This window comes from Candidatus Chloroploca mongolica, assembly GCF_004762035.2.
In the GTDB taxonomy this organism is placed as follows: domain Bacteria; phylum Chloroflexota; class Chloroflexia; order Chloroflexales; family Chloroflexaceae; genus Chloroploca; species Chloroploca mongolica.
The window spans coordinates 1-87,763 of sequence record NZ_SIJK02000008.1 but is presented as its reverse complement, the minus strand read 5'-3'; the positions used below and the strand labels follow the sequence as shown (position 1 = coordinate 87,763).

Here is an 87,763-nt window from a genome sequence, read left to right as displayed (position 1 = left end):
TGAGGTTTTGTTGCTTAGGAGCGCCAAATAACCGGCGGGCCAGTGATGCCGTGAGAAACCAGGGTGTTGCCCAGGCCCGCCCATGTCACCCCGAACGAACGTGAGGGGTCTTCCATGCCGATCCGTGAAGATTCCTGCCTGCGCCTGCGGCTCCGTTCGGCATGACCGTGGCGCCGTGGCGCTCCGCGCATGAGGTTTTGTTGCTTAGGAGCGCCAAATAACCGGCGGGCCAGTGATGCCGTGAGCAACCAGGGTGGTGCCCAGGCCCGCCCTTGTCACCCCGAACGAACGTGAGGGGTCTTCCATGCCGATCGGTGAAGATTCCTGCCTGCGCCTGCGGCTCCGTTCGGCATGACCGTGGAGCTGTTGCGCTCCGAGCATGAGGTTTTGTTGCTTAGACAAGGTTCGTAGGTACTTTACAGTTTGGCGTTACGCCGCCTGCGCCAGCGGCGCAGCGTGCGGCGTGACCGCCACATCGGGCAGATAGCCCAAGGCTACCAGCCAGTCCGTCGGCGCGTCGGTCATGCCACTCAGATGGAGCGGACTCAGCCCCTTGTGGATGCCACGGGTGAAGACACGATGGTTATGCCAAACCGCCAACAACGCCACCATGCGCGAGTTCAACGTGCGCCGCACCGCCAGATGCGGGCGCATGATGCTGTGCCAGCGCTCGACGGCGCTCGATACCCACACGGCATCGTCCCATGCCGCCAGCAGAATCCGGGCTGCGGCACGCCACCCCTCGGGGATGGCGGCAAGGATATCCCTCCGTTGCCACCCCAGCGTGTGGCGGCGCAACCACGCCCAGCCGACCAGCGCTTGCTGGCTCGGCGTCAGGAGCGCCTGCAGATCGTGCTGCACCTGATCCAGGTGCGGGACAAAGGTCAGCAACGCGGGCAGCCGGGCCGTCAGGTGGTTGTGCAGCCGCTGCAGGTGCGGCTGTTGCGCGGCGGGTGCCGCCTGCCCGACCTCGTCCAGCAAGCACAGGACGGTGGCGAGGTCTTCCTGCCGCTGCGCTGCGGTCAGCAACCCGTCCCGACCCTCCACCACGGGGGCCAGCAACCGCCGCAGTTCTCCGGTCAGGTAGGCCGTGTTCGCCGCCGTCTGACGCGCCAGCGCGACCTCCTGGGCATGGGCGTCCACGTCGGTCTTGGGGTTCCGCCCCCGCGGGGACTGGCCGGCGCTGATCCGTGCGGCTTGGCGGGCCACCGCCGGGGTGCGCGCCTCCAGGTGCTGCACGACGCGCTCCAGGCGCTGCTGCACCTGGGCACAGCCGTGCAGTTCGTGCCACGTATCCCCTTGCATCGGCACGGTTGGGGTGACGTCCTGACAGGCGGCCTGCAACGCAGCGCCCCCATCCATGACGACCCGATCCCACCGCAGCCCCCGCGCCTCCAGTTCCCACAAGACCAGCACCCAACTCTCGGTATCCACCGGCAGCGGTCCTTCACTGGCCCAAATCGCCCCACTCTGGACATCAACCACGTTCAGGTAGGCGCCGCAGCGGTTGTTGGCGTCGATCTCATCCAGGGCCAGGGCCCGCATGTCGGGCGGGACATGGGTGCGCATCCATGTGATGGCGCGATCGCCAGCCGCGTGCAGGACGGCGGTGATGGTCGCGAGACTGAGTCCCTGCTGAAGCAGTTCACGGGTAGCCGCTTGGATGCCGCGCGCCGAGGCGTGCTGAATCCAGAGGGTCAGGATCTGGCGTTCGGTGGTCGTGGTGGAAGCCACCGACGGTGCAGGTGGGTCAAAGGCCGCCTGCAGCGCCTGACGCGCCTGGTCGCGCCAGGCATAAAGGGTTTGTCGCGGAACCTGCGTCTCTCGGCTCAACTGCGTCACCATCCCGTACTCGCCTTGGTGTGCCAGCATTATCGCCGCCCATTGTGCCCGCTGTTCGGGCGTGCTAGGATGAGTCTGACCCATAGGGTCCTCCCTGGTGTTCTGGTTTTAGGTGGTACTTCAACCATACTACCAGGGAGTTTCCTTATGTGTGGGCCTGAAGCAACTGTCATGTTGGCCCGGCCCTTCTGAAACCTTGTCTTAGGAGCGCAAATCGTTGGCCCCTTTGCCCTGCCATACCATCGCCTGGCGTTGATCAAAATCAAGATCGTTGCCCCGTACGCGGAGGCAGTCAAGCAAGCGCAGGCCATGACCATACAGCAGGCTCGCCATCAGGTAGTGGGTTCCCGACAACGCCACTCGCTTCAGCCCACAGCGCATCATGATTGCGACGCAATGCAGCCCGCACCTGGTCGAGCCGTTTCGGGGGATGGGGTGACTCGGACAGACCCAGGAACTTGCGGTATGCAAGAAGTTGTCATGACATCGACCGTTTGAATGGCGTCCAGGATACGGCAGGGTACGCCAGCACCATCAGGGCGACGCTCACAGGCAGCGTAAGCAGAAGTAACAGAGGTGGCCGCATCGTCGCCTAGCACGTATCATCGGGGTAGAGATGGCAAAAGCGCCGTGGAGCATGAGGGCAGGGTAGGTATAGGTGGCAATATCACCGTGTAGCAAAGGTACGGGCAGGTGTGGGCGGCAAAAGCGCCGTGGAGCACAGGGATGGCGGGTGATAGATTGCATGATCGCCGCATAGCAAAGATAATAGGGGTGTAGGGGGCAAAAGCGCCGTCGACTTCATGTTGGGCGGCAACTTTCCTCACATCGCAACGTCCTCACCATCGCGAAGCAGTTTGCTACCAACGCCGACACCGGCTACAATACCGCATGGTATCAGTCTCTGGAAAGGCGGAGGAGATGAACACAACAACAGTTCAGAGTGTCGTTGCTGCCGCTCAAGCGTTGTCGCCCACAGAACAGTTTGAGGTTATTCAAGCGCTCACGCGCGTGCTTCAGCAGCGGTATCTTGGTACCGTTTCTTTTTCCGTTACCCAGACGCCGATTATTCCGCTTCCTGCAACGGTTCGTCGAACACCGCCAGTCACAAATCTTGCTGATTTTGCCGCTGACTTTTGGCCGGAGGATGAAACAGCCGATGACATTACGACCTATATCGCCCAACAACGAGCGACTGACCGAGCACGTGATTTGCCTGACCAAGAACTGCTATGAGCACAGTACTTGTTGACACCAATGTCGTGTCCTACCTGTACAAGCAGGACACACGAGGATTGTTGTATGAGCCCCATTTGATTGGACAAGAAGCCGCAATATCGCTGATGACGATGGCTGAATTGTTGCAATGGGCGGTGGTTCGCAATTGGGGTTTGCCGCGCGTGCAACAGTTAGAAGCTACTGTGACCCATACGTACACGATTGTGCCACCTGATGTCGACACCTGCCGTTGGTGGGCAAGCGTTCGCGCGCAACGTTCAGCTCGTGGCCTACCGATTTCGCCGCAAGATGCGTGGGTAGCAGCGACAGCACTTCAGTATGGTATCGCGCTGATAACACATAATCCTGACGACTTTGAGCACATACCTGATTTACGCATTATCACCGAGAAGAAGTAGCGACGCTGCGACGAACAGCAGACCGTTATCGAAGGGTTGCCGCCCAACACCGCATGCAGGCGACCGGCGGAATCGGGGCGATTTTCGGAATCAGATTCGTGCCAACCGTCGTGCCGTTCTCTCGGCGTGATGTGCCGCCGGCGCCTGATGCGGATCGTTGGGACGCTATCATCAGCGCTTCTTCGTTCGGTAAGCGTAAAATTTGTCTTTACTATAGCAGTCCTAGATCATTTGTAAACGGCCATAGCGCTGGCGGTTGGGAAAGTCAAAGATGTGGCGTTCCAAGCCCTGCTCAAAGGCGTCGATAACCTCCTGAAACTTCGTGGCGACGAGGCGAAGCTTCTGGATGGCAGCTTTGCCTTGGCGCCAAACTTCTTCGATGGGGTTCTGGGTCGGGTCATGGGGGGCAACATTGATACAGGTGATCGGCCAATCCTCGGGCGACAACGCACCGTTCACCTCGGCCAGAAAGCGCTCCATTTCCTTCCCTTTATGCCAGCGTGCATTATCCCAGCAGATCGTGAGTTTGGCGTCCGGATAGCGCAGACGCAATTCGACCAGGAAATCGGTGGTATTGTCCGTCTGGGCCACGGGATACGACATCAGGTGCATCTCGCCGGTCAGGGCGTCAAGGGCTCCATAAAAAGGTTGGCGTGCCTGCGTGTTGACGACGTCGCGCGTCGCGCGTTCGTTGCGCTTGGCCCAGCTATACCCACAGACGTCCCCCCAATGGAGGAAGCATTCGTCCACAAAGAGCAGCACTCGCTCCTTTCGTTCGATCGCGTCCTGATGCTCCGTCACATACGCGGTCAGTTCGGCATGTTTCGCAGCGACCTGGGCTTCGTTTTTTTGGGATTGCTCGCCTGCACCTTCTTCCAACTCAGGCCGGCGGCGTGGAGGAGCGCATAATAGCTTTGATCCGATTGATACACGACCCCATACTGATCCTGCAGATGCGCACGCAACCGTGCAATATCGCAGGGGGACTGCGCGGCAATCCAGGTCAGCACCTCCGTCCGTTGCGTCGCCGTCAGAAAGCTTTCCGAGCCACGGTAGCCGATGCGCAAGCCGTCGGTTCCCAACGCGTGATAGATCTTCTTCCATTTGCTAATAAATGCTTTCGAAACGGGAAGCACCTCCCGGATGGTCGCATAGGGTGTCCCCTGGAGCGCCAACTGCACCGCAATGGCGCGTCGATACTCGCGTACGTCGGTGGTCGTTTGGAGCAATGCGTGCAGGTCAGTCTCCATCGGGTATCCTCCCAGGGTAGGCACGGTACTTCCAGGAGATGATACCACAAAACTGCCGCCTGGTTTACGAACCATCTAGGACTGCTATAATTTTGCAGGTGGCGATATTCCAACATTCTCTAGCACGAGTACAAGGATGGTTTACCAAGGAAATAGCCGATTTGGCCCAGGTGTTGTGGACATGCTTCAGTTTGATATCCCAGAAGATCATCAAGTTTCAGAAATAATATCGATAACCATCCGAGATACAACGCAAACAACCATAGGCTCAGGAAGCCCAAATCTTGCTGTAATAGGCATCACAATGCGTGTTAGCAATTAGTTAAGCAGTGGCTTCCGATAGCAAACCCTAAAGATGCGCCTCATAATGTCAATCAAGCAGGCGCCCGTCGCCCATCAACCCCGGCCCAACAGTGCGCTGTAGCGCGACGCCGCTGGCGCGGCCTCAAACCTGGGCTTTGTTTTCAGCCTGGTCTTATGCCGACCGTCGTCTCGTTCTTCAAACGCGCAGCGGCGCGGCTAAGCGCCGGCGTTCGGCGGCATCTCATCCACGCGTGCCACTTGACATGCGCTCTATCTCACTGCTTGACCGTTCACCTTCCTTCCCTTCTTAGTATTACAACGAGACTTTTTTACCGCAGAGGACGCAGAGGCCAGAGAGATGGTTGCCGCACAACCTCCTCCTCTGCGTTCTCGGCGCCCTCTACGGTGCGTTCCGATGCATACGTTGTAATATTAGGCACCTCCGCTTTGGGGCCTCCGCCTCCTTGTGCGGTCGACGGAATGCTATAATGGGAGCCAACGTGATACGCTGATGCGCAAAGGAGTTGCTGATGGCACTGGTGGAAACACGGTATGAGCATATCGTCTTGGACGACGCCGGAGTCCCCCACATCGACGGCACCACCATGAAGGTGATCGAATTGGTCCTGGAGTCAACGGCCTACGGTTGGAGTCCTGAAGAACTCCATTTCCAGCATCCGTACTTGACCTTGGGACAGATCCACTCGGCCTTGGCCTACTATTGGGATCATAAGGATGCCTTGGATCAGGATATCGCTCGACGACGGGCACGGGTTGAGGAGTTGCGGCGCGTCACACCCCCTGCACCGTTCGTTGCCCGACTCAAAGCGCAAGGCTAAGCGGCATGCCGCTCAAACTGTACATGGATCATCACGTGCCGCGGGCGATTACGCTGGGGTTACGCTTACGCCATGTCGACGTCCTCACCGCGTATGAAGACCACGCCCACGACATTGCTGATAGCGATCTCCTCGACCGGGCAACGGCATTAGGCCGAGTCCTCTTTAGCCAAGATGATGATCTGCTCGCCGAGGCAACCGTGCGGCAGGCGACGGGAATCAATTTCGGCGGTGTCATCTACGCGCATCAGCAGGATGTCTCGATTGGGCGCTGTGTGCAGGATTTAGAGGTAATTGCGCTGGCGGGCACCGAAGCCGACGTGGCGAATCGGGTCATATACCTTCCGCTGTAATCTATGCATACCTCTTTGAGAAGCCATATACATCCTTCAGGTGCAAACAATACGCCGGCTGCCGCCGAACACCACGCTGTGCACCTGACGCCGCTGGTGCGGCCCTAACTTGGGCGCGACTTTGAACGGCAGTCATGTGCCGACAGCAGGCAGCGATCACCACGTCTGCCAGCGGCGCCGGTGAAGGCGGGCGTTGGGCCTAATCGGAGTGGCCTTTTTGGAGCAGATTCGTTCGATTCTTCGGAAGCGAGCGGAACCGCTATGCTACAATAGTCGGAGCACGATGCGGGATCGCGTGAACGATGCGGTGGACGGGAGGATCTTCATGGACAAAAATTGGAAGCACCTCACGGCGGTGGAGTCCCACCCAGATATTGTGAGTGGCGCGTGGGTCTTTCGCGGGACGCGCGTTCCGGTGGCCGCGTTGTTTGAAAATCTGCGTGATGGTGCGACGATTGATCAATTCTTGGAGTGGTTTCCGGGCGTCCAACGACACGATGTCGAAGCCGTGCTCAATTATGAAGTTGCGGTTTTGAGTGCACCGGCAGCCGTATGAAGATCCTTTTTGATCAAGACACCCCGGTTCCGCTCCGCCGGCATCTTCCCGATCATACGATCACGACGGCGTACGAGCAAGGATGGGCGAATCTGAAAAATGGACAACTGCTTGCAGAAGCAGAAATGGCTGGTATCGATCTCCTGATCACGACCGATCAAAACCTCCGCTATCAACAACCTGTCAATTCTCGCCTCGATCTACACACTCGCCAGCGGCGCAGCTGAGCGTGAGCGTTGGGCGGGCCATCAGCGCTGCCTCTGTTTCAAAGTTGCGCAGCCGGCGCGCCCTTGGTGCGTCCCGCGCAACAGCTTCCGGGAAGCTCTGCGCGAAGATGGTATGGCGCACCGACGTGCCTGAACCACCGATGAGCATGCTGCCACCACCGCGGAAGCTTTCGTCACAAAGGGAGGACAGTATGGATAGTGCGAAGCTCTTTCAAAATGGAAAAAGCCAAGCCGTCAGACTTCCCAAAGAGTATCGGTTTCGCGGCTCAAAAGTGTATATTAAGCGGATGGGAAATGCGATTTTGCTCATTCCTGAGCATGATTCATGGCAATCGATGATCGAAAGTTTAGCGCTCTTCTCCGATGATTTTATGGTGGAACGTGTGCAACCTCCCGTGGAAGAACGGGATACGCTGTTTGACTAGCCGTTGCACGACGAGAGAGGCGAACAGCACATGCGCTATCTGCTTGACACAAATATCTGTGTGGCCCTCATTCGGCAACGACCACTTCATCTTTCTGGAATTCGATGACAGCGCAGCACAGGCATACGGCCCGCTTCGGGTGATGTTAGAATCGCAAGGAACACCTATCGGGTCGCTCGACATGCTTCTTGCGGCACAAGCTATTGCGCACAGCTTCATTTTCGTAACAAATAACACGAAAGAGTTTTCGCGCATTCCGCAACTCACGCTTGAGGATTGGACAAAACCATAGACACCAAGACGGATGTAATCCCACACACGTAGCCTTTTTGCGCTCATACCGTAAAGCCTTTTCCACTCGTCCAACACGCGCCGTAGCCGACGCCGCTGCGCGGCCCCAAACCTGGCGTTTTCTTCAACGCCGGCGCGTGCCGACCGTCGTCGCCATCTAGCGCACCCGCAGCGGCGCGCTTGAGGCCCAGCGTTGGGCCGCCCGCAGCCCTACATGCTCTTGACCGGCAAGCACTGTGTGTCGACGGATGCGACTGACGGCAATGGTATTCCTTGTATATGCCGAACATATCTGCTATTATACAGATATACTGTAACCATAGAGGCTCATATGCAGGAGTACCGTATATGACCGCACAACCGCAACCATATATTACCGAAGAAGCATATCTTGAACAAGAACGGCGTAGTATCACGAAAAGTGAATATTATGACGGACAGATATATGCGATGACGGGGGCCAAAGAACCGCATAACCTCATTGCAAGCAATGTTCTTGCATCCTTGCATGGACAACTTCGGCGTAAGCCATGTCGCGTCTATCCAAGTGATATGCGGGTAAAAGTCCTGCGGACAGGCTTAAACACGTATCCTGATGTTGTGGTTGTGTGCGGACAGCCTGAATTCGTTGACGAAAAACGTGACACACTAATAAACCCCACGGTTATTGTCGAAGTATTGTCCCCTTCTACAGAGCGATATGATCGTGGCGTAAAGTTTCGCCACTATCGAGCGATTGAAACATTGCGAGATTATATCTTAATTGCACAGGATCGTCAGTACCTTGAACACTATACACGCCAGGAAAACGGACAGTGGCTCTTGGAAGAAGCAAGTGATATGACAGCGCATATCACCCTTGAGTCAATCGCATGTACACTTTCACTTGAAGATACTTATGAAAAAGTAGAACTTGAAGAAGATGCGAACGACCTCCCCCTTGATCCTCGTGTGGAGTAAAATCGAACCTGCCAGCGGCGCAGTTGAGGCGTGACGCTGGGCGGCACTCTGCCTTAAAGGCAATACCTTGCAAAGAAGGCGGCTATTTTGACGCAAAGGCGCAAAGGCGCAAAGGTTTTTGCGTAGGTGAGCGTAACCCTTCGCGCCTTTGCGTCAAAGTATCACCGCATGACAAGAGGCAGAAACGTCTGATACCGCACCGCATCACCCACCGTAACCACACTGGTGAAGGCCCCAGTCACGCCTTGTAGCGACGTCACTTCGAGCACATTGGTGGCCGTGCCGGTGTACGTGAGGGGCAAGGTCACCACAAGCGTCTCGGACCAGATTCCGCCGGGGGCCGTGATCGTCGTTGTCCAGGCGAGTTTGCCATCCACAATGGGGCGGGACTCGCCAGCAAGCGTATAGGTCAGCGTCGCCGAGGGCAGGATGTTGGTAATCTGAGCTTCCAGAGCAACCTGGCCGGTATTTTGCACGGTCAGCGTATAGGTCAAAGGCTGCCCTGCCTGAACTCGATCAGGTGGGGGCGTTTGATTGACCGCAACGGCCCCGATGTTGTAGAGCGTCGAGCGATAGTTGACGAGGCTGCATACCGCGCGATTCGCCTGCTCGAGCGTAAAACGCCACATACACGTATCGTCGGTATAGTTCATAAAATTGTGAATATCGTCGGGCGTGCCGCAAGTCATTGATGGCGTACAGCCATAGTGTTCTTCATTTTCGCTGGGCGTATCGGCGAGCAAATCACCCGCCTCGTAGCCGTCAAAACAGTCCCCTCCCTCGAACGTATGCAGCAAACCAAGGTAATGACCAACTTCGTGAACCATGGTGCGGCCCTGATCATACGGCGCGGCGTCGGGAAGAGCACGCCCGCCGACCACCTGATAGAGCATCACCACCCCATCATAGACCTTGGGAACCTGCTGCTGAGGGAGGTAGGAGTAGCCGAGGTAGCCGCTGGCGGTGTTGACATACACATTGAGATACCGACTCTGATCCCAACCCAAAGCCTGCTTATACGCCAATTCATCTTCATCCTGGAACCACGCATCATTCATTGTACGCGTGATGCCAGCCAGTTGAAAATGAATCCGCGTATTGGCACCCTGCGCACCTGCCGTACCAGGCAGCGCCTGATAATCTTCGTTGAGCACGCGCACCTGATCCTGAATGCGTTGATCTGAAATATTGCCGGTTCCATCACTGGCATAAATAATGTGAAAGACGGTCGGAATAACATAGACAATCTCGTTGGGCCAGTATTCTTGCTGAATGCCTGTGCGGGTAAGCGAACAATCGCTCGGATCAGCCTGAAGACTCGCGAGATCGTGAGGAATCTGTGTTCCACAGCGTTTGCCGGTCAGGCGAAAAAAAGGCGACGTGAAATAAGACGCAAAATCGGGGAAGATCTGGTGATCAACGCTTACCTCGCCATCGCTGATCAGCGCAACATAGCTATGCGAGCGAGGAGGGGGCAACGACCTCGTGGCAGAGAGGTCTGCCTGCGCATAGGAAGGAGGGGAAGCAGGGAGCGCCAGCGCAACCGTCACACCGAGCATAACGACCAGCGCGACCACAGAGGTGACGAAACGATGCGGCAGGTGGGGTTTCATAGGATTTTCCGGCCTTCTTCTCGTGCAAGAACGCGGGGGGGCATGAAGGAGACATTGTCACATAACAATGTCTACTCTTGAGTATAGAACACCAGCATAAGGGCGTATAGTGACTGTCAGTCCTATATGGGACTAGTACCAATACCTTGCAGAGAAGGCGGTTTTTTTGACGCAAAGACACCAAGTCACTAAGGGTTAGCGCACCTACGCGAAAAACTTTGCGCCTTTGCGCCTTTGCGCCTTTGCGTCAAAACATCGGCCTTCTTTGAAAAGGAAGGGCCTGGGGTGTCCGCCGCTCAACGACATACCCACAAAAGCACGACTCGCGGTACAATAGACCTATGCAAAACGAGCATGCCATTCTTGCGCGCCTGATTGCGCTCAGTGATGATGTGACGCCGACCGAACTGCTCCTTGGTGGTGATGAGCACACGATCGGGCGCTCGATGCTGTGCGATGTGGTGATCAATCGGCAGACGGTCTCGCGGTTGCACGCCCGCATTGTGCGCGAAGGGCCGCGGTATCTATTGCACGACGCGGGGAGTGCCAACGGCACCTTTGTTAATGGGCAATTAATCAACGGCCCGCATATCTTGAGCAATCACGATACGATTGCCCCTGGGCTGGGGGGCGATTTGCTCCGTTTCCTTGACCCTGATCCTACCGTAGTACCGCATACCCGTTTGCGCCTCGACGAGCGCACGCAGGCCTTTTACCTGGGCAATGCGCTGCTCGAATTGACCCCCAATCAGCAGCGACTCTTGAGCCGCCTCTATCGGAGCCAGGGTGAACTGGTGAGCCGTGAGGCGTGTGCCGAGGCTATCTGGGGGCGCGACTATGACCCCGGGCTCGATGCCGAAGCGCTCGACCGGGCGGTAAGTAACCTGCGTGCCGCCTTGCGCCGCGTCGGGCAAGCCGATGAACTATTGCAAACCCGCCGCGGGATGGGCTATATCTTGACCGTCTATTTGCCTGAGAAATCCTGACGCCTCCCTTGCAGATCTTTTACTCAGATACATTTGTCCTGCCACTCCCCGTAGGCCATCGGTTTCCGATGGCAAAGTATGCGCTCTTGCGTGAACAGGTCGTCGCGGCAGGCCTGGTTGCGCCTGAAGCGCTGAGGGTTCCCGAGGCGGCTAGTGATGCCGAACTGATGCTGGTGCATAGCCCGGCTTACCTTGGCCGCGTCATTGCAGGAACATTGAGTCACCAGGAGATTCGGCGGATTGGCTTTCCGTGGTCGCCGCAGATGGTCGAACGTTCGCGGCGCTCGGTGGGGGCCACCATTGAAGCGTGTCGCGCTGCCTTGCGTGACGGGGTGGCGGTGAATCTGGCTGGTGGTACACATCACGCCTTTGCCGACCACGGGGCCGGCTACTGCGTCTTTAACGATAGCGCTGTCGCTGCACGGGTGATGCAAGCCGAGCAGCGGGTTCAGCGGGTGGCCGTGATCGACTGCGATGTGCATCAGGGCGACGGCACAGCGGCGATTTTTGCCGACGATGCACGTGTCTTTACCTTCTCGATCCATAGCGCAACCAACTTCCCCTTTCACAAAACGACCAGCAACCTCGATATTGCCTTGCCTGACGGTACCAGCGACGATGCCTACCTCGATGCGCTTGAAGAGGGTGTGCGTCACACCCTTGCCGCAGCCCGCCCCGAGCTCGTGCTCTACCTGGCCGGGGCCGACCCCTACTTTGATGATCGTCTGGGTCGCCTCGCCCTGACGAAACATGGCCTGGCCGAACGCGACCGCATCGTCTTTCACTACTGTCACGCCGCTGGCCTCCCGGTTGCCGTCGCCATGGCCGGCGGCTATGCCCGGATGATCGGCGATACCGTCGCGATCCACTTCCAGACGATCAGCGAAGCGACCCAGTGGGCAACGAAATAGGAGTGTGTCACCTCCGCAACAATCCCGATCTATCTGGCGTCGTACAGGCAGAGAGAAACGAGAGCAACGGTAGCCGCAGGGTTGCCGGTACGTTACAGAAGGAGTGAACGCAATGGATATTCGACGCATTACGCGAAGCCGCAATGAGCGTGTGGTGGCGGGCGTTGCCGGCGGCCTGGGAGCTTTTTTCAATATCGACCCGATGTTTGTCCGGCTGGCCTTCCTTGTCCTGGCGTTTATCAATGGTATCGGTGGCGTCCTCTATCTTGTGCTCTGGCTAATTGTGCCCAACGAAGATAGCCTGACGGAAGGCCGGACGACGGTGCAAGAGGCTGCCGATGAAATGCGGATCTTTGTCGAGAACCTGGTCAACCAGATCCGCAGCGCATTTCAGCGTTAGGAATTTCATTTGACGAAAACGACCAGCGAAGCTGGTCGTTTTCGTAATGACACATGCGGATTGGATGGCGACAACCCTGAACATTTGACCAACAGCCGTGTTTCAGCTATGCTGATGGCATGATGAAGTTGCCATTTCGCGCCATACCTGCGCTCGTGATGACGCTGATCCTTGTGGTTGCCTGTGCGGCACCCCCGCCGCCTGCCGCCACCCCGGTGGTTGAGGTGCCACCCACATCTACCGTTGTGGCAACCCCAACTTCCACCAGGCCTGAGCAGTCGGTTGCGACCAGTGCGCCTGAGCCAACCGCTCTCCCTACCGCAACACCCGAACCTCGCGATCCGCTCTTTGATCCGCGGCGGCTCAGCTATGCCCACAATTTCAACGGGGCCGAGATCCAGGCTTTGCTGGAAACGTATGGCAGCCCGGTGCGCGACATGCGTTTTCAGATCGGCAATCGCTCTCACTCCTTCACTGATGTGCTCTATAGCCTCACGACGCTCTATAGCATCAATCCACAGCTGCTGCTTGCGCTAATGGATATGCAGAGCGGGTTAGTGCGCAACCCATCGGCTGGGCCTGATCAATTCGCCGCCGCAATGGGCTACCGTGGTGCAAACCAGGGGGTGTATGGGCAACTGCGCCGTGCAGCTCGCGAGGTGCGGGCCGCTGTACGCGAATATGCGCTGCGCGGCGACAATCCGCCACCTCCACTGGTCTTTGCCGATGGAAGCCGGCAGGAAGTCAGTGGCGAGATTGCATTCAATCGGTATGTGCTTGCCCGAATGCTGGCACCAACGACAACCCCAGACATGCTTAGCATTCGCATTGATCAATTCATCGCCAGCTATACGCGACTCTTTAGTGACCCGCGTGAACCACCGAGCGATTGGCCGCCCTTGGCCGAGCCCTTCCTGAATCGTCCGATGGAACGCAATTTCCGCGTAACCTCGTTTTTCGATCACGACGCTCCTTTCCTGCGTACCAATGGTTCCCTTCACACCTTCTGGGGGCGTGAAGAGACCGATCGCGCCTTTGCCTACGACGGGCATACGGGATGGGATTATGCGATGGCCCCGCCTGATCGCATCCTTGCCGCTGCGGATGGCCTGGTCACCTTTGCCGGTAACTCTGATGATGGTTGTGCAACCGCAGCCCGAGCGGTCATTCTTGACCACGGCAATGGCTATCGGACGCTCTACTGGCACCTGGACAGCCTCAACGTCACCGCGGGGCAAGTGGTCACGCAGGGCGAGGTGCTTGGGATTGCGGGCGATACCGGTTGTTCAATTGGGGCGCATCTCCACCTACAAGTGCAGTACCTCGGGCGTGACGTTGACCCCTATGGCTGGTGCGGGAGTGGTGAAAGTCCCTGGGTAACGAGTCCTGCAGGTCAGACGAGTGTCTGGCTCTGGGCCGATATGCCCTCGCCATGTGAAGCCCCGCCCCCAGGCGTTGTCATTGTCCACAATGCAAGCCCTGGCTTTGCAACCACCGCAGATTGGCAGAGCCATGAAATCGGCTATGAAGGTGGATCGTCATTCATCGCAACAAATTTCGCCGGAAGCAGTACCAGGCCCTGGCAACCGGCGAGTCTTCGCCAGGCCGAGGTGGTGATCTGGGAACCAGAACTACCTGCGGCGGGGCGATACCATGTGATGGCGTACATCCCGTATGCGCTGAATGGCCTTGATGAGACCCGTGAGGCCCGTTATTTGATCCGCCACCGTGACGGCGAGAGCGTGGCCGTCATTGATGCTGAGGTTGAACGCAACTGGTGGGCCGATCTGGGGATCTACGAATTTGACCCGGCAACAGCACTGGTGAGTTCGAGCAACCTGGCGGGCGATAGTCGCCGCGGGATGTGGGCTGATGCGGTGGCGTTTGTGCCGGTGCAACCTTAAGCAGCGCCAAAAGGCCCGGCGTCTGATTTGGTATAATGGGGAGATGCAAGCCGAATCATTCACTTCCTGGCGCACGACGGGTGTTGCGCTGTTCGTTGCCCTTGTCTTGACAACGCTCTGGTGTGGTTTGGTGTATCGCGAGCCACGTGCGCTTCATGTCCCTAGCGAGGCTTTGCCTGAGACGATGGGTCTGCATAGCGTTGAGCAGTTTACCGATCGCGAAGAACGTTTTCGCTGGACAAAGAGCACCCTAAACCTGATCCTCCCCAATCCTGGGGGGCAGGTGCATCTTCGGATGCAGCTTTCGTCTGGGTTCCCCGAGCGCTTTGTGCCCGTACAACTTGCGACGACGCCGGTTACCGCATTTACGGTTGGCCCCGCGTTGCGCACGTACCATCTCTTGCTAGGCCCCGAGCCCCGTGAACCGATCGCATTGGGGCTGAGCACACCGCCTTTTTCACCGGCTAGCGATCCGCGTGAGCTTGGCCTTGTGTTCGCGGATGTGCGTCTTGATGGGGGGACGTCGCCTGTTCTGGTGATCTGGCTAGCGGCCCTTGCGTCAACGCTGGGCCTTTTTTTCGCTGGGCGGATGTTGGTCAACTCGCTTCCTGCTGCGCTCGCGGCAACACTCGGCACATGCGCACTGCTCTTGTGGCACGCCAGTGGCGGGTGGCTGATCACGCCCCTCGCACCAGTAGCCACCGTCACCGTGATGGGTGTTGCGCTCTTGAGCCTGACTGGGCTCCTTGGGCAAATGCTGTTTGCCGACGAGCGCCTGCTGGGGCAGCGCAAGCCGCGCACGAGCACGATACGCCAGCCGGCACGCTCATGGCACGCTGGTGAGCCAGGCTACCGCTTTAGTGAGAAGGTCAAGCGACCGACGTTCAGCGGGGACGCGGCTGCACAGCGGGTCTTTCCCATCGTTGCCGGTGTACTCATCGTGCTGGTGATGCTGCCCATCGTGATCTGGACCGTCACGACTGTGAATCCAGAGTTCACGTCAGACCTGGGCATCTACCTGTCGGCAACCCGTGATGCCCTTGCGGGCGGCAATCCCTACGAACCGTTCGTTATCGGTGTCTCATATATCTATCCGCCGGCCTCGCTGCCGGTCTTTCTCCCCTTTGCGCTCTTGCCACCCCCAACCTACGATCTGCTCTGGCGAACATTGAGCCTGGTGGCAGCCCTAGCCGCGCTGCTGGCGCTCTGGCGGACCTTTGGCCAACCAGAGCGGGCGGCGTGGATCGGGGCGAGCTTTGTTGCGCTCTGGGCGGTCTCTGGTTCACTCTGGGAGACGCTGAGCGTCGGGCAGGTCAATGCGGTTGTGTTGCTTGGCATTGCGCTCTTTCTGCTTGGTTATCGCTATCCGCAGTGGGCATGGGTCGGCGACCTGGGTCTGGCACTGGCGATTGTGCTGAAGCTGTCGCCCGCGTTGCTCCTGGCGGTGCCCTTGGTACGCGGTGACGTCGGGCGTCTGGTGCGCGTTGCTGTGGGTGCCGTGGGGCTGGGCCTGCTTGCGCTCATCTGGTTTCCGGCGCACCTCTGGGTTGATTTTGCGACCATTGCGCCAATGTTGCTGGGTGGTGCCGATGCTAATCCGTACAACTATGCGCTGGGGGCCTTTGCGGATCGGGTCTTCCCCGGGGCTGGCTGGGTTGGCCGGATCGTGGCGATAGCCTTGATTGGGGCCTGGCTCGTTTTCATCGTGATGCGTCGCCGTGCTGAACCAACCTTGCTGCTTGCTCTGGGGGTACTGGTGATGACTATCGCTCCCGGGCTTGTCTGGTATCATCATCTGATTTTTCTCGCGGTGCCGACCGCGCTGGTCATCCTGAACGGCACCTCACGGGCGGGCTGGCTCGCCCTCGGTTCGGTGGGCTTGCTCCAGTTACTACGCCCACTCGACGTGCTGCTTGGCTTGCCACCATGGATTGTGCTCGTGGCCTATCTGTTGTTGCTCTGGGCTGTTGTCGAGACAATGGCAGAGCTTGCATCTTCAGATGTGGGGGCACAGTTCCATACGCATGGGAGATAGTGATTGGATCTGATCTTTTTGGCTGGTCTTTTATTGCTCCCACTGCTCTACCTGCCAGGGTGGGCGGTTAGTTTTCTTGCGGCGAGTCCGGCTGATCCGCTGAAGCGCCATTTCGAGCGTATTCTGGTTGGGGCGCTCTGGCATGGCTGGCTGGCGCTTGTGCTCGCCTCGCTTGGCATCTTTTCGCTTTGGCTGCAACTCGGGGTGAGCCTGGTCGTCGGGGTGCTTGTGGTTCTGTGGGGTGTGCGGGTGCGACGGGGCCGCGAACCCCTGCGACGGCAACGTGCGTCGCGTGACGAGCGCAGGCGGCAGTTGTACGAGGGGCTTGCCTATGGCGCGGTGTTGCTGGTGACGCTGGCAACCGTCGTACGCCCCTTCGAGACCGTGGTTGGTGTGCGCGACGCCGGGGTTTATGCGACGACAGGGCTGGCAATTGCGCGCACCGGCACGCTGGTACAGGACGATGCGGTTGTCGCCGGGTGGGGCCAGGATGCGGCCAGTCCCGACGAGACTCTGGCCGGCCCGGCGCGGCAGGCCATTACCAACTATATGATCAGTCAGCCCCGCGAACGCTTCATTGCCTCGCGCCTGCGGGCGGCTGGCTTCTTTATCTACGAAGGCGAGCTCGAAGAGGGCCGCGTGGTGCCGCAGGGATTGCACCTTTTACCTGCATGGATCGCCCTGCTCGCCAGCATCGGTGGGCCGTACCTGGGCATGTTCGCCCCAGGGTTGCTCGGTCTGCTGGCCGTCTGGAGCGTCGGCATGCTGGGGCGGCATCTAGCAGGCTTCTGGGTTGGGCTGCTGGCGATGGCGTTGCTTGCCCTGAACGGAGTACAGGTCTGGTTTGCGCGGTATTCGACCGCCGAAACAAGTGCGCAACTCTTGATCTGGGCCGGGCTCTATTTCTTTGCTGCCATGCAGACGGCTAGGGCGGTTCCCGTGGACGAGTTGCGCGCCAGGCATGAACCAACCCCGGTCTTCTACGGGTTGCTCGCCGGCCTCGCGATCGGCCAGGTTGCGTTGACCCGCATTGACTTCTTTCTGCTGGGGCCAGTTGTACTCTATCTGCTCTACTGTTGGCTGAGCCGACGCTGGACGCGGGCGCAAACGGCGCTGGCGGTTGGGCTGGGGCTGATGTTGCTGCACGCCGGATTGCATATCGGCCTGATCGCCCGGGCCTATTTCTTTGACACCGGACACGACCGATTCCAAGATTCGGCCCTGATCGCCCTGTTTAGCCTGCCCTTCCTGAGCGAACCAGTGCGCGAGACGTTTCTTACCAGCAGTGCGCTCGCCCGTCCGGGGCGCATCTGGATCGAACTCGGCCTCGCCCTGGCTGGCGCTGCACTCCTAGTTGCCTTGCGCCTCTATCCAGCGCCACTGCATCGCCTTGAGACCTGGCTGACCAGACGCCGCGAATGGCTCTTGCAAGGCGTGATGATCGGCATCTTGCTGCTGGGCGCCTATGGATACCTGATCCGCCCGCAGATCATCACCGCCGATCTGCTCTTCAACACCAATGGTGGCTGGAACGATCCACTGACCCGCGACCCCGAACTGGTTGCCGAAGATATACGCGCTGGTCGCTTGACCCATAACGAGGCGCGCACGCTGGCCGGGGTGGTGATGGAGCCGCATCCTCAGTGGTGGATTGTGACGCCGAAGCTTGACGCAACTGCGGCCACCCGCGAGCGCCTGATGGCGGAACGTGGGCCGTGGGCCGGCCCCTTTAGCAACCAGACGATCAACTGGCTCCGGCTACAGGGCTATGTTGGCGCACCGATCCGCCTGCCGGTCTCGTACTGGTACAACGAGTATGCGGAGATGAACTGGCTTGAACAGAGGCTCGTCGATCCGGCGACGCTTACCTCTGCGCCAGTGCCCCTCAAGGATAAATATACGATCCCGCTTGCCAACATGGTACGCATGGGTTGGTATCTGTCGCCGCTCGGCGTCTTGCTCGGCGTAGTCGGTTACGCGCTCTGGTGGCGACGTGACCTCAATGCCGCCTCGTGGCTCTGGCTCACCGTGGCGTTCATTGGCACCTTCTTTTTTATACGACAGACGTATGGCACATCAGATCAGCATTACATCTATATTTTGCGTCGTTTTGTGCCGATTGCCTACCCGGCCTTTAGCCTGAGCATCGCGTATGCGCTGGTGGCCCTGGCGAGTCTGGGAAGACGTACGCGAACGCGCAGGCTGACTGCCGCCTTTGCCGGAGGGTTGGCGGGTTTGCTGCTCTTCTTCTTGGCCTGGACAAATCGCCCGATCTTCGCCCATGTGGAGTATCGCGGGGCAATTGCCCAGCTCGAAGTCGCGGCCAGCCAGTTTACCCCTGGGCGCGACGTACTGCTGATGCGCGGGGGTGCCCCGATCCACGCCGAGTCACGCGATATTCCTGATATGGTCGCAACGCCATTGCGCTTTATCTACGGGATCGACGCCTTTGCCGTCAAGAGCAGTCAGCCCGGCAATTATGCGGAAGATCTCGCCGCAGCGGCGCAGCGCCTACGCGACCAGGGACGCGAGGTCTATCTGTTGCTCAGCGCCTCGGGAGGGAGCTTTGTGTTGCCGGGGTTTGCGCTCGAGCCGGCAGGCGGTTTCAGCCTCGATCTCCCCGAATTCGAGCAACTCAGTGACCAGAAACCACGCAACGTCTCGTCATTGCAACTACCCTTCAACATCTACCGGCTCGTTCCAGCCGCCCCAGGCGTGCTCGGCGTGCAACCGCCGCCCCTTGCGCCCGATGCCTTCAGTGCCCAGGTCGTCGGCTTCTACCGCCCTGAGCGTGATCGTGACGGCACCGCATTTGTCTGGACGAATGGCAAGGCCACACTGCGCATACCGTGGAGCGGTGCTGGTTCACCTGGCGCGCTTACGCTCGACCTGAGCGCCGGCTCACGCCCGGCGCACCTTGGGCCAGCCGAAGTCTGCCTGAGCGCCGTGCCCGAAGGTGCGCCGTGGCCGGTGACAACTGGCGAGCCGGTTGAGCTAGGCTGTTATACGGTGGAAGACCGCCCCGGCACCGTGACAATTCAGCTTGATCCAACGCAACTCCCGCCCGCACCAGGTGGCACCCTGCTGTTGCACCTCAATAGCCCCGGATGGGTACCTGCCGCCGAAGATCCCCGCCAGAGCGATCAGCGCACCGTGGGCGTGCGGTTCCATCGGGTCTGGATCACAGGGGCAGCGGTGCCTTGAGTCGTGTTTCGGTGGGGCCTGCAGGCCCCACCGAAACACGACTCAGGGCGCGGTCGATGCAGCGCTCGACGGTAAGCGTAGAGCGCTTATGTTATACTGAGATGGCTTTGTTGCGGATTTCACGAACACAGGAGTTTAACCGCTATGGCGAAGATGATCGCGCCTGGTCACGCTTGGCCAGATCTGATTGGTGAGCTCAGGGCTGCCGCCCCCGAAGCCTTCGGTGCCGATGGCCACGCGCTCAACCTCATCGAGGGCGACTGGGGCTACCCTGGTCACGGCAAGCACTACGCTACCCCGGTAGATGGTAACGAGCTTGGGCGCATACCGATGATCGACCTCGATCTGGCCAAGCGCGCTGTGCGCTTCGCCGCCCACGAACACGCCCGCTGGTCCCTGATCGACCTCGACGAGCGCAAGGTTCGCGTCGCCGCATGTCTCGATCAACTGCGCGCCCACCGTGAGCTGATTGCCCGGTTGCTAATGTGGGAGATCGGCAAGCCCTACGCCCTCGCCTGCGACGATATTGACCGCTGCATCTCTGGCGTCGAGTGGTACCTGGGTGCAATTGAGCCCATGCTGGCCGGACGCTCACCACTTGGCGTGATCTCCAATATTGCCTCGTGGAACTACCCCTACTCCGTGCTCATGCACTCCGTACTGGTTCAGACTCTCGCCGGCAACGCTGTGATCGCCAAGACGCCTACCGACGGCGGCATCTTCTCGCTTACGCTGGGCTTTGCCCTTGCCCGCCGCGTCGGCCTGCCCGTCTCACTGGTCAGCGGTTCTGGCGGCCTGCTCTCCGACGCCCTCGTACGCAATCCTGATGTGGCCTGCCTCGCCTTCGTCGGCGGCAAGTCGAACGGGCGCGATATCGCCGCCAGCCTCTACGACCGTGAAAAACGCTACATGCTCGAGATGGAGGGTGTCAACTGCTACGGGATCTGGGACTTCTCCGACTGGCCGACCCTGGCCGCCCAGATCAAGAAGGGCTTCGCCTACGGCAAGCAGCGCTGCACCGCCTATATCCGCTTCATCGTCCAGCGCCGCCTCTTCCCTAAGTTCCTCGACACCTATCTGCCGGCGGTCAAGGCGCTTAAGATCGGCCACCCGCTGCTGGTGGACGGCCCAGAGGACGCACTGCCCACGCTCGATTTTGGTCCGCTGATCAATAGCCGCAAAGTCGAGGAACTGCGCGTCATGTACTCCGAAGCGGTTGGCCTAGGCGCAATCAGCCTTTTCGAGGGCGAGCTCGATCCGGCGCGCTTCTTCCCCGGCCAGGATATCTCGGCCTATCTCGCGCCAATTGCGCTGCTCAATGTGCCGCGCAACGCCCGCCTGCACCACAACGAGCCCTTCGGCCCGGTAGATACGATCGTCGTCGTTGACCGCATCGAGGAACTGGTCAGCGAGATGAACATCTCTAACGGCAACCTCGTCTCCTCGATCGCCACCGATGACCCTGAGATTGCGCGCATGGTCACCGGCGAGTTGCGCTCCTTCAAGGTCGGCGTCAACCAGGTGCGCTCGCGCGGCGACCGTGAGGAGGTCTTCGGCGGTATGGGCGCCTCCTGGAAGGGCTGTTTCGTCGGCGGCACATATCTGGTTCAGTCAGTTACCCGTGGCGCGGATGGCGAGCGCTTCTTTGGCAATTTCCCCGACTATACGCTCCTGCCAGAGACGCGCTAGAACTCTATCCGAGCATGCTTGAAGAGTTGGGTCGGGTTTTCTTCGATGCCAATCTGCCCACCCAGAAAACGCACCTCCAGGCAAGGATTCCTTGCCTGGAGGTGCGTGCTTTGGCCTTACGGTCAACTTGCTACGGGCACGCTGGCTAGCGTGCCCGTACGAGAGGGAGATAGATCCTTTCTCGCTCTGGCGTCGGGCCTGGCGTCACGCTCGGGCCTGGCGTCGCGCTCGGGCCTGGCGTCACACTCGGGCCTGGGCTTGGCGTTGTAGTCGCAGTCGCGCTCGGGCCTGGCGTTGTGGTTGGCGTCGCGCTCGGCTCTGGATCAGGTGTCTCTGGCTCAATCGTCAGGGCCAGGTCCGAGGCGAGGTTTGTGATGGTCAAGGTGATTTCGCCATTGGCAGTGCTGGTGACAAGCTCGCGCCGAAGAACGGTGCCGGCGTAGGAGTCCCACCAGGCGACTTCGTAGCGCCGATTGGGTTGCAGGGTGAGGCTGAGCGTGCCTGACTGCGGCGTAATCGCAACCGCCCCTGCGCCACCCATCACGTTGCGCCAGGTGTGCAGGCGATTCTGCACCCAGAGATGGGCTTTGCCACGAGCCACATTGCGCTGCCCATAGGCCCGCAACTGGCTGTTGCTCAGACGCGCCTCGGCGTCGCCATAGCCGCCACGCTGCACATCCAGGGTCGCAACAAACGCAGCAAACGGAACAGCGTGTGCCTGTGCATCAATCACGTTGAAATGCTCGCTAAACCAGTAGCCAGGGTCAAAGACAGCCCCAGGATTGAGTTGCGCCCAGAGCAGGTTGTGGAACCAGATCCCCGGATTAGCCTGCGAAAGCATGGTAAAGACTGGCTCGCCACTCAGGCCAACCTCGCCGCGGATGATCGGGCGCCCAACCTTGTCGGCGGCATAAGCCATGCTGGTCTCGGCCTGGAACCCTGCCACATCATAGACAGCAGGCGAGCCATCAGCCAGGCGCACATCGAGCGTCGGATATTCGTGAATATCGGCATACGCTACATCAGGGAAACGCACCCGATCGCCCCAAAACGTCGGTTCCCAACAACACCAGAACGAGGTGCTTGCCATATGCGGATGGGCATCCTGCTCACGCATAAAGCGGGCAAAGTCTTGCGTCATCTGCGCGTGCGTGCCGCTCCCATCATCAGGTGGGCCTTCATTATTTAATTCCCACGAATGTACAGCGGTCGTGTAGCCCCAGCGTGCCACGAGATAACGCCACCACTGCTCGAGCAACCAGCGTGCCCGGGTGCCCTCAGGCTGATAATAGCCATCGCCAGAAGCCACAAAGATGCCATCACGCGATAGGTGGTTCTGGATCCAATCGTTTTTGTCGTGTACAACATAGCGGTAATAGATGCCATCAGCTTCGCCCCGCACCAACTGGTCGTCAAGGAACGCGGCTGGCCGTTGTTCGACGTAGGTGTGCAGATCAGCCCGCGGGTTACGGATCAACTCGGGGCCACGCGTCTCGCCAGGCAGGATCTCGCGCACCGAAAGCTCGTCAATATATGCGCGTCCAGCCGTGACATTGTCGAGATAGAGGCTGAGGTCGCCACGGGCTTGACCGGCACCTTCATCGCTCCCGGTGCGATAACGGGCCACCACGGTATGCCAGTCACGATCCACACTGATCGGCGGAATCAGCGAAGCATAGTTTCGATGCGCCTCTTCGAAGCCTGGCTCCTGAGGCCAACCATGGAATTTCAAAACGAGCCCATACGGATAGGCGGCGTTGCGTGGGCCAGCCAGTTCAACCACCTTGACCCGTAGTTTCACTTCGTAATCGGTATTTGCCTTGAAGCGCGGACAAAACGCTTCATCGCCAAAACAGCCAATCCAGAGTCGATAGCCCTCGGGATAGGTCAATTCCTGGGCGAGCTCGTGACCGGGGTAGTGCTCAAGGAACGTCAGACGCGACGAGAAGCCTTCGTTGCCAAGCGTCTCGGCGGTCGATTTCCAGCGTGCCCAGTTGGTACTGTAGATGCCCAGACCGCCGAGCCAGGGCCGTTCAAAATTGAAGCCCCGGCCTCCTTGGAGATCGACCGCCCATGCGGGGCCAAGCGGCCAGAAGAGACTGCCATCACTAAATTGAAAGTAGCGGGAGTCTGCACTGCTGACCCCGATAAACCCAGCACGCCGTGGCGTACCTGCCTCGAAGCTCCCGATATCAACCATCGTCTCACCACTGGCATCGCGAACGCGCAGGTAGACCTGGTGGCGACCGGGTTCAAGCGGGGCATACCGCAGCGCCCAGCCACTCGTTGTCCCTGGTGCATACGAGGCCGACGAACCCTGCCCCTGGCGAATGGCACTGGTAAAGAAGAATGCCGGATGCGTCACCGTCGCCCCCGATGGCGTCGTAATCACCCCTTCGACCGTCACCCCGCTCCCTGGTGTCACGCCCGGAGGCGGTTGGTCGGTATAACTGAAGAGCGGCGAGGAAGCAACGGTATCAACCTGGAATCTCACCTCATAACGCTCATAGACGGCAACCGTCGATGTTTGCACTTGCACATCATAGATGCGCGGTGCCTCAAGTTGACGCTGCACCACCAGACGCGCACTATGCGCGCGGCCACGTGAGTCAACGACGCTGACTTGCAGATCATTGCGCCCGGGGGCAAGCGCGATGGAAGGCGTCGCCCAGGTCATCGTCGCCTCGGTCGGCACCGCCAGACTCCCTGCGGCGCCGGTGCGTAGATTATCCCAGGCAAGCATCGCGAGCGTCCCCGTAGGCGTGGACGCCTGCCCTTCGAGCGCCAGACTCGCGGCACTCGTCGTCCAGATTTGCTGCGTCGTTGGTGCATTGATCGTGATCGCAGGATTGACCGCATCGGTTACGGTGATCGTCAGCGTCTGACTCTGTGCGGCCCCATCGTTATCCCAGACGGTCAGCTTCACGGGATAAGATCCGCGGGAACGAAAGATGTGGGTCGGGTCAGGGCTCCGACTCTCCGTCCCATCACCAAACTCCCAGCGATAGCTACGCACTGCGCCATCGGGATCATCAGCGCGAGCCTCAAACGCAACTGTCAGCGGGGTCGTCCCTGACAGCGTGTTCGCGACCGGATCAAGCGTCGGGGCAACATTCGCGTCTCGGGAGCGCAATTGCAGATCGTCAAAATAGAGCTCAACATCGTCCTGCGGGCCATAGAGCCCAAAGCGCACGCGAACACCGCCAGTTGGTGCGGTAAACGTAAGCGCCAGCTTATGCCAACGATCCCGCTCATAGCTCGTCTGGGGATTGATGATCGACCCAAGCTCGCGATAGGCCGTATCCTCAACCGTCAGGTGCGCATAGCCCCACTGATTGCCAGCAAACCTGGACCAGCGAAACCAGGCCGTCAAGACATACTCCTGCCCGGCCTGGACATTAATCCAGCCCTGCGACGCCTCCTGCGACGTAATTCGCACACTAGACTGCCCGGAAGCAGCATAATCCGTGGTCAATTGGGTCGAGGTAATCCCTTGCCACGGAGCCGTTGTGCCTTGCTCGAAATCACCGTTGCTCAAGAGATTAGCGGTGGTAGGTTGGGCAGCGATGGGAAAAATCAGAGGAAAAAGGAACGTGAGGAGAAGAGCAAAGACAGCGAGTAGGGCAAGAGGGCGAAGCCTCTGTGCAACCATGTCGGAGTCCTTTCACGAAGGGGTTGTTATCGATTGCCTATACTATACCATCATTGGTCTGTCAACTACATTTTCTGATACTTCGCGCTCTGGGTACGCGGGCGTGCCACAAAACTTATTGTACCGTTTAGGCTCATCGGAGTGCCGACTTCAGTCGGCTGAGCGGGAAACCGACTGAAGTTGGTACTCCGCGTCGAGGGTCAAGCGGATCTGGTCTTGCTGAAACCATGTTCTGCGAGAAAAGTGCGGTACAATAGGAAGAGACCAGGATCAAGCTAGAAAGTATATGGCATGTCCGAACTGATCCCATTGACGCCTGTGCAGACGCCGGCCTCGGCAACGCCGGTGCGCCCCCGGCGCCCCGAATGGCTCAAGGCGCGTGCGCCATCAGGCGAGAATTATAGCGATGTCCATCGCCTCATGCACGAAAAGGGCCTCAATACGGTCTGCGAAGAGGCACGCTGTCCAAATCTCGGCGAGTGCTGGAACAATCGCACGGCAACTTTTTTATTGCTCGGCGATACGTGTACCCGCGGGTGCCGCTATTGCGCGATTGGCAAGGGCAAGCCCCAGCCGATTGATGAAGCTGAGCCCGAGCGCGTCGCCGCTTCGGTGGCTCATCTGCGCCTGCGTTTCGCGGTGCTCACCTCGGTCAACCGCGACGATGCCCCTGATGGCGGGGCGCATATCTTTGCCCGTACGATTGAATTGATCCGCGAGCGTGTGCCTGAATGCAAGATCGAGGTGCTGATTCCTGATTTTGATGGCAATTGGGACGCCCTGCAACTCGTGCTTGAGGCGCGGCCCGATGTGCTCAACCATAATATCGAAACCGTGCCCCGCATCTTCCGCCGCTTCCGCCCCCGCGCAGGTTTCCAGCAGAGCCTTGAACTGCTCGGGCGAGCGCGAGCCTTCGACCCAGACCTGGTCACCAAAAGCGGGATGATGGTCGGGGCGGGCGAGACCAATGATGAAGTGCTGGAAGTGATGGATGCGTTGCGTTCGGTCGATGTGAACGTGATGACCATCGGTCAATACCTCGCTCCCGATAGCAGCTACTGGCCCATTGATCGGTATGTCATGCCCGACGAGTTTGCCACCTTCAAGGCCGAGGGGCTACGGCGCGGTTTTCGCCACGTCGAAAGCGGGCCGATGGTGCGCTCAAGCTATCATGCGCACTTGCACGTCGGTGCGCATCAGCATAGTTAAGCCTCCACCCGCCATCACATCAAAGCTCGTATTCAGCCGCAACCGTCCGCAGCGCATGCACCAGTTCGATCGAGGCTTCGATTTCGTCGTGATGGATCGAGACGCTTTCGATGTTGATGCCCAGGGCCAGGTCTTCGCGGTAGGCCTGGTCGAGAATGGTGCGTAGATTGGCACAACAGATCGCGATCGAGCGCTGGAAGGGGGCCGGATCTTCGCAGAGCATGCGCTCGGTCGCAGGTGGAATCGCGATGCCAAGCCATTTGATGAAGGTGAGCGTCTGCGGGCGACCACACGGCGAGAAGGTGAGCACCAGCCGCTGCGGGTTGGCATCGGCCCGTCTGCACGTCTCGCGATAATCGCGCAACAGACGAATTGTTGGTTCGGGATCGTAGACAACCTGCGAAATAAAGTAGCGACAGCCTCGCTCCGCCTTGGCGATGAGCCGCTGACTTTCATCAAAGTCAGGACTGTGACGCTCGGCGATCATGACGCCACCAAGCACAAAGCCTTCGCCATGCCCGGCAGTCAGTTCGAGCGCCCGGTCAACCGGCAAAGCCCTCGGGTCGGGTGTTGGCGTTGAAGCCCCGACCAGCGAGAGGTGCTCGATGCCATAGTTGGCCGCCGTCTCATCGAGCCAGGCCAGCCATGCCTCTTCGGTAAAATTGACTACGCACTTGTACGTCACCGCAGGCAAACCCGTCAATTCGCGCAGGCGCCGGGCGTGGTCACGCGGATCACGCGTCGGCAAAAACGGGAACGGCCGTGGCTCGCTCGTGCGCTCGTGTTCGTCCTGGACATCATAGACAACCAGGCCATCCAGGTCGAGCCCCGCGACGCGTCCGGCTAACTTCGCCGCCGCCGTCTCTACGCGCTCAAGCGGGCTGTCGGCACGCGGTGGCGTCGTACCATACAGGGTTACAAACTGATGCGAATGGATCAATTTGTCGTTGAAGGGTGTATGATCGTGCATCGCTTCTCTCTACTTCAGGGCTAGCGCCCTGTAACCCAACTTCTTTCGTTGGAACAACAGCGAAAAAACAATCGTGGGGGCCTTATGGCCCCCACGATTGTACCATACAGCCTCAACGTGCCGATCAGAGCATAGTGCGCAGCAGGTTTCGCCGGAGTTTGCCCGCAGCCGTACGCGGTAGTTCGTTGACCAGGGTGATCCTGCGCGGGATTTTGTAGCCCGCCAGGCTCGCTCGGCAATGCTCAAGCAGTGCGGCGACTTTGGGCGCACTGCCTTCACGCACGACGACAAACGCCACCGGTACCTCGCCCCAGGTTGCGTCAGGTGCGCCAACTACGCCCGCCTCGGCCACCGCAGGATGGGCAAGCAATGCCGCCTCGACTTCAGCAGGATAGATATTTTCGCCCCCCGAGATGATCAGGTCGCTCCGGCGGTCAACGATATAGAGATAGCCTTCTTCATCGAGATAGCCAAGATCGCCGGTATGCAGCCATCCATCGCGCAGCGCTTTGGCCGTTGCCTCGGGACGATTGTAGTAACCTGGGGTCACCATCGGCCCACGCACGCATATCTCGCCCACTTCACGCGTCGGCGCTTCGACGCGCAGTTCCATCGGCAACAATGGCTGCCCCGCCGAGCCGAGTTTGCGCAGGGCATCGGCAGGCGCCAGCGTTGCGACCTGCGACGCCGTTTCGGTCATGCCGTACGTCTGGGCCACAGGAAGATCACGTGCCGCACACGTTTCAAGCAGTGGGCGCGGCGCTGGCCCACCGCCCAGCAGGACACAGCGCAGCGAAGCAGGCAGAACTCCGGCCTGATCATGGTCAAGCAGCCGTTGCAGCATCACCGCCACCAGCGACACAAGCGTCACTCGTTCTTCCACCAGCGCCTGCAATACCGCCGTCGGCTCGAACCGCTCGTGCAATACCACCGGCATTCCGTAAATGGCACCGCGCATCAGGATCGAGAGGCCACCAACATGAAAGAGGGGCAAAACCGCAAGCCAGCGGTCAGCCTCGTTCAGGCCCAGGTTGAGCATCGAGGCCGTCGCGCTCCACCAATGATTGCCCGCCGTCAGCAAGGCCCCCTTGGGTTGCCCGGTGGTTCCCGAGGTGTAGATCAGCGTATGCGGCGCGGCAAGATCAATCTGTTGATCTGAAGAGCTTGTTGGAGAAGTAGGAGAATCAAAAGTGGGAGAGCGAGCCATGCCCAGGTTATCCAGGGCGACCGAGCGTACCGGCAGTGAGGCTGCCTGCGCGGCGTAGGCTTCATCAGCGATAAGCAGGCGAGCCTGGCAATCCTCAAGTTGCCAGGCGAGTTCCTGCATGTTCAACCGCGTATTCAAGGGCACAAGCACCATGCCACAGCGCGGGGCCGCGTGCAAGATCGCCGCATAGCCAGGACCATTTTGTGCCAGCAGCGCAACCCGATCACCGGGTTGCACGCCAAGCTCACGCAGGTGGAACGCCACCAGATCAGCGTCACGATGCAACGCCGCAAACGACCACGTCTGGTCTGCGCAGATCAACGCCGGGCGTTCGGGATGCAGCGCGGCACGGCGCGCCAGCCAATCGGGAAGATGCATATTCTTTGAGGCTACAACAATAATCCTACTGCAAGCAAAAGACCAAAAACCATATGCAAACGACCGGTACCACGCAGGGCGAGGTTCAACTCACGCCCGTGACCACGGCTCATCAGGCGCAGCATTGGCACGGCAAGCGGCAGACTCAACCAGGTGATCAGCACAAAAGGCGAGGCCCCACCAACGACCCACAACAAGGGCACCAGCAGATAGGCCCCGATCACCAGAAGCGCATACTCAATCCGCGCAAACCGCTCACCAAAGATGACCGCCAGCGTTCGTTTGCCTGCTTTGCGATCAGTTGGTGCATCGCGCAGATTATTGACCACAATGATCGCCGTCACCAGCATCGCCACGGGCAGACTCGCCAGCAAAGCCAGCGCACCCCAGGTTCCGGTATGCACATAATCGGTGCCCATTACCGCGACCAGGCCAAAGAAGACAAAGGTAAAGAGGTCACCCAGGCCATTGTAGCCAAGCGGAAACGGCCCCCCCGTATAGAGGATGCCCGAGGCAATCGAGAGCACGCCAATCAACAGGATCGGCCAACCGCCTACCAGTATCAAATAGGCCCCACAGAGCGCAGCCAACCCAAAACAGACCAGCATCGCCGTGCGCACAGTTGCCGCAGGCACCAGGCCACTCTGCGTCACCCGTGTTGGCCCGAGCCGCTCGGCGGTATCGGCCCCCTTCTTGTAATCAAAATAATCATTCGCAAGATTGGTGCCAATCTGGATCAACAACGACGCCAGCAGCGCCGCAAGAAAGACCAGCGGTTGAAAAAGACCACTCGCAAACGCGGTCGCCGAACCAACCAGCACAGGTACCACCGCCGCCGGCAGGGTCGGCACCCTGATCGCCATCAACCAGACTTTAAGCGGCCCCGGAGGAGCCGATGAGAGATCAGTCGTCATACCATCTTCTTTTATAACTCGGAAGGGTCAATGCCCAGTTCACGCAGTTTCGCCCAGGCTGCCTCTTTTGCCGCCCGTTCCGCCTCTTTCGCCGCCCGTTCCGCCTCTTTCGCCGCCCGTTCCGCCTCTTTCGCCGCCCGTTCCGCCTCTTTTGCCGCCCGTTCCGCCTCAGCCTGGGTGAGCCGCCGCATCCCGTCACGGTCATAGAAGCGCAGCCACGCCCCATCAGCGACGAGATAACTCGCTAACTCGGCACTCCAGATCCGTCCTGTCGCATCAGGCGCTAGCGGCACCGCCTTGCCATGCTCGATCCGCCACCCATACAGGCGGCCCCCCAGGCGGCGCGTATATGGCGGGTCATTCGGGTCATAGACAAAGTACTCGCGCACCCCCAGCGCCGCATACTGACGCGGTTTCTGCTGCAGATCATCGCGCCAGGTCGACTCTGAACAGAACTCAAAGACCACCTGAGGCGGTGGCCGCTCTGGGAGATAAAGCCGCCAACTTCGGAAGCGGTGCCGGTTATGCCCCTCAAGCACCACGCCCTTAAAGACCGCCACATCAGGGGCGACCGGATACTCATACCGCGAGCGGGTGCGATAAATATTCAGATCATTCACCACAAACCAGCGCTCGGCCCCATACAACCACTCGAGCACCTGCTGCACATAAGCAATCAACCACGAATGGGCCACACTCTCACCCATCAGATCCTCCCGTGTCGGGTGGTGGTCATAGTAATGCAACGACGCCTCGTCGGGATCATCGAGCGGCGCATCCGTGTAGACCACATCGGCCTTCACCTCTGCCATCGGTACCTCCTCAGCGCTCACTTTCGGTCACCTGTCACCTGGTCTGCGCCAGGGTTCTGCTGGCGAACGAGACCAACGTTGCCGCCCTCGTTCGCCAGAGCAACCTTTGCGCCTTTGCGCCTTTGCGTCAAAACAACCAGCCTCTTACGGGAAGCGCCGGAAGCGTCGGAAGTTGGGGCGGCGCTTCTCAAGATAGGCCTGCTTGCCCTCTTTCGCCTCTTCACTCAGGTAGTAGAGCAGCGTTGCATCACCGGCAAGCTGTTGCAGCCCAGCATGGCCGTCGGCGGCCGCATTGATCGCCGCCTTGAGAAAACGGAGCGCCATGGGGCTCTTTTCGAGCATCTCACGCGCCCATTGCACCGCCTCATCTTCCAGGCGCTCAAGGGGAACGACGGTGTTGACCAAGCCCATCTCGAGCGCCTGCTGCGCATTGTACTGGCGGCAGAGGTACCAGATTTCGCGGGCTTTTTTGTCGCCTACCATGCGGGCAAGCAGATTTGAGCCATAGCCACCATCAAAACTACCGACCCGCGGCCCCGTCTGCCCAAAGATGGCATTCTCGGCAGCAATCGTCAGGTCACACACAATGTGCAGCACATGTCCGCCACCAATCGCGTACCCTGCGACCATGGCGACCACGGGCTTGGGAATGATGCGGATCAGCCGTTGCAGATCGAGCACGTTGAGGCGCGGCACCGTGTCTTTGCCAACATAGCCACCATCGCCGCGCACCGCCTGATCACCGCCCGAGCAAAAGGCCATCTCGCCTGCCCCAGTAAAGAGAATGACGCCAACCCGTTCGTCATCGCGCGCCCGGCTAAAAGCGTCAAGCAACTCTTGAACCGTCTCGGGGCGAAAGGCATTGCGCTTTTCGGGACGGTTAATGGTAATCTTGGCAATGCCTTCGCCGGCGGCATCGTGCTCGTAGATAATATCGGTATACTCGGCAACCCGCACCCATTCAATGGGCATAGCTCCTCCTTATTCAACAAACTCAAGCACCTCAATGGTTCTTGTTGCGTCCTTGGTGTAAGAATCGTACCACAACTTCGCAAAAGGCTTGCGGCTGCTCAAGATGTACCGTATGACCAGCCTCAGCGATACGCACATGCTCAACATTGGGCAAGGCCTCGGCCATCTGCTCGTTGATCGCAACAAATTTCTGGTCGAGCATACCCGTGATCAGCAATGTGGGCATCGTCAGGCGGGGCAATTCTTGCCAGAGGCTGCGCTGATGCCCCGTGCCCATGCCACGCAGACTCTGGGCGTAGCCATGGGCGGTGCCGCGCAAGCGGCGCGCTCGCAACGCCGCCCTGGTGGCAGACGGCAACTGGGCCTGGCTCGCAAAGAGTTGAATGCTTGCCCAGTAATCGACAAACCAGGCCAGGCCTTGCTGCTCAATGCGATCAGCGAGCGCCTCGTCGTTGGCACGGCGGGCAGCGCGTTCCTGGGCTTCAGCGAGGCCCGGCGAGGCACTTGCAAGGATCAGTGCGGTGACACGCTCGGGGGCCGCCGCCGCCAGGTGCAACGCGACACGTCCACCCATCGAATAGCCAAGCAGCGCAACCTGCTCAAGCCGGTTGCGGTCAAGAAGCGCAAGCAGATCAGTTACGGCCTGCTCCATCCGGTATGCGTCAAGCTCAACGGGGGCTGGAGAGCGACCATGACCAAGCAGATCAACCTTGAGCAGCGTCGCGTGGGGCATCAGCAGAGGTGCCACCTCATCCCATTCGGCGGTGCTTCCCGTGAAACCGTGCAAAATCAGCAAGGGCGGGCCGTGGCCCACCTGTTCAACATAGAGCTCATGAAGATAGCGGGGGGCGGCATGTGCTTCCCCACGATTATCACCAAACGACATCACCCCACCTCCAATGCAAGCCGCCAGCCCTGCATCGCCGAGCCATTGTTGCTGCCGCGCCAGCACGTCCCACTTCCAATTCAACGTGCCGGGCCGCCATCGCTCAGCCATTGTTGCTACCGCGCCAGCACGCCTCACCTTCAAAAGGTTTCACCTTGCTTGGTCAAGGGTCTCAAAATCTACAATTCAACCCGCCGGGCTGCCATCGCCGCAAGCTCGCTGACCGACGGATGGGGACCGTAGATCGCCGCCAGATCGCGGAGTTGCATCCCGGCACGCATCGCCATCGCGACTGGCGCAAGGATTTCGGCGGCGGCAGGCGCCACCGCCAGCGCACCGGCAACATAGCCCCCATGATCCCAGGCCAGGGTCAAAAAGCCCTCGGTTGCGCCATCGGCATGGGCGGCCATGCTCTCGTTAAGCGCAATCGTCACACTCCCGTGCGCACCTTCGGTCGTGAGCCGCCCAACCTTTGCCACCTGAGGCTGATACATAAAGGTGAGCACAATGTCGCGAATATCAGCAGGCGCACTCGACCGGCGCACGGCATGCAACGCGGCAGCTCGCCCCTGCGCCATCGCAATGCTCGCCGCCTGGGGTGTCAGGATATCGCCGACCAGATAGACCCCGCGCAGCTTGGTCTGCCCATAGATATCGGTGTCAAGCAGATCGAGCGAGAGCCCAACAGCCGTTGGATCAGGCCGACGCTCGAAAGCGAGGAGGGCGATCGCGCCGCCATAGCGGGTACCATCAGCAAGGGTAGCCGTCACATCGTCGCCCTTGTGCGCAAGGCGTTGCACGGTTGTATGCGGCACCACACGCACCCCTTGCCGCTCGAGCATCCGCGTCAGATAGCCGTCAACCTCAGGTGCGACATGCGTGCGGGGCGACGCCTCGGGAATGAGCCAGGAGACCTCAGCGCCAAGCAGGCTAAAGAGGTGGCACAGTTCAAACCCGGCGCGCCCATCACCAAGCACCATCACCCGTTCAGGACACGTCTGCAACACCCCAAGATCGCCACTCGTCAACATACGCTCGCCGTCGGGCGCAACCGCTTCAGGAAAAGCAACCTGGGCCCCAGCCGCCAGAATGATCGCATCGGCATTGAGACTCTGCGTGGGGCCACCATCCAACGGCTCAACCAGCACCTCACCGGGCTTGCCGAGGCGACCACGCCCGGCGATTATCTCGACTTCAAGGGTCGCCAGTTCATCAGCGCATCGGGTCTGCCACTCGGTAGCGACTTGATTCGCACGGGCAACAATCTTCGCCACATCGCGCTCGCCAGCCGCTGCCGCCGCCAGCCAGACGCGCATCGTCATCGGGCGCCACTCGCCCACCGCCCCGGCTGTCACTACCTTCACCGTTGCATGAGGCGCAGCAGTACGCGCTGCCTCTATCCCTGCGGGGCCTCCCCCGATAATCACAAGTTGCATCATGCACGCCCTTTCCGTATCATCTTCTCGCACAATGCCCTATCGCTACTTTGTTTATAGTATTATACCTGTTTAGCATAGCGTGGCTCAGCACGAGAGCCAATGCCTTTCAATCAAGCTACGCCTCCGGTTGGGGGTTTGGGGGCCGCAGGCCCCAAGAATCTCTGCTTTGCTCGCAAAGCAACGGGTTTTAAGGATGGGCCGCAGGCCTTCAAAAAAGTATGCCAATGACAAAGCAGCGTCCACACATTTCGGCAGTAATTCCAACCTGGCAAGGTCTGCGCTATCTACCCGCGTGCCTCAGTGCCTTGCGTGCGCAGCTTGAACCCGACGACGAAATCATTCTCGTTGACAATGGTTCACGCGATCATGCGGGGGCCTGGGCAGAACGGTATGCGCCCGATGTGCGGGTGGTGCAATTGCCCACCAACCTCGGCTTTGCCGGCGGAACCAATGCCGGGCTCGCCGTGGCGCGGGGCGAACTGCTGCTCTTGATCAACGACGATGCCCTGGCCGAACCAGGCTGCATTGCGGCCTTATGGCACGCCCTCAGCGAACACCCGCACGCGGGGGCCGCCGCCGGTGTCCTCACCTTCAGCCGTCACCCCGAACGGATCGCATCAGCGGGGATCACCGTACGGCGCGACGGCGTCGCCACCGACCGCGATCTGGGCATATCCATCAACGCCCTGCCCACCAATACGCAGCCTATCTTTGGGGCCAGTGGTGGTCTCGCGCTGCTACGGCGGGCGATGCTCGACGACATCGGGCCATTCGAGGCCAGTTTCTTCAACTACCTGGAGGATGTCGATCTCGCCTGGCGGGCGCAACTACGTAACTGGACATGCGTACTCGCCCCGCACGCCCGGGCGCGCCACGTCTACTCAGCCACGTCGGGGCAAGGCAGCCCATTCAAACAACGCTTGCTCGGACGCAACCGCATCCGCGTACTAATCCGCTGCCTCCCGACAGCACTGCTCCGCGAATGTCTACCAGCGATCCTACGCTACGACCTGCTCGCAGCAGCCTACGCCCTGGCACGCCGCCAACCCGCAATTATCGCAGGCCGCGTGGAAGCCCTGCGCGAACTACCCGCGCTACGCCAGCAACGCCAGGCGATCCAGGCGCGCCGCACAGCCTCCATCAATGACCTTGCAACCTGGATTACCCCTGCCCCCTCGCCTCTCAGCGACCTGCGGATCGCCCGGCAGATCGATCGATTGATAGCAACAACGTAGGGGCACGGCGCCGCCGTGCCCGTACACCCATCCCCGCGGACACATCGGTGGGCAGGGGCCATCGGGGTGCGGGCCGCGTCACCGAGGCCGGTGGGCGCAGCGATGATTCTCAGACCGGTGGGTGCAGCAGCGATGACCGGGGCGTTCGGGCAACGGGCGGGCCATGGGCGAGGGGCACGGGCAAGCCGTGCCCCTACTTTGCGCCTTTGCGCCTTTGCGTCAATCCCCCTTCGCGTCTGTATCCTCTATGTTGCCCCGTTGCTCGAACTGCTCTTCCCAGAGGTGTGGCGCACTGTGGATTGGCGGCAACCCGTCATTTTCCGGGATACCGAACTACAGCAGCTTGACCCAGATGTTAATCGTGGCAAGCATCGCATTGACAAGCTTGTGCAGGTGAAGGCCCTCGATGGCACGCCGCGCACGATCTTCATGCACCTGGAAGTCCAGTCCCAGCGTGATCCTACCTTCGCCGAGCGGATGTTCTGTTACCACGCCCAGATCTTCGTCCGCGAACGCCACCCGGTCATTAGCCTCGCCGTCTTGAGCGATGACCAACCGGGCTGTCACCCGCGCTCCTTTGGTTACGCCGAGGCCGGGTGCGTGGTGCGGCTCGACTTCCCTACGGTCAAGCTGCTCGAGCTTGACCTAGCAATGCTCGAAGCAAGCCGCAATCCCATCGCGATGGTCATCTTGATCCACCGCGACGCGCAGGCAACCCGTGGGCAACCCGAGGAGCGGCTGCGGCGCAAATTGGCCCGCTTTCGCTCGTTCTTCCGTTACGGGTACGGGGCGGCCGATATGCGCCGACTCTATCGCATCCTCGATCAACTATTGCGCCTCGACCCCAGCATGCACGCGACAGTTCGTGCTACAATGCGCCTCATTGAACAGGAGGAGACCCAGATGGACACCTTTGTCACCAGTATCGAAGAGCTTGCGTTCGCCGAAGGGCTTGAGCAAGGCATCGAACAGGGCATCGAACAAGGGCGTCACCAGACGCTCCAAGAAGTCGTGCTGCGCCAACTGGCTCGGCGGTGTGGCTCACTATCCGAGCAGGTGCAGCATCAGCTCCTTGCCCTGAGTCCCGCACACCTCTTGGAGTTGAGCGAGACCCTGCTCGATTTCACGAGCCTGGACGATCTCCAGGCATGGTTGGTGCGTACGTGCGCGTCGGTATAAGTGGATCTGCTGCGCGAAAGGGTCATTGCTTCATAGTTAAGCCAGAAGGAAACCCCTCTCCTTCTACAGCTTGACCCCTACCCGCTGTTTGAGCACTACTTTCACCAGCGCGAGAACGCCAAATGAGATGACGAGTAGGATGACCGCGAGCGTCAGCGCCTGATTGAGATCCCGCTCGAAGCCGAGATAGATTGCCAGCGGCATGGTCTGGGTACGCCCCGGCAGATTGCCCGCAAAGATGATGGTCGCACCAAACTCACCTAGTGCCCGTGCCCATGTCATCACGACGCCGCTGAAGAGCACCGGCCATGCCAGGGGTACGGTAATCAGGGCGAACACTTGCCACCCACTCGCCCCGTCGAGGGCCGCAGCTTGCTCTAATTCGCGATCCACTCCACTCAAACCAGCCGTCGCCGCCTTGATAAAATAGGGTGCGGCTACAAAACACTGCGCCATGATGACCGCGATTTCTGTGAATGAAAGCGTAATGCCGAGCGTTGCAAGGGGCGCGCCTACCAGTCCCCGGCGCCCAAAGGTGATCAAGAGCGCTATGCCCGCCACCGCTGGCGGTAAGACGATGGGTAGGTCGATCAGCGTGTCAATTAGGGTTCGCCCTCGAAATTGGTGCCGCGCTAGCACGTAGGCGAGCGGCGTGCCCAGTAATACGGCCAGCGTTGTTGCAATCAGCGTCGTTATCATGCTGATGCGCAAGGCCTGCGTCACCCCTGGGCTGCTCACGGTTTCCCCGAGCTTCATCCAGTCGATGCGCACGATGAGTGCCCCCAGGGGCAGCAGTAGGAAGATGAGCAAGGGCGCAGCCAGGAGCCATAACAACATTACCTTCTTGCGCCGATGCAAACGAGAATGCATTTGAATTACACGTTTGTAAAGAGATGAATTCATTAAAATTAATCAATAATCTTTCAATAAAAAATTTCTGATCTTTATTTGGTACAACCATGCGTCGCACACCTGGCATCTAGATGCACTCCAAACGCTCTTTGCGCCTTTGCGTCAAATCATCGGAAAACTTCGTTGCCAAACTACTCGATCGGAAGAAAGCCGTGACCGGCGAGGATGGCTTGCCCCTCTGCCGTGCGTGCAAAGGCTACAAATGCTTCGGCCAGCGCAAGGTTTCGACTATCCGCGACAGGTGCGATGGGGTAGTTCGCAAGCACATTCAACTCGTTGGGAATGGGGAGCGCTTGAACATGCGCGGCTTCGGCAGCGGCATCGGTGGTAAACACGATGGCCGCATCACCTTCACCAAGGACAATTTTGGCGAGCACGATGCGCGCCGAGTCTTCGTAACTGACCACATTTGCGAGGACGCGCTCACGAAAATCTGCACCAAAGGCAGGCTGCGCACTCGCTTGGTCGAGAAAGTCCAGGCTGTGTTGCCCAAGAGGAGCGACAGGATCAGCCAGGATCAGGCGCAAGCCTGGTTGCGCAAGATCAGCCGGCTCCGTCACTTTCGCCGGGTTGTCATAAGGTGTGATGACCACGATGTGGTTATAGACAAGCACGCGTTGGTCGTTCTCGTTGATCCGCCCACCCTCAACCGCCACACGCATCTGGGCCGCGTTCGCCGAAGCAAATACATCGGCAGGCGCACCTTCATTGATCTGTGCCGCCAGTTGCGCAGAGTTGGCAAAATTGAAGGTAACGACCGCTTCGGGATATGTGACCATAAAGGCTGTGCCAAGCGCCTCAAAGGCGTCGGTCAGTGAAGAGGCGGCAAACACCGTGATCTGACCCCGCAGCGTTGACCCCGCAGCGCCTGTCCCTGACACGGCTGCCTCGGGTGCGCTACCACAGCCAGCAAAAACCACACAGAGCATCACCGCAGCCAGCGTGCGGATAACACGTTGCATCGAATTCCCTTTGCTAAGCATCGCCCCTGTCCGCGCTCAGCCAGTACCCCACGGCATGGGCGAGCATCAACCCAACCATGAGTGCTGCCCCTGGAAGCAAACCGCTGCCCACCGCCCCGAGGCCGAGCACGATGGTCAGGGCGCTGACGACTAGCGCCGTCTGGAGCGCCAGCGTGCGCGTCGCCAACCCGGACGCAATGGCCCCGCTCCCGCCCGAAATGCCCGTGGCGACGGCGAGTGTGTCGGTGTCAGCATCAGCATATTTATCGGCGTAGTGGGCCGCCAGGTTGGCGAGCAGTGTGAGGTTGAGCGCGAGCAATTGGCGCTCCCAGGCGATGGGCAAACCCTCGTACTTCGCAATCGCGACGCCAACTGCATAAGCCAGCCCTCCGCTGGCGAGAATGATGGGGCGACTCATCTGCCAGAGGCCGCGCCACGGAAAGGACTGATCTGGCTGCTGCGACTCAGGCTGCTTCACGGGTGCTCTCTCTCCGGTCATCTAAGCGCAATTGGCTCATACCCTGGAACGACGGCCCGCAGGCGTTCGATCATCGGTGGCAGAACCTCGAGCACATAGTCAATCTCTTCGCGCGAGTTGCTGGCCCCAAGCGAAAAACGTACCGAGCCATTTGCCTCGTCGGGACTCATCCCCAGGGCCACCAGGACGTGCGATGGCTCCAGTGAGCCCGAGGTACACGCCGAGCCGCTGCTTGCGGCGATGCCGGCCTGGTCGAGCAACAAGAGGATGCTTTCGCCCTCGACCCCGGCAAAGCCGAGGTTCGCATTATTTGGGAGGCGTTCGGTGCGGTCGCCATTGAGCCAGCTCTGCGGTACCCGGTCGAGCACCCCATCAATCAGGCGATCCCGCAGCATGCGCATCCGTGCCGCATAGGTGATGCGCCGTTCTTCGGCACGGGTGAGGGCCGCCGCCAACCCAACGATCCCTGGCACATTCTCGGTGCCGGCCCGTCGCCGCCGCTCCTGCGCTCCACCGTTGATCTGCGAGAGCAACGGTGTGCCCCGGCGTACATAGAGCAGCCCGGCCCCTTTGGGTCCATAGCATTTGTGCGCCGTCAGGCTCAGCAGATCAACCTTGAGCGCCTCAACATCGAGTGGCAATGACCCCGGTGCCTGCACCGCATCGGTATGCACAAGCACCCCACGCTCACGACAGAGCGCCCCGATGGCGGCGATGGGCTGGATGGTGCCAATCTCGTTGTTCGCATACATCACCGAGACCAGGACGGTATCGGGACGGAGCGCCTGTGCAAGCGCTTCAGGTTCAACCAGGCCGGCTGCATTGACGGGCAAGACGGTCAAGGCAAAGCCATCGTGGGTCAGATACTCGGCGGCGTGCAGCACCGCGTGATGCTCAATCGCACTGACGATCACATGTGCCCCTTTGCCATGGGCACGCTGAGCCAGGGCCGCGCCCTTGACTGCTAGATTGGCCCCCTCGCTGCCCCCGCCCGTAAAGACGATCTCGCGACGGGTACATCCAAGCACCAGCGCCACCTGCTCGCGCGCATCATCAAGCGCCTGCAGCGCCATGCGCCCGGCATGATGGATGCTTGAAGGATTGCCGGCATACTGCGTAAAATAGGGCAACATCGCCTCGAGTACCTCGGGATCAACCGGGGTCGTTGAGGCATGATCGAGATAAATCTGGCGCTCGCGCATAGCTTTTGTTGTCCCTTGCTATGGAGGGCTGATGCCCTAAAAACCCATGCTTATGCGAGGGTAAACGACCAGCAACGCTGGTCGTTTACCCTCGCATAAGCGAGATTCCTGGGGGCCTGTGGCCCCAAACCTGGCTTCGTTCGCTGGGCAAACGGCCAGCAACGCTAGCCGTTTGCCCAGCGAACGAACGACTCCTGGGGGCTTGCGAACCCATACGTATGAATGTGAGGGCTACCGCCCTCAACCCTCGTGCGCATGCTGGTGCAAAACAGCGAAGCTGTCTTTGCACCAGCATACGCGAGCTTCCTGGGGCCGCAGGCCCCCAAACACCCGCCGGAGGCCTTCCTTATTCTAGTATACCATACCAATAAATCGAACACTCGTTCGTTAAACTCTTGACAATAGAACAGATGAACGTATGGCGGTTCTCGTCTCCCCGACGAGGGTTTTATCCCACACAAATGAGGGATTCATGTGGGATAGTGTGGGATACTGTGGGTATATCTAGTTGCTACGTGTAAAACGATTGTGTGCATTGGCCAGTGCCGCTCTTGCATCATTCGTATATAATAGAGCTGCAACTTCCCTTTCTTGCGGCACGTCCTATGCGCAAGAAGTCGATTGGCTTGCTTGTGAAGGAGAACGCATATGGCTATGATACGACAATCGTCGGTTCCTGAAATGCTTACCCAGAGCACTGATCTTATGACCAATCCGAGTGTCGAGAAGTTCGAGCGCTACGAGCGCTATGGCACCCTCGGCAATGCGGCGGTCTATGTGTTAGCAGCTATTGCTATCTCGGCAGTGCTTGGGTTTGTTGGTTCGTTCTTGCCTGGTACGCCTCGTCCCAGTTTCCTGGGCGTCTTTGATACCATTCTGCGCGGCCTGGCCCAGTTCTTTATCTTCACGGGCATGGTCTACTTTATGGGCAAGAAACTCTATGCTGGTGATGGTACCTGGGACGAAGTGGCCTATACCTTCTCGCTCTTCATTGCGCCACTGATTGCCATTGGAGCCGTGATTACGTTCATTGTTACGCTCTTTGCATGGATTCCGTTCATTGGCGCCCTTGTCGGTCTGATTGGCTTGCTGGTGAGCCTGGTGTTGATGGTGGTGCAGATCTACTACGCCTATCTGGGTGTTCAGTCGAGCATGAACTTGCGCGACTCGACCCAGACGCTGATTGTGCTTGTCTTGTCGTTTCTCGCGTCGGGCCTGATCATGGGCATTATCTCCTGGTTCTTGTAGACCTATGAAATTTCTCCATCTGGCCGATCTTCATCTTGGCGTTGAAAATTACGGGCGTGTCGATCCGGCAACGGGTCTGCACACCCGTTTCCTTGATTATCTTGATCGACTTGATGATGCGCTTGCCTTTGGCCTGGCCGAGCAGGTCGATCTGGTCTTGATCTCCGGCGATATCTATAAAACACGCGCCCCCAATCCGACCCATCAGCGTGAGTTTGCCCGTCGGATCAATCGTGTCCGCTCAGCCGGGGTGCCGATCTTTATTCTGACGGGCAATCACGATATTTCGCCGGCACTCGGCAAAGCCCATTCGGTCGCGATCTTTGATGCGTTGGGGGTCGAGGGGGTCACGATTGCCGATCGCCTTGCGTTGCATGTGATCCCGACGGCCTCAGGCCCGCTGCAGATTATGGCGATCCCCTGGGTTACGCGCCACATGCTGATGACCCGCGAAGAGATGCGCAATGCGTCGTTTGTCCAGATTGATTATGAGTTGCGTCGCCGCCTCGAGCGCTTTGTGATCGAGACGGCTGCGAAACTCGATCCGGCCTTGCCTGCGATCATTGCCTTCCACGGGAGTCTCGATGGCGCTGAGGTTGGCGCCGAACGTGCGATGACCCTTGGGCAGGATCTTGTCTTGCCTCGTTCCGTGATGGCGCAGCCCGGTATTGCTTATGTTGCGCTCGGCCATATCCATAAGCATCAGGCCCTCGCGCAGGATCCGCCGATGGTCTACCCTGGTAGTCTCGAACGGGTTGACTTTGGTGAATATGCCGATCCCAAGGGCTGTGTCCTCGTGACCATCGAAGGCAATCAAGCCCGCTGGCAGTTTCATCAGTTGTCGGCCCGCCCCTTTGTCACTATTCAACACGATGTTCGTGCCAGCAGTGATCCGATGGGGTTGATCCAGACGCTGATCTCTCGCCACGATCTGCGCGAAGCAGTCGTTCGCCTCAACCTCCAGGCTACCCGTGAACAGGTGCCTCTGCTCCGCGAGGATGTGCTGCGTACGATGCTCTCCGACGCGGGTTCTTTTGTGATTGCTGCGATCACCATTGATGTTGAACGTACTGGGCGGCGCCGTATCGCTGGCCTTGAACAAGAATTAGTTGGGAGTTTGACGCCCCGGCGTGCTCTTGAACTCTACCTCAAGAGCAAGCAGCCACCCCTTGCCTCCGCACGTATCGCTGCTTTGCTGGCGGCTGCTGACGAATTGATTGCTGGTGAACAGTAGGTCGTGAGACCTCACCGGTTTTCAAGACCGGTGAGAGGCGGTCTGAAAAGTCGACGGGTTGCTCCGGAGTGTCGGCTTTAGCCGGCTAAAGCCGGCACTCCAAGGGCACGCCACGTGGTGGCGAACAGAACAATGCTGACACCCTTTTCAGACCGCCTCTGTGGTCTGACAGGCGCGCACCCTAACGGTAGCAGCCCGAGAGGAGGCCCGGTGCCATCCAAGAAAGCCTCTTTTGATCCACAACAGGCGCACCAGCTCCACGCTGATCTGGTCGACCAACTGACCCGTGATGGTCTGCTTGCTGATCCGGCGCTTGCCCGCGCCTTTCGGCTGGTGCCACGCCACCACTTTCTGCCCGACCATTCGCTTGAGCAGATCTACAGTGACCAGGCGCTTGCCGTCAAACGCAAAGCCGGTGCCTGGGTCAGTTCCTCGTCGCAGCCTGGCATGATGGCAATTATGCTGGCCCAGCTTGGCCTGCAACCGGGACACCGCGTCCTCGAAATCGGCACTGGTACGGGGTACAATGCGGCCCTGATCGCGGCCATTGTCGGCCCGAACGGGCGAGTGATCAGCCTTGATCTGGAAGCTGATCTGGTTAAATCCGCCCGCGTTCACCTCGCTCAAGCCGGGTACACCGAGGTTGACCTCCGTCACGCCGATGGAGCTTTTGGTGCGCCCGATGCCGCTCCTTTTGACCGGATCATCGTCACCGCCGGGGCCTGGGATCTCTTGCCGGCCTGGCGCACGCAGCTTGCCCCTGAGGGCCGCATTGTTGTCCCGATGACGATCTTTCCCTCTTTGATGCTCTCACTCGGCTTCGAGCAACGCGGATCAGTCTGGGAAGCGATCTCGGCCCATCCCTGCGGTTTCGTCTTGCTCCGCGGCAGCGAAGCCCATCCCGGACGCGATTGGACATCGCCGCGTCTCATTCTGCACCCGCGTGACGAACGAATCACCGTGACGCGCTCACACGCCACTATCGAAAAAGAGTGGAGTCAGATCGTCGTCGTCTGGGACGACAACGGGTGATCTGTGTGGCCCGGGAGTGCGGGCGTTCCGCCTGCGCTCCCGGGCCACGGACAGTCATTCGTCGCACGCTGGGCATCTCGATGCGCTTGAGAGACCCTTTGCGCCTTTGCGCCTTTGCGTCAAAAACATCAGCCAACATACGTCACTGACCACTCAGCACCTCTAACCCGTAGCGGGCGTGGTGATTGAGCGGATTGATCGCCAGCACGTTTTGCAGCGCCGTCCGTTGATCATCGATGTCGTCAACGGCCCCACTGAGCCAGAGCCAGCCCTCTTCGTTGGTTTCATCGGCTTCAACAACGCGCAAGAGCAATTCGAGTGCTTGTTCACGGTTGCCCTCTTGCAAGGCGACCGCCCCTTCGTAGAGCCATGTGGCAATTTGATCTTGATCCATTGGAGCATTCACCCCTTTCGTAGTAGTGACAGTACTTGGCAAAAAGGTATTGGCTTTAGCCCTTTGCGCCTTTGCGCCTTTGCGTCACAGTATCGACTTATTTCCCACACCAATAAGCTCGGCCAGAATGCTGACCGCAATCTCTTCCGGGGTCTTTGCCCCAATGGAAAGTCCGATCGGGCCTTTGATCCGGCTGAGGCTCGCTTCATCGAAGCCTTCAGCACGCAGCCGTTCGAGCCGCCGGGCATGGGTTTTGGTGCTGCCAAGCGCACCGATATAGCGTGCCGGCGATTGCAGCGCCACCCGTAGGGCCGGGTCGTCAAGTTTGGGATCGTGGGTCAAAACGGCGACATAGCTGCGCGCATCGAGGCGTCCGGTCAGGGCTTCATCCGGCCACGCGACGATCAGTTCATCAACATGGGCAAAGCGCTCGGGGCTGGCAAACGCGGCCCGTGCGTCAACGACGATGGTGCGCATTCCAATCAGGTGCGCCATCGCGGCGAGCCCCACGGCAATATGCACGCCCCCCACAAGAAAGAGCTTGGCCGGAGGATTGAAGCTTGCTACAAAGACCCGTGTTGCGCCCTGTGCTGCTTCAATGACCCGGCTTGTTCCGTGGGCAAGTAGATCAGTTGCCGCCGTGATGACCACCTGATCAAGCCTCGCCTGGCCCAGTGCGCCGTGGCTTTCCCCCCCTGCTTCTACCACCAGATGCGCCCCAACATGCTCGTTCCCCGCGATGACGGTCGCCACGGCAATGGCTTCTTCTTCCAGCAGCGCGGCACGAACCAGAGGATAGACGCTTGTGGTGTCCAGTGGCGCAACAAAGACCTCGATCGTGCCTCCACACGCCAACCCGACCTCCCAGGCTGTCTCGTCGCTGACGCCAAACGTAAGCAATCGCGCCTGACCACTGGCAAGCACGGCATGGCACTGTTCGACCACCGCCCCCTCGACGCACCCGCCGCTCACCGAGCCGGCCATGCGCCCGCTGGCTGTGACGGCCATCGTCGCGCCGACCTGGCGCGGCGATGACCCCATCGTTTGTACCACGGTCGCCAGGGCTACCTGCTCGCCGTCTGCCAGCCATTGATCAAGCGTTGGGATCAATTCACGCATAACCTGGTTGCCCTCTTGTTACCCTGTTCAGGCTGCTGTCTCGAAAACCCCTGGGAGCCGCAAATCGCCAGCATAAAACCCCTGGGGGCCGCAAATCGCCAGCAGCCTCACAGAGCGGGCGTTAGCCCGCTCTGTGAGGCTCGATCAACTCAAGCATCTTCTTCACCAGGGCTTGATCAAGCTCATCGAGCTGCCGCCCTAGCACGTTCAGGTTCCGTTCACCTTGCCAGATCTGACTCACGGCCTGGCGCAGTTGCCACCCTTTGCGTTCCAGTTCAACCAGGGCCGTCTCGATATCGCCGCGTTCGCGCTCATCGCCTGTCGCTACCGCAGCAATGCCCTGCAGCAACGGCTCAAACTGGCGTATTGCCTCAGTCACATCGTCGTCACTCCGCGCCGTACTGACCACCCCCGCCGTCATGAGTCGTTCAAGGATCAGCTCGCGTTCGGCCAGGGGCAGGGCATCCAGCGCAAATTGCAGGCCCTCGACATCACCGCGCTCGAGCGCACCGCGCACCGCCGGCGGTAGACTGGTGAGCAGTTCCTCGGTCAAACCGGTATGGGCATCTTCGGCGGCAAAACGATGGCGTTCGGCAAAATCGGTCAGGCCAAGCTGCGTAAAGAGCGAGGCCGCTTCTTCGAGATAGGGGCGCGCAAGATCGGGCCGCCCGCGACGGCGCAGGGCCCACCCATAATTGCCAATCTGAGCCGCCGCCGCATACTGTTCCCCCGCTGCCCAGTAGAGCTTGACGGCTTGATTGAGCAGATCGGTTGCCTGCGGCAGATTGCCCTGCTCAAGCAATGTATGCCCGCGCTTGACCAAGGCATCGGCTTGGGCTTTTGGATCGTTCATCTCCATAACCTACGACTCGCTATCGCTGTTCGGTGTATACTGAATACGAATAGTTGCATTATATATCAATCATGCTCGCCGCTGGGTCTGTGTGTCGTAGGCCCAGCGGCGAGCATGGCAAGTCTATGGCAGATGATGACACAACGGCTCCTTCTTTTGCTTACAACGTTCGTGGTGATCGGTATGGTTGCGTTTGCGGTCACGCGGAGCAGCTGGGCTAATCGTCCGCAGGCCTATACCCCTCAAGGGCCAGGGGACGTGTATCTGGCCCTGGGTGATTCGTTGCCTTGGGGCTTTCGGCTCGACGATCGCCAGCAGGATGGCTTTCCTGGCTTGATTGCGGCTAACCTGGGCGCTTCTGGTCTCCCCGAACTGGTAAATCTGGCGGTGCCGGGCGAGACGAGTAGCTCGTTTGTCGCCGGTCAATTGCCGCGTGCGTTGGCCTATCTCCGCGATACGCGCCAGCAGGGCCGTCGCGTGAGTCCGCTTACGCTGACCATTGGGGGCAACGACCTGATCAGAGTCGAGCGCGCTCCTGCCGCTGAGCGTGAAGCGGCAATCCAGATCTTTCAGCGCAATCTTGCCGAGGCGTTGGATGTGCTCCGTGCAGCCGCTGGTGCGCAGGCTGACATCGCGGTGATGACCTACTATAACCCGTATGGTGGCGATCCTACCATGGAGGGCAGTGATGCCTACTGGGTTGAGCGCCTCAATCAGGTGATCCGCGCAGAGGCTGGCCGACGTGGGGTGGCCGTTGCCGAGGTCTATACCGCCTTTGTCGGTGGCCGCGAGTATACCCACACCTTTGCCCTCTTTGATGATGTCCACGCCAATGCTCAGGGCCATCGCCTGATTGCCGAGACCTTCTTGCAGGCGCTCAGTTACGAAACCGCCCAGCGCTAAACCGCTCTTTTTCATCCCACGAGGGGTCAACGAGGCTGACGAAGTCAGTCTCGTTGACCCCTCGTAGCACCCTTCTGTTGCCATATGCTCAGCTACAGTTAATATTCTATTACTGCACAAAACGCTCGCTCAGCGTACAGTCAGCGTATATTGGCCCGCGAGACTTTTCGCGGGCTTCTGGTGGCTATCTTTTTCCACTGTTGCGTGTGAGTGAGGCTCTGTATGGCAAATTCCGATGCTTTTCTGGTCTATCCGCGTCAGGAGTTCCCTGCCCGTCCGGTTGCCGAGCGTCTGCAGGATTATCACGAGATCTACCAGCATGTTGAACCAGGGACGTTAATGCAGCAGGGCGAGCGTTGCCTCGACTGTGGCATTCCCTATTGTCACGTGGCCTGTCCGCTTGGTAACTATATTCCTGGCTGGAATAGTCTGGTGGCCGAGGGCGATTGGCAACGAGCGTGTGCTCAGGTGCATGCCGATAATAACTTTCCCGAGTTCACCGGTCATCTCTGCCCTGCTTTGTGTGAAGGTTCATGTACCCTCGGGCTCAACTTTGCCCCGGTCTCGATCCGTCTGCTTGAGCTTGAGGCGGTTGAGCGCGGGTTTGCCGAAGGTTGGATCAAACCGCAACCCCCTCGTTTCCTCACGGGCAAGCGTGTTGCCGTGGTTGGCTCAGGGCCTGCGGGTCTGGCGGCAGCGCAGCAATTGCGGCGGATGGGTCACGAGGTGACGGTCTTTGAGCGCGACGATCGCCTTGGTGGTCTCTTGCGCTATGGCATTCCCGATTTCAAACTCGAAAAGCAGACCCTCGAGCGCCGTCTGGCTCAGCTTGAAGCCGAGGGTGTGGTCTTTTGCACTGGGGTCAATGTTGGGGTTGATGTCGAGGGTGCGCAGTTGTGCCACGATTTTGATGCGGTCTTGCTTGCCGGCGGTGCCCAGCAGCCACGCGATCTGATGGTTGAAGGCCGCGAGCTCAAGGGTGTCCATTTTGCGATGGAGTTTTTGAGCCAGCAGAATCGGCGCTGTGCGGGCGATGAGATTGATCCTGCCCGTGAACTGACCGCCCGGGGCAAGCACGTCCTCGTGATTGGCGGCGGCGATACAGGGGCCGATTGTGTGGGCACCTCGCTGCGCCAGGGTGCGCTTTCGGTCACCTCGTTTGAACTGTTGCCCCAACCGCCAGTGCAGCGCTCGGCGAACAACCCCTGGCCCGAATGGCCGCGCGTGCAGCGATCCTCTTCTTCGCACGAAGAGGGTGGCGAACGCCGTTATTGCGTGCTGACCCAACGGCTCCTTGGCAATGCCCAGGGCCACGTCGAGGCGGTCGAGGCCGTTGAGGTATGTTGGGTGTCGGATGCTCAGGGTGGCCAGCGCATGGAAGTTGTGCCTGACTCGCAGTTTACCCTGCCCTGCGATCTTGTGCTGCTGGCGATGGGCTTTACCGGGCCTGTCCGTGGCGGCCTGCTTGAGCAGCTCGGGGTTGCCCTCAACGAGCGTGGCGCCCTTGCCACCAATGCCCAGAAGATGACGTCGCGCCCCGGTGTCTTTGCCGCTGGCGATATGAGCCGTGGTCAATCGCTCGTCGTCTGGGCGATTGCTGAAGGCCGCGCCGCCGCCGAAGGGGTCAATCAGTTTCTGGCTGGGTAGTTGACCCACTCTTCATACGTGCTTCTCTGCCAACACAGCCAGCATTGCTGGTTGTGTTGGCAGAGAAGCACTCATGCCTTCTTTTGCACACGCTGCTTCATATAGGCTCGCACTGCCAGTACCGCCAGGGTTACAGCGGTCAAGGGCAAGACAAACGCGATCATGACGCTGCTATACTCGGGCAATGCTTCGTGATGGGTTGCTGCAAGAACCAGATAGGCCGTATACGCAATGTAGTAGCCCATAAAGAGGAACCCCTCCCAGCGGGCAATCATCATGCGGGTAAAAAAGATCGGCAGACACGCGACGGCAACCGCGATCATCACCGGAATGTCAAAGACAATCGCTGATTGCGGTACCGCGATCCCGTCTGGTGTTACTAATGCTGCCACCCCCAGGATGCCCAGGATGTTGAAGATATTGCTGCCGACCACATTGCCTACCGCGAGATCGCGCTGATTGCGGATCGTCGCAATCACCGAGGTGACGACTTCGGGCAACGATGTGCCGACAGCAACAATCGTGAGTCCGATGACCACATCGCTGACCCCCAGGGCCTGCGCAAGTTCAACCGCACCATCAACCAGCCAGCCTGCGCCCAGTACCAGGACAATCAGCCCACCTAGAACCAGCCCAATGTTGGTCAGGATTTGCGCCATGCTACTTTGCGGTGCCGGTGCTTGCGCCTTCCCCAGTTTTTCAGCGGCAGCTTGATTTTGGGCCGTCTCTTGCCGACTACTAATGACAGACCACGTGACATAACTCAGAATGCCAAGGAAGAGCACCCCTCCCTCAGGTCGCGAAATGTGCCCATCCAGCGCCAGGAAGCCAAGCAAGAAGGAAACGCCGATCATAATCGGCACATCGCGGCGCACGACCTGGAGCGAGACAACCAGTGGGGCGATGAGGGCGCAGAGTCCCAGGATGAATAGGACATTGAAGATATTGCTGCCCACAACATTGCCTAGCGCAAGGTCGGCGTTGCCACTGAGACCTGCCTGAAGACTGACGGCCAATTCAGGTGAACTGGTACCAAACGAGACGACAGTTAGCCCAATCACCAGTGGCGAGATGCCTGCGACCGCAGCCAATGCCGACGCACCACGCACCAGCAATTCACCCCCGATCACTAGACAAACCAGACCGACCGCAATGAGTCCGAGCGAGATCCAATCCATAGAGATGCACAACCTTTTATTGTAGTTTGGCAGGGTTTCCAGGCTACACTATAGTACCGTTCAGGGCTATCCACTGCGTCTTGATCCGCTCGATCTGACCCCTGAACCCTTGTCTTGCCGAGATGCTTTCAGTGCATCCAGAGGATGATACCACACATTGTTGGGTGAGCTTTGCTGTGTACATGCCGAGCCGTTGATGCTCTTCTGTCTGTACGGCAAAAGCTGCTTGTAGGGTGCCAAGCCGAGATTTTTACGGTATTTCAATACTATCCCCTTGTTAAACGGTGTACTATGACAAGTACCATTCAAGGTACACCCGGTCTTCTGCATTGAACCCAAAGGAGTAGTCTGTGCATCGTTTTGTTCATCTCGTCTGGCGTCGCTTTCTGCCGCTCTTGTTGCTGTTTGGTCTGCTTGCCACCGTTTCTATTCCTGCTGCTCGTGCCAATGACGAGCCTTCGCTGGCGGTGTCGCAAGCGTTGTTTACCCGCGATACTTCAGCCAATGAGGCAACTCAACTCGATGAACTGGTGCCTGGCATCCGGGCCGAGCTTCGTACCACCGTCACGAATCTCACCGATGCGCCAATCTTTGTGAAGATCAGTTGGCAGGAAGCGACCTTTGGGGCGCGTACTGCCACCGAGCAAGATCCTGATGAAGACCAGGTGCTCCGCCTGACCAGTGGTGAAAGCCGCAGCTTTGCGCGTCCTGTGCCGCCGATGCCGCTGATGGAGCCGACGTTTCAGGCGACACTGGTTGATCAAGTGTTGAGCAGTACGGTTACCGCCTGTGTTTTGGCGAATCCCAATGCGGTTGAAGATCCCTGTCCTGACCCCGAACTGGCGCCTGCTACTTCGGTGCGTCATGTGTTGAATATTCCGCTTCGCATGAATGATCTCGGCGACGCGCCCGATAGCACCAATCACGCTGGTGTGCCTATGCTGGCGTATCCTACTATTCAGGCGAATTTTCCGACGGTCTTTGCTCCCGCGACCGGCACACCTTCCGGGCCGCTGCATGTTGATCCGCGTCCGTTCCACCTTGGCCCACGAGTCAGTCTTGAGGCTGAAGCAGATCTTGGCCCAGATCAGGATCCGCGCAATAATCTTGTGCCATCCGCTAATCGCCCCGATAACGACCGTGCCGATGATGGCATTCGTCTTGATCCAGCCACCCTCAAGCATTGCGAGCCAGCCAGGGTTGGTGCGCTCGTCTTTGTGACGCCTGCGTTCAAGGCTGCTGCACTTGAAGCTGGCGTGACCCAGGGCTACCTGAATATCTGGCTCGATGGCAATCGTGATGGCGATTGGGCTGATGCGGTCGAGTGCCCCGAGGGGAGCAGTGCCGCTGTTGCGGTTGAGCATATCCTCATTGATGCGCCAATTGATCTCGCGAGCCTCAACCCCGGTCTCAATCCGTTGACCTTCATGACCGGTGCGGTGCCGTGGCCTGATGCGTTGCAAGAGCGTCCGGCCTGGCTGCGGGCAACCCTGAGTCTTGAGCCTTCGAGCAAACCGTTGACGGTCGGTGATGTGCGCTATGGCGATGGCCGTGGCCTCGAAGATGCCCAGGGTAATGCGTTGCGCTTCCGTCATGGGGAGACCGAGGATTATCTCATCAATCGCCGCGGTGCAGCGACTCAACCCGAGTTGCAGGTGCGCAAGGTGGGCCGCGTTGTCTTCGATGCGGATCTTGGTGAACGCATTGCGGTCTGGCTCATCGAGTATCGCAATACGGGTAGCGCCGTTGCCGAAAATGTGGTGATCACTGATGCTATCACCGGTCTGAATATCAATGAGTTGCTCATTGATGTGCAGAGTAACCCTGAAGTTGAGCCAACTGCCGAAGAGAATCGACTCAGTTTTGCCGTTGGCAAGCTTGATCCCGATACCGGTGGGCGCATTGTCGTTCGTACGCGCCTTCCCGCGACGACCGGGCGTGCCGCGCTGATCAATACGGTCACGATGCGGGCTGACGCCACGAGCAATTCGAATGCGTCTGCGACGATCCGCATTGGCCTGCCCGCGCCAATCATTGTTGCCCCTGGCTCGGGGGTGACGTGCAATGCTGAGGTGACGGTGCGCGGCCTTGCGACCCCGGGGGCCGAGGTGCGCCTCTTCAATGCGAGCGGGGCTACCGTTGGTTCCCCGACGACGGCAGGGCCAAATGGGCGCTGGCAAATTGCTGTCACCCTGAACCAGGGGCGCAATCAACTCTATGCGCAGGCCCGCCTTGGCGAGCAAACAAGTCCTCGTTCGGCACCCCTGGCGATCTTTGTGAATCCGAATCTGCCCTTCGATCCGCTTAGCATGGTCTTTAGCGAAGAAGGCACGAATACACGGACGCGTCCGGAGGATCGGCGTGGGATTACTTCTCCCGATGGCTGGTTTGTCCATTTGCGCCCCAATACCACCTATACCTTCAGTGTCCGTTCGTGTTGTGACGACGCCGAAGCGGCGTTGACCCTGCAAATACGGGGGCTTGATCCGATCGTGTTGACCGATGCAACCGGCAATGGCATCTATACCGGTACCTTTACCACCGGGGATCTGGCTGAGGATGTGGCGTTCCGGTTGACGGTTGTCTGTGGTGCGCAAAACACTGAAAGTAGTGGACTGCTGACGTCCTTCGAGGACGTGCAGATCCTCGATGGCCGTACCGATACGCCAATCGTCACCGCCACCGTGACGTTCTATCGCATGACGACGGATGGCTTCAGCGACGTGCCGCTCGACTATCAGGATGACGAATTCCAGAACCCGATCAATCCTGATGCCAATGGGCGCTTTGGCTTTACCGTTAACCCCCGCTCCCTGCTCGTGCGTGTTCAGGCCGATGGCTTCCAACCCGTAATCATTCGGAGTAGCAATGCGTTGGGCAACTTTGAGATCCAGGATCTGCTGAGCGTGCCGCGGGTTGCCCCTTCGGGTGAGCCGGAAGATGGCCTAGGCACGATCACGCCTGCCATACACTGGCGAGAGCCATTGACGGCAACGCTCCGTCTCTCGCCCTCGTTCGGTGGGGGGGGCCGCTATCGCCAGATCATCGGTTCAGGTGGCTTTGAGGGTTCGTCACTCAATATTCAACCTGGCTCGGTCGTCGAGTTTGTCAACAGCGATATCTGGGAAAACGAGCTTTTGGTGCCGCGTCAACCCGAAGGCTCGCCCGATCCTCGCCCCCGCGTGGCGCCCCAGCACGGCGACCATGATCATGATCACGCGCAAGGAGCGTTGTTCACCACGGGCTTGATTGCCCCTGGCGGCAGCTTCTTTGCCACCTTTGATGAACCTGGCGTCTATACGATCAGTGACGCCGAAAATGGCTTCAATACGCTCACTGTGCTTGTTGAAGCCTCGGCACCCCCACCCGGAGGGCGTTTCCAGGTCTTCTTGCCCGTGCTCCAACGCTAACGTGCTTGTTCCGGCAATTCCGCGTAGGGTAGTGCAAGAGGCTAGCAAAGCTAGCCTCTTGCGCTACCCTACGCGGGGCCTGGGGGAGGCAAAGCCTCCGCAAACCCCAGTTTTTGGTTCGCTTTGGTGGCGAAGCCGCCAAAACGAACCAAAAAATCTCGTGGCGCGGCGCAGCCGCGCCACACCCTACCGCCGGAGGCGACCTTGCCAAAGCTTTGTTACAATGAAGAACAGGTTGTAGGGCGGTAGCCCTATGCGTATGCCAGCGCAAACGGCCAGCGAAGCTGGCCGTTTGCACCATAAAGGAAAAATATATGTCAGATTTTGATGGGTTGCGCCAGAATTTGTCACGCATGTTTGGGCAGGTTTTGTCGCATGTGCCCGCCCTGGCTCAGACGTGGGGCCGGACGTTTGAGTCGGTGATTAGTGAAGAGGTGCCGTTTACCCGGTTGCAGAAGCCGTTGCGTGAGGTGCGCATAGCCCTCGCGACGACTGGTGGCGTTCATCTGCGCAGCCAGACGCCGTTTGATATGGCTGATTCCCGGGGCGATGCGACCTTTCGCTCGATCCCTTCTGCGACCCCGCGTGAGGATTTGATGATCACGCATGACTATTACGATCATACCAATGCCGACCGTGATCTCAATCTTCTCTTCCCGCTGGAACATCTGCGCGATCTTGTTGCTGCCGGCCATATCGGCAGCCTGGGTACGTGTTATGGCTTTATGGGCCATATCGAGCCGCCCCATCTCGAGGCTTTGATCAATGAGACGGCACCTGAGGCGGCGCGTTTGATGCGCGAGGAAGGCGTCGATGCGCTGCTGCTCACCCCTGGCTGAGGACTCTGCAATCAGTCCGTGGGACTGATCGCACGCGCCGCTGAGGCCGCTGGCATCGCAACGGTGAGCATTGTTGGGCTGCGCGAGATTGCCGAACGGGTGCGCCCACCGCGTACGGTGCATCTCAAGTGGCCGTTTGGGCATCCGCTCGGCGAACCAGGCAATGCCGCGCAACAGCTAAGCGTGATCCACTACGCGCTCGAAAAGCTCTATACCGCCGAAGAGCCGGGCCTCATTTTTGAGCCGGACTGGCGCTGGCGCCGCGAACGGTATGCTCTGCCTGAGGGCTGGGATTTTTAAACGCACACCGAGACCGGCCAAAGGCCGGTCTCGGTGTGCGTTACCTTATGCGTAGCCTGCACCTGCGGGTTGCGCTTCTTGGTCGTTCGTTACTAGTTCAATCGTCTGCACGGCCCCGTCACGCAGGTGAACAATGCGGTCGGCATAACGCGCTACGCCCATGTCGTGAGTGACAAGCAACAGGGTTCGACCTTCGTTGCGGACAAGCTGGCGCAACAAGTGCATAATGTCGGTGCCTGTTTTGCTGTCGAGGTTGCCGGTCGGCTCGTCGGCCAGGATGAGCCAGGGATTATTGGCGAGGGCGCGGGCAATGGCAACCCGCTGCTGCTCGCCACCACTCAATTCGGACGGACGATGGTCGCCACGAGCGCCTAGCCCGAGTTGCTCAAGTAAGCCGAGGGCGCGTGTTTTGCGCTGCGAGGTGGGCATGCCCGCGAGCATCAACGGCACGGCCACGTTTTCCCAGGCTGTCTTGATCGGCAACAGGTTGAAGCTCTGAAAAATAAACCCGAGCGTATCGCGCCGGTAGACCACGAGCTGCTGGTCGCTACTGCGGCCCAGTTCTAGCCCTGCCACCCAGACCTCGCCGCCTGTGGGGCGTACCAACCCGCCGATCAGATGCAGCAGCGTCGATTTGCCGCTGCCGCTTGGGCCGACAAGCGCGACAAATTCACCGGGCGCAATCGTCAGGTCAACCCCACGAAGCGCGTCTACGGCAGTCTTGCCCATCTGATAGCGACGGGCTAGCGCCATTGTCTTGATCAACGGTTCCTGCATAGTGATCCTCGAAGGTTTTTTGCTAACGCACGATGCCAGCTTTGCTGGCATCGTGCGTCAGAAAAAACCTTCTACTCTAGCCCTTCGCCTACAGCGATGGCTTCATCTCCACTCAGCGTCCCGGCAATGACATAACGAATCCCGTCCACTTCCCAGCGCAACAAGCTCCCCTGGCCGTTGTTGCCGCTGATCAAAGTCGCCGGTACACCATCGACGGTGACCTCTTCGACCACACTACCCGTAGGTGGCTCGCGGTCGCGCCCGACATCTTCGTTGCTCTGCACCACGCTCATGCTGCCGGTGTCGCCGCTATAGTTCAGAATGACGGTTGAAGTGCCAACTACGCGTACTTCGATCAGCGTCATCCCGGCGGGAATGTAGGTCGGCTCACGCAGGACAAAACTGACGGACGTGCGCGCCTCTTCGATCGTTGCTGCCGCAGGTGCCCGCTCGCTCATCTGCGCAATCAGTTCCTCGGCCTGAATAATCGTCGTGCCAGCAGGTGGGGTAAAGGCAAAGATGTCGGCACTCAGCCCGCTGTTCGTCTCAATGCTCTGCACTTCCATGGTTCCCTGGCCAAAGTCACGTGCATCCACGGCGAGCTTGAGCGGCAGGGCGAGCTCGGTATCAACCCACATTGTCCCCTCAATGATACCATCAAGTTGCAACTGGGCGGTCGTTTCACTCTTTGGTGTAACCAGGACTTTCCAGGTCTCGTTGCCAGCAACCTGTTCGGTACCAAGCACTTCCAGGTTCACGGCCTCAAGGCCCTGCGCGATGATGTCAGTCAACATCGTGGCCGCGCCAGCCGGCGTGGCTTGCATGGCATCCTTCATCTGACCGGCTTCACCGGTGATCGCGGTATTCTCGGCGGGATTGTAGAGCCAGAAGGTTGTCCCGTCGCTCACCGCGATGGTGCCAACCATGGCCGCCTCGCTTGCCTCAAGCACCTCGACGCGCATCCGGCCAATTGGCTTCCCAGCGGCATCGGTCTCCCCGGTCTTCTGCATCCAACCCTCAACCACAATCCGACCTGACTGCTCGGGCGAGGTGAAATCAAAGGCTACGGTCGCATGGGCATCATTCATCCCCTCGCGAGCCGTCTCCATCCGCTCGACAATCTCTTCAGCAGTTGGCAGTGCCTCGGTACAGGCTGCAAGGCTCAACACACTGATCAACAAGACAAGAAATAAGCTTATTCGTCGCATGGGTATCCTCCAATGATCAATCGTCTCTTTATGTTGTACCACCAGACGCGATCACAAGCTAGACACAGCCTATGATCAACATGTTACCAAGTATGACAGCGCAAGCCAGGTGTATCAATGTGCGCAAAGCATGCTACCATAAGCCGTCATTTCTTTGGGCTCGTTTGCAATGTGTTGGAGGAAGGCTATGGAATGGTATGCCGATGAGGTGCGCTCGCTTGAGCAGATGCGCAAGCAAGAGGCTCCTGGGCGGATTATGTTCTATGGGAGTTCGTCGTTTCGCCTGTGGGAGACGCTGACCGAGGATCTGTCGCCCTGGCCGGTGGTCAATCATGCGTTTGGTGGCTCAACGCTGGCTGCCTGTGTGTACTTTTTTGAGCGTCTGGTGAAACCATATGCCCCACGCAGCTTGATCTGCTATGCCGGCGATAATGATCTGGGTGATGGGCAAGCACCAGCGTCAGTGATTGCATCATTTCGCACGTTGCTTGGCAAAGTTGATCAGCACCTCGGCCCGATCCCGTTTGCTTTTGTATCGATCAAGGCTAGCCCCGCCCGTTGGTATCTTCGCGAGCAGATCTGCACCGTCAATGAAGCTATTCGCGAAGAGCTGCGCGCACGTACCCTTGGCTACTTTATTGATGTCTACCATCCTATGCTCAACCGGGATGGAACTCCACGCCAGACGCTCTTTGCCGATGATGGGCTCCACCTCAGCCCTGAAGGCTATCAACTCTGGACAGAGATCCTTGCTGCGTATCGCTATCCTCTTCTTGAACCATAATGAGTCCATAATCCAAGTTCCATCAACTCTTAACATGCAAGTAATCTGGAAATTTTACAATAGGGTAGTTGTGCGTCTTACCAATACCCTATTACCCTGTCCGCTTACCTCGGACACAAAATGAACAGATGCTGCGAGCCTATCATAGCTGGTGGAGCCCCCATCTTCAACGCTCAATGGAGTTGCTGGTCTTTGGGCATGCGGGTGCTCGTGTAATTGTCTTTCCAACACGCAGTGGCCGCTTTTTTGATTATGAAAATTGGGGCCTGGTTGAGGCATTGCGCTCATCAATCGAGCAAGGGTATTTACAGCTCTATTGTGTTGATAGTATCGACGCAGAGAGCCTCTATGCCTATTGGCGCGCCCCGCACGAGCGCATTTTGCGCCATATGGAGTATGAGCGTTATATTCTCGATGAAGTGGTGCCGTTTTCACGGCAGATCAATGCCAACCCCTTTTTAATTGCGCACGGATGCAGCCTTGGTGCCTACCATGCCGCCAATATTGCCTTGCGCCATCCCCATCTTTTTCACAAAGTTGTGGCCCTCAGTGGGCGTTACGATCTCACCACTCCGGTTGGATCGTATCCTGGCCTCTTTGATAATTACTATTGTGAAAAGGTCTATTTTCATACCCCTTGTCATTTTATTTCTCAGATCGGCGATCAGCATTTGCTTGATGCATTACGGCGCATGGAGATTACGCTGGTGATTGGTGAGGCAGATGTTTTTCTTGATAACAATCGCCACTTTAGTGCGCTGCTTTGGGCAAAGGGCATCTGGCATGGGTTGCACTATTGGGATGGCGAGGCGCATCGCCCAGCCTACTGGCGCCGCATGATTGGGCTGTATTTGTAAAGTCATTGGGTTAAACCCCAGCCTTTTGGATCACGCCCCTCCCCGTAGATGGGCGCACCAGCGTGGGAAGCAGCCCCAGGCATCTCGCTCGTGCTGGTGAAAACGGCCAGCACAAGCGAGGTTTTTTAGGGCGTCAGCCCTACCGTTCATGTGCATCGATCCTTCGCCCATTCACCGAAGCCATGCTACAATTGAGCCACCAGAGGGTGAAAAGGGAGAAGGATCATCGCGTGGGCAAATCATTTTTCTCGATCTATCGTCATGGATTCGCCAGGGTTGCCGTTGGGGTGCCGGCGGTGCGCGTGGCCGATCCGCTCTTCCATGCGCAGCAGACGCTTGCTCTGGCGCAGCGCGCCCATGCATCTGGCGCTGTGGTGGTTATCTTTCCCGAACTGGGCCTCTCGGCCTATAGCAACGAAGACCTCTTTCATCAGGATGCTTTGCTCGATGCTTCCCGTGAAGCGTTAGCGCAGGTGGTCGCGGCGAGTCTGGCGTTGCCGCTGTTGATCATCGTTGGTGTGCCGCTGCGTACCGAAGGACGCCTCTTCAATTGTGCGGTCGCCATCCATGCCGGACGCATCCTTGGCGTGACGCCCAAGAGCTTTCTGCCCAATTATCGCGAGTTTTATGAGAAGCGTCAGTTTGCCGCCGCCCGTGATGCCCTTGGCACGACCATCGAAATTGGTGGCGCGTCGGTTCCTTTTGGTAGCGACCTGATCTATGTCGCGCAGGGTTTGCCTGGTTTGCTGGTGCATGCCGAGATCTGTGAGGATGTCTGGACTCCCATTCCGCCGAGCACCTATGCTGCGCTAGCGGGGGCGACGGTGCTCTGCAATCTGTCGGCGAGCAATATTACGATTGGCAAAGCCGATTATCGGCATGCGCTCTGTGCCGGTCAGTCGGGCCGCTGTGTGGCGGCCTACCTCTACTCGGCGGCTGGCCCCGGTGAGAGTACGACCGATCTGGCCTGGGACGGCCACGCGTTGATCTATGAAAATGGCGAACTGCTGGCCGAGTCCGAACGCTTTGCCGATGATGAGCAACTGATCCTGGCGGATGTTGATCTGGAGCGGCTCGCCCAGGATCGCATGCGTCTCGGCAGTTTCACCGACACGGTTCACGATCACCGCGAAGCCTTGCGCCAGTTTCGGCAGATCCCCTTTGCGCTTGAGGTTCCCACAGGCGAACTCGCCCTGATCCGTACGGTCGAGCGGTTTCCCTTTGTGCCCAACGATCCGGTGACCCGTGACGCCCGTTGTTACGAAGCGTACAATATTCAGGTGCATGGTCTGATCAAGCGGCTCAAAGCCACTGGCATCAACCATCTGGTCATCGGCGTCTCGGGCGGGCTCGACAGCACGCAGGCGCTGATTGTGGCGGCCCGGACAATGGATCGCCTGGGCTTGCCCCGCCGCAATATCCTCGCCTATACGATGCCGGGCTTTGCGACCTCTGAGCATACTCGTTCCAATGCCCATGCCTTGATGGAGGCGCTGGGCGTAACGGCGAACGAAATTGACATTCGCCCCTCAGCCTTGCAGATGCTCAACGATCTTGGACATCCCTATGCGGCAGGCGAGCCGGTCTATGACATTACCTTTGAAAATGTCCAGGCTGGCGAACGCACCTCGCACCTCTTTCGGCTCGCCAACTTCCACAACGCGCTGGTGCTTGGCACTGGCGACCTGAGCGAACTGGCCCTGGGTTGGGCCACCTATGGCGTTGGCGATCAGATGTCGCACTACAACGTCAACGCTTCGGTGCCCAAGACGCTGATTCAACACCTGATCCGTTGGGTGATCAGGTCTGGTGACTTTGACGCGTCGGCAGGCGTCATCCTGCAATCGATTCTGGAGACCGAAATCTCGCCCGAGCTTGTCCCGGCGAGCGACGGCTCGGCGAGTGAACCAGCGCAGAGCACCGAGGCGAAGATCGGGCCATACGCGCTGCAAGATTTCAACCTCTACTACATCACGCGCTATGGCTTTCGCCCCAGCAAAGTTGCCTTTCTCTCCCATCACGCCTGGTCAGACGCCACGCGGGGCGCGTGGCCGGACGGCTTGCCCATTGCCCAGCAGATCGCCTACGATCTGCCCATCATCAAACAGTGGCTCGGAGTCTTTTTGTACCGCTTTTTCCAGATCAGCCAGTTCAAACGCTCAGCCATGCCCAACGGCCCCAAAGTCGGCTCGGGCGGCTCACTTTCACCGCGTGGCGACTGGCGTGCCCCAAGCGACTCTGAGGCACGGGTCTGGTTAGATGAATTACGCGCCAACGTACCATAAGGAGCGACAATACGCCTATGCGAAGCATACCCATTGTACAGATTGGACTCGGCGGCGTTGGCCGCGAGCTTGTTCGGCAGGTGCTCGCCACCCGTGAGGCGCTGGCAAAACATTATCGGTTGAGCCTAGTCTACCTTGCGCTGGCGGACAGTGGCGGCGTGCATGCAACCGGCGCGGCGCTCACCAGGGATGAGATCGAGGCGACGCTGGCGGCCAAAGCCGAAGGGCGCTCGGTTGCGACCGTCGCAGGCAAAAGCTCGGGGATGCCGTGGTCTTCGCTGGCGCTGCGCGAGGCGGCGATCTTCGTTGATGTCTCGGCGGCCCCTGGTCACGAGATGATGCTGGCTGATCGCGTTGCCTCAGGGAGCCGGGTGGTGCTGGCGAATAAGTTGCCGCTCAGCGCCGGGCTTGCGCAGTTTCAGGCCCTGATGGCTGAGGGCGCGACGCGCTATGAGGCCACAGTTGGCGCTGGCTTGCCGATCATTGCGACCCTGCAAGCCTTGCTTGACAGCGGTGATACCGTGACGCGCATCGAGGCCGCGATGAGTGGGACCCTCGGGTATCTGTGCAGCCAACTCGAAGCGGGTGAGTCACTCTCGACCGCACTGCGGGCCGCCCATGCCCTTGGCTATACCGAGCCTGATCCCCGCGATGATCTTAGTGGGGCCGACGTTGCCCGCAAAGCGCTTATTCTCGCCCGTACCTGTGGCCTGCCGTGGAGCATCAACGATGTCCCTGCCGAGCCGTGGTTTCCCCCGGCGATGGCCGGGCTCAGTCGCGATGAGTTCCTGGCGCGCGCTGAAGAACTCGATGCATCCTTTGCTTCCCGGGTCGCCGAGGCCCGTGCAGTCGGTGGGGCACTGCGCTATGTGGCGACTGTGACACCCCAGGGAGCAAGTGTTGGCCTGCGCATCGTCCCTACCGAGCACCCACTTGCCAGCCTGCGTGGGGCTGACAACCTCTTTAGCTTCACCACGGCCCGCTACGCCGAGCGCCCGCTGGTGGTGCGTGGGCCCGGGGCCGGGCAGGCGTTGACCGCCGCTGGCGTCCTGGCGGATATTGTTGCCACCGCTCGGGAAATGTAAGACGTTGCCGTAGCGACGTTGCACTGCAACGTCGCTACGGCAACGCTACCATATGGCCACGGTGGGGCTTGTGATTGATAACGCATTGTGTTATCATGACGCATAGCGGCATACAAGAAAAATCGTAAGGAGTAAAGCAATGACGCTTGAGCCAGCAGAGGGTGATGTGCCCTATCATCCGTTGTATATCAATGGTGAATGGTGTGATGCCCAGGAGGAGCGCAGGTTCTTAGTGACTGAGCCTGCTACAGGTGAGCCGCTGGCTCGTGTTGCGCATGCGAGCCATGCTGATGTCGATCGAGCGGTTGCCGCTGCGCGTCAAGCGTTTGATAAAGGACCCTGGCCGCATACCCCCCATTACGAGCGTGCGCATATTATTCATCAGTTGGCGCAACTCGTTCAAGAGCGCAGTTCAGAACTGGCCGAGCTGGAAACGCGCGACGGTGGCGTGCCCATCCGCAAGACGACCTTCAACGACATCCCGCTTGGCCTCCATATGATTCACGTCTTTGGTGAACTCGCCCGCCGTTCACCCTACGAGCCCTTGCCGTGGAATGATTTTCCAACCGTCTCGTGGAACTTTGTCTGGCGTGATCCGTTCGGGGTGTGTGCCCAGATTATCCCCTGGAATTATGCCTTCTGTATGGCCGTCTGGAAGATCTTCCCGGCCCTGGCAACCGGCAATACGGTGGTCTTCAAACCGTCGTCGCTGGCCCCGCTGACCGCGATCGAACTGGTGCGCATTATTGATGAGTCGGGCCTCTTGCCTCGCGGTACGGTCAACCTGATCACCGGACCCGGCGGTGACGTTGGCGAATATCTGGTTGGTCACCCCAAGATCGACAAGGTTGCCTTTACGGGCTCGACCGAGGTCGGGCGCAAGATTATGGGCATTGCCGCCCCCCATATCAAGAAGGTGACGCTCGAACTTGGGGGCAAGTCACCAAGCATTATTTTGCCTGATGCCGATCTCGAAAAAGCCATCGATGGCGTGTTGTTTGGCATGTTTTATCATGCTGGCCAGCTCTGTGAAGCCGGAACACGCTGCTTTGTGCCGAGCTCAATGTATGACGAGGTTGTCGAACGCCTTGTGCATCGGACGCGGCAACTGCGCGTTGGTGATCCGCTCGATCTTGCTACTGATATTGGCCCGTTGATTAGTTTCAAGCAGCGTGATACGGTTGAGCGTTATATTGCGCTTGGCCGTGAAGAGGGCGCAAATGTCGTGATTGGCGGTGGCCGCCCCATCGGTGAAGCGTATGAGCGCGGGCCATTCGTTGAGCCGACGATCTTTGCCAATGTTAAAAATCGGTCACGGCTGGCTCAGGAAGAGATCTTTGGCCCGGTCTTTGCGATCATTCGCTATGAGGAGATCGGTGACGCCATTGAAATGGCAAATGACTCGATCTACGGTCTCGCCGCCTCGGTCTGGTCGGAAGATATTCAACAGGCGATCGAAGTTGCGAAACGGCTGCGTACTGGTACGGTTGGGATCAACGAGCACCACGTGCTCAATCCCTATGCCCCGTTTGGCGGCCATAAAGAGAGTGGCATTGGCCGCGAAATGGGTATCGCTGGCATGCTTGAATATACCGAGCCAAAGCATATCCACGTTGATTTCCAACGGCACCGCTCGGGCAAGATCTGGTGGGATGCGTTGCTCCCACCACTCGATGAAGAAGCGTAACGCTTTTCGCTTGACTTGGAAAAACGGCCAGCATTGCTGGCCGTTTTGCTATGCCAGGCGAAACCATGGTCGAGAAAGATGTGACCAGATTCCTACTCACAACGCACCTGCCAACATAGTACAATGAAATGTGAACGAATCTACGTTATAAGTCTGTGAAGACTTTCATACAAGTAAGGTCAGGTCTCACTATGAAACCACTGCGTATCCCTACGGTGATCGGGGCGTTTGTGATCGCAATCCTGGGCTCCGCGCTCGCCTTCGTGCTCTGGCAGGTGCCTCAAGGGGTTGCCCAAGAGCAGCAACCTATGTTGACGTATCCACCCCAGGACCCCACCCCGACAGTCGGGCCAAATCCTACCGTTATGCCCGCGCTGGCGAGCGTGATGCTCGCCGAGGCTACCTTTGACATGCCCGAGGCGCTTGATGCCTGGGAGGTCGTTGATCTCGAATTTGTGCTCGCCGATAACCGGGCCAATTGGCAGGTGAGCGATGGCTACCTGGTGCAGAATCGCGCTGGCCCTGCCTTCAGCCCGTCGATCCACCAGACGGCAGCGTTGATTGGCGACGAGACCTGGCGTGACTATACCGTGCAGGTCAGTTTCTACGACCAGCTCAATGGGACGGCAGGTCTCATTGCCCGCTATCAGGGTGACGATCCGCTTACCGCGACCTACTATCGCTATCGCATCATCAAAAATAGCTTCCGCGATACGCCGCGTCAGGTGCTCGAACGGGTCGAACGAGGGGTTGCCGTGCCGCTGGCCGAAGTGCAGCAGGTTGGTTTTGATGAGCGGATGTGGCACGTCTTGAGCATGCAGGTCGTGGGCAACGCCATCGAAGTTCGCATGAATGGCGAACTGATGCTCCAGGCTGTTGATGCTAATCCGTTGCCAGCAGGCAAGGCTGGTATTGCTACCAGGGCCGTCGGCACGATCCTTTTTGACGATGTTGTGGTGGTGACGCCATAGCGTAGGCCACGTCGATGCGATAACCACCGTTCTTGCGTAACCTGGCTTACGCGTACCTTGTTGGAGGACACCACGATGCGACGTTTTTATCTCGTGTTAAGTGGCTTGCTCATGCTCAGTCTGCTGAGTGTGAGTAGCCCTGTTTTTGCACAGAATCCACCGGTGCCAAACTTTGCCTTCCAGTTTGAAATACCTGGCATCTCAGAACCGAAGTTCCCAAGTGTGGCCGGGTTTGATCGGCAGATCCATGTTGTGACGAATTCAAGTCGCCAGCATGCCATCTATTTGACCAAACAGGATACGGCCCCGGCCTTTTCGCCGCTCCAGGTGATCGGTCGTGCTGAAGGCACGCCTGACTATTCGCCCCTTGCTACCGCCACGGGTGTCGATGGCACCGTCCACGTTGCGTGGATCAATGGGCCTGAACGGACGATTTACTATACCCAGAAACCGCTCGGTGGGGTGTTTGGCCCGATCCGTACGGCTTATGTCTCACGCATTTTTCCAGCCAATTTGCACATGAATGTCGCCAGCGATGGGGGCATCTTTATTGGCTGGCGTGAAGTTGATGCTCCGATCCATATTGTCCGCTCAGGTGATAATGGTGTGAACTGGACTTCACCCTATCGCCTTGGTGCTTCTACGGCCCTTGGTGCCCCTACGATTGCCAGGGGCTTGCAGGGCCAGATCGCCGTTGCCTATGCTGCCGGCTTCGCTGATGGCTTGCGCATCTTTGTGGCATTTTGGAATGGCAATGGCTTCGATGCGCAACTCGTGAGTCCGTTTGATGGCGATTATGCCGATCCCGGGGCAACCTTTGCGCCGGATGGTCAGCTCTCTCTGCTCTGGCGGGGGATCGAAAATTCACCCAACTCGGGAATCTGGCTCGGTACGTACCAGGGCGGCACGCAATGGCAAATCAATCGCTTGACCGATCGCGTCAATTCCATCAGTACCTCGAATATTTTTGCCGATACCCGGGGCAATCTTCACGCGGCCTGGATTGCCGATTTCAATCGTACGCAACACCTCTTCTATTCAATCCGTCCTCGTGGAGGTGTCTTTGGCAATCCTTTGATGGTGCCGAGCCCTGGTGGTAGTATCTTTAATGGGCGCATTGCGACGACCCTTGGCGATGGTCAGGCCTTTACCCATACGGTTCACGAGGTCTTTGGCGGCAGTGGCCTCGCCGTCAATTATGCGCTCGTGTCGGCGAATATCGCCCAGGATGTCAATGCCTTCCCGGTGATCGAGGGTGGCGCTCCTATCGCTCGGTTTGATACGACCTCAAAGCTGGTGCAGGTGCGCTTCGATAATATTCAGGGTACCCCGGTGCAGATGCGCTGGCGTTGGGGCGCTCCACTTGATGCTGCGAATGATGACTCGGGTGGCTGGCAATCCTTTGCGAATCCTGCCTCGATCGAGGTGCCACAACACATTATCAATGCCCTTGCCTGTGCGCCTGTCACCCTCTATACCCAGGTACGCGGCGACGATGGCTCGGTCAGTCCCGTGCAGAGCGATGACATTATCCTTGATGGCGAGATTGATGCCAGTGTCTATGCTGGTAATCCCTATGGTGTCAACAAGGCCCCGATCTTTACCGCGCTGAGTGACCTTGCGACTCTGGCTGATGATGGAAGGGAAGGCGCAAGCAAGGGGCATCCTGCCTATACCCGTGCGCCGCTGGTGTATCTTGAGTTGCGTAGCCTCAATGATTGCAGTCAGTTGCAGTCAGTTGCCATTGGTCGCGATGCAAGTGCCTTTGGGCGTGATGCAAGTATCCTTGGTGAACCAACCGAGTTGACCAATGAGTTTTTTGCGAATGTGATTCCTTATCCTGGGACGATGAATCAGGGTGCAAACCCGTTGGTTGTACGCGTCACCGATAAGGTTGGCAATTTCCTCGACTATCCAGCGACGATGATCTATGATACCGTGAAACCGGTGCTGGCCTCGAGTACTGCCGAGTCGTTGACGGCGACGGTCGATCTTTCTGCTACAATTGTGACCCGCCTTACCGTGCGTGATGTCGCGGTGACGGATAATCTCTATCCGGGCCGTGGCTTCTGGGGCGTGTGGGTCGCCAATAGTCGGACGCCTATTGCCTCTCCTGCAACGTCGTCGGCGCTCAACTGGATTCCGGTTGAGGTGTCGGGTGGCGCAAGTAGCTTTGATGTACCAGGGTGGAGCCTTGCCAATGGCCTTGAGGCGAGTGCAGTCTCGCCTGGTGATTACTATATCTATCTGCGTTTCCTTGATGGTGCCGGCAATGCGACTGATGGGGTGATCTCGACGATGATCACCGTTGAAACGATTACGCAGCCAAAGGTGCATCTGCCGCTGATCCGGCGTTAAGTAGTCTGTCAAGATTGCTGAGAGCGAGGGCGGGATGCCCTCGCTCTCAGGGCGCGAAGTTTTCGGGCATTCTGGAGTGCTGGCTTTAGCCGGCTGAAGCCGGCACTCCCTTCGGCAGCAGAGCAGAAAACGTAGGTTACACTCTACTGAGTAAACATCCAAAAAACGTCGTTGATAGAACTGTGTTGGGGATAAGATCTGTGTTGCGTCGTGAAGCCTTGCTGTTGCGCCTGAAAGATCGAGCGTATGGCCCCTGGATCATTCTGGCGGTTTGTTTGTTGCTGCTTCCAATCAGTTTGCCCCGCGTCGCGTTGAGTGATGAGGTGCAATATTACGCGTACCTGCGCTCGGTCTATTTTGACCGCGATCTCGATTTTCAGAATGAGTATCTCTATTTTGCCGAGCAGGGGCGGCAATTTGGTGATGAAGCCGTCGCGAATGCGTTACTCCGTGAGGATGCCGTCAATCCCAATCCAACCACCGGTCTGCTCCGCAATGTAGCGCCGGTCGGGTCGGCGATCATGTGGGCACCGGGGTTTGTGCTCGCTGATCTGGCGGTTGTTCTGGCTAATGCGTTTGGCGCATCCATTCCCCGTGATGGCTTTTCGCGCCCGTATATTGTGGCGGTTTCCCTGATGACCGTCCTCTATACCTGCCTCGGGTTGCAGCTGACCTATCGGTTGGCGCGACGGTATAGCGACGATGTTGTGGCAACAATCGCGACGCTGACGGTGTTCCTGGCGTCGCCACTGGTCTTTTATACCTATATCGCGATGGTCTGGTCGCACGGGCCGGGCTTTTTTCTCTGGTCGCTCTTTCTCTATCTCTGGATTGATGCCTGGGGCAAGGGTGAGCAGCGCAGCCTGGGGCGCTGGTTGGCGCTTGGGGTGATCGGTGGGTTGATGGTGATCACCCGCGAGCAACTCGGTCTGTTGATGCTTGTCCCTGCACTGGAAGCCCTCGGACTCTACTGGCGCTTGCTCCGTGAACGCCGTTTCGCCGCTGTGCCAGGGCTTCTGGGCCGTCACGTTGCGTTTCTGCTCACGCTGGTACTGACCGTGACGCCACAGCTCGTTGCCTATCAGATCCTCAATGGGCGCCCCGGGCCGTCGGCAACCGTGGCGGGCAAACTCGACTGGACAAGTCCCAATTTCTTCAATACCCTCTTTGATCCTGGGCGGGGGGCGTTTCTTTGGGCACCTGTGCTTGCCCTTGGTCTGCTGGGCTTGATCTGGTTGGCCCGCCAGGATCGGGGGCTGGCGTTGCTCTTGCTGGCCGGTTTTCTCGCTCAGACCTATATCAACGGGGCGTTTGGGACGACCTGGCATTTGCGGGGGGCGTTTGGCTTTCGCCGCTTGATCGAGATGACGCCCATCTTTGTGATGGGGTTGGCTGCGTTGCTGATGTGGCTGCGCCCACGGATCGGGCTTGGGCCGATTCTGCTTGGCGCGGCCTTGTTGATCTATTGGAATGTCGGCTTGATTGCCCAGTGGACAATTATTCGTCCTGCGCTGCGGCGCGAGTTGATCTGGTCTGATATGCTCTACTACCAGTTTGTCGAGGTGCCCCGCCAGATCGTTGATCGACTTGGCGCGTTGCTCTTTGATCGGTGCCGTCTGACCACCAATCAAACCTGTTGAGGGTGGAACCTTCTGGCGCTTGCGCGTATGCTGGCGTACGAGGCCAGCGAAGCTGGCCTCGTACGCTGAGTTCACAACGCCTTCTGGCCTTCGCGGGTGCTGGCGAGCGTGCCAAGATGGCAGGCTTCGCTGAGGCTCACCAGGTAGGGTAGGTCGTTGCCGTATTCGATTACCGAGATGCTGGCGTTGGTGACCCAGATCCGGTTGATGCGATCCATGTTCATCCCCAGCGCATCGGCCACGAGAATTTTGACCACGACATCGTGCGTGCTGATCAAAACGGTCTGATCCATATGGGTCGCCGTGATCTGCTCACGGAAATCGAGGGTGCGCTTCAGCACATTCGAGAAACTCTCGCCCCCCGGCATCTGCGAGCGGGTTGGGTGTTCGCGCCATTCACGGAGACCATCGGCGTATTTGCTGGTGATTTCGTCAGCGTATTTGCCTTCCCATTCCCCATGATTGATCTCAAGTAGGGCTTCAGAATAGGCAAAGGGGGTGTTGGGATGGAAGGCGGCAATAGCTTCGGCTGTACGCGCAGCGCGTTGCAGCCGGCTACTGTAGATCTGATCGATCTTCTCAGACTTGAGGCGTTCGGCGAGCGCGGCTGCCTGGCGCATACCTAGTTCTGAGAGGGCTGCATCAAGCTGGCCCTGATACCGATGAATCCGATTCCATTCGCTTTCGCCATGACGAACAATGATGAGACGCATATCGAGCTTACCTTTATGTTACATAGAGAGCACCAAACCTCCAGGTGTCCATTATAAAGCAATCGTGCATCTGTGTGGCTACCTGGTGTATAATCAGCACGTCATGGAACAGCCACGCGATCAGCATGAGCAGTCGATGCCGCCCCGAGGGAATGCCTATCGTCTGAGTAGACTGATAGCGTCGTTCAAGTATGCCTTTCAGGGGCTAGGGTATCTGGTGCGTACGCAGCGCAATGCTCAGATCCATTGTTTTGCTGCGCTAGTGGCGACGCTGCTTGGTGCGTTGCTGCGCATCGAGCGCTGGGAATGGCTGATCCTGGTGTTGACAATGACCCTGGTGCTTGCCGCCGAAGGGGTCAATACGGCCGTTGAGGCCACCGTTGATCTGGCCACAACGAGCTATCATCCGCTGGCGAAAATTGCCAAGGATGTCGCGGCAGGAACGGTCTTGCTCTGTGCGTTTGGCAGTATTGTTGTTGGGTGTTTGATCTTTTTGCCCCGGCTGATTGCCTGGTTTTGATAGTAAGTTACGATCATGTGGCCTCTGGTTCGCCAGGCTCGTTATCTTGGGCGCTACCGTGAAATTACCCAGGTTCTTGTTGGGCATGGGTTTGGTGCGCTGGTCGAGCAACTTGGTCTGATCTCGTTGCTGTCGCTGCCCCGCCGTGCGGTGCTGCGCGTGCCGCCGACCCCGCCGCTTGGCACGGCTGGCCGTCTGCGTGAGGCGCTGGTGGCGCTGGGGCCAACGTTTGTCAAGCTGGGGCAGGCTTTCAGTACGCGCCCCGATCTCTTGCCCCCCGAGTTTGTCACCGAACTTGGCAAACTGCAGGATACTGTGCCCTCGTTTCCGGCTGAGGTAGCCATTGCGACGATTGAAGAGTGCCTCGGTCGCCCGGTTGATCAGATTTTTGCCAGTTTCGATCCGGTTCCCCTGGCCGCCGCGTCGCTTGGTCAGGTTCATGCCGCGCAGTTGCATACCGGCGAAAAGGTCGTCGTCAAGGTGCAGCGCCCTGATATTGCTGGGCGCATCAATACTGACCTCGCGATTCTCGCTGATCTCGCAGTCCTCGCACAGGAACGCTTACCCCTGGGGCAACAGTATAATTTGATTGAATTGACCTGGGAATTTACCGCGACACTCCGGGCTGAACTCGATTATCGGCGTGAGGGACGCAATGCCGATCGCTTCCGGCGCCTCTTTGCCGAGCATGACTCGATCTATATTCCTCAGATCTATTGGGAGTACAGCGGCAGCAAGGTTCTGACCAGTGAGCGGCTCTATGGGGTCAAGGTGACGGATCATGTGGGCCTGGAAGCCGCTGGGATTGATCGGGTCGGGTTGGCGCGCAATTGTCTCGCCTTGATTTTGCGCGAAATCTTTACCTTTGGCTTTTTCCATAGCGATCCGCATCCCGGTAATTTTTTCGCCATGCCCGGTGAAGTCCTTGGCGTCGTTGATTATGGGCAGATGGGGAGCCTTGATGCCCACACGACCCACGCGCTCCTTTTGCTCTTGACGTCAATGGTTGACCAGAATACCGATGGTACGATCCGATCGCTTGAGCGTCTGGGCCTGATTACACGGCGTGAGATCACCCCTCAGTTGCAGCGTGATCTTGAACGTTTTACCCAGGGTTTTGTTGATCGCCCACTCTGTGAAATTTCAGCTCAAGAGACGATCAATGAATTGCTGAGCCTGCTGCGGCGCCATCACATCCGCCTCCCCGGTCCACTGGCCCTCTTGATGAAGGCGCTGGTGATGATGGAGGGCGTCGGTTTGCAGCTCGATCCGCAGCTCGATGTCTTTGGCATTGCGCGTCCGTATGTCGAGAAAGCTATTCTGGAAGACCTCGCCCCGGCGAATCTGGGCAATCAGGCGCTGCGCGGGGTGCGTGATCTGGGCGAAGTGGCGGTGGAATTGCCCTACCAGGCGAGTGATCTGATCCATCGGTTGAATAGCGGCGAATTGCGCATTCAGACTGAAGAACGCGAATTGCGCCGGGTGGCCGGTGCGCTCGTCGGGGCCGCCAATCGGCTGGCGGTGGCGGTGGTGCTGGCGGCCCTGATCCTCGGTATTGGCATGCTTGCGGTCGCCATTGGCATTGGTGGGTGGACGGGTGTGTTGCCCAACCTGTTGCTTGGCTTTAGTGTCGCGGCGTTCCTCTTGACCGGGGTTGCGCTCGTTTTTGCGCTGCTGCGCCGTTGGGAATGAGATCTATTCGCCGTAACGTTAGGGCTGGTGCCCTAATGTTAAGGCTTGTGCTGGCGAAAATAGCTATTAGACCTGGATCTTTTGCCAGGTGCCTGCGTTGAAGCGCCACAGCACCAGGATTGCTTGCAACGTGAAATCACTGCACATCGCGAGCCAGATGCCGGCGAGCCCAAGGTTCAACCCGCCAACCAGCAGGAAGGTTAAGGGCAGACGGACGAGCCAGGTCGTTACGAGGCGGCTGTAGAGCGGCCAGCGGGTATCGCCGGCGCCTCGCAACGCCCCAAGCAGGATAAAGCTGACTGCCAGCGCCGGTTGCACCAGTCCAGCGGCACGGAGCACAGGGATCGCTGCTTCGATCACGTTCGGATCGTTGGTAAAGAAGGCCAGCAGTTGTTGCGGAAAGAGGATCATCAGCCCACCGACAGCACTCATCATCAAGCCACCCTGGAGCAGCGCTTCGTAGGCAAAACGTTTCGCTTGCTGTGGCTGGCGTGCGCCGAGTGATTGCCCAACGAGGGCACTGGTCGCGGCTGCATAGCCCATGCCGGGAAGAAACGAGAGTGACTCGATCGTGATCGAGATCGTATGCGCAGCATAGGCGGCAGTGCCCAGGCCCGTCACAAAACGAACGAAGATCAATAGGGCTGCTTGAAAGACAAACTGCTCGCCTGCCGTGGGGAGCCCGACGTTGAGCAGTCGCCGCATTGTTTCAGGGTCAGGCCGGTGGTCAAAGACAAAGCGCAGACCGGCATGCCCACGGAAGAGCAGGCCTAGCATTATGAGACCCCCTAGCCCGCGGGCCAGTGCGGTGCCAACGGCGGCCCCATGGACCCCGAGGGCAGGCGCACCGAGTTGCCCATTGACCAGCAACCACGAGACCCCGATGTTCAACGCATTGACCCCCAGCATCACGAGTAACGGGGTGCGTGTATCGCCCGCCCCACGCAAACAGGCCGTGCCAACTAGGAGCAACGTCGCGGGCAAAAAGGTGGCGGCATTGATATGAATGTAACTCGCGCCGAGACTCTGTACCTCGACTGGCGCCCCGACCAGCCGCAGGAAAGGCTCGGCAACCAAAAAGCCCAGTAGGGTCGCTGCCAGTCCCACCAGTGAAGCGAGAAAGATCGTCTGGCGGATGATCCGTACCAGACTGGCCTCGTCTTTGGCCCCGATGGCGCGTGAGACCAGGGCCGTCGCCCCGATGCCGACCGCCATAAACAGAACCATCATAAGCCAGGTGAATTGATTGCCTAGCCCGGCTGCGGTCAGAGCGGTTGCACTGCCATAGCCAAGCTGTGCGGTTGCTTCGGCGCTCAGGTTACCGACAAGATAGATGTCAACCAGACCGACCAGGGTGTTGAGGAGTTGTTCACCGACGGCTGGCAGGGCCAGGAGCAAGACCCGTTTGCGGAGCTTGATGGTAGGAAGGCGAACTTCGCCTTGAGCGGTGGTTGTTACATGCATAAAACGATCTGACCATCTCTTATCTACTCAGGCGATCTTCGCGCCAGCGGAAGACAAACTGCTTTTCGCCGGCCCGATCACGGCGGAAGCGCCAGAGTCGGGTTGGGCGTCCGCGCCCTTCGCGGGTCAACTGGGTCTCTTCGAGGAGGCCCGACTCTTTGATTTTGCGGTAAAAATTGCCTTTATCAAGCTCTTCGCCGAGAATCTGTTCATAGATATGTTTCAGTTCAAGGATCGAAAAGAGCTCGGGCAACAATTGAAACGCCAGCGTTGTATACTCCAGCTTTGAACGCAGGCGCGAGATGGCATAGGCCAGGATCTGGTCGTGGTCAAACGCAAGCCGTTCGGGTAACGCGCTGACCGGGAACCAGCGCACGTCGGTGCTCTCGTCACTCGCACGGATCTTCTGGGCATCGGCGCTGATCAAGGCAATATAGGCGACACTGATCACCCGCGAGCGCGGATCGCGGCCTACTTCGCCAAAGGTATAGAGTTGCTCGAGATAGACATCGCGTACCCCGGTCTCTTCGGCCAGTTCACGGCGCGCCGACTCAACGAGTGACTCGTCCATATTGATAAACCCACCAGGGATGGCCCAGTAGCCTTCAAACGGCCAGTGACGCCGCTGGACAAGCAAGACGTGCAGTTCCTGGTTGATCAGGGTAAAGATCACCACATCAACGGTCACCGAGGGGCGCTGGTAGTGGGTCGGGTCATATGTGGCAGCAGACTCCTCCATAATGTGCTCCTCATGATAGTGTTACTTCTACACTATGATAGGGCACTCTGCGATGAGTGTCAAGCCGGGACAGAGTGTGTGCTGCGTGTTACAATGGTGCGCATGTATGCTGTCATTGTTGCCAATGCCCCTGCCTTTATGATCGAGCCATTTTATGGCCTGTTGAGTCATGCTGATCTTTTGATTGCTGCAGATGGTGGTGGCAATAGCTTGTATCGCGCTGGTTTGACCCCTGATCTGTTGGTGGGCGACCTCGACTCGCTCAAGCCACAGGCGTTACATGCGTTTCGTCAGGCCGGGGTTGTGATCCACCAGTATCCACCCGCCAAAGACGAGACTGATCTGGAACTTGCCTTGCTCCAGGCCGTTGCTGCGAATGCAACCCGCATTGATATTCTGGGGGCGCTGGGCGGGCGGTTCGATCAGAGCCTGGCGAATGTGGCGCTGCTCGCCCTGCCCGAGCTCGCCTCGTGCCGGGTGCGTCTGCTTGATGCCGAGCAAGAGGTGTATCTGGCGCATCAGTCGGTGGTGATCAATGGTGCTATCGGCGACGTTGTTTCGCTCTTGCCGCTGGGGGGGCCTGCCCGTGGCATTACGACCCGGGGGCTTGAGTATAGCCTGTATGAAGCTGACCTCTACTTCGAACACTCCCGTGGCATCAGCAATACCATTATCACAACACCTGCGCACGTGAGTGTGCGCGAGGGTTTGTTGGTGATTGTGCATCGTTTTACCCGCTAGCGCGAAGATGTTGACCACCAAGCCAGCTATGCTAGGTTGGTGGTCAATGCAAGCAAGATTCTTGGGGCCGCAGGCCCCGTTGTATGCAATACAAGTCGCTAAAAGCGTTGTATACTTAGGCTGAAGATGTCCAGGTCGTCCTGCTTCCTGTAGGCACAAAGGTCTGGCGTTGATGGGATCTGCCCGGTGCTCCCCTCACCCTCTCCTCAACCGTTCACATGTTACCCGGTCGACCAGAAGACAGCCAGAGTTTGAGATGTTGTAGGCCGCTTTCATTTCTGCAAGGCCCTGATAGGAGGTTGTGATGAAGTCGAGCAGATGGTTTTTGAGTAGACAGGTAGGGAAGTTCGGCTGGCTGATGCTCGTGATCGCAATGGTGGCGCTGAGTGGATGTGGGGCTGCGATCCCTGGTGCTACCGGGCCAACCGCTGTGCCCACCGAGGCCCCAACAAGCGAACCCCCAACAAGCGAACCCCCAACAGTTGAGCCAACCCCTGAGCCTGCTCGTGGCCTTGGTTCGCTGACTGATGCGCAGCAAGCGGTCATTCAGATTGAAGCTCAGGGAACGTTTGTTTCGCCAGATGAAGGTATGCTCTTCAATCTAGCCGGGCGTGGTTCTGGTTTTATCATTGATGAGAGTGGCATTGCGGTCACGAATAACCACGTGGTTACTGGGGCGGCGTTGCTCAAGGTCTTTGTCAATGGTGAGAGTCGTCCACGCAACGCGCGTGTCCTTGGGGTGTCGGAATGTTCCGATCTGGCCGTGATCGATATTGAAGGTGAGGGCTTTCCTTACCTCGATTGGTACGACGGCGATCTGCAAGTTGGTCTCGATGTGTTTGCGGCTGGCTATCCGCTTGGCGATCCCGAGTTTACGCTGACCCGTGGCATTATCTCGAAGGCACGTACCGACGGTGAAACAAGTTGGGCTTCGGTTGATAATGTGCTCGAACACGATGCGACGATCAATCAAGGCAATTCGGGTGGGCCGTTGCTGAGCGAAAGTGGTCTGGCGATTGGCGTCAATTATGCCGGTCGCTCGGATACAAACCAGTACTTTGCGATTTCGCGTGATGAGGCCCTGCCGCTGATTGAGAAGATGCGCAATGGTGAGGATGTCACGTCGATTGGGATTAACGGTGAAGCCTTTAGCAATGGCTTCGACTCGGGCATCTGGGTCTGGTCGGTCAAGTCGGGCTCGCCCGCCGATAATGCCGGGGTCAAACCAGGTGATATCATCACCAAGCTCGAACGGCTCGTGCTGGCGACGGACGGTACGATGACCGACTACTGCGATATTCTGCGCAGCCGTAACCCGAGCGATACCCTGGCGATCGAAGTTTTTCGTAGTGATACGCAGCAGGTGCTTGAGGGCCAGATCAACGGACGCGAACTCGAAGAGACCTTCTCGTTTGCGCGCGATGAGAATATTCCTGGTGTTCAGGATGGTGGCTCGGCCACTTATGATGGCTACGAGCAGATTACCGATGCCAACGAGCTTTTGATCGTTGAAGTGCCTACCTCGTGGAGCGATGTTTCGTCGGGCACCTGGAACTTTGCTGGCCGTGAACTGGAGCGCAGCGTTGGCATGACGGCTGCCCCTAATATTGATGCGTTCATCAATACCTGGGATAGCCCTGGCGTCTTTATTGGAGCCTCGCAGCAACTCGCGCAAGAGATGAATGTCACCGATCTGCTTGATCAGAACGCCTTCAGTCAGAGTTGTACCTACGAAGGCCGTGACGACTATAGCGATGGCCTCTACACCGGCTTCTTCGACACCTGGACAAACTGTGGTGGCACCGATACGGTCTTGATCGTGGTCGGCTTTGAACCAGAAGATGGCTCATTCCTCGGCCTGGTGCAGGTACAGGTGGTGACGGAAGCGGATCTCGAAGCACTTGATCGTATCCTTGATACGTTTATCGTGGTTGGCGAATTGTAAATTTTACTGTTTATTTCATCTAAGTGGGTCTCAACGGCCAGCATGCGCTGGCCGTTGAGACCCACTTATGCGTCTATGACATGGTTTCAAAAGGGTCGGATCAGCTTTCCTCTCGACGTGGAGTGCCGACTTCAGTCGGCTGAGCGGGAAGCCAACTGATTATTGATGAGTCTTGAAGGAGGCTTCGCACAGGGGCGTAGACGTGTGCTACAATCTAGCCGTGGCGATGCGCTTTGTGGCGTAATGAAATGGACAAAGGAGCCCGACAGTATGAATGGTTTCCGCATTGAGAAGGATTCGCTCGGTGAGATGCAAGTTCCGGCTGATGCGCTCTATGGGGCGCAGACGCAACGCGCCGTGCTCAATTTTCCGGTAAGTGGTCAGCGCCCCTATCCAGCGTTTGTCTGGTCGCAGGCCATGATCAAGCGGGCGGCGGCTGAAGTCAACCGTGATCTCGGCTTGCTCGAGCCGGAATTGGCCGGGGCGATTATCCAGGCTGCCGATGAGGTGCTTGCCGGTACATGGCAGAATCAGTTTGTCGTTGATCCTTTCCAGGCCGGGGCCGGTACGTCCCACAATATGAATGTCAACGAGGTGATTGCCAATCGGGCCAATCAGATCCTCGGGTTTGCGCTCGATGACCCCAAGAAGCCGGTCAATCCGAATGACCACGTCAATATGGCGCAGTCAACCAACGATACGATCCCGAGCGCGATCCGCCTCGGGTGCCTCTGGCGCTTGCCCGAGTTGCTCGCCGCCATTGATGATCTGGCTGATGCGCTCGAAGCCAAGGCTGCCGAGTTCGACGATGTGGTCAAGTCGGGTCGTACCCACCTGCAGGATGCCGTGCCGGTGCGCCTTGGGCAAGAGTTTGGCGCCTATGCGCTGGCTGTCCGCAATGATATGGAGCGGATTGTGACCGCTGCTGAGCGGATGCGTCGTCTGGGCATTGGCGGGACGGCAACCGGTACCGGGCTGAATGCCCATGACGAGTACCATCAGCGCATGGTTGACAAGTTGAGTGAGTTGACCGGACATGGCCTGCGTTCCTCGGGCAATCTCTTTGAGGCGATGCAGAGCATGGCTGATCCGGCAGATTTCTCGGCCAGTATGCGGACGCTCTGTGGGACGCTCGTGCGCATCGCCAACGATTTCCGCATGCTTAGCTCGGGTCCGGCGACGGGCTTTGACGAGATTCGCCTGCCTGCGGTGCAGCCTGGCTCAAGCATCATGCCTGGCAAGGTCAATCCCGTGCTGGCCGAGATGCTCAATATGGCCTCTTTCCACGTGCAGGGCTGTGACCTGACGGTCAATCTCGCTGCGCAGGCCGGGCAACTCGAACTCAACGTGATGATGCCGATCATTGCCCATAATCTCTTTGAGATGATGCATGTCTTGATTGGTGCGATCAATGCCTTTACGACCAAGTGTGTAGTCGGCATTACCGCCAACCGCGAAAAGGCCGAAGGCTGGCTGGCCAAGAATGCCATCCTGGTGACGGCGCTCAATCCGGTGATTGGCTACAACAACGGTGCGGCGGTCGCCAAGGAGGCGATGGCTTCGGGCAGGACGATCAAAGAAGTTGTCGTCGAGAAGGGTTTGCTCTCGGGCGACGAGGTTGACAAGCTGATTGATGCGCGTAAACTGACCGAAGGTGGTATCCAGGGCATTGCTGCCGCTGGGTAATGCCGGGGCCAGGCCCCCGGCGGGGGCCAAAGCATCCGCCCCCACAACCTCGTGCTATGGCGCGAGGTTGTGGGGGCGGATGCTTTGGTCCTACTAGCGCCGTTTGCTGAACAGATAGACGAAGAATCCCCCGACGACAATGCTCCAGAAGTTGATCAGGCGGTCGAGCAGCGTAATCGCGATCCCCAGGCTCTGTTCAATGCCAAAGAAGAGCAGCACGACCGTGATCGCCCCCTCCACAACTCCAAGCCCGGCAGGCGTAATCGGCAGGGCCGTCAAGAGCGATGAAGCGAGCGCCACAAAGATGATCGCCGAGAGCGAGAGCCCCGAGACGGCTGGGCCAAAGGCTTCGATCACAAAAAAGAGTCGGAACCCTTCGAGCATCCAGATCATTCCGGTAAAGAGGATCAGGCGTGGCAAGACGGTTGGCTTGAACGAACTGAGTGCAGCGTGCTCGAAACGGTCATAAAACTGGTGCATGCGCTGCGGGATGATCTTGCGCACCACTGGCCCGAGCCAACGCATCCCGGCGAGCCCAGTCAGAATGGCGACCACCAGGATGGCCCCGAAGCCAAAGATGAGTTGCGTGCCTTCGGGCATGTGGACGCCAAAGGTAAACCAGGCCGAAATAAGGAGGAGCAAGAACAGGCCCAGCATATCGAGCAAGCGCTCGGCAAAGATGGTGCCAAAGGCCGACGAGAACGAGACGCGCCCGTTATGCTTGAGTAGATACCCCCGATACGCATCACCAAGCTTAGCAGGTACGATGCAGTTGGCAAACCACGAGAGATAGATATATTCCATCAACGCAGGGAGTGAGGCCCAGTCATGCCGTCCTTCGTGCACAGGAACCCCCGCATTGCCCAGTAAGAGCCGCCAGCGCAAGGCCCGCATGGGGAAGGTCAGATAAAAGATGAGAAAGCCGAGCACGAGCATCCATGGATTGACCTGTCGGATATATTGCCAGGTCTGGCGAATGTCAATATTCAGCCCCGAAAAGACAAAGACCACGATAGCAATCGCGAGGCCAAATGAAATCAGGGTGCGTGGACTGCGTAGCCGATCCCAAAGGACAAAGCCCTTCTGCTCGACTTCTGCTTCGTCGGGCAGCGCATCTGATGTAAAATCAGACCCTTCCTCATTGGTGTTGCTCTTATCAATCATCAACTCAATTTACCCCTTGTGCTGTCGCGCTTCGCTGCCACTTCGCCACCTTCATCTCGTGCATCTCAACGCTCATACAACCAGTTTCTACCCGCTGGCACCCGATCTGGCGCTGGTTGTGACGTGCCGAGGCCATGCCATTCAACCAGGACAAGCAACGCCCAGATGGTACCGAGCTGCAGGCCCATATTCAGGACATGCAGATGTTCAAACAGATTATGGGCCGCCACGGCCCCCACGACCCCGACGCTTCCCGCTGCAATTCCCTGCCAAAACCAGCCCTCGGCCGTTTGTACCGCACGCACCGCCTGAACGATCACCATCCCAATGAGAATCAAGTAGGCTGTCAGACCAATAATACCCGCTTCGGCGGCAATATGTAAATAGTAATTATGGGCATGACCACGGGACACATACCAGGGCCGAATACTGATCGGACGTTCCCCCGGACGCGGCGAGGCTTCATACGCAATGCTGTAGTTACCCGGCCCAACCCCGGTCAGCGGGTAACGTTCCAGCATATGCCAGGCTGCTTGAAGATGCGCCATGCGTTCGACCACCGCAAAATTTGCCGGGGTAATGGCCACCCCCCGGGCATCAAAGAGGCGCAGATTATTGGTCAGACTCGCGATTCGCTGGGTGAAGGTCGCTGGCAGCACCCCTCCCCCGCCGAGCAGGGCCAACCCGATCAATCCAGCGGCCGCAACCAGGGCCAATTGCCGCACCATGCGCCGGAGTTGGGCAGGCAGCATGATCACGGTCGCAACCCCCAGGGCCAGCGTACCCCCGACGGCCCCGATCCAGCCCCCCCGCGAGAAGCTTGCCAGCAAGCCGGCCACCAGCAAACCGCCGGCAAGCCCAGCCCCTGTCAGGGCCACCAGGGCTGGCAGCCGCCTTGCCCCACGCATCAACCCGACGATGGCAAAGAGAGCCATGCCTACCGCCAGCGGCCAGGCCTGGTTCAGATAGCCCGCAAATGAATTGGGTTGACCTATCGTACCATATGCACGCACTCTTCCGCCACCAATCGCAAAACTTGGCGGCCCGAGACCATACCAGTATTGAACGAGGCCAACGAGCGCCGTTGCAGCCGGGGCAATCAGCAAGGCGGCCACTAGGCCCCAGATGCGCCAGCTAACCCCGGCCCATCCCCGGTCTTCGCGCAGGCGCACCGGATCGAGGATCAGCAGGCCAAAAAGATAGATCAAGGGTACCGTGGCCCAGCGCACGACTTCACGCAGCGCCTCGCTACGGTTGTAAGGTGTTCCCACTGCCGATAGCGCGAGTGTCCAGACAAACAGCGCCAGTGGGGGCAAGAGCCGCCCGAAGCGCTGGGGATCATCAGGCCGGATCAGCGTATGCAGGGCAAACGCCCCGATCATCAGCACGAGGGCTGTCTGGGTCAACGAAAGCCCGCCTGGCAACACCAGCAATTCTTGTACAGGTACCGAGAGGATCGCCAGATAGAGGATCCAGACCGGATTAACCACCGCCAGGGTCATGGCAAGCAGAACAAAGAGCAACAATGCTGCGGTCGCAAAAGGCAGCAGGGCGAGCGCGAGCGCACTGCTGCCGACCACCGACCAGACTACAACCTTGAACCACGGATGCGTCATACCATCAAAGCCATTGTCCCGCGTGCGCTAGATCTCATTGCGGCGGTGCAATTCCTCCCGAAACCAGGGAATCGTCAAAGCCAGGCCCTCACTCAACGTTACCTGTGGTTCCCACCCGAGAATGCGTCGCGCCTTGCTAATATCGGGCTGGCGTACCTGTGGATCATCCAGTGTCCGCAGATCTTTCGTCACGGTCCCTGCCTCATTGCCGGTCAGTTCATTGACAATCCCGGCAAACTCCTTGATCGTAAATTCGCCCGGATTGCCAATATTGACCGGTTCGGCCTCATCAGAAAGAAGCAACCGATAGATCCCCTCGACCAGATCGCTCACATACTGAAACGAGCGGGTCTGCATCCCATCACCATAGAGGGTCAGGGGTTGGCGTTTGAGGGCCTGGGCAATAAAATTGGGTACGACTCGTCCATCACGCAGACGCATCCGGGGGCCATAGGTATTAAAGATGCGCACAATGCGTGTCTCGAGGCCGTGGTAGGTATGATAGGCCATGGTTATCGCCTCAGCGAAGCGTTTGGCCTCATCATAGACCCCACGAGGCCCGACCGGATTCACATGACCATAATAGGTTTCGGGTTGCGGATGCACCTGTGGATCGCCATAGACCTCAGAGGTTGACGCGAGCAGGAAACGGGCCCCCTTATCGCGGGCGAGACCGAGGGCTTTATGGGTACCGAGGGCACCGACCTTCAGCGTCTGAATCGGCAATTCCAGATAATCAATCGGTGACGCAGGCGAGGCAAAGTGCAGAATCGCATCAAGCGGGCCGGCGACATAGATGTAGTTGGTAACGTCGTGTTTGATAAAGCTGAAACGAGCATGATTGGCTAGATGGGCAATATTATCAGTTGTTCCGGTGATCAGATTATCCATCCCGATCACCTCATGGCCCTCGCTCAAAAACCGGTCGGATAGATGGGATCCGAGAAAGCCTGCCGCACCGGTAATTAACACACGCATCAGACCCGCTCCTCTCTTAGTAGGCACCACGCCCCCCGATCACTGCCGGGATTACCATCAACATAATACGGATATCCATGCTGACCGACCAGTTTTCGGCGTAATAGATATCGAGCCGCACCTGTTCATCAAACGACATATCGCTGCGCCCGAGGGCCTGCACAATGCCAGCGCAGCCAGGCATTACTTCCAGGCGGCGGCGATGCCATGGTTCATAGCGTGCGACTTCGTCCGGCAGGGCCGGGCGAGGCCCGATCAGGCTCATCTCACCACGGAGCACATTCCAGAGCTGGGGCAGTTCATCGAGACTGCTACGGCGCAGGAAGTGTCCGATCCGGGTAATGCGGGGATCGTCGCGCATTTTGAAGAGCGGACCATCGGCATCATTGTGGTGTGCCAGTTCAGCTTTGCGCGCCTCGGCATCAGGCACCATGGTACGAAACTTATAGCAATTGAAGATCGTGCCCCCTCGTCCGACGCGTTGCTGGCGAAAGATCACTGGCCCATGTGAGTCAAGCCGCACCAGCAGGGCCACAAGCGCCCCGATCATCAGGATCACAGGTGCAAGGGCAAGTACAAGGGCGACATCCATCACCCGTTTAATCGTCAGATTAATACCCTGCAACCGGATCTCTTTGGGCCGCAAGAGGGGCACGCCACTGAGTTGATGCAGATCAACTCGATCAAAACTGAGTTGATAAAAATCGGGAGCAAGCAGATACTCGACCCCGAGGCGCTCACAGATCATGACGAACTCGGGCAACCGTCCCTGTTCCCAGAAGGGCAGTGCAAGAATGACCTGTTGCGAGTTGCTTGCGCGGATCGCCTGCTCGAGGTCATCAAAATCACCCAGGTGCCGATAGACGCGAGTCGCCCGTCCATTTTCAACGACCGGACGATCATTGAGATAGCCAGCGAGCGCATAGCCAAGGCCCGGCGAACTCACGATACCATTCATCACATCCTGGCCGAGTCCGCTTCCACCGACCACGAGTACCCGTTCTTGACCAATCCCGCGTGACCATTGCCAGTGCTGCACTCCGGTACGGATGACACGCCACACCGAGAGGAGCAGGATGATCGTTGCCCCGGTAAAGGCAAAGATCAGCCGTGAATAGTAAAAAGGCTTATAGAGAAAGACGACCACAATCAGGAAGGCGATCACCGTGAGGGTACTGCTCACAATAATGCCTATTTGATCGAGCAAACTGAGGCGAGGAGATAGCTGATAGAGCCCACGCCGACCAAACTGGAAGGCAAGCAACACCATCATAGGTAAAAAAATTGGCAAAAAAGCCTCAAATTCGACCTGATTCTGAGTTGCTACTTCTGAAACAATGCGGTCAAAAGGTTCAGGCCAGTTTGCCGTATAACGCAACCAGTAGGCAAAAACCACACTCGTGAGAATCAGGGCCAGATCCCAGAGCAACATCCCGAGGGCGGTGAAATGTCGGCTGCGACGTATACTCTTTTGTTCAGTCTCCACAACCAGTGTCGGCCCGGTAGGGTGACGGATGCTTTGATCCATCCAGGCCTCCTGTCTTCGGGTTTACACCCGCTCACTCAACATCTTCGCTGGAAAAAAACCAGCGTAGCTGGTTTTTTTCCAGCGAAGGCAAGATTATTGTACCATAGCTTCTCTGGCGCACCAGAGAAGCTACGAAGCGTCGCCTTCGGGCAGATCAGATGCTTGATTGGAACGGATTGACTCGAGGTAGACGGAAATCCCAGGGAGCGCAGCAATACACACCATCAAAACAAGCAAACCAAGCCAGGCCATACGTGTCCTTTTCTTCTCTACCACATATGAATGCTCTTCCAGGTGAACCCTACGTTGGGTCTACCTTCCCTGGAAGAGCAATCAGCAAACAGACGCGAACTTCGCATTTATACCACAGAATCAGCCTGCCGTGATCAGGCCGCACGTGCCGAGGCTGATTTGATCTCTTCGGTACCTTCGCTCGCATTCTCGATCTTTGCCACGGCGTCGCGTGGCACGACAACGCGGAAGAGGCTACGATAGACCTCCCAGCGGGCGAGGACTTCCGCGCCCCGCGAGCTTCCGGTCACCTCGACATGGCGGCGGATCAAGGTCTGTACCTGGGCTTCGTCACGGGTACTCATTGGGCGCAACTCGATCAACTGGGGATTGTAGCGTTGGGCAAAATGGCCGGCTTCATCGAGCACATAGGCAATGCCGCCCGTCATACCGGCCCCGAAGTTGCGTCCGGTACCACCGAGGATGACCACAACGCCACCCGTCATATACTCACACCCGTGATCGCCAACGCCTTCGACAACCGCAACCGCCCCCGAATTGCGTACGGCAAACCGTTCGCCTACCTGACCAGCGGCGTAGAGTTCGCCCCCGGTCGCGCCATAGAGCAGCGTATTGCCTGCGATCACATTTTCGTGCGAGGCAAAGCGAGCCTTGGGGTCAGGGGCAATGACGATGCTTCCTCCGGCCATGCCTTTGCCAACATAATCGTTGGCATCGCCAGTCAGGAGCAGGTCAACCCCGGGGGCATTGAAAGCCCCAAAACTCTGCCCGGCGCTCCCGCGGAGGTTGATCCTGATAGTGGACGGAGGCAGCCCTTTGTCGCCATAGATCTGCCCAATAGCCCCGGCCAACCGCGTGCCAACCGAGCGGTCGCGGCTATGAACCTGGTAGGTGAGCGTCACTGGCCCACGCGCAGCGAGGGCCGCACGGGTATCGTGCATAATGCGATCATTGAGGCTCTCGGTGGCTGGCAGGGGGTTGCGCTCGCCCCCATGCTTGAGCTCGGCCCCAGGAACGATGTGGGCGGTGCCAATCACCGGCGTCAGATCAAGCGAGTCGGGGCCAGCATGCCCGACCTGGCGCTGCCGGAGCAGGTTGCTGCGCCCGATGGCCTCGTCAAGCGAGCGCAACCCCAGGCTCGCGAGCCACTCACGCACTTCCTGGGCGAGATAGCGGAAGAAGGCCATGACCATCTCGGGTTTGCCTGGGAACTTCGAGCGCAGTTCGGTGCGCTGGGTCGCAATGCCTACGGGACACGTATTATTGTGGCAGGCGCGAGCCATAATGCAGCCCTCGGCGACCAGTGCGGCTGTCCCAAATGAATATTCGTCGGCCCCGAGCATCGCGGCGATCACCACATCACGCCCGGTCTTGAGGCCCCCATCTGCCCGGAGGCGCACGCGGCCACGCAACCCGTTGAGTACCAGGGTCTGCTGGGTTTCGGCGAGGCCTAGTTCCCAGGGCAATCCGGCATTCTTGATACTGCTGAGTGGTGACGCCCCGGTACCACCCGAGTGACCACTAATCAGGATCGTATCGGCATAGCCTTTGGCGACACCGGCGGCAATGGTGCCCACACCCGACGTTGCTACCAGTTTGACGGAAACGCGTGCGGCAGGATTGACCTGCTTGAGATCATAGATCAACTGGGCCAGGTCTTCGATGCTATAGATGTCGTGGTGGGGTGGGGGCGAAATCAAGGCCACGCCTGGCACTGTATGGCGAATCCGGGCGATCTCCTCATTGACCTTGTGGCCGGGCAGTTGCCCACCTTCACCGGGTTTAGAACCCTGCGCCATCTTGATCTGCAATTCACTGGCACTTGCGAGGTAGCCAGGGGTCACGCCGAAACGTCCCGAGGCAACCTGCTTGATCTTGGAATTGCGCTCGTCCTTGAGGCGTTCGGCATCCTCTCCACCTTCCCCCGAATTGCTTGCCCCACCGAGGCGATTCATCGCAATCGCCAGCGTTTCGTGGGCCTCACTACTGGTTGACCCGTGGCTCATCGCTGCCGTACTGAAGCGCTGCACAATCGCCTCGATTGACTCTACTTCATCAAGGGGCACCGGCGCACCAGCAGGCACAAACTCGAGCAAATCGCGCGGATCGGTGGCCGGACGACCGTTGACCAGATCGGCATAGGTACGATAGATCGCATAGCCTTCGGCACTCACCCCCGGACCGTGGCTATCGCCGTTCAGGGCATAGGGGTTTTTCGCGGCCTTCTGCAGTGCGTGTACCACCGGCGGACTAAAGGCGTGGTACTCGCCATCCTTCTTGTACTTGTAAAAGCCCGGATGTGGCAGGCTCATCAAGCCGTCACGCTCTTCAGACGCAAACGCCTTGCAATGGCGGGCACGCACATCTTGTTCAAGGCGGGCGAAGCCAATGCCCCCGATGCGCGTTGGTGTCCCGGTGAAGCAGACATCAACGAGGGCTTGTTCAATGCCGAGCGCCTCGAAGATCTGGGCACCGCAGTAGCTATCGAGGGTCGAGATGCCCATCTTGGACATAATTTTGAGCAGGCCTTTTTCGAGGGCCTTGATCACATTGCGTTCGGCTTCGAGGCCCAGCGAATGGGCACGCGGCGCGGCAATCAGCGGATCATCGGCCCCAATGGGGGCACTGGCGCGCTGCTTGACCGCATCGCGCTCGAGGGCGAGTTGGCGCACACTGGCCAGGGCGAGATACGGATTGACCGCCTCGGCCCCATACCCAACGAGACAAGCCAGATGATGCACCTCGCGCATTTCACCGGTCTCAGCCAGCAGACTACAGAGGGTACGCAACCCCGTCCGGATCAGGTGATGATGGACGGCACTCACGGCGAGCAGGGCTGGAAGCGGTGCATGCTCGGCATCAACGCCCTGATCGCTGACAATCACGACGGCAGCCCCGTTGCGCACCGCTTTTTCGGCGCTGGCACAGAGGTGCTCGACGGCCTGCTGCAACGATGCTCCAAGGGGCATCAGGGCTGACACCGTAGCTACGGGCAGCAGCGGATCGCCATTTGCCCGCAGCGCGGCGAGTTCGCGATCGGTCAGGATCGGCGAATTGAGTTCGAGCAGATGGGCGTGTTCAGGGGTGGCTTCGAGCAGATTGCGCCGACGACCAACCGCGACACTCAGCGACATCACGAGTTCTTCGCGGAGCGAGTCGATGGGTGGGTTGGTCACTTCCGCAAAACGCTGCTTGAAATACTGGAAGAGCGGGCGACCCAACTCAAACTCTGACAGCACCGCCGCAGGGGTATCATCACCCATTGAACCAACCGGCTCTTGCCCGGTGATGCCCATCGGCTTGAGCACGACATTCAACTCTTCGCTCGTATAGCCAAAGGCCTGTTGCAAGGGCTGGAGGGTTGCCGCCGAGGGATAGGGCAGCGCAGGCGTATCGCCTCCCGCATTGCGAACCTCTTCGGCCACCTGGGCCATCCGGCGCAAATGCTGCCCGACCCAGGCCTCGTACGGCTGCTGCTGGGCCAGATATTCCTTGACCTCCTCATCGGTAAAGAAGCGCCCGGTGGCTGTGTCGACGGCAATCATCTGCCCAGGGCCAAGCTTGCCCTTATGGACAACGCGCGCCTCATCAATGGCAACCGCGCCCACCTCAGATCCCGAGATCACCAGGCCATCATCGGTGATGATATAGCGGGCCGGACGCAGACCATTGCGGTCGAGGGAGGTTCCCACAATCCGCCCATCCGAGAAGGTCAGTGCCGCCGGACCGTCCCAGGGTTCAACAAGACATGCGTGGTACTGATAAAACGCACGGAGAGCCGGGCTCATATCAGGAATCTTCTCCCAGGCCTCGGGCACAAGCATCGCCAGCGCGTGGCGAACATCGCGCCCGGCGAGCACCAGCAACTCGAGCGTATTATCGAGCATCCCCGAGTCAGAGCCAGTATCATCAAGCACAGGATTGAGGGCTGACGGCCCATCGACGGCTACCTCAAGAAAATCGGCAGGCAGGTGCAGCACCGCCTGGCGAGCGTGCATCCAGTTGGCATTGCCCTGCACCGTATTGATCTCGCCGTTGTGCGAAAGCATGCGAAAGGGCTGGGCGCGCTCCCAGGTCGGGAACGTATTGGTCGAATAGCGCTGATGATAGACGGCCAGGGCCGTCTTCATGCTTGGGTCGCTCAGATCGGGATAAAACTGCTTTAGCGTCGTTCCCAGCAGCAGACCCTTATAGACCACAGTACGACACGAGAGGGAAGGGACATAGGCTGCGAGCCCCTCGCGGGCAAAACTCTGCTCCATTGCCTTGCGGGCAATAAAGAGTGTCCGTTCAAAAGCCAGTTCATCGAGCCCATTGGCCGAGACAATCAACGCCTGATCAATGGCTGGCATCGCCTCGCGGGCGCGTTCACCAAGTGCCTCGGGATCAACGGGCACCTCACGCCACCCAAGCAAACGGAGGTTATGGGCCTCGAGTTCGCAGGCAACCACCGCTCGTGCTGCTGCGTGGGCCTCAACGTCAGCCGGGAAAAAAAACATCCCCAGGGCAACTGTGGATGGATCAGCCCCGATATTCAGGCGTTGCAACTCACGTTGCACAAATTCGCGTGGAATCTGAATCAATACCCCTGCACCATCACCTGTCTTGGCATCATCTGCGACTGCCCCGCGATGCTCAAGATTACCCAACGCCTCAAGGGCCATCGCTAGAATCTCGTGACCAGGATGCCCATTAATCCGGGCAACAAAGCCGATCCCACAGGCATCACGCTCAAAGCGTGGGTCATACAGACTCTCAGTCACTCGCGCAGGGAGATTGTTCACGCTATTCACCTTACTAGTAGAGTGTCGAACCGTTGAAACGTTGGACCGAGGAAAAACCTACAAACAGGCGCTCGCCAAACTCAGATCACTGAGCAATTGACGAGCGCCATTGTCGCACTAGGATGTGGTAGTTTTGCCGGATAGTATTGTTGGCTACTATACAATGCATGCCAAAAGTTGTCAAGTCGTTTTGTACCTTTTGCACAACTCCCGTACAGGGGTTATGCAAAAGGGGGGGCGGCTCCAAAAATCATGCTTGTGCAGGCGAAAACGGCCAGCGAAGCTGGCCGTTTTCGCCTG

The 87,763-nt window shown here is 58.8% G+C and carries 70 protein-coding genes; 39 read left to right on the top strand and 31 right to left on the bottom strand.

The genetic code is table 11. The features are described from left to right. Positions 1-429: 429 nt before the first annotated feature. Together EYB53_RS06585 and EYB53_RS06580 are read right to left on the bottom strand one after the other, a co-directional pair. Complete coding sequence (locus EYB53_RS06585; protein WP_135477412.1) at positions 430-1,845, bottom strand: hypothetical protein; 1,416 nt, start codon at positions 1,843-1,845, stop codon at positions 430-432. Positions 1,846-2,043: 198 nt separating this feature from the next. Further along, positions 2,044-2,226, bottom strand: a complete 183-nt coding sequence (locus EYB53_RS06580; protein ID WP_135477411.1) for a tyrosine-type recombinase/integrase — start codon at positions 2,224-2,226, stop codon at positions 2,044-2,046. 537 nt (positions 2,227-2,763) lie between these two features. On the opposite strand from EYB53_RS06580, the gene EYB53_RS06575 reads away from it, so the two are divergent. Further along, complete coding sequence (locus EYB53_RS06575; RefSeq protein ID WP_097650953.1) at positions 2,764-3,078, top strand: hypothetical protein; 315 nt, start codon at positions 2,764-2,766, stop codon at positions 3,076-3,078. Beyond that, complete coding sequence (locus EYB53_RS06570; protein ID WP_135477410.1) at positions 3,075-3,479, top strand: type II toxin-antitoxin system VapC family toxin; 405 nt, start codon at positions 3,075-3,077, stop codon at positions 3,477-3,479. Before EYB53_RS06575 ends, EYB53_RS06570 begins: the two co-directional genes overlap by 4 nt. Before the next feature lie 222 nt (positions 3,480-3,701). Here the strand turns inward: EYB53_RS06570 and EYB53_RS06565 are convergent, their stop codons facing one another. Together EYB53_RS06565 and EYB53_RS06560 are read right to left on the bottom strand one after the other, a co-directional pair. Continuing rightward, positions 3,702-4,358 (bottom strand): transposase, encoded by a 657-nt coding sequence (locus EYB53_RS06565; RefSeq protein ID WP_167857290.1) that lies wholly within the window; start codon positions 4,356-4,358, stop codon positions 3,702-3,704. Further along, on the bottom strand, positions 4,289-4,804 hold the full coding sequence (locus tag EYB53_RS06560; protein ID WP_135477408.1) for a helix-turn-helix domain-containing protein: 516 nt from the start codon (positions 4,802-4,804) through the stop codon (positions 4,289-4,291). The genes EYB53_RS06565 and EYB53_RS06560 overlap by 70 nt, the downstream gene beginning before the upstream one ends. 758 nt (positions 4,805-5,562) lie before the next feature. Between EYB53_RS06560 and EYB53_RS06555 the strand changes: the two genes are divergently transcribed. The 6 genes from EYB53_RS06555 to EYB53_RS06530 all read left to right on the top strand — a co-directional run bounded on the left by EYB53_RS06555 (position 5,563) and on the right by EYB53_RS06530 (position 8,683). Further along, the gene (locus tag EYB53_RS06555) at positions 5,563-5,871 is read left to right on the top strand and encodes a DUF433 domain-containing protein (protein ID WP_135477407.1); all 309 of its coding nucleotides are present in this window, start codon (positions 5,563-5,565) and stop codon (positions 5,869-5,871) included. A 5-nt stretch (positions 5,872-5,876) separates the two neighbouring features. Beyond that, a complete protein-coding gene (locus EYB53_RS06550) occupies positions 5,877-6,224 on the top strand; it encodes a DUF5615 family PIN-like protein (RefSeq protein WP_135477406.1) in 348 nt (115 codons plus the stop codon). A gap of 325 nt (positions 6,225-6,549) precedes the next feature. Continuing rightward, positions 6,550-6,780 (top strand): DUF433 domain-containing protein, encoded by a 231-nt coding sequence (locus tag EYB53_RS06545; RefSeq protein WP_135477405.1) that lies wholly within the window; start codon positions 6,550-6,552, stop codon positions 6,778-6,780. Next, positions 6,777-7,007, top strand: a complete 231-nt coding sequence (locus EYB53_RS06540; protein ID WP_135477404.1) for a hypothetical protein — start codon at positions 6,777-6,779, stop codon at positions 7,005-7,007. Before EYB53_RS06545 ends, EYB53_RS06540 begins: the two co-directional genes overlap by 4 nt. Before the next feature lie 191 nt (positions 7,008-7,198). Beyond that, positions 7,199-7,432, top strand: coding sequence for a type II toxin-antitoxin system antitoxin VapB (gene vapB / locus EYB53_RS06535; protein WP_135477403.1), 234 nt, complete (start codon positions 7,199-7,201; stop codon positions 7,430-7,432). 639 nt (positions 7,433-8,071) lie between these two features. Then, positions 8,072-8,683 carry a Uma2 family endonuclease gene (locus tag EYB53_RS06530; protein WP_135477402.1) on the top strand — a complete coding sequence of 204 codons (612 nt, stop codon included), beginning with the start codon at positions 8,072-8,074 and terminating at the stop codon, positions 8,681-8,683. A gap of 161 nt (positions 8,684-8,844) precedes the next feature. Here EYB53_RS06530 and EYB53_RS06525 read toward each other — a convergent pair whose 3' ends face one another. Continuing rightward, positions 8,845-10,296, bottom strand: a complete 1,452-nt coding sequence (locus tag EYB53_RS06525; protein ID WP_135477401.1) for a M43 family zinc metalloprotease — start codon at positions 10,294-10,296, stop codon at positions 8,845-8,847. Between the two features lie 341 nt (positions 10,297-10,637). Between EYB53_RS06525 and EYB53_RS06520 the strand changes: the two genes are divergently transcribed. From EYB53_RS06520 to EYB53_RS06490, 7 genes are all read left to right on the top strand, one after another. After that, positions 10,638-11,282: an FHA domain-containing protein gene (locus tag EYB53_RS06520; RefSeq protein WP_135477400.1), complete on the top strand. Its 645-nt coding sequence runs from the start codon at positions 10,638-10,640 to the stop codon at positions 11,280-11,282. 68 nt (positions 11,283-11,350) lie between these two features. Continuing rightward, positions 11,351-12,193 (top strand): histone deacetylase family protein, encoded by an 843-nt coding sequence (locus EYB53_RS06515; protein WP_254150938.1) that lies wholly within the window; start codon positions 11,351-11,353, stop codon positions 12,191-12,193. Between the two features lie 112 nt (positions 12,194-12,305). Further along, entirely contained in the window at positions 12,306-12,593 is a 288-nt protein-coding gene (locus EYB53_RS06510) for a PspC domain-containing protein (RefSeq protein WP_097651327.1), read from the top strand. Between the two features lie 119 nt (positions 12,594-12,712). Then, positions 12,713-14,497 carry a LasA N-terminal domain-containing protein gene (locus tag EYB53_RS06505; protein ID WP_254150937.1) on the top strand — a complete coding sequence of 595 codons (1,785 nt, stop codon included), beginning with the start codon at positions 12,713-12,715 and terminating at the stop codon, positions 14,495-14,497. Positions 14,498-14,540: 43 nt separating this feature from the next. Beyond that, positions 14,541-16,532: a glycosyltransferase family 87 protein gene (locus EYB53_RS06500; protein ID WP_167857289.1), complete on the top strand. Its 1,992-nt coding sequence runs from the start codon at positions 14,541-14,543 to the stop codon at positions 16,530-16,532. A gap of 3 nt (positions 16,533-16,535) precedes the next feature. Then, complete coding sequence (locus EYB53_RS06495; protein WP_135477397.1) at positions 16,536-19,736, top strand: glycosyltransferase family protein; 3,201 nt, start codon at positions 16,536-16,538, stop codon at positions 19,734-19,736. Positions 19,737-19,880: 144 nt separating this feature from the next. Further along, the gene (locus EYB53_RS06490) at positions 19,881-21,425 is read left to right on the top strand and encodes an aldehyde dehydrogenase family protein (protein ID WP_135477396.1); all 1,545 of its coding nucleotides are present in this window, start codon (positions 19,881-19,883) and stop codon (positions 21,423-21,425) included. A 145-nt stretch (positions 21,426-21,570) separates the two neighbouring features. Here the strand turns inward: EYB53_RS06490 and EYB53_RS06485 are convergent, their stop codons facing one another. Further along, positions 21,571-25,077, bottom strand: a complete 3,507-nt coding sequence (locus tag EYB53_RS06485; RefSeq protein WP_135477395.1) for a PKD domain-containing protein — start codon at positions 25,075-25,077, stop codon at positions 21,571-21,573. Between the two features lie 291 nt (positions 25,078-25,368). Here EYB53_RS06485 and lipA point away from each other — a divergent pair, with 291 nt between their 5' ends. Further along, the gene (gene lipA, locus EYB53_RS06480) at positions 25,369-26,286 is read left to right on the top strand and encodes a lipoyl synthase (RefSeq protein WP_135477394.1); all 918 of its coding nucleotides are present in this window, start codon (positions 25,369-25,371) and stop codon (positions 26,284-26,286) included. A 19-nt stretch (positions 26,287-26,305) separates the two neighbouring features. On the opposite strand, the gene EYB53_RS06475 is transcribed toward lipA, so the two are convergent. The 7 genes from EYB53_RS06475 to EYB53_RS06445 form a co-directional block, all read right to left on the bottom strand. Beyond that, positions 26,306-27,256: a methylenetetrahydrofolate reductase gene (locus EYB53_RS06475; RefSeq protein WP_135477393.1), complete on the bottom strand. Its 951-nt coding sequence runs from the start codon at positions 27,254-27,256 to the stop codon at positions 26,306-26,308. A gap of 124 nt (positions 27,257-27,380) precedes the next feature. Next, complete coding sequence (locus EYB53_RS06470; RefSeq protein WP_135477392.1) at positions 27,381-28,841, bottom strand: o-succinylbenzoate--CoA ligase; 1,461 nt, start codon at positions 28,839-28,841, stop codon at positions 27,381-27,383. 11 nt (positions 28,842-28,852) lie between these two features. After that, positions 28,853-29,755 carry a 1,4-dihydroxy-2-naphthoate polyprenyltransferase gene (locus EYB53_RS06465; protein ID WP_135477391.1) on the bottom strand — a complete coding sequence of 301 codons (903 nt, stop codon included), beginning with the start codon at positions 29,753-29,755 and terminating at the stop codon, positions 28,853-28,855. 11 nt (positions 29,756-29,766) lie between these two features. After that, on the bottom strand, positions 29,767-30,567 hold the full coding sequence (locus EYB53_RS06460) for a Uma2 family endonuclease (RefSeq protein ID WP_135477390.1): 801 nt from the start codon (positions 30,565-30,567) through the stop codon (positions 29,767-29,769). 144 nt (positions 30,568-30,711) lie between these two features. Beyond that, on the bottom strand, positions 30,712-31,539 hold the full coding sequence (gene menB, locus EYB53_RS06455; protein ID WP_135477389.1) for a 1,4-dihydroxy-2-naphthoyl-CoA synthase: 828 nt from the start codon (positions 31,537-31,539) through the stop codon (positions 30,712-30,714). 31 nt (positions 31,540-31,570) lie between these two features. Then, positions 31,571-32,536: a 2-succinyl-6-hydroxy-2,4-cyclohexadiene-1-carboxylate synthase gene (menH, locus tag EYB53_RS06450; protein WP_254150936.1), complete on the bottom strand. Its 966-nt coding sequence runs from the start codon at positions 32,534-32,536 to the stop codon at positions 31,571-31,573. 68 nt (positions 32,537-32,604) lie between these two features. Beyond that, positions 32,605-33,864 (bottom strand): FAD-dependent oxidoreductase, encoded by a 1,260-nt coding sequence (locus tag EYB53_RS06445; RefSeq protein ID WP_135477388.1) that lies wholly within the window; start codon positions 33,862-33,864, stop codon positions 32,605-32,607. Between the two features lie 224 nt (positions 33,865-34,088). Between EYB53_RS06445 and EYB53_RS06440 the strand changes: the two genes are divergently transcribed. Then, positions 34,089-35,099, top strand: coding sequence for a glycosyltransferase family 2 protein (locus EYB53_RS06440; RefSeq protein WP_135477387.1), 1,011 nt, complete (start codon positions 34,089-34,091; stop codon positions 35,097-35,099). A gap of 102 nt (positions 35,100-35,201) precedes the next feature. Further along, positions 35,202-36,278 carry a DUF4351 domain-containing protein gene (locus tag EYB53_RS06435; RefSeq protein ID WP_135477386.1) on the top strand — a complete coding sequence of 359 codons (1,077 nt, stop codon included), beginning with the start codon at positions 35,202-35,204 and terminating at the stop codon, positions 36,276-36,278. A 63-nt stretch (positions 36,279-36,341) separates the two neighbouring features. On the opposite strand, the gene EYB53_RS06430 is transcribed toward EYB53_RS06435, so the two are convergent. The 4 genes from EYB53_RS06430 to EYB53_RS06415 all read right to left on the bottom strand — a co-directional run bounded on the left by EYB53_RS06430 (position 36,342) and on the right by EYB53_RS06415 (position 39,832). After that, the gene (locus EYB53_RS06430; protein ID WP_254150935.1) at positions 36,342-37,115 is read right to left on the bottom strand and encodes an ABC transporter permease; all 774 of its coding nucleotides are present in this window, start codon (positions 37,113-37,115) and stop codon (positions 36,342-36,344) included. Between the two features lie 206 nt (positions 37,116-37,321). Then, positions 37,322-38,152, bottom strand: coding sequence for a molybdate ABC transporter substrate-binding protein (modA, locus tag EYB53_RS06425; RefSeq protein ID WP_167857288.1), 831 nt, complete (start codon positions 38,150-38,152; stop codon positions 37,322-37,324). A 13-nt stretch (positions 38,153-38,165) separates the two neighbouring features. After that, complete coding sequence (locus EYB53_RS06420; protein ID WP_135477383.1) at positions 38,166-38,630, bottom strand: UbiA prenyltransferase family protein; 465 nt, start codon at positions 38,628-38,630, stop codon at positions 38,166-38,168. Positions 38,631-38,647: 17 nt separating this feature from the next. Then, positions 38,648-39,832: a cysteine desulfurase family protein gene (locus tag EYB53_RS06415; protein WP_135477382.1), complete on the bottom strand. Its 1,185-nt coding sequence runs from the start codon at positions 39,830-39,832 to the stop codon at positions 38,648-38,650. A 648-nt stretch (positions 39,833-40,480) separates the two neighbouring features. On the opposite strand from EYB53_RS06415, the gene EYB53_RS06410 reads away from it, so the two are divergent. The 3 genes from EYB53_RS06410 to EYB53_RS06400 all read left to right on the top strand — a co-directional run bounded on the left by EYB53_RS06410 (position 40,481) and on the right by EYB53_RS06400 (position 43,346). After that, positions 40,481-41,080, top strand: a complete 600-nt coding sequence (locus EYB53_RS06410) for a YIP1 family protein (protein ID WP_135477381.1) — start codon at positions 40,481-40,483, stop codon at positions 41,078-41,080. A gap of 4 nt (positions 41,081-41,084) precedes the next feature. Further along, complete coding sequence (locus EYB53_RS06405; RefSeq protein WP_135477380.1) at positions 41,085-42,314, top strand: metallophosphoesterase family protein; 1,230 nt, start codon at positions 41,085-41,087, stop codon at positions 42,312-42,314. A gap of 210 nt (positions 42,315-42,524) precedes the next feature. Then, positions 42,525-43,346 carry a methyltransferase domain-containing protein gene (locus tag EYB53_RS06400; RefSeq protein WP_167857287.1) on the top strand — a complete coding sequence of 274 codons (822 nt, stop codon included), beginning with the start codon at positions 42,525-42,527 and terminating at the stop codon, positions 43,344-43,346. A 142-nt stretch (positions 43,347-43,488) separates the two neighbouring features. Here EYB53_RS06400 and EYB53_RS06395 read toward each other — a convergent pair whose 3' ends face one another. From EYB53_RS06395 to EYB53_RS06380, 3 genes are all read right to left on the bottom strand, one after another. Continuing rightward, entirely contained in the window at positions 43,489-43,740 is a 252-nt protein-coding gene (locus EYB53_RS06395) for a tetratricopeptide repeat protein (protein ID WP_135477378.1), read from the bottom strand. An 84-nt stretch (positions 43,741-43,824) separates the two neighbouring features. After that, entirely contained in the window at positions 43,825-44,859 is a 1,035-nt protein-coding gene (locus tag EYB53_RS06390) for an XdhC family protein (protein ID WP_135477377.1), read from the bottom strand. 121 nt (positions 44,860-44,980) lie between these two features. Beyond that, entirely contained in the window at positions 44,981-45,712 is a 732-nt protein-coding gene (locus tag EYB53_RS06380; protein WP_135477376.1) for a tetratricopeptide repeat protein, read from the bottom strand. Between the two features lie 183 nt (positions 45,713-45,895). Between EYB53_RS06380 and EYB53_RS06375 the strand changes: the two genes are divergently transcribed. Continuing rightward, positions 45,896-46,615 (top strand): SGNH/GDSL hydrolase family protein, encoded by a 720-nt coding sequence (locus tag EYB53_RS06375; protein WP_167857286.1) that lies wholly within the window; start codon positions 45,896-45,898, stop codon positions 46,613-46,615. A gap of 222 nt (positions 46,616-46,837) precedes the next feature. Next, positions 46,838-48,262: a glutamate synthase subunit beta gene (locus EYB53_RS06370; RefSeq protein ID WP_135477374.1), complete on the top strand. Its 1,425-nt coding sequence runs from the start codon at positions 46,838-46,840 to the stop codon at positions 48,260-48,262. Positions 48,263-48,333: 71 nt separating this feature from the next. Here EYB53_RS06370 and EYB53_RS06365 read toward each other — a convergent pair whose 3' ends face one another. Continuing rightward, entirely contained in the window at positions 48,334-49,440 is a 1,107-nt protein-coding gene (locus tag EYB53_RS06365; protein WP_135477373.1) for a calcium/sodium antiporter, read from the bottom strand. A 350-nt stretch (positions 49,441-49,790) separates the two neighbouring features. Here EYB53_RS06365 and EYB53_RS06360 point away from each other — a divergent pair, with 350 nt between their 5' ends. From EYB53_RS06360 to EYB53_RS06350, 3 genes are all read left to right on the top strand, one after another. After that, positions 49,791-52,850 (top strand): cupredoxin domain-containing protein, encoded by a 3,060-nt coding sequence (locus tag EYB53_RS06360; protein ID WP_135477372.1) that lies wholly within the window; start codon positions 49,791-49,793, stop codon positions 52,848-52,850. Positions 52,851-53,164: 314 nt separating this feature from the next. Beyond that, positions 53,165-53,689, top strand: a complete 525-nt coding sequence (locus tag EYB53_RS06355; RefSeq protein ID WP_135477371.1) for a glycine/sarcosine/betaine reductase selenoprotein B family protein — start codon at positions 53,165-53,167, stop codon at positions 53,687-53,689. Between the two features lie 18 nt (positions 53,690-53,707). Continuing rightward, on the top strand, positions 53,708-53,989 hold the full coding sequence (locus tag EYB53_RS06350) for a hypothetical protein (RefSeq protein WP_135477370.1): 282 nt from the start codon (positions 53,708-53,710) through the stop codon (positions 53,987-53,989). Positions 53,990-54,034: 45 nt separating this feature from the next. On the opposite strand, the gene EYB53_RS06345 is transcribed toward EYB53_RS06350, so the two are convergent. Both EYB53_RS06345 and EYB53_RS06340 read right to left on the bottom strand, forming a co-directional pair. Next, positions 54,035-54,766, bottom strand: a complete 732-nt coding sequence (locus tag EYB53_RS06345; RefSeq protein WP_135477369.1) for an ABC transporter ATP-binding protein — start codon at positions 54,764-54,766, stop codon at positions 54,035-54,037. Between the two features lie 71 nt (positions 54,767-54,837). After that, entirely contained in the window at positions 54,838-55,974 is a 1,137-nt protein-coding gene (locus EYB53_RS06340; RefSeq protein ID WP_135477368.1) for a DUF4367 domain-containing protein, read from the bottom strand. Between the two features lie 187 nt (positions 55,975-56,161). Here EYB53_RS06340 and EYB53_RS06335 point away from each other — a divergent pair, with 187 nt between their 5' ends. The 8 genes from EYB53_RS06335 to EYB53_RS06300 all read left to right on the top strand — a co-directional run bounded on the left by EYB53_RS06335 (position 56,162) and on the right by EYB53_RS06300 (position 67,641). Continuing rightward, the gene (locus EYB53_RS06335; protein ID WP_135477367.1) at positions 56,162-56,758 is read left to right on the top strand and encodes an SGNH/GDSL hydrolase family protein; all 597 of its coding nucleotides are present in this window, start codon (positions 56,162-56,164) and stop codon (positions 56,756-56,758) included. A gap of 128 nt (positions 56,759-56,886) precedes the next feature. Continuing rightward, a complete protein-coding gene (locus tag EYB53_RS06330; protein ID WP_135477366.1) occupies positions 56,887-57,615 on the top strand; it encodes an esterase family protein in 729 nt (242 codons plus the stop codon). 230 nt (positions 57,616-57,845) lie between these two features. Beyond that, the gene (locus tag EYB53_RS06325) at positions 57,846-59,900 is read left to right on the top strand and encodes an NAD(+) synthase (protein ID WP_371879075.1); all 2,055 of its coding nucleotides are present in this window, start codon (positions 57,846-57,848) and stop codon (positions 59,898-59,900) included. 17 nt (positions 59,901-59,917) lie between these two features. Beyond that, positions 59,918-60,985 carry a homoserine dehydrogenase family protein gene (locus tag EYB53_RS06320; protein ID WP_135477364.1) on the top strand — a complete coding sequence of 356 codons (1,068 nt, stop codon included), beginning with the start codon at positions 59,918-59,920 and terminating at the stop codon, positions 60,983-60,985. Between the two features lie 139 nt (positions 60,986-61,124). Next, the gene (locus EYB53_RS06315; RefSeq protein ID WP_135477363.1) at positions 61,125-62,672 is read left to right on the top strand and encodes an aldehyde dehydrogenase family protein; all 1,548 of its coding nucleotides are present in this window, start codon (positions 61,125-61,127) and stop codon (positions 62,670-62,672) included. Between the two features lie 191 nt (positions 62,673-62,863). Beyond that, the gene (locus EYB53_RS06310; RefSeq protein WP_135477362.1) at positions 62,864-63,643 is read left to right on the top strand and encodes a 3-keto-alpha-glucoside-1,2-lyase-like domain-containing protein; all 780 of its coding nucleotides are present in this window, start codon (positions 62,864-62,866) and stop codon (positions 63,641-63,643) included. A gap of 75 nt (positions 63,644-63,718) precedes the next feature. Continuing rightward, positions 63,719-66,001 carry a hypothetical protein gene (locus EYB53_RS06305; protein ID WP_135477361.1) on the top strand — a complete coding sequence of 761 codons (2,283 nt, stop codon included), beginning with the start codon at positions 63,719-63,721 and terminating at the stop codon, positions 65,999-66,001. Between the two features lie 200 nt (positions 66,002-66,201). Further along, complete coding sequence (locus tag EYB53_RS06300; protein ID WP_371879074.1) at positions 66,202-67,641, top strand: glycosyltransferase family protein; 1,440 nt, start codon at positions 66,202-66,204, stop codon at positions 67,639-67,641. Between the two features lie 71 nt (positions 67,642-67,712). Here EYB53_RS06300 and EYB53_RS06295 read toward each other — a convergent pair whose 3' ends face one another. Further along, the gene (locus tag EYB53_RS06295; protein ID WP_135477360.1) at positions 67,713-68,354 is read right to left on the bottom strand and encodes a histidine phosphatase family protein; all 642 of its coding nucleotides are present in this window, start codon (positions 68,352-68,354) and stop codon (positions 67,713-67,715) included. A gap of 103 nt (positions 68,355-68,457) precedes the next feature. Between EYB53_RS06295 and EYB53_RS06290 the strand changes: the two genes are divergently transcribed. After that, entirely contained in the window at positions 68,458-68,874 is a 417-nt protein-coding gene (locus EYB53_RS06290) for a diacylglycerol kinase family protein (RefSeq protein ID WP_254150934.1), read from the top strand. A gap of 15 nt (positions 68,875-68,889) precedes the next feature. Then, a complete protein-coding gene (locus EYB53_RS06285; protein ID WP_135477359.1) occupies positions 68,890-70,566 on the top strand; it encodes an ABC1 kinase family protein in 1,677 nt (558 codons plus the stop codon). A 66-nt stretch (positions 70,567-70,632) separates the two neighbouring features. Here EYB53_RS06285 and EYB53_RS06280 read toward each other — a convergent pair whose 3' ends face one another. Further along, positions 70,633-72,030: an MATE family efflux transporter gene (locus EYB53_RS06280; protein ID WP_135477358.1), complete on the bottom strand. Its 1,398-nt coding sequence runs from the start codon at positions 72,028-72,030 to the stop codon at positions 70,633-70,635. A 19-nt stretch (positions 72,031-72,049) separates the two neighbouring features. Then, entirely contained in the window at positions 72,050-72,769 is a 720-nt protein-coding gene (locus EYB53_RS06275) for an NUDIX hydrolase (protein WP_135477357.1), read from the bottom strand. 12 nt (positions 72,770-72,781) lie between these two features. On the opposite strand from EYB53_RS06275, the gene EYB53_RS06270 reads away from it, so the two are divergent. The 3 genes from EYB53_RS06270 to EYB53_RS06260 all read left to right on the top strand — a co-directional run bounded on the left by EYB53_RS06270 (position 72,782) and on the right by EYB53_RS06260 (position 77,141). Beyond that, a complete protein-coding gene (locus tag EYB53_RS06270) occupies positions 72,782-73,510 on the top strand; it encodes a thiamine diphosphokinase (protein ID WP_254150933.1) in 729 nt (242 codons plus the stop codon). Positions 73,511-73,814: 304 nt separating this feature from the next. Continuing rightward, positions 73,815-75,455, top strand: coding sequence for a S1C family serine protease (locus tag EYB53_RS06265; RefSeq protein WP_135477356.1), 1,641 nt, complete (start codon positions 73,815-73,817; stop codon positions 75,453-75,455). A 270-nt stretch (positions 75,456-75,725) separates the two neighbouring features. Next, positions 75,726-77,141 carry an aspartate ammonia-lyase gene (locus EYB53_RS06260; RefSeq protein ID WP_167857285.1) on the top strand — a complete coding sequence of 472 codons (1,416 nt, stop codon included), beginning with the start codon at positions 75,726-75,728 and terminating at the stop codon, positions 77,139-77,141. Positions 77,142-77,234: 93 nt separating this feature from the next. Here EYB53_RS06260 and EYB53_RS06255 read toward each other — a convergent pair whose 3' ends face one another. The 5 genes from EYB53_RS06255 to gltB all read right to left on the bottom strand — a co-directional run bounded on the left by EYB53_RS06255 (position 77,235) and on the right by gltB (position 87,463). Next, positions 77,235-78,305: a lysylphosphatidylglycerol synthase transmembrane domain-containing protein gene (locus tag EYB53_RS06255; RefSeq protein WP_135477354.1), complete on the bottom strand. Its 1,071-nt coding sequence runs from the start codon at positions 78,303-78,305 to the stop codon at positions 77,235-77,237. Between the two features lie 65 nt (positions 78,306-78,370). Continuing rightward, a complete protein-coding gene (locus EYB53_RS06250; RefSeq protein WP_135477353.1) occupies positions 78,371-79,921 on the bottom strand; it encodes an O-antigen ligase family protein in 1,551 nt (516 codons plus the stop codon). A gap of 27 nt (positions 79,922-79,948) precedes the next feature. Next, the gene (locus EYB53_RS06245; protein ID WP_097653864.1) at positions 79,949-80,899 is read right to left on the bottom strand and encodes a UDP-glucuronic acid decarboxylase family protein; all 951 of its coding nucleotides are present in this window, start codon (positions 80,897-80,899) and stop codon (positions 79,949-79,951) included. A 16-nt stretch (positions 80,900-80,915) separates the two neighbouring features. Next, the gene (locus tag EYB53_RS06240) at positions 80,916-82,427 is read right to left on the bottom strand and encodes a sugar transferase (protein WP_135477352.1); all 1,512 of its coding nucleotides are present in this window, start codon (positions 82,425-82,427) and stop codon (positions 80,916-80,918) included. Between the two features lie 386 nt (positions 82,428-82,813). Beyond that, positions 82,814-87,463: a glutamate synthase large subunit gene (gene gltB, locus EYB53_RS06235; RefSeq protein WP_135477351.1), complete on the bottom strand. Its 4,650-nt coding sequence runs from the start codon at positions 87,461-87,463 to the stop codon at positions 82,814-82,816. Between the last annotated feature and the right edge of the window lie 300 nt (positions 87,464-87,763).

What these genes read in the sequence shown, in the direction of transcription:
- EYB53_RS06585 (WP_135477412.1), bottom strand. Translation starts at nt 1,845, where the DNA reads ATGGTGACGCAGTTGAGCCGAGAGACGCAGGTTCCGCGACAAACCCTT.
- EYB53_RS06580 (WP_135477411.1), bottom strand. Translation starts at nt 2,226, where the DNA reads ATGATGCGCTGTGGGCTGAAGCGAGTGGCGTTGTCGGGAACCCACTAC.
- EYB53_RS06575 (WP_097650953.1), top strand. Translation starts at nt 2,764, where the DNA reads ATGAACACAACAACAGTTCAGAGTGTCGTTGCTGCCGCTCAAGCGTTG.
- EYB53_RS06570 (WP_135477410.1), top strand. Translation starts at nt 3,075, where the DNA reads ATGAGCACAGTACTTGTTGACACCAATGTCGTGTCCTACCTGTACAAG.
- EYB53_RS06560 (WP_135477408.1), bottom strand. Translation starts at nt 4,804, where the DNA reads ATGGTTCGTAAACCAGGCGGCAGTTTTGTGGTATCATCTCCTGGAAGT.
- EYB53_RS06555 (WP_135477407.1), top strand. Translation starts at nt 5,563, where the DNA reads ATGGCACTGGTGGAAACACGGTATGAGCATATCGTCTTGGACGACGCC.
- EYB53_RS06550 (WP_135477406.1), top strand. Translation starts at nt 5,877, where the DNA reads ATGCCGCTCAAACTGTACATGGATCATCACGTGCCGCGGGCGATTACG.
- EYB53_RS06545 (WP_135477405.1), top strand. Translation starts at nt 6,550, where the DNA reads ATGGACAAAAATTGGAAGCACCTCACGGCGGTGGAGTCCCACCCAGAT.
- EYB53_RS06540 (WP_135477404.1), top strand. Translation starts at nt 6,777, where the DNA reads ATGAAGATCCTTTTTGATCAAGACACCCCGGTTCCGCTCCGCCGGCAT.
- vapB (WP_135477403.1), top strand. Translation starts at nt 7,199, where the DNA reads ATGGATAGTGCGAAGCTCTTTCAAAATGGAAAAAGCCAAGCCGTCAGA.
- EYB53_RS06530 (WP_135477402.1), top strand. Translation starts at nt 8,072, where the DNA reads ATGACCGCACAACCGCAACCATATATTACCGAAGAAGCATATCTTGAA.
- EYB53_RS06525 (WP_135477401.1), bottom strand. Translation starts at nt 10,296, where the DNA reads ATGAAACCCCACCTGCCGCATCGTTTCGTCACCTCTGTGGTCGCGCTG.
- EYB53_RS06520 (WP_135477400.1), top strand. Translation starts at nt 10,638, where the DNA reads ATGCAAAACGAGCATGCCATTCTTGCGCGCCTGATTGCGCTCAGTGAT.
- EYB53_RS06515 (WP_254150938.1), top strand. Translation starts at nt 11,351, where the DNA reads ATGGCAAAGTATGCGCTCTTGCGTGAACAGGTCGTCGCGGCAGGCCTG.
- EYB53_RS06510 (WP_097651327.1), top strand. Translation starts at nt 12,306, where the DNA reads ATGGATATTCGACGCATTACGCGAAGCCGCAATGAGCGTGTGGTGGCG.
- EYB53_RS06505 (WP_254150937.1), top strand. Translation starts at nt 12,713, where the DNA reads ATGATGAAGTTGCCATTTCGCGCCATACCTGCGCTCGTGATGACGCTG.
- EYB53_RS06500 (WP_167857289.1), top strand. Translation starts at nt 14,541, where the DNA reads ATGCAAGCCGAATCATTCACTTCCTGGCGCACGACGGGTGTTGCGCTG.
- EYB53_RS06490 (WP_135477396.1), top strand. Translation starts at nt 19,881, where the DNA reads ATGGCGAAGATGATCGCGCCTGGTCACGCTTGGCCAGATCTGATTGGT.
- EYB53_RS06485 (WP_135477395.1), bottom strand. Translation starts at nt 25,077, where the DNA reads ATGGTTGCACAGAGGCTTCGCCCTCTTGCCCTACTCGCTGTCTTTGCT.
- lipA (WP_135477394.1), top strand. Translation starts at nt 25,369, where the DNA reads ATGTCCGAACTGATCCCATTGACGCCTGTGCAGACGCCGGCCTCGGCA.
- EYB53_RS06475 (WP_135477393.1), bottom strand. Translation starts at nt 27,256, where the DNA reads ATGCACGATCATACACCCTTCAACGACAAATTGATCCATTCGCATCAG.
- EYB53_RS06470 (WP_135477392.1), bottom strand. Translation starts at nt 28,841, where the DNA reads ATGCATCTTCCCGATTGGCTGGCGCGCCGTGCCGCGCTGCATCCCGAA.
- EYB53_RS06465 (WP_135477391.1), bottom strand. Translation starts at nt 29,755, where the DNA reads ATGACGACTGATCTCTCATCGGCTCCTCCGGGGCCGCTTAAAGTCTGG.
- EYB53_RS06460 (WP_135477390.1), bottom strand. Translation starts at nt 30,567, where the DNA reads ATGGCAGAGGTGAAGGCCGATGTGGTCTACACGGATGCGCCGCTCGAT.
- menB (WP_135477389.1), bottom strand. Translation starts at nt 31,539, where the DNA reads ATGCCCATTGAATGGGTGCGGGTTGCCGAGTATACCGATATTATCTAC.
- menH (WP_254150936.1), bottom strand. Translation starts at nt 32,536, where the DNA reads ATGGCTGAGCGATGGCGGCCCGGCACGTTGAATTGGAAGTGGGACGTG.
- EYB53_RS06445 (WP_135477388.1), bottom strand. Translation starts at nt 33,864, where the DNA reads ATGATGCAACTTGTGATTATCGGGGGAGGCCCCGCAGGGATAGAGGCA.
- EYB53_RS06440 (WP_135477387.1), top strand. Translation starts at nt 34,089, where the DNA reads ATGACAAAGCAGCGTCCACACATTTCGGCAGTAATTCCAACCTGGCAA.
- EYB53_RS06435 (WP_135477386.1), top strand. Translation starts at nt 35,202, where the DNA reads ATGATTCTCAGACCGGTGGGTGCAGCAGCGATGACCGGGGCGTTCGGG.
- EYB53_RS06430 (WP_254150935.1), bottom strand. Translation starts at nt 37,115, where the DNA reads ATGTTGTTATGGCTCCTGGCTGCGCCCTTGCTCATCTTCCTACTGCTG.
- modA (WP_167857288.1), bottom strand. Translation starts at nt 38,152, where the DNA reads ATGCAACGTGTTATCCGCACGCTGGCTGCGGTGATGCTCTGTGTGGTT.
- EYB53_RS06415 (WP_135477382.1), bottom strand. Translation starts at nt 39,832, where the DNA reads ATGCGCGAGCGCCAGATTTATCTCGATCATGCCTCAACGACCCCGGTT.
- EYB53_RS06410 (WP_135477381.1), top strand. Translation starts at nt 40,481, where the DNA reads ATGGCTATGATACGACAATCGTCGGTTCCTGAAATGCTTACCCAGAGC.
- EYB53_RS06405 (WP_135477380.1), top strand. Translation starts at nt 41,085, where the DNA reads ATGAAATTTCTCCATCTGGCCGATCTTCATCTTGGCGTTGAAAATTAC.
- EYB53_RS06395 (WP_135477378.1), bottom strand. Translation starts at nt 43,740, where the DNA reads ATGGATCAAGATCAAATTGCCACATGGCTCTACGAAGGGGCGGTCGCC.
- EYB53_RS06390 (WP_135477377.1), bottom strand. Translation starts at nt 44,859, where the DNA reads ATGCGTGAATTGATCCCAACGCTTGATCAATGGCTGGCAGACGGCGAG.
- EYB53_RS06380 (WP_135477376.1), bottom strand. Translation starts at nt 45,712, where the DNA reads ATGAACGATCCAAAAGCCCAAGCCGATGCCTTGGTCAAGCGCGGGCAT.
- EYB53_RS06375 (WP_167857286.1), top strand. Translation starts at nt 45,896, where the DNA reads ATGGTTGCGTTTGCGGTCACGCGGAGCAGCTGGGCTAATCGTCCGCAG.
- EYB53_RS06370 (WP_135477374.1), top strand. Translation starts at nt 46,838, where the DNA reads ATGGCAAATTCCGATGCTTTTCTGGTCTATCCGCGTCAGGAGTTCCCT.
- EYB53_RS06365 (WP_135477373.1), bottom strand. Translation starts at nt 49,440, where the DNA reads ATGGATTGGATCTCGCTCGGACTCATTGCGGTCGGTCTGGTTTGTCTA.
- EYB53_RS06355 (WP_135477371.1), top strand. Translation starts at nt 53,165, where the DNA reads ATGTCAGATTTTGATGGGTTGCGCCAGAATTTGTCACGCATGTTTGGG.
- EYB53_RS06345 (WP_135477369.1), bottom strand. Translation starts at nt 54,766, where the DNA reads ATGCAGGAACCGTTGATCAAGACAATGGCGCTAGCCCGTCGCTATCAG.
- EYB53_RS06340 (WP_135477368.1), bottom strand. Translation starts at nt 55,974, where the DNA reads ATGCGACGAATAAGCTTATTTCTTGTCTTGTTGATCAGTGTGTTGAGC.
- EYB53_RS06335 (WP_135477367.1), top strand. Translation starts at nt 56,162, where the DNA reads ATGGAATGGTATGCCGATGAGGTGCGCTCGCTTGAGCAGATGCGCAAG.
- EYB53_RS06330 (WP_135477366.1), top strand. Translation starts at nt 56,887, where the DNA reads ATGCTGCGAGCCTATCATAGCTGGTGGAGCCCCCATCTTCAACGCTCA.
- EYB53_RS06320 (WP_135477364.1), top strand. Translation starts at nt 59,918, where the DNA reads ATGCGAAGCATACCCATTGTACAGATTGGACTCGGCGGCGTTGGCCGC.
- EYB53_RS06315 (WP_135477363.1), top strand. Translation starts at nt 61,125, where the DNA reads ATGACGCTTGAGCCAGCAGAGGGTGATGTGCCCTATCATCCGTTGTAT.
- EYB53_RS06310 (WP_135477362.1), top strand. Translation starts at nt 62,864, where the DNA reads ATGAAACCACTGCGTATCCCTACGGTGATCGGGGCGTTTGTGATCGCA.
- EYB53_RS06305 (WP_135477361.1), top strand. Translation starts at nt 63,719, where the DNA reads ATGCGACGTTTTTATCTCGTGTTAAGTGGCTTGCTCATGCTCAGTCTG.
- EYB53_RS06295 (WP_135477360.1), bottom strand. Translation starts at nt 68,354, where the DNA reads ATGCGTCTCATCATTGTTCGTCATGGCGAAAGCGAATGGAATCGGATT.
- EYB53_RS06290 (WP_254150934.1), top strand. Translation starts at nt 68,458, where the DNA reads ATGGAACAGCCACGCGATCAGCATGAGCAGTCGATGCCGCCCCGAGGG.
- EYB53_RS06285 (WP_135477359.1), top strand. Translation starts at nt 68,890, where the DNA reads ATGTGGCCTCTGGTTCGCCAGGCTCGTTATCTTGGGCGCTACCGTGAA.
- EYB53_RS06280 (WP_135477358.1), bottom strand. Translation starts at nt 72,030, where the DNA reads ATGCATGTAACAACCACCGCTCAAGGCGAAGTTCGCCTTCCTACCATC.
- EYB53_RS06275 (WP_135477357.1), bottom strand. Translation starts at nt 72,769, where the DNA reads ATGGAGGAGTCTGCTGCCACATATGACCCGACCCACTACCAGCGCCCC.
- EYB53_RS06270 (WP_254150933.1), top strand. Translation starts at nt 72,782, where the DNA reads ATGATAGTGTTACTTCTACACTATGATAGGGCACTCTGCGATGAGTGT.
- EYB53_RS06265 (WP_135477356.1), top strand. Translation starts at nt 73,815, where the DNA reads ATGAAGTCGAGCAGATGGTTTTTGAGTAGACAGGTAGGGAAGTTCGGC.
- EYB53_RS06260 (WP_167857285.1), top strand. Translation starts at nt 75,726, where the DNA reads ATGAATGGTTTCCGCATTGAGAAGGATTCGCTCGGTGAGATGCAAGTT.
- EYB53_RS06255 (WP_135477354.1), bottom strand. Translation starts at nt 78,305, where the DNA reads ATGATTGATAAGAGCAACACCAATGAGGAAGGGTCTGATTTTACATCA.
- EYB53_RS06250 (WP_135477353.1), bottom strand. Translation starts at nt 79,921, where the DNA reads ATGACGCATCCGTGGTTCAAGGTTGTAGTCTGGTCGGTGGTCGGCAGC.
- EYB53_RS06245 (WP_097653864.1), bottom strand. Translation starts at nt 80,899, where the DNA reads ATGCGTGTGTTAATTACCGGTGCGGCAGGCTTTCTCGGATCCCATCTA.
- EYB53_RS06240 (WP_135477352.1), bottom strand. Translation starts at nt 82,427, where the DNA reads ATGGATCAAAGCATCCGTCACCCTACCGGGCCGACACTGGTTGTGGAG.